At 71.3% G+C, this 115,008-nt stretch carries 99 protein-coding genes and 2 pseudogenes (2 of these 101 running past the window's edge); 51 read left to right on the top strand and 50 right to left on the bottom strand.

Annotated features, from left to right (window positions below):
- Positions 1-145 (top strand): annotated as a pseudogene (locus tag OG252_RS10800) (lysylphosphatidylglycerol synthase transmembrane domain-containing protein) (its annotated part extends 887 nt beyond the left edge of the window); the annotation flags it as partial.
- Between the two features lie 179 nt (positions 146-324).
- Here OG252_RS10800 and OG252_RS10795 read toward each other — a convergent pair.
- Positions 325-1,089, bottom strand: a complete 765-nt coding sequence (locus tag OG252_RS10795) for a creatininase family protein (protein WP_323186277.1) — start codon at positions 1,087-1,089, stop codon at positions 325-327.
- Positions 1,090-1,127: 38 nt separating this feature from the next.
- Between OG252_RS10795 and ribA the strand changes: the two genes are divergently transcribed.
- Genes ribA through OG252_RS10770 form a run of 5 tightly spaced genes read left to right on the top strand, consistent with a single transcriptional unit; the run spans position 1,128 to position 6,169 of the window.
- Positions 1,128-1,787 carry a GTP cyclohydrolase II gene (gene ribA / locus OG252_RS10790; RefSeq protein WP_266450184.1) on the top strand — a complete coding sequence of 220 codons (660 nt, stop codon included), beginning with the start codon at positions 1,128-1,130 and terminating at the stop codon, positions 1,785-1,787.
- 33 nt (positions 1,788-1,820) lie between these two features.
- Positions 1,821-2,822 (top strand): ornithine cyclodeaminase family protein, encoded by a 1,002-nt coding sequence (locus OG252_RS10785; protein ID WP_329335521.1) that lies wholly within the window; start codon positions 1,821-1,823, stop codon positions 2,820-2,822.
- A gap of 2 nt (positions 2,823-2,824) precedes the next feature.
- Complete coding sequence (locus OG252_RS10780; protein WP_329345118.1) at positions 2,825-3,964, top strand: NAD(P)/FAD-dependent oxidoreductase; 1,140 nt, start codon at positions 2,825-2,827, stop codon at positions 3,962-3,964.
- Positions 3,961-5,022 carry a saccharopine dehydrogenase gene (locus tag OG252_RS10775; protein ID WP_329335519.1) on the top strand — a complete coding sequence of 354 codons (1,062 nt, stop codon included), beginning with the start codon at positions 3,961-3,963 and terminating at the stop codon, positions 5,020-5,022. Before OG252_RS10780 ends, OG252_RS10775 begins: the two co-directional genes overlap by 4 nt.
- A complete protein-coding gene (locus OG252_RS10770) occupies positions 5,015-6,169 on the top strand; it encodes a saccharopine dehydrogenase family protein (RefSeq protein ID WP_266450188.1) in 1,155 nt (384 codons plus the stop codon). Before OG252_RS10775 ends, OG252_RS10770 begins: the two co-directional genes overlap by 8 nt.
- A gap of 39 nt (positions 6,170-6,208) precedes the next feature.
- Here the strand turns inward: OG252_RS10770 and OG252_RS10765 are convergent, their stop codons facing one another.
- Entirely contained in the window at positions 6,209-7,435 is a 1,227-nt protein-coding gene (locus OG252_RS10765) for a serine hydrolase domain-containing protein (RefSeq protein WP_266450190.1), read from the bottom strand.
- A 242-nt stretch (positions 7,436-7,677) separates the two neighbouring features.
- Between OG252_RS10765 and OG252_RS10760 the strand changes: the two genes are divergently transcribed.
- Entirely contained in the window at positions 7,678-8,115 is a 438-nt protein-coding gene (locus OG252_RS10760; RefSeq protein ID WP_329335514.1) for a PPOX class F420-dependent oxidoreductase, read from the top strand.
- Between the two features lie 339 nt (positions 8,116-8,454).
- On the opposite strand, the gene OG252_RS10755 is transcribed toward OG252_RS10760, so the two are convergent.
- Together OG252_RS10755 and OG252_RS10750 are read right to left on the bottom strand one after the other, a co-directional pair.
- Positions 8,455-9,798: an MFS transporter gene (locus OG252_RS10755; RefSeq protein ID WP_329335512.1), complete on the bottom strand. Its 1,344-nt coding sequence runs from the start codon at positions 9,796-9,798 to the stop codon at positions 8,455-8,457.
- A 194-nt stretch (positions 9,799-9,992) separates the two neighbouring features.
- On the bottom strand, positions 9,993-10,658 hold the full coding sequence (locus OG252_RS10750) for a TetR/AcrR family transcriptional regulator (protein ID WP_266450194.1): 666 nt from the start codon (positions 10,656-10,658) through the stop codon (positions 9,993-9,995).
- Positions 10,659-10,817: 159 nt separating this feature from the next.
- Between OG252_RS10750 and OG252_RS10745 the strand changes: the two genes are divergently transcribed.
- Positions 10,818-11,696: a shikimate dehydrogenase gene (locus OG252_RS10745; RefSeq protein ID WP_329345117.1), complete on the top strand. Its 879-nt coding sequence runs from the start codon at positions 10,818-10,820 to the stop codon at positions 11,694-11,696.
- A gap of 42 nt (positions 11,697-11,738) precedes the next feature.
- Positions 11,739-13,544, top strand: coding sequence for a bifunctional sugar phosphate isomerase/epimerase/4-hydroxyphenylpyruvate dioxygenase family protein (locus OG252_RS10740; protein WP_329335510.1), 1,806 nt, complete (start codon positions 11,739-11,741; stop codon positions 13,542-13,544).
- Here OG252_RS10740 and OG252_RS10735 read toward each other — a convergent pair.
- From OG252_RS10735 to tkt, 8 genes are all read right to left on the bottom strand, one after another.
- Positions 13,531-14,994 carry a membrane-associated oxidoreductase gene (locus OG252_RS10735; protein WP_329335509.1) on the bottom strand — a complete coding sequence of 488 codons (1,464 nt, stop codon included), beginning with the start codon at positions 14,992-14,994 and terminating at the stop codon, positions 13,531-13,533. The genes OG252_RS10740 and OG252_RS10735 overlap by 14 nt on opposite strands.
- Positions 14,995-15,118: 124 nt before the next feature.
- The gene (locus OG252_RS10730) at positions 15,119-15,706 is read right to left on the bottom strand and encodes a histidine phosphatase family protein (protein ID WP_329335507.1); all 588 of its coding nucleotides are present in this window, start codon (positions 15,704-15,706) and stop codon (positions 15,119-15,121) included.
- A gap of 7 nt (positions 15,707-15,713) precedes the next feature.
- Positions 15,714-16,595 (bottom strand): phosphogluconate dehydrogenase (NAD(+)-dependent, decarboxylating), encoded by an 882-nt coding sequence (gnd, locus tag OG252_RS10725; protein ID WP_266450198.1) that lies wholly within the window; start codon positions 16,593-16,595, stop codon positions 15,714-15,716.
- Between the two features lies 1 nt (position 16,596).
- Positions 16,597-18,285, bottom strand: coding sequence for a glucose-6-phosphate isomerase (pgi, locus tag OG252_RS10720; RefSeq protein WP_266450199.1), 1,689 nt, complete (start codon positions 18,283-18,285; stop codon positions 16,597-16,599).
- Positions 18,278-19,213 carry a glucose-6-phosphate dehydrogenase assembly protein OpcA gene (opcA, locus tag OG252_RS10715; RefSeq protein WP_266450201.1) on the bottom strand — a complete coding sequence of 312 codons (936 nt, stop codon included), beginning with the start codon at positions 19,211-19,213 and terminating at the stop codon, positions 18,278-18,280. The genes pgi and opcA overlap by 8 nt, the downstream gene beginning before the upstream one ends.
- The gene (gene zwf / locus OG252_RS10710) at positions 19,210-20,862 is read right to left on the bottom strand and encodes a glucose-6-phosphate dehydrogenase (RefSeq protein WP_266450203.1); all 1,653 of its coding nucleotides are present in this window, start codon (positions 20,860-20,862) and stop codon (positions 19,210-19,212) included. Before zwf ends, opcA begins: the two co-directional genes overlap by 4 nt.
- Positions 20,859-22,004, bottom strand: a complete 1,146-nt coding sequence (gene tal, locus OG252_RS10705; protein ID WP_329335504.1) for a transaldolase — start codon at positions 22,002-22,004, stop codon at positions 20,859-20,861. The genes zwf and tal overlap by 4 nt, the downstream gene beginning before the upstream one ends.
- A 19-nt stretch (positions 22,005-22,023) precedes the next feature.
- Entirely contained in the window at positions 22,024-24,117 is a 2,094-nt protein-coding gene (tkt, locus tag OG252_RS10700; protein WP_329335502.1) for a transketolase, read from the bottom strand.
- Positions 24,118-24,284: 167 nt separating this feature from the next.
- On the opposite strand from tkt, the gene OG252_RS10695 reads away from it, so the two are divergent.
- The gene (locus OG252_RS10695) at positions 24,285-25,190 is read left to right on the top strand and encodes a helix-turn-helix domain-containing protein (RefSeq protein WP_266450207.1); all 906 of its coding nucleotides are present in this window, start codon (positions 24,285-24,287) and stop codon (positions 25,188-25,190) included.
- A 109-nt stretch (positions 25,191-25,299) separates the two neighbouring features.
- Here the strand turns inward: OG252_RS10695 and OG252_RS10690 are convergent, their stop codons facing one another.
- The 6 genes from OG252_RS10690 to OG252_RS10665 all read right to left on the bottom strand — a co-directional run bounded on the left by OG252_RS10690 (position 25,300) and on the right by OG252_RS10665 (position 32,322).
- Positions 25,300-26,700 carry a glycoside hydrolase family 16 protein gene (locus OG252_RS10690; protein ID WP_329335500.1) on the bottom strand — a complete coding sequence of 467 codons (1,401 nt, stop codon included), beginning with the start codon at positions 26,698-26,700 and terminating at the stop codon, positions 25,300-25,302.
- A gap of 189 nt (positions 26,701-26,889) precedes the next feature.
- Entirely contained in the window at positions 26,890-28,128 is a 1,239-nt protein-coding gene (locus OG252_RS10685; protein WP_329335497.1) for a L,D-transpeptidase, read from the bottom strand.
- 156 nt (positions 28,129-28,284) lie between these two features.
- Entirely contained in the window at positions 28,285-29,043 is a 759-nt protein-coding gene (locus OG252_RS10680; protein ID WP_266450213.1) for an IclR family transcriptional regulator, read from the bottom strand.
- A complete protein-coding gene (locus OG252_RS10675; protein WP_329335495.1) occupies positions 29,040-30,428 on the bottom strand; it encodes an alpha/beta hydrolase family protein in 1,389 nt (462 codons plus the stop codon). Before OG252_RS10675 ends, OG252_RS10680 begins: the two co-directional genes overlap by 4 nt.
- Complete coding sequence (locus tag OG252_RS10670) at positions 30,425-31,783, bottom strand: MFS transporter (RefSeq protein WP_266450216.1); 1,359 nt, start codon at positions 31,781-31,783, stop codon at positions 30,425-30,427. Before OG252_RS10670 ends, OG252_RS10675 begins: the two co-directional genes overlap by 4 nt.
- Before the next feature lie 113 nt (positions 31,784-31,896).
- The gene (locus OG252_RS10665) at positions 31,897-32,322 is read right to left on the bottom strand and encodes a MarR family winged helix-turn-helix transcriptional regulator (protein ID WP_266450218.1); all 426 of its coding nucleotides are present in this window, start codon (positions 32,320-32,322) and stop codon (positions 31,897-31,899) included.
- Positions 32,323-32,599: 277 nt separating this feature from the next.
- Here OG252_RS10665 and OG252_RS10660 point away from each other — a divergent pair, with 277 nt between their 5' ends.
- From OG252_RS10660 to OG252_RS10645, 4 genes are read left to right on the top strand one after another with little or no spacing between them, the layout of a single operon-like run.
- Complete coding sequence (locus OG252_RS10660) at positions 32,600-33,517, top strand: SDR family NAD(P)-dependent oxidoreductase (RefSeq protein ID WP_307678425.1); 918 nt, start codon at positions 32,600-32,602, stop codon at positions 33,515-33,517.
- Between the two features lie 2 nt (positions 33,518-33,519).
- Complete coding sequence (locus OG252_RS10655) at positions 33,520-34,404, top strand: amidohydrolase family protein (RefSeq protein WP_266450220.1); 885 nt, start codon at positions 33,520-33,522, stop codon at positions 34,402-34,404.
- A 10-nt stretch (positions 34,405-34,414) separates the two neighbouring features.
- The gene (menE, locus tag OG252_RS10650) at positions 34,415-35,920 is read left to right on the top strand and encodes an o-succinylbenzoate--CoA ligase (RefSeq protein WP_266450221.1); all 1,506 of its coding nucleotides are present in this window, start codon (positions 34,415-34,417) and stop codon (positions 35,918-35,920) included.
- 43 nt (positions 35,921-35,963) lie between these two features.
- Positions 35,964-36,419 carry a MaoC family dehydratase gene (locus OG252_RS10645; RefSeq protein WP_266450222.1) on the top strand — a complete coding sequence of 152 codons (456 nt, stop codon included), beginning with the start codon at positions 35,964-35,966 and terminating at the stop codon, positions 36,417-36,419.
- Positions 36,420-36,442: 23 nt separating this feature from the next.
- Here OG252_RS10645 and OG252_RS10640 read toward each other — a convergent pair whose 3' ends face one another.
- The 8 genes from OG252_RS10640 to OG252_RS10605 all read right to left on the bottom strand — a co-directional run bounded on the left by OG252_RS10640 (position 36,443) and on the right by OG252_RS10605 (position 48,050).
- Positions 36,443-37,291 (bottom strand): hypothetical protein, encoded by an 849-nt coding sequence (locus OG252_RS10640; protein WP_329335487.1) that lies wholly within the window; start codon positions 37,289-37,291, stop codon positions 36,443-36,445.
- Positions 37,291-38,958: a histidinol-phosphatase gene (locus tag OG252_RS10635; protein ID WP_329335485.1), complete on the bottom strand. Its 1,668-nt coding sequence runs from the start codon at positions 38,956-38,958 to the stop codon at positions 37,291-37,293. Before OG252_RS10635 ends, OG252_RS10640 begins: the two co-directional genes overlap by 1 nt.
- Positions 38,959-38,982: 24 nt before the next feature.
- The gene (locus OG252_RS10630) at positions 38,983-40,839 is read right to left on the bottom strand and encodes a LamG-like jellyroll fold domain-containing protein (RefSeq protein WP_266450227.1); all 1,857 of its coding nucleotides are present in this window, start codon (positions 40,837-40,839) and stop codon (positions 38,983-38,985) included.
- A gap of 51 nt (positions 40,840-40,890) precedes the next feature.
- A complete protein-coding gene (locus OG252_RS10625) occupies positions 40,891-43,821 on the bottom strand; it encodes a glycoside hydrolase family 2 TIM barrel-domain containing protein (protein ID WP_266450228.1) in 2,931 nt (976 codons plus the stop codon).
- A complete protein-coding gene (locus OG252_RS10620) occupies positions 43,821-44,684 on the bottom strand; it encodes a carbohydrate ABC transporter permease (RefSeq protein WP_329335482.1) in 864 nt (287 codons plus the stop codon). Before OG252_RS10620 ends, OG252_RS10625 begins: the two co-directional genes overlap by 1 nt.
- Before the next feature lie 15 nt (positions 44,685-44,699).
- Positions 44,700-45,662, bottom strand: coding sequence for a carbohydrate ABC transporter permease (locus OG252_RS10615; RefSeq protein ID WP_329335480.1), 963 nt, complete (start codon positions 45,660-45,662; stop codon positions 44,700-44,702).
- Positions 45,662-46,948: an ABC transporter substrate-binding protein gene (locus tag OG252_RS10610; RefSeq protein WP_329345116.1), complete on the bottom strand. Its 1,287-nt coding sequence runs from the start codon at positions 46,946-46,948 to the stop codon at positions 45,662-45,664. Before OG252_RS10610 ends, OG252_RS10615 begins: the two co-directional genes overlap by 1 nt.
- Before the next feature lie 82 nt (positions 46,949-47,030).
- The gene (locus OG252_RS10605; protein WP_266450234.1) at positions 47,031-48,050 is read right to left on the bottom strand and encodes a carbohydrate kinase family protein; all 1,020 of its coding nucleotides are present in this window, start codon (positions 48,048-48,050) and stop codon (positions 47,031-47,033) included.
- Between the two features lie 139 nt (positions 48,051-48,189).
- Here OG252_RS10605 and OG252_RS10600 point away from each other — a divergent pair, with 139 nt between their 5' ends.
- The 5 genes from OG252_RS10600 (at position 48,190) to OG252_RS10580 (ending at position 55,798) form a co-directional block, all read left to right on the top strand.
- Entirely contained in the window at positions 48,190-48,966 is a 777-nt protein-coding gene (locus tag OG252_RS10600) for a DeoR/GlpR family DNA-binding transcription regulator (RefSeq protein ID WP_266450236.1), read from the top strand.
- Positions 48,963-50,300, top strand: coding sequence for a 6-phospho-beta-glucosidase (locus tag OG252_RS10595; protein WP_329335477.1), 1,338 nt, complete (start codon positions 48,963-48,965; stop codon positions 50,298-50,300). Before OG252_RS10600 ends, OG252_RS10595 begins: the two co-directional genes overlap by 4 nt.
- Before the next feature lie 57 nt (positions 50,301-50,357).
- Entirely contained in the window at positions 50,358-53,420 is a 3,063-nt protein-coding gene (locus OG252_RS10590) for an alpha-mannosidase (RefSeq protein ID WP_329335475.1), read from the top strand.
- Positions 53,421-53,501: 81 nt separating this feature from the next.
- Positions 53,502-54,752, top strand: coding sequence for an alpha-L-fucosidase (locus OG252_RS10585; RefSeq protein WP_329335473.1), 1,251 nt, complete (start codon positions 53,502-53,504; stop codon positions 54,750-54,752).
- Between the two features lie 167 nt (positions 54,753-54,919).
- Positions 54,920-55,798 carry a sulfotransferase family protein gene (locus OG252_RS10580; protein WP_266450243.1) on the top strand — a complete coding sequence of 293 codons (879 nt, stop codon included), beginning with the start codon at positions 54,920-54,922 and terminating at the stop codon, positions 55,796-55,798.
- Positions 55,799-55,960: 162 nt separating this feature from the next.
- On the opposite strand, the gene OG252_RS10575 is transcribed toward OG252_RS10580, so the two are convergent.
- On the bottom strand, positions 55,961-57,151 hold the full coding sequence (locus OG252_RS10575) for an ATP-grasp domain-containing protein (RefSeq protein WP_329335470.1): 1,191 nt from the start codon (positions 57,149-57,151) through the stop codon (positions 55,961-55,963).
- A 315-nt stretch (positions 57,152-57,466) separates the two neighbouring features.
- Between OG252_RS10575 and OG252_RS10570 the strand changes: the two genes are divergently transcribed.
- On the top strand, positions 57,467-58,327 hold the full coding sequence (locus OG252_RS10570) for a metallophosphoesterase family protein (RefSeq protein WP_266450247.1): 861 nt from the start codon (positions 57,467-57,469) through the stop codon (positions 58,325-58,327).
- Entirely contained in the window at positions 58,324-59,004 is a 681-nt protein-coding gene (locus OG252_RS10565) for a 4'-phosphopantetheinyl transferase family protein (RefSeq protein ID WP_266450249.1), read from the top strand. The genes OG252_RS10570 and OG252_RS10565 overlap by 4 nt, the downstream gene beginning before the upstream one ends.
- Before the next feature lie 31 nt (positions 59,005-59,035).
- Here OG252_RS10565 and OG252_RS10560 read toward each other — a convergent pair whose 3' ends face one another.
- Positions 59,036-59,275, bottom strand: coding sequence for a hypothetical protein (locus tag OG252_RS10560; protein WP_266450251.1), 240 nt, complete (start codon positions 59,273-59,275; stop codon positions 59,036-59,038).
- Between the two features lie 201 nt (positions 59,276-59,476).
- Here OG252_RS10560 and OG252_RS10555 point away from each other — a divergent pair, with 201 nt between their 5' ends.
- Complete coding sequence (locus tag OG252_RS10555; protein WP_329335467.1) at positions 59,477-60,541, top strand: alpha/beta fold hydrolase; 1,065 nt, start codon at positions 59,477-59,479, stop codon at positions 60,539-60,541.
- Between the two features lie 14 nt (positions 60,542-60,555).
- Here OG252_RS10555 and OG252_RS10550 read toward each other — a convergent pair whose 3' ends face one another.
- Together OG252_RS10550 and OG252_RS10545 are read right to left on the bottom strand one after the other, a co-directional pair.
- Entirely contained in the window at positions 60,556-61,086 is a 531-nt protein-coding gene (locus tag OG252_RS10550; protein ID WP_266450254.1) for a toxin-antitoxin system, toxin component, read from the bottom strand.
- Between the two features lie 32 nt (positions 61,087-61,118).
- Complete coding sequence (locus OG252_RS10545) at positions 61,119-61,775, bottom strand: helix-turn-helix domain-containing protein (RefSeq protein ID WP_266450256.1); 657 nt, start codon at positions 61,773-61,775, stop codon at positions 61,119-61,121.
- 224 nt (positions 61,776-61,999) lie between these two features.
- Between OG252_RS10545 and OG252_RS10540 the strand changes: the two genes are divergently transcribed.
- From OG252_RS10540 to OG252_RS10510, 7 genes are all read left to right on the top strand, one after another.
- Positions 62,000-62,671: an MmyB family transcriptional regulator gene (locus OG252_RS10540; protein WP_266450258.1), complete on the top strand. Its 672-nt coding sequence runs from the start codon at positions 62,000-62,002 to the stop codon at positions 62,669-62,671.
- A gap of 140 nt (positions 62,672-62,811) precedes the next feature.
- Positions 62,812-63,963 carry an NAD(P)/FAD-dependent oxidoreductase gene (locus OG252_RS10535; protein ID WP_329335463.1) on the top strand — a complete coding sequence of 384 codons (1,152 nt, stop codon included), beginning with the start codon at positions 62,812-62,814 and terminating at the stop codon, positions 63,961-63,963.
- A complete protein-coding gene (locus OG252_RS10530; RefSeq protein ID WP_329335461.1) occupies positions 63,960-64,262 on the top strand; it encodes a (2Fe-2S)-binding protein in 303 nt (100 codons plus the stop codon). Before OG252_RS10535 ends, OG252_RS10530 begins: the two co-directional genes overlap by 4 nt.
- Entirely contained in the window at positions 64,255-65,679 is a 1,425-nt protein-coding gene (locus tag OG252_RS10525; protein WP_329335459.1) for an FAD-dependent oxidoreductase, read from the top strand. Before OG252_RS10530 ends, OG252_RS10525 begins: the two co-directional genes overlap by 8 nt.
- Positions 65,680-65,710: 31 nt before the next feature.
- On the top strand, positions 65,711-66,607 hold the full coding sequence (locus tag OG252_RS10520; RefSeq protein WP_329335457.1) for a dihydrodipicolinate synthase family protein: 897 nt from the start codon (positions 65,711-65,713) through the stop codon (positions 66,605-66,607).
- Positions 66,608-66,645: 38 nt separating this feature from the next.
- The gene (locus OG252_RS10515; RefSeq protein WP_329335455.1) at positions 66,646-67,647 is read left to right on the top strand and encodes a proline racemase family protein; all 1,002 of its coding nucleotides are present in this window, start codon (positions 66,646-66,648) and stop codon (positions 67,645-67,647) included.
- A gap of 75 nt (positions 67,648-67,722) precedes the next feature.
- Entirely contained in the window at positions 67,723-68,418 is a 696-nt protein-coding gene (locus OG252_RS10510) for a GntR family transcriptional regulator (protein WP_329335453.1), read from the top strand.
- A gap of 41 nt (positions 68,419-68,459) precedes the next feature.
- Here OG252_RS10510 and OG252_RS10505 read toward each other — a convergent pair whose 3' ends face one another.
- Genes OG252_RS10505 through OG252_RS10490 form a run of 4 tightly spaced genes read right to left on the bottom strand, consistent with a single transcriptional unit; the run spans position 68,460 to position 71,807 of the window.
- Positions 68,460-69,272 carry an ABC transporter ATP-binding protein gene (locus tag OG252_RS10505; RefSeq protein WP_266450271.1) on the bottom strand — a complete coding sequence of 271 codons (813 nt, stop codon included), beginning with the start codon at positions 69,270-69,272 and terminating at the stop codon, positions 68,460-68,462.
- A gap of 20 nt (positions 69,273-69,292) precedes the next feature.
- Positions 69,293-70,072: an ABC transporter permease gene (locus OG252_RS10500; protein WP_329335450.1), complete on the bottom strand. Its 780-nt coding sequence runs from the start codon at positions 70,070-70,072 to the stop codon at positions 69,293-69,295.
- Positions 70,069-70,842: an ABC transporter permease gene (locus OG252_RS10495; RefSeq protein ID WP_266450275.1), complete on the bottom strand. Its 774-nt coding sequence runs from the start codon at positions 70,840-70,842 to the stop codon at positions 70,069-70,071. Before OG252_RS10495 ends, OG252_RS10500 begins: the two co-directional genes overlap by 4 nt.
- Positions 70,839-71,807 carry an ABC transporter substrate-binding protein gene (locus OG252_RS10490; protein WP_266450278.1) on the bottom strand — a complete coding sequence of 323 codons (969 nt, stop codon included), beginning with the start codon at positions 71,805-71,807 and terminating at the stop codon, positions 70,839-70,841. Before OG252_RS10490 ends, OG252_RS10495 begins: the two co-directional genes overlap by 4 nt.
- A gap of 160 nt (positions 71,808-71,967) precedes the next feature.
- On the opposite strand from OG252_RS10490, the gene OG252_RS10485 reads away from it, so the two are divergent.
- Entirely contained in the window at positions 71,968-72,786 is an 819-nt protein-coding gene (locus OG252_RS10485) for an IclR family transcriptional regulator domain-containing protein (protein ID WP_329335446.1), read from the top strand.
- Here OG252_RS10485 and OG252_RS10480 read toward each other — a convergent pair.
- Genes OG252_RS10480 through OG252_RS10470 form a run of 3 tightly spaced genes read right to left on the bottom strand, consistent with a single transcriptional unit; the run spans position 72,737 to position 74,918 of the window.
- Positions 72,737-73,672, bottom strand: a complete 936-nt coding sequence (locus tag OG252_RS10480; RefSeq protein ID WP_329335444.1) for a PDR/VanB family oxidoreductase — start codon at positions 73,670-73,672, stop codon at positions 72,737-72,739. The two genes, OG252_RS10485 and OG252_RS10480, sit on opposite strands and share 50 nt — an antisense overlap.
- Positions 73,669-73,854, bottom strand: a complete 186-nt coding sequence (locus OG252_RS10475) for a hypothetical protein (protein WP_266450284.1) — start codon at positions 73,852-73,854, stop codon at positions 73,669-73,671. Before OG252_RS10475 ends, OG252_RS10480 begins: the two co-directional genes overlap by 4 nt.
- Complete coding sequence (locus OG252_RS10470; RefSeq protein ID WP_266450286.1) at positions 73,851-74,918, bottom strand: aromatic ring-hydroxylating dioxygenase subunit alpha; 1,068 nt, start codon at positions 74,916-74,918, stop codon at positions 73,851-73,853. Before OG252_RS10470 ends, OG252_RS10475 begins: the two co-directional genes overlap by 4 nt.
- A 244-nt stretch (positions 74,919-75,162) precedes the next feature.
- On the opposite strand from OG252_RS10470, the gene OG252_RS10465 reads away from it, so the two are divergent.
- A complete protein-coding gene (locus tag OG252_RS10465) occupies positions 75,163-75,411 on the top strand; it encodes a hypothetical protein (RefSeq protein WP_266450288.1) in 249 nt (82 codons plus the stop codon).
- Between the two features lie 323 nt (positions 75,412-75,734).
- A complete protein-coding gene (locus tag OG252_RS10460; RefSeq protein ID WP_266450290.1) occupies positions 75,735-75,881 on the top strand; it encodes a hypothetical protein in 147 nt (48 codons plus the stop codon).
- A gap of 80 nt (positions 75,882-75,961) precedes the next feature.
- On the opposite strand, the gene OG252_RS10455 is transcribed toward OG252_RS10460, so the two are convergent.
- Complete coding sequence (locus OG252_RS10455) at positions 75,962-77,020, bottom strand: LacI family DNA-binding transcriptional regulator (RefSeq protein ID WP_329335442.1); 1,059 nt, start codon at positions 77,018-77,020, stop codon at positions 75,962-75,964.
- Positions 77,021-77,353: 333 nt separating this feature from the next.
- Here OG252_RS10455 and OG252_RS10450 point away from each other — a divergent pair, with 333 nt between their 5' ends.
- From OG252_RS10450 to OG252_RS10385, 14 genes are all read left to right on the top strand, one after another.
- The gene (locus OG252_RS10450) at positions 77,354-78,310 is read left to right on the top strand and encodes a carbohydrate ABC transporter permease (protein WP_329335441.1); all 957 of its coding nucleotides are present in this window, start codon (positions 77,354-77,356) and stop codon (positions 78,308-78,310) included.
- Positions 78,307-79,128, top strand: coding sequence for a carbohydrate ABC transporter permease (locus tag OG252_RS10445; RefSeq protein ID WP_329335440.1), 822 nt, complete (start codon positions 78,307-78,309; stop codon positions 79,126-79,128). Before OG252_RS10450 ends, OG252_RS10445 begins: the two co-directional genes overlap by 4 nt.
- Before the next feature lie 55 nt (positions 79,129-79,183).
- Entirely contained in the window at positions 79,184-80,455 is a 1,272-nt protein-coding gene (locus OG252_RS10440; protein WP_329335438.1) for an ABC transporter substrate-binding protein, read from the top strand.
- A 151-nt stretch (positions 80,456-80,606) separates the two neighbouring features.
- The gene (locus OG252_RS10435) at positions 80,607-83,669 is read left to right on the top strand and encodes a family 78 glycoside hydrolase catalytic domain (RefSeq protein WP_443068488.1); all 3,063 of its coding nucleotides are present in this window, start codon (positions 80,607-80,609) and stop codon (positions 83,667-83,669) included.
- A 260-nt stretch (positions 83,670-83,929) separates the two neighbouring features.
- Complete coding sequence (locus tag OG252_RS10430) at positions 83,930-85,234, top strand: extracellular solute-binding protein (protein ID WP_329335436.1); 1,305 nt, start codon at positions 83,930-83,932, stop codon at positions 85,232-85,234.
- 7 nt (positions 85,235-85,241) lie between these two features.
- Complete coding sequence (locus tag OG252_RS10425; protein ID WP_266450301.1) at positions 85,242-86,159, top strand: carbohydrate ABC transporter permease; 918 nt, start codon at positions 85,242-85,244, stop codon at positions 86,157-86,159.
- Positions 86,156-87,037: a carbohydrate ABC transporter permease gene (locus tag OG252_RS10420; protein ID WP_266450303.1), complete on the top strand. Its 882-nt coding sequence runs from the start codon at positions 86,156-86,158 to the stop codon at positions 87,035-87,037. The genes OG252_RS10425 and OG252_RS10420 overlap by 4 nt, the downstream gene beginning before the upstream one ends.
- 5 nt (positions 87,038-87,042) lie before the next feature.
- Positions 87,043-88,440 carry a carboxylesterase family protein gene (locus OG252_RS10415; RefSeq protein ID WP_329345114.1) on the top strand — a complete coding sequence of 466 codons (1,398 nt, stop codon included), beginning with the start codon at positions 87,043-87,045 and terminating at the stop codon, positions 88,438-88,440.
- Positions 88,441-88,448: 8 nt separating this feature from the next.
- Positions 88,449-89,579 (top strand): ROK family transcriptional regulator, encoded by a 1,131-nt coding sequence (locus OG252_RS10410; RefSeq protein WP_329335434.1) that lies wholly within the window; start codon positions 88,449-88,451, stop codon positions 89,577-89,579.
- Positions 89,580-89,632: 53 nt separating this feature from the next.
- Positions 89,633-91,159 carry a GMC oxidoreductase gene (locus OG252_RS10405; RefSeq protein WP_266450306.1) on the top strand — a complete coding sequence of 509 codons (1,527 nt, stop codon included), beginning with the start codon at positions 89,633-89,635 and terminating at the stop codon, positions 91,157-91,159.
- 45 nt (positions 91,160-91,204) lie between these two features.
- A complete protein-coding gene (locus tag OG252_RS10400; RefSeq protein WP_329335431.1) occupies positions 91,205-91,816 on the top strand; it encodes a nucleoside deaminase in 612 nt (203 codons plus the stop codon).
- Positions 91,813-92,745 (top strand): sugar phosphate isomerase/epimerase family protein, encoded by a 933-nt coding sequence (locus tag OG252_RS10395; RefSeq protein WP_329335429.1) that lies wholly within the window; start codon positions 91,813-91,815, stop codon positions 92,743-92,745. Before OG252_RS10400 ends, OG252_RS10395 begins: the two co-directional genes overlap by 4 nt.
- Before the next feature lie 483 nt (positions 92,746-93,228).
- A complete protein-coding gene (locus OG252_RS10390; protein ID WP_266450312.1) occupies positions 93,229-95,280 on the top strand; it encodes a phosphocholine-specific phospholipase C in 2,052 nt (683 codons plus the stop codon).
- A 64-nt stretch (positions 95,281-95,344) separates the two neighbouring features.
- Positions 95,345-96,166 (top strand): phospholipid scramblase-related protein, encoded by an 822-nt coding sequence (locus OG252_RS10385; protein ID WP_266450314.1) that lies wholly within the window; start codon positions 95,345-95,347, stop codon positions 96,164-96,166.
- Positions 96,167-96,339: 173 nt separating this feature from the next.
- Here the strand turns inward: OG252_RS10385 and OG252_RS10380 are convergent, their stop codons facing one another.
- Positions 96,340-97,290 (bottom strand): hypothetical protein, encoded by a 951-nt coding sequence (locus OG252_RS10380; protein WP_329335426.1) that lies wholly within the window; start codon positions 97,288-97,290, stop codon positions 96,340-96,342.
- Positions 97,287-98,093 carry a phosphatase PAP2 family protein gene (locus OG252_RS10375; RefSeq protein WP_329335424.1) on the bottom strand — a complete coding sequence of 269 codons (807 nt, stop codon included), beginning with the start codon at positions 98,091-98,093 and terminating at the stop codon, positions 97,287-97,289. Before OG252_RS10375 ends, OG252_RS10380 begins: the two co-directional genes overlap by 4 nt.
- Before the next feature lie 208 nt (positions 98,094-98,301).
- Between OG252_RS10375 and OG252_RS10370 the strand changes: the two genes are divergently transcribed.
- Complete coding sequence (locus tag OG252_RS10370; RefSeq protein ID WP_329335423.1) at positions 98,302-98,916, top strand: TetR/AcrR family transcriptional regulator; 615 nt, start codon at positions 98,302-98,304, stop codon at positions 98,914-98,916.
- Positions 98,917-99,066: 150 nt separating this feature from the next.
- On the opposite strand, the gene OG252_RS10365 is transcribed toward OG252_RS10370, so the two are convergent.
- Entirely contained in the window at positions 99,067-100,086 is a 1,020-nt protein-coding gene (locus OG252_RS10365; protein ID WP_329335420.1) for a DUF2510 domain-containing protein, read from the bottom strand.
- An 833-nt stretch (positions 100,087-100,919) separates the two neighbouring features.
- On the opposite strand from OG252_RS10365, the gene OG252_RS10355 reads away from it, so the two are divergent.
- Positions 100,920-103,604 carry an ATP-binding protein gene (locus tag OG252_RS10355; protein ID WP_329335418.1) on the top strand — a complete coding sequence of 895 codons (2,685 nt, stop codon included), beginning with the start codon at positions 100,920-100,922 and terminating at the stop codon, positions 103,602-103,604.
- A 1-nt stretch (position 103,605) separates the two neighbouring features.
- On the opposite strand, the gene OG252_RS10350 is transcribed toward OG252_RS10355, so the two are convergent.
- The 6 genes and pseudogenes from OG252_RS10350 to OG252_RS10325 form a co-directional block, all read right to left on the bottom strand.
- Positions 103,606-104,397: an SDR family NAD(P)-dependent oxidoreductase gene (locus tag OG252_RS10350; RefSeq protein ID WP_266450322.1), complete on the bottom strand. Its 792-nt coding sequence runs from the start codon at positions 104,395-104,397 to the stop codon at positions 103,606-103,608.
- A 64-nt stretch (positions 104,398-104,461) separates the two neighbouring features.
- Positions 104,462-105,589, bottom strand: a complete 1,128-nt coding sequence (pcaDC, locus tag OG252_RS10345) for a bifunctional 3-oxoadipate enol-lactonase/4-carboxymuconolactone decarboxylase PcaDC (RefSeq protein WP_266450324.1) — start codon at positions 105,587-105,589, stop codon at positions 104,462-104,464.
- A complete protein-coding gene (gene pcaB, locus OG252_RS10340) occupies positions 105,586-106,917 on the bottom strand; it encodes a 3-carboxy-cis,cis-muconate cycloisomerase (protein WP_266450325.1) in 1,332 nt (443 codons plus the stop codon). Before pcaB ends, pcaDC begins: the two co-directional genes overlap by 4 nt.
- Positions 106,914-107,519 (bottom strand): protocatechuate 3,4-dioxygenase subunit alpha, encoded by a 606-nt coding sequence (gene pcaG, locus OG252_RS10335; RefSeq protein ID WP_329335414.1) that lies wholly within the window; start codon positions 107,517-107,519, stop codon positions 106,914-106,916. The genes pcaB and pcaG overlap by 4 nt, the downstream gene beginning before the upstream one ends.
- A 6-nt stretch (positions 107,520-107,525) precedes the next feature.
- On the bottom strand, positions 107,526-108,299 hold the full coding sequence (gene pcaH / locus OG252_RS10330; RefSeq protein ID WP_266450327.1) for a protocatechuate 3,4-dioxygenase subunit beta: 774 nt from the start codon (positions 108,297-108,299) through the stop codon (positions 107,526-107,528).
- A gap of 16 nt (positions 108,300-108,315) precedes the next feature.
- Positions 108,316-108,429 (bottom strand): annotated as a pseudogene (locus tag OG252_RS10325) (hypothetical protein); the annotation flags it as partial.
- A 247-nt stretch (positions 108,430-108,676) separates the two neighbouring features.
- Here OG252_RS10325 and OG252_RS10320 point away from each other — a divergent pair.
- The gene (locus tag OG252_RS10320; protein WP_266450329.1) at positions 108,677-109,141 is read left to right on the top strand and encodes a MarR family winged helix-turn-helix transcriptional regulator; all 465 of its coding nucleotides are present in this window, start codon (positions 108,677-108,679) and stop codon (positions 109,139-109,141) included.
- 14 nt (positions 109,142-109,155) lie between these two features.
- On the opposite strand, the gene OG252_RS10315 is transcribed toward OG252_RS10320, so the two are convergent.
- Positions 109,156-110,169 carry a DUF3048 domain-containing protein gene (locus OG252_RS10315; RefSeq protein ID WP_329335411.1) on the bottom strand — a complete coding sequence of 338 codons (1,014 nt, stop codon included), beginning with the start codon at positions 110,167-110,169 and terminating at the stop codon, positions 109,156-109,158.
- Positions 110,170-110,359: 190 nt separating this feature from the next.
- Here OG252_RS10315 and OG252_RS10310 point away from each other — a divergent pair, with 190 nt between their 5' ends.
- Positions 110,360-111,550 carry a zinc-dependent alcohol dehydrogenase gene (locus OG252_RS10310; RefSeq protein ID WP_266450332.1) on the top strand — a complete coding sequence of 397 codons (1,191 nt, stop codon included), beginning with the start codon at positions 110,360-110,362 and terminating at the stop codon, positions 111,548-111,550.
- 43 nt (positions 111,551-111,593) lie between these two features.
- On the opposite strand, the gene OG252_RS10305 is transcribed toward OG252_RS10310, so the two are convergent.
- Positions 111,594-112,658, bottom strand: a complete 1,065-nt coding sequence (locus OG252_RS10305) for an ATP-dependent DNA ligase (RefSeq protein ID WP_266450333.1) — start codon at positions 112,656-112,658, stop codon at positions 111,594-111,596.
- Between the two features lie 74 nt (positions 112,659-112,732).
- On the opposite strand from OG252_RS10305, the gene ligD reads away from it, so the two are divergent.
- Positions 112,733-113,770, top strand: a complete 1,038-nt coding sequence (gene ligD, locus OG252_RS10300; RefSeq protein WP_266450335.1) for a non-homologous end-joining DNA ligase — start codon at positions 112,733-112,735, stop codon at positions 113,768-113,770.
- A 13-nt stretch (positions 113,771-113,783) separates the two neighbouring features.
- Here ligD and OG252_RS10295 read toward each other — a convergent pair whose 3' ends face one another.
- Positions 113,784-115,008, bottom strand: partial view of an OmpL47-type beta-barrel domain-containing protein gene (locus tag OG252_RS10295; protein WP_329335408.1) — the 3' portion only. 1,019 nt of this gene lie beyond the right edge of the window; only the last 1,225 of its 2,244 coding nucleotides appear in the window; its start codon lies off the right edge, out of view — the gene reads right to left on this strand; the stop codon is at positions 113,784-113,786.

Raw genomic sequence — 115,008 nt, 5'->3', positions numbered from 1 at the left:
CGGCTCCGCCGCCTCCGCCGCCGTACTGCTGCCGCTCGCGGTCCTCGCCCTGCTCGCCATGAGCCTCCCGCTGAACGTCGGCGGCTGGGGCCCTCGCGAGGGCGTCACCGCCTGGGCGTTCGGCGCCGCGGGACTGGGCGCGAGCAGCGGCCTGGCGGTCGCGGTGGTGTACGGGGTGCTGAGCTTCGTGGCGAGCCTGCCGGGCGTCATCGTCCTCGTCGTCCGCTGGTACGCCGGCCTGCGCGCCGGGGCGGGAGAGGAGACCGGCGAGACCGGCGCCGGGACCGTCGTGACGGACCCGGAAACCCGTCGTACGCCCCCGCGTTACGCCGTGGGCCCGCTGCCGGTCAGCATCGAGAAATACGGGCCGAAGGATTCCGCCAGACTCGCCAGCAGCGCCTTCCCCTTTTCCGCGGAACCCAGCGAGGGGCGGCCGATGACACCCGAATCGGTATAGCCGGACATACCGAGGGTCAGGAGATGACGACGGTCGTCCGCGACGAAATCGGAGGTCTCATAGCCGGGCCGCACACATTCGGGATGAGCGTGCAGAAGAATGGAGGTCTCTATTTCCCCCGCATGCATGTCGGTGAGCAGCGAGGTGGCCACCTGCGCCCGCTCCCGCGCCGTCTCCCAGTCCTCCGCGGCCGGGAAGAGCGCCATCCGCTCACCGCGCGCGGAGGACTCCTGAACGACGTTGCCCAGTACGTAGTTCCCGCCGTGCCCGTTGACCACCACCAGGGTGTCGACGCCGGACCGGCGCAGCGAAGCCGCTATGTCCCGTACCACCGCGTGAAGGGTGACGGAGGAGATGCTGACGGTTCCCGGCCAGGCCGCGTGCTCGTGCGAGCAGGAGATCGTCACCGGTGGGAGCAGGTGCACCGGGTACGCGGCGGAGATCTCCCGGGCGATGGCGCAGGCGACCAGCGTGTCGGTCGCCAGCGGCAGGTACGCGCCGTGCTGCTCGAAGCTCCCGACCGGAAGGACGGCGACCTGCGTTGAGACGTCCGCCCCCCGTGTCCGTACGTCTTCCGTAGTGTCCGCCGGCACCAGACCGTACGCAGCCGACCGTATTTGCGAACCACTCATCTTTTCACGGCCTTTCGTCTCTGCTTAGGAACCAGATCATGACAGAAAAAATTGGCGTGCTCGGCACGAAGTCGCCACAGCGCACCGGTGTGGAACGCGTGGTGAATGCCCCGCTGCCCACCGTGTACGGGAAATTCCAGGCGGTCGGCTACCTCGATCACGACCGCGGTGACGAACAAGTGGCCCTGGTCTACGGTGAGATCGGCACGGACGACGTTCTGACCCGGCTGCATTCCGAGTGCCTGACCGGTGACGCCTTCGGTTCCCAGCACTGCGAGTGCGGCGACCAGCTCGCCTCCGCGCTGCGCGCGGTCGTCGCCGCGGGCAGCGGCGTCGTCGTCTACCTCAGAGGGCATGAGGGCCGGGGCATCGGCCTGCTCGGCAAGCTGCGGGCGATGGCGCTGCAGGCGGAGGGCCTGGACACCGTCGAGGCGAACCTGGCGCTCGGTCTGCCGGTGGACTCCCGCGACTACGGGGTCGCCGCCGGGATCCTGCACGACCTGGACGTGAAGTCGGTCCGCCTGATGTCGAACAACCCGCGCAAGCGCGAGGCGTTGGTGCGGCACGGCATCGAGGTCGCCGAGACGGTGCCGCTGCTGATACCGCCGTGCGAGAACAACATCACCTATCTGCGGACGAAGCGGGAGCGGCTGGACCACCATCTGCCCCATCTGGACGCGGTGGCGCACCTGTCCTGATTCCCGGGCGGCGCGCGGGGACAGGAAGAGGGAATGACCGACGACGTCCTCTTCCTCTCCGGGCGGCAGGTGGCACGCCTCCTCGACGCCGACACGGCGATCGCCTCGCAGCGCGCGGCCTTCACCGCGCTCGGCACGGGCGGCGCCGACCTCCCCGGGAAGATCATGCATCCCAGCCGCTTCGACGACAGTGTCGTCTTCGCGTACGTGTCCCGGCTGTCGGCGGACACCGGGGCGGTCGCGAAGGTCGGCAGCGTCAACCCGGGCAACGCGGCGGCCGGGCTGCCGACCGTGCACGCCGTCGTCACCGTGCTCGACCCGGTGACGGGCCGCCTCACCGCCGTCATGGACGGCACGGCGGTGACGACCCTGCGCACGGCCGCGGCGAGCGCCGTCGCCGTCGACGCCCTGGCCGGCCCCGACGCCGCCGACCTGACGATCCTCGGCTCGGGCACCCAGGCCCTCGCCCATGCCCGGGCGATCGCCCGGGTGCGGGACCTGAGGTCCGTACGGCTGTGGAGCCCGACCCCGCGGCATCGCGCCCGCGCCGCCGAGACTCTCGCCGCCGAAGTGGGCCTGCCCGTCGAGCCGGCCGACAGCGCCGAGGCGGCCGTGCGCGGGGCGTCCCTGGTCGCGGCCTGCACGCTCAGCACGACCCCCGTGGTGCGCGGCCCGTGGCTGGATGCCGGGTGCACGGTCGTCAGCGTGGGGTCGTTCGAACCCACCCGCCGTGAGGTGGACAGGGAGGTCGTACGACGGTCCGCGGCCGTCGTCGTCGACGACCCGAGGACCGCGGCCGAGCACGCCGGACCGGTCGTGGACGCTGTGCGGGAGGGGCTGCTGACCCCTGAGGACCTCGTCCCGCTGGGCGAGGTGCTCACCGGACGTCGCGCGGCACGGACCTCGCCCGAGGACGTCGTGTACTACAACAGCGTCGGCCTCGGTGTGCAGGACGCGGCGGCCGCCTGGGCCGTCGTCGAGGCGGCGAAGGCCGAGGCGGCGAAGGCCGAGGCGGCGAAGGGGGAACACGGGTGACCATGCGCGCGGGTGTCGTCGTGGTCGGCGGCGGGGTGATGGGTACCAGCATCGCCTGCCACCTGGCCCGGGCGGGCGTACGGGACGTCGTGCTCGTCGAGCGGGACGAACTCGCCTCCGGGTCCACCTCGAAGGCGGCGGGCGGGGTGCGGGCGCAGTTCTCCGACGAGCTCAACATCCAGCTCGGCGCGCGCAGCCTGGAGGCGTTCGCCCGCTTCAAGGAGGACACCGGGTACGACATCGGGCTGCACCGGGTCGGCTATCTGTTCCTGCTGTCGACGCCCGAGGACGTGGCCTCCTTCGAGGCGGGCGTACGACTGCAGAACTCCCTCGGCGTGCCCAGCCGCCTGATCGACCCGGCCGCGGCCCGACGGCTCTCCCCGCTGATCAGCACCGACGGCCTGCTCGCGGCGGCCTTCTCGCCCGACGACGGCCACTGCACGCCCGAGGCGGTCGTCCACGGCTACGCGGCCGCCGCCCGCCGCCACGGCGCGACGATCTGGCGGCACTGCGAACTCACCGGGATCGAACGGCACGGCGACGACATCACGGCCGTCATGACGAGCCGGGGCCGGATCGCCACCGACACGGTGATCTGCGCGGCCGGCGCCTGGTCGCGGGCGGTCGGCGCGATGGCCGGCGTGGACCTGCCGGTCGAGCCGCTGCGCCGCCAGATCGCGGTCACCGAACCGGTCGAGGGACTGCCGCCCGACCTCCCCATGACCATCGACTTCACCACCAGCCTCTACTTCCACACCGAGGGCCCCGGCCTCCTCGTCGGCATGTCCGACCCCGAGGAGCGGCCCGGCTTCGCCACCGACACGCACGACCGCTGGATCCCCCGCCTGGGCGCGGCCATGGAACAGCGCGCCCCCGCCCTCCTCGACCTGCGCCGCACCGGCGGCTGGGCGGGCCTGTACGAGCTCACGCCGGACCACAACGCCCTGATCGGCGAGGCGACTTCGGTATCCCGTTTTCTGTATGCGACCGGCTTCTCCGGCCACGGTTTCCTCCAGGGACCGGCCGTCGGCGAGGTCGTCCGAGACCTGTACCTGGGCCGCGTACCCTTCGTGGACGTCAGCCCGCTGAGCGTCGGCCGGTTCGCGGCCGACGCCCTTCGCCCGGAGGCCAACCGCGTATGACCGAGCTCCACCTGTGGCTGCGCCACGAGGTCCGCACCACCGAGCGGCGCACCCCGATCGTCCCGTCCGACGCGCGCCGGCTCGTCGACAGCGGCGTGACGCTGACCGTCGAGGAGTCCCCGCAGCGGATCTTCCCCGTGGAGGAGTACGAGGCGGTCGGCTGCCGGATCGCGCCCGCGGGCTCGTGGGTGTCGGCGCCCGCCGACGCCGTCGTCCTCGGCCTGAAGGAACTCCCGGACGGACCCCCTGATCTGACCCACCGGCACGTCTTCTTCGGGCACGCCTACAAGCGGCAGCCCGGAGCGGCCGACCTGCTCCGGCGGTTCGTGCGCGGGGGAGGGGCACTGCTCGACCTCGAATACCTCGTGGACGACCACGGCCGCCGCCTCGCCGCCTTCGGCTTCTGGGCGGGCTACCTGGGCGCCGCCCTGGCAGTCCTCCAGCACCGGGGCAGGCTCCAAGCGCCGTTGACACCCACCGGCAAGGACGCGCTGGACGAGACGCTGCGCCCGGCGGCCGGGGACGAGGAGTTCACCGCCCTGGTCGTCGGGGCGCTCGGCCGCAGCGGGCGGGGCGCACGCGTCGCCTTCCGCGAGGCCGGCGTCGATCCCACCTGCTGGGACCTCGAGGAGACCCGCGACCTGGACCGGGGAGCCCTGCTCGCCCACGACGTCATGGTGAACGCCGTCCTCGCCACCACGCCCGTCCCGCCCTTCCTCCGCGAGGAGGACCTCGACGCTCCGGCCCGCCGCCTGCGCACCCTGTGCGACGTCACCTGCGACGTGGGTTCGCCCCTGAACGTCCTGCCGGTCTACGACCGCACCACCGACTGGACGGACCCGGCCCGCCGGCTGCGCAAGGAACCGCCGCTGGACCTGATCGCCATCGACAACCTGCCGTCCCTGCTGCCGAAGGAGTCCAGCACCGACTTCTCGGCCGCCCTGCTGCCCCAGCTCCTCGACCTCGGCGTCGGCGGGCCGTGGGGGCGCTGTCTGGACCGGTTCCACCAGGCCTGCCGTGAACTCGGCATCGTAGAAGGGCAGTCGCGTGATGTCTGAGGTGGTTCCCGCGAGCGGCACGGTCCACTGGATCGGCGCCGGACTGTCCACCGGCAGCGGTCTGGCCGTGCTGTGCGAGGCGGCCGAGCGGGTGCGGCTGTGGCACCGCACCGAGGAACGCGCCGCCGAGGCCCTGGCCGGGCTCGGCCTCGCCTCCCGTGCCGAGCCCCGCGCGTACACGCCGGACGCGCTCGCGGCCGACCTCGCGCCCGGGGACGTGGTGGTGTCGATGCTGCCCGCTCCCGAACACGCCGCACTGCTGGCCCTGTGCGTGAGCGAGCGGGCGCACTTCGCCTGCTCCAGCTATGTGTCCGACGCGGTGCTGGAGCAGGTGCCCGCGGCCGCGAGGGCCGGGGTCGTCGTCCTCACCGAGGCGGGCCTCGACCCGGGTATCGACCACCTCTTCGCGCACAGCCTCGTCGCCCGCGCCAGGGAGGCCGTCGGCGACGGCACGCCGGCCTCCTACAGCCTCACTTCCTACTGCGGCGGCGTCCCCGCCGTCCCGAACGACTTCCGGTACCGCTTCAGCTGGGCCCCCGCAGGAGTCCTGAACGCCCTGCGCTCGCCCGCCCGTTACCTCGAGGACGGCGCCGAGACCACCGCCGACCGGCCCTGGGAGGCGACCCGGCGGCACGTCGTGGACGGCGAGACCTTCGAGGTCTACCCCAACCGGGACAGCCTCCCCTTCGTCGAGCAGTACGGACTGCCCACGGCCTGGAAGCCGCGCACCTTCGTCCGCGGCACCCTGCGTCTGGACGGCTGGCTGCGTGCCTGGGACGGCGTCTTCGCGGAGCTGCGGACCGGCGACGACGCCCGGATCGCCGCCCTGGCCCAGGAGTTGGCCGCGACGTACCCGACCACGGACGCCGACCGCGACCGGGTCGTCCTCGCCGTCTCGCTGGACGTGCACGGCGGGGCCGGCGGGGACTGGTCGGGCGGCTACCTCCTGGACCTGGTGGGTGACGAGCGGGAGAGCGCGATGGCCCGCTGTGTCTCCCGCCCCCTCGCCCTCGGCGTCCGGCACATCCTGGACGGCTCCCTGCCGCCGGGCCTTTGCCGCGCCGCCGAGACCGGGGCCCGCTCCCAGGAGTGGCTGGCCGAACTCGCCCGGGAGGGCGTGCACTTCACCCTCCGGGTCGATCAGTAGGCGGGCACGGCACGTGCGCGACCGATCCGGGCCCGGTTCCTACTCGGCGACCGCCTCGTGCACCAGCCGCTTCAGATCCGGGAAGATCGTGTGCGAGCTCTTCGGCCGCACCTGCGTCATGAACTGCACCGTCAGGTCCCGGCTCGGGTCCACCCAGAACGTCGTGGTCGCGACGCCGCTCCAGCCGTACGTCCCGAGCCCCGAGGGTGCCTGCGTGCGGGCCGGGTCGATGACCACGGAGACGCCGAGGCCGAAGCCGACGCCGTCGTTGCCGGGTTCGTCGTGGGCGGGGCGGCTGCCGAAGGAGCGCAGGTCGGCGCCGCCCGGGAGGTGGTTCGACGTCATCAGCTCCACCGTCTGGGGAGCGAGGAGACGGGTGCCGTCGAGTTCGCCGCGGCGGCGCAGCAGTTCCATGAAGCGGTGGACGTCGTGGGCGGAGGCCACCATGCCGCCGCTGCCCGACAGGAAGCGCGGGCGGCCGTGCAGCGGGAGGCCGGGGATCGGCTCGATGCCGCCGTCGGCTTCGCCGTACAACTCGCAGAGTCTGGGCGCCTGGTCCTCGGTGACGCGGAAACCGGCGTCGGTCATCCCGAGCGGGCCGAAGATCCGCTCGGCGAAGAACGTGTCCAGCGGCTGCCCCGACGCCACCTCGATGATCCGGCCCAGCACGTTGGAGGCGACCGAGTAGTTCCACTGGGTGCCCGGCTCGAACTGCAGCGGCAGGCTCGCGTACACCTCGGTCGTCCGGGCCAGGTCCGAGCCCGGTACCACCGACGACTCCAGACCGGCCTCGCGGTAGAGGGCGTCGACGGGGTGCGCGTGGTAGAAGGCGAAGGTCAGGCCCGAGGTGTGGGTCAGCAGGTGCCGCACTCGTATCGGACCGTCGGCCGGGCGGGTCACGGTGTCGGCGCCGGAGCCGCTGACGTACACCCGAGGCTCCGCGAAGGCCGGAACGAACCGTTCGACCGGGTCGTCCAGCGACAGGCGACCCTCCTCCACCAGGATCAGCGCGGCGACCGCGGTGACCGGTTTGGTCATGGAGTAGATCCGCCACAGGGTGTCGGCCTCGACGGGCAGCCCGGCCGCGAGGTCGCGGTGGCCGTGCGTCGTGAGGTGGGCGACGCGTCCGCCGCGGGAGACTGCCACGAGGTAGCCGGGCATGCGGCCCTCGTCGACGTAGTGGGCGAAGTGCTGGTCGAGGCGGTCCAGCGCCTTGGCGTCCAGCCCGACCTCACCCGGGTCCACCTCTTGTCGCAGCAGTGCCATCGTTCTCCTCCGTCGCGTTCGTCGAGGTGGTCCGGCAAATACCCCGCCGTGACGACCTCAGACATCATCGTCGCGCAGGAACGGCTCTACGGTCCCCCGCATCAGCATGATCGTCGATCGCTGTGAGGGAACGCACCAAGCAGCGTCCCGCAGGCCGTCGCACCGGCCACGGCCACGACGGAAAACCCGGAGCACGGGGAATACGCGGAATACACGGCTCGGTCCGCCGGGTTGATCAGGGCATGACTCAGGACGCGCTGCTGCACCTGCTCTCCGAAAGCCACGGCGGGGTCCTGGTGACCCTCAAGCGCGACGGGCGGCCCCAGCTGTCGAACGTCAGCCACGCCTACTACCCGGACGAGCGGATCATCCGGGTCTCGATCACCGACGACCGCGCCAAGACCCGCAATCTGCGCCGCGATCCGAGGGCGTCGTACCACGTGACCAGCGCCGACCGGTGGGCGTACACGGTCGCCGAGGGCACGGCCGACCTCACGCCCGTGGCGAAGGACCCGTACGACGAGACGGTGGAGGAGCTCATCCGCCTCTACCGTGACGTCCTGGGCGAGCACCCCGACTGGGAGGACTACCGGGCCGCGATGGTCCGCGACCGCCGGCTGGTGCTGCGGCTGAAGGTGGAGCGGGCGTACGGGGTTCCCCGGAGGAGTTCTCAGGGCTGACCCCGGGATGAGTGGCAGGGGCGGTTGTTCTTGAGCGCGCAGGGGGCGGCCGCCGTTCCCCTCACGCCCCCCGCAGCAGGGGTGGGCGACCGGTAATACTCCGCGCGCACCGGCCGCCCCTGAAACCGGCCGGTGCGCGCGGAGGTTCTCCCCCTCGGGGTCAGGGATGTCGCAGCGCGCGCAGAGGTGTCCTTTTCTGCTTGGTTCGGCCGATGTTCTTGCCCAGGACGTCATCTGTCAACGGGGCGCAGGGGAGCACGCCCGGCACACGACCTGCCCCCGGCACACGACATGCCCCCGGAACCCGTCGAGGCTCCGGGGGCACGGGAAACGGCGGGATCAGGCGGTGACCTTCTCCGGCTGCCGCGCCCCCTCGGGGGACCGCTCGCCGAGCTGCTCGGTTGGGACCTTGTGGGTCTCGCGGGCCGTGAGGGCGGCGACGACCGGCGGGACGCACAGGGCGGCGGTGAACAGGGCCACCGCCGACCAGTCGTCGCCGTCCGGGCCCGCGATCTGCGCGGCGAAGGTGACCGCGAAACCGGCCACGGCGAAGCCGATCTGGGTGCCGATGGCCATGCCGGACAGCCGGACGCGGGTGGAGAACATCTCGCCGTAGAAGGAGGGCCAGACCCCGTTCGCGGCGCTGTAGACGACGCCGAAGGTGACGATGCCGAGGATCAGGGTCAGGGCGTAGGAGCCCGTGGAGATCGCCCACAGGTACAGGAACATCATCACCGCGCTGCCGACGGCTCCCACCAGGAAGACCGGGCGGCGGCCGATGCGGTCGGACAGGGTGGCCCACAGCGGGATCGCGGCGAGCGCGACGAGGTTGGCGAGCGCGCCCACCCACAGCATGGAGGAGCGGCTCATACCGACCGTGTCGCTGGTCGCGTACGACAGCGCCCACACCGTGAAGATCGTGCTGACCGAGGCGATCAGGGCGCCCGCGACGACCCGCAGGACGTCCGCCCAGTGCTCGCGGAGCAGGATCGCCAGCGGCATCCTGACGACGCCCTCCTTGGCGGTCTGCTGGGCGAAGGCCGGGGTCTCGTCCAGCTTGCGGCGGATGACGAAGCCGACGACGGCGACCGCGACACTCATCCAGAACGGCACCCGCCAGCCCCAGGACAGCAGCTGGTCGTCGGGCAGCGCGGCGACGGGGATGAAGACCAGCGTGGCGAGCAGCTGGCCGCCCTGGGTGCCGCTGAGGGTGAAACTGGTGAAGAAGCCGCGCCGCTCGGGCGGCGCGTGCTCCAGTGACATGGAGTTGGCGCTGGCCTGCTCACCGGCCGCCGAGATGCCCTGCAGGACACGGCACAGCACGAGCAGGACGGGGGCGAGGGTGCCGACCTGGTCGCGGGTGGGCAGACAGCCGATGAGGAACGTCGAAACGCCCATCAGGATCAGCGTGAAGACCATGATCTTCTTGCGGCCGAGCTTGTCGCCGAAGTGCCCGAGGAAGAGCGCGCCGACCGGGCGGGCCGCGTACGCGACGCCGAACGTGGCCAGCGACAGCAGGGTCGCGGTGGCCGGGTCGGACTCGTCGAAGAAGACCTCGGGGAAGATCAGCGCGGCCGCGCTGCCGTAGATGAAGAAGTCGTAGTACTCCAGGGCGCTGCCGATCCAGGCCGCAGTGGCGGCTTTTTTCGGCTGGCCTGGGGGCGCGGCGACGGGGACGGACACGGCGTGCTCCTTCGGGGGAACCCCACCATAGGCGGAGTGAGCGGAGGGGAGAGGGGCCGGATCTTCGGCTAATTAACCCACTGGATAGTTAGTGGCGGTGGGTGGGATGTTGCGCCGACGTTTCCCGCGTGTCAAGAGGTCGTACGGAAGGATCCACGGAAGGACCTTCCTGTTCAGGCGCTGCCCGTCCGCCCTCAGTCCGTCGCGCGCTCCGCCGTCAGGTAGGCGATCACCATGTCGCCGAGCATCGCGCGGTAGTGCTCGCGCTGGGCGGGATCGATCAGGTCGCGGCCGAACAGGGCGCCGAAGGTGTGCCGGTTGGCGACCCGGAAGAAGCAGAACGCGCTGATCATCGCGTGCAGGTCGACGGCGTCCACGTCGGCCGTGAACAGCCCCGACTTCTGCCCCTGTTCCAGGATCCGGCGGATCACGTCGAGCGCCGGCGAGCTGATCTTGCCGAGCTTCTCGGAGGCGGCGATGTGCACGGCCTCGTGGATGTTCTCGATGCTCACCAGGCGGATGAAGTCGGGGTGCTGCTCGTGGTGGTCGAAGGTGACCTCAGCCAGGCGCCGGATGGCGGCGACCGGGTCCAGGTGTTCGACGTCGAGCCCCTGCTCGGCCTCGCGGATCACGGCGTACGCCCGCTCGAGCACGGCCGTGAACAGCTGCTCCTTGCCGCCGAAGTAGTAGTAGATCATCCGCTTGGTGGTGCGGGTGCGGGCCGCGATCTCGTCCACGCGGGCCCCGGCGAAGCCTGCCCGGGCGAACTCCTGGGTCGCCACATCGAGAATCTCGGCCTGGGTGCGGACGGCGTCACGGATGCGCCCGTTCGGTCGTGCCGGTTCTTCGACGCTGGTCATCGCGTTCCTTCGGGCTTACGGGTCAGTGCCGCAGATTGTAGAAGGACGGGCGCCGCGCAGGACCTCGGTCATCGTCCGAGGGCTTCCCGTGGACCGATGAGGCTGATATAGCTAACGTACTAGTTCGTACATTGTGAGCCGCTCAGGAGGTCCCGCGTGGTGCCCAAGGACTCGTATCTCGTCGGTCTGATCGGTTCCGGTATCGGGCCCTCGCTCAGTCCCGCGCTGCACGAGCGGGAGGCCGACCGTCAGGGTCTGCGCTATGTGTACCGGCTCCTCGACATCGACACCCTCGGGGTCCCGCCCGAGGCGGTGGGCGACCTGGTCCGGGCGGCCCGGCAGCTGGGCTTCGACGGGCTCAACATCACGCACCCCTGCAAGCAGCAGGTCATCCGGCACCTGGACGCCCTAGCCCCGCAGGCCGAGGCGCTGGGCGCGGTCAACACCGTCGTCTTCGAGGAGGACGGCCGGGCCGTCGGCCACAACACCGACGTCACCGGCTTCGCCGCCTCCTTCGCGCGCGGGCTGCCCGACGCACCGCTGGAGCGGGTCGTGCAGCTGGGCGCGGGCGGTGCGGGCGCGGCCGTCGCGCACGCCATGCTCACCCTCGGCGCCGAGCGGGTCACCGTCGTGGACGCGATGCCCGAGCGGGCGGCCGCTCTCGCCGACTCCCTGAACCGCCACTTCGGCGAGGGGCGGGCACTCGCCGCCACTCCCGGCCGGCTGGCGGAGCTGCTCGCCCGGGCCGACGGCCTGGTCCACGCCACCCCCACCGGCATGGCCGCCCACCCCGGCCTGCCCTTCCCCGCCGCACTCCTGCACCCCGGCCTGTGGGTGGCCGAGGTGGTCTACCGCCCCCTGGAGACCGAGCTGCTGGGCACCGCCCGCGCGCTCGGCTGCGCCACGCTCGACGGCGGCGGCATGGCCGTCTTCCAGGCCGCGGACGCGTTCCGCCTGTTCACCGGCCGGGAACCCGACAGCGCGCGGATGCTCGCGGACATCGCGGAGCTGGCCGGCGCCGTACCGGCACCCAAGTAGTACCGGGTAGTACCGGGCGTCCCGACAGACAGAGGTACCGACATGCGTACGTCCATCGCCACCGTCTCCCTCAGCGGATCCCTCACCGAGAAGCTCACGGCCGCCTCCCGGGCCGGCTTCGACGGCGTGGAGATCTTCGAGAACGACCTGCTCGCCAGCCCTCTCACCCCCGAGGAGATCCGCGCCCGCTGCGCCGACCTCGGCCTCACCATCGACCTCTACCAGCCGATGCGGGACATCGAGGCCGTGCCCGAGGACGAGTTCGCCCGCAACCTGCGCCGCGCCCGGCACAAGTTCGAGCTGATGAACAGGCTCGGTGCCGACACGGTCCTCGTCTGCTCCAGCGTCTCCCCGCTCGCCGCGGACGACGACGCCCTCGCCGCCGAGCAGCTGGCCCGGCTGGCCGACCTGGCGCAGGACTTCGGCATCCGGGTCGCCTACGAGGCGCTCGCGTGGGGACGGCACGTCAGCACCTACGACCACGCCTGGCACATCGTGGAGACCGCTGGCCACCCGGCGCTCGGCACCTGCCTGGACAGCTTCCACATCCTCTCCCGGGGGTCGGACCCCAAGGACCTCGAAGGCATAGCGGACATCCCCGGAGAGAAGATCTTCTTCCTCCAGCTGGCCGACGCCCCGCTGCTCGCGATGGACGTCCTGCAGTGGAGCCGCCACTACCGCTGCTTCCCGGGACAGGGCGGCTTCGACGTCGCCGGGCTCGTCCGCAGTGTTCTGCATACGGGATACGACGGTCCGCTCTCCCTGGAGATCTTCAACGACGTCTTCCGCCAGGCCGAGGCCGGTCCCACCGCCGTGGACGCCCGGCGTTCCCTCCTGGTCCTCCAGGAGACGGTCGGTATCGCCGCACCGCCCGCCTCGGTCGCCCCGACCGGCATCGCCTTCGCCGAACTGGTGACACCCGACGCCGAACCGCTCTCGGCGGTGCTCGGCGCGCTGGGCTTCGCCCGCACCGCACGGCACCGCAGCAAGCCCGTCGACCTGTGGCAGCAGGGCGAGGCCCGACTCCTGGTCAACACCGGGACCGCCGTACGCCGTGACGGCACCGGGCTCGCCGCGATCGGGCTGGAGTCACCGGACCCGACGGTCGCCGCCCGCCGCGCCGAGGCCCTTCTGGCCCCCGTGCTGCCCCGCCGCCGCGCCCCGGAAGACGCGCAACTGGACGCCGTGCTCGCCCCCGACGGCACGGAGCTGTTCTTCTGCGCGACGGACCGCCCCGAACTCCCCAACTGGCGAGCCGACTTCGAGGACATCGCCCAGGCGCCGGCACCCGGACACGCGGCCCGCATCGACCACCTCGCGCTCACCCAGCCCTGGCACCACTTCGACGAGGCCGCCCTCTTCCACCGCAGCGTGCTCGGCCTGCACGCGCAGGAGAGCGTCGACGTCGCCGACCCCTACGGGCTGATGCGCAGCCGCGCCGTCACCACCGACGACGGCAGCGTCCGGATCGCCCTGACCGTCGGCGCGGCCCCCACCGACGACACGGTCCACGCCCAGCACATCGCGCTGGCCACCGACGACGTCGTCGCCGCGGCCCGCCGCTTCGCCGAGGCCGGCGGCCGGCTGCTGCCGATCCCCGCCAACTACTACGACGACCTGGCGGCCCGGTACGAGTTCACCGACGGCGAGCTGGAGACGTACCGTGAACTCGGCATCCTCTACGACCGCGACGCGCACGGCGAGTTCCGCCACTGCTACACGCCCACCATCGGCCGCGTCTTCTTCGAACTGGTCCAGCGCGACGGCGGCTACCGCGGCTACGGCGCCCAGAACGCCCCCGTCCGCCTCGCCGCCCAGCACGCGGTGCGGCGGCTCACTGGCGGCTGACGGTCCGGGTCACGCCGGCGAAGACCGTCGTGGCCAGGATCCAGCCGGCGATCACCAGGGCGTACGACAGCGTCTGGTACCCGCCCTCCGGCGCGAAGGCGCCCTCCTGACCGAAGGAGATCACCGGCAGCAGCAGATCGAGCGTGTAGAACAGCGGGTTGAAGTCGGGGGCCTCGGACGGCTTCAGCGGGCGCGGGTGGTGCAGCGCGTACGCGACCGAGCCGATCACGAGCAGCGACAGCAGCCACCCGAAGGCGCGCAGCGGGCGGAAGCCGTAGCCGACGGCGGCGTCCTGGACATGGCCCCACAGGCGGCCGTACCAGGGGAGCGTGGTGCGGTGCCGGCGCTGCTTGGCGAGCTGGACGAGCCGGGCGGCGTGGTCGTCGCCGATGCGCAGGTAGGCGGCGGTCAGCTGCTCGTAGGCGTGCGGGACGTAGCCCTCGTCGTCGCGCTCCACCATCTCCAGGCGGCGCGCGGCGGGCTCGTGCGGGGAGAGGGAGGTGTAGACGAGCCCGTTGAGCAGGACCCGGGCGGGCACCGCTTCCGGCTCCACGAACAGTTCGTCGATCTGGGCGCGGAGCAGATTGAGGGTGCCTTCCGCGGGCGGACTCTTACGCAGCCACAGCTCTCCGATGGTGGAGCTGCTCGCCCGCAGCACGCCGTCTCCCGGGTTCGACAGCCGGGCGTACGACAGGTCGAGGCGGCCCGCGATCCGGGCGCCCCGCAGGCCGATCCAGCCTTGGGTGCGCACGTGCCGCAGATGGATGTCGCCCTCCACCACGAGGGTCTGTGCGTCGAGGACGACCTCGCCGGGGTGGCTGAGGTGCGCGTCGTTGAGATTGACCGACCCGGCGACCGTGGCGCCGTTGAGACGCACCTCCCCGTGCGCCCGCAGCCCGGGAGCCCACAGGTCGTCGCCGATGGTCACCTGGTTGAGCTGGAGGGCCGGCTCGTCGGTGCCCGACGCGGTGAACTCCGCGCGGTCCATGAACAGGGCTCCGGCGAGCTGCGCCCCGCCGAGCCGCACCGGCCCGAGGAAGCGGCAGTCCGTCATCCGCAGGACGCCCTCGACCTGCATGGTGGCGGCGGTCAGTCCCGGCAGTACGGACCAGCTGAGGTTCAGCTGGCGCAGCCGGGACGCGTACAGCAGCGGGGTGTCCTCGAAGAAGCAGTGGCTCAGCCGTACCGCGTGGTCGCTCGTCCCGTACCGCAGGTCGAGTACGCCGGTGATGCGGGCGCCCGACAGTTTGAGGGCGGGTATCTCCCCGTCCTCCTGCGGGCCGTTGAGCAGCAGCGTCCGCAACACGGCGCCCCGGACGGTCCGTTCGGGGCCCCAGTCCGCACCCTGGGCCACATCCTCGTCGTCCGAGCCACGGAAGTTCACGGACTCGCCCCGGGGAAAGGCACGCCACACCCGCAGTTCGGCCGGCGTCAAGTTGTCGATCTCCATCAGCCGGGACTCTGACGTGCCGCTCCCCGGGTGTCAACCCGCCCCCGTGGTGGGCGGGTTCCGGACGCGGCCAACGCTCGTCGCCCGCGTCCGGAACCTACTGCGGTCCGGGTCCTGCCTCGGCCTACGGCTTGGTGTTCCACTCCGCGATCACCGGTCGACCGTGTTCCGTGGACAGTCGACTGTATGTCGCCGTCGCGAGCTGGAACAGCCGCCCGTCCGCGGGATCCAGTCCCAGCCGGCGTGCCGTCAGCACGCGCAGGAAGTGGCCGTGGGCCACGAGGATGACGTCACCGTCGGGGAGGGCGGCGTCCACGCGGGCGAGCACCCGGTCGGCGCGCAGTCCCACCTCGGCGGGCGACTCGCCGGGATGCCCGTCGGGGCCGGGCGGCACGCCGTCGGTCCACAGGTACCAGTCGGGCCGGGTGCGGTGGATGTCCACGGTGGTGACGCCCTCGTAGCCGCCGTAGTCCCACTCGTGCAGGTCGGGGTCGGACACGACCCCGGTGAGGCCCGCCAGTTCGGCGGTGCGTATCGCGCGGCCGAACGGGCTGGACAGGGCGAGAGCGAAGGTCCGCGACGAGAGGAGCGGAGCGAGCAACTTGGCCTGTTCCTCGCCGTGCTGGGTGAGGGGCAGGTCGGTCCAGCTGGTGTGCTGTCCCGACACGCTCCACTCCGTCTCACCGTGGCGGACCAGAAGAAGATCCCCCACGGCCGGACTACTCCTTCGCCGACTCGACGGCGTGGCCGCCGAACTGGTTGCGCAGGGCCGCGACCATCTTCATCTGCGGGGAGTCGTCCTGGCGGGACGCGAACCGGGCGAACAACGACGCCGTGATCGCCGGCAGCGGCACCGCGTTGTCGATGGCCGCCTCGACGGTCCAGCGGCCCTCGCCGGAGTCCTCCGCGTACCCGCGCAGCTTGTGCAGGTGCTCGTCCTCGTCGAGGGCGTTGACGGCCAGGTCGAGCAGCCAGGAGCGGATGACGGTGCCCTCCTGCCAGGAGCGGAAGACCTCGCGCACGTCGGTGACCGAGTCCACCGCCTCCAGGAGCTCCCAGCCCTCGGCGTACGCCTGCATCATGGCGTACTCGATACCGTTGTGGACCATCTTGGAGAAGTGCCCGGCGCCGACCTTGCCCGCGTGGACGAACCCGGACGGCCCTTCCGGCTTGAGGGCGTCGAAGATCGGCCGCAGCCTCTCGACGTGCTCCTTGTCGCCGCCGACCATCAGGGCGTAGCCGTTCTTCAGGCCCCACACCCCGCCGGAGACGCCCGCGTCGACGAAGCCGATGCCCTTGGCGCCGAGTTCGGCGGCGTGCTGCTCGTCGTCGGTCCAGCGGGAGTTGCCGCCGTCCACGACCGTGTCGCCGGGGGAGAGGAGGTCGCCGAGTTCGTCGACGACGGACTGGGTGGGGGCGCCGGCCGGGACCATGACCCACACCGTGCGCGGGGCTTCGAGCTTGTCGACCAGTTCGGCCAGGCCGCTCACGTCGGAGAGTTCGGGGTTGCGGTCGTAGCCGATGACGGTGTGGCCGGCGCGGCGGATCCGCTCGCGCATGTTGCCGCCCATCTTGCCGAGGCCGATGAGACCGAGCTGCATGTCAGTGCACTTCCTTCAGTTCACGATAGGTGGCCACGAGGGCGGCGGTGGAGGGGTCGAGACCGGGCACGTCGGCGCCTTCGGTGAGGGCGGGCTCGACGCGCTTGGCGAGGACCTTGCCGAGCTCGACGCCCCACTGGTCGAAGGAGTCGATGTTCCAGATCGCGCCCTGGACGAACACCTTGTGCTCGTAGAGGGCGATCAGCTGGCCGAGGACGGACGGCGTGAGTTCCTTCGCCAGGATCGTCGTCGTGGGGTGGTTGCCCTGGAACGTGCGGTGCGCGACCTGGTGTTCGGCCACGCCCTCCGCGCGGACCTCGTCCGCGGTCTTGCCGAAGGCGAGCGCCTGGCCCTGCGCGAACAGGTTGGCCATCAACAGGTCGTGCTGCGCCTTGAGTTCGTCGCTCAGCTCGCCCACCGGGCGGGCGAAGCCGATCAGGTCGGCCGGGATGACCTTGGTGCCCTGGTGGATCAACTGGTAGTAGGCGTGCTGCCCGTTGGTGCCGGGCGTGCCCCACACCACGGGGCCGGTTTGCCACTCCACCGCCTTGCCGTCACGGTCCACCGACTTGCCGTTGGACTCCATGTCGAGCTGCTGCAGGTACGCGGTGAACTTCGACAGATAGTGGCTGTACGGCAGGACGGCGTGCGACTGGGCGTCGAAGAAGTTGCCGTACCAGACGCCCAACAGGCCCAGGATCAGCGGGGCGTTGTCCTCGGCGGGCTCGTTGCGGAAGTGTTCGTCGACGATCCGGAAACCGTCGAGCATCTCCAGGAAGTGGTCCGGGCCGATGGCGATCATCAGCGACAGGCCGATCGCCGAGTCGAACGAGTAGCGGCCGCCGACCCAGTCCCAGAACTGGAACATGTTGTCCGGGTCGATGCCGAACTCGGTGACCTTCTCCGCGTTCGTCGACAGGGCGACGAAGTGCTTCGCGACGGCCTTGTCCTCGCCGAGGCCGCCGGGGCCGTGCAGCAGCCAGGAGCGGGCCGAGGTGGCGTTGGTGATGGTCTCGATGGTGGTGAACGTCTTGGACGCGACGATGAACAGGGTCTCCGCCGGATCCAGGTCGCGGACGGCCTCGTGGAGGTCGGCGCCGTCCACGTTCGACACGAAGCGGAACGTCAGGTCCCGTGCGGTGTACGCGCGCAGGGCCTCGTACGCCATCGCCGGGCCCAGGTCCGAGCCGCCGATGCCGATGTTGACGACGTTCCTGATCCGCCTGCCGGTGTGGCCGGTCCACTCGCCGGAGCGCACCCGGTTGGCGAAGGAGGTCATCTGGTCGAGGACCGCGTGAACCTTGGGGACGACGTTCTCGCCGTCGACCTCGATCACCGCGTTCGCGGGCGCCCGCAGCGCGGTGTGCAGGACGGCGCGGTCCTCGGTGATGTTGATCCGCTCGCCGTCGGCCATGGCGTCGCGCAGCCCGAACACGTCGGTGGCGGCGGCGAGTTCCTGGAGCAGGGCCAGGGTCTCGTCGGTGATCAGGTGCTTGGAGTAGTCGATGCGCAGGTCGCCGACGCGCACGACGTACCGCTCCGCGCGCCCGGGGTCCGTCGCGAACAGCTCACGCAGATGCGGGTGCCACTGGGCGCGGTGGTCCTCCAGGGCCGCCCACTGGGGTCGCCGGGTGAGGCTGGGGGAGTCGGAAGGGGAATCGGCAGGGGAGCCGGTGGGGGAGTCAGACATGTGCGGGGATCTCCTCGGTGGCCTCGCCCCGCAGGGCGACGGCGTACATCTCGTCCGCGTCGAGGCGCCTGAGCTCCTCGGCGATGAGTTCGGAGGTGGTGCGGACCTTCAGCGCGAGGGTGCGCGAGGGCTGCCCCGGCAGGGACAGCGTGGCCAGCGGGCCCTCGGGGCGGTCGATGACGATCTCGCCGTTCTCGGTGCCCAGGCGCACGGCCGTGACGACCGGTCCGGCGGTGACGATCCGGTCGACCGTGACGCCGAGGCGGGCCTCCAGCCAGCGGGCCAGCAGCTCGGCCGCGGGGTTCTCCTCCTCGGCCTCCACGGCCGCCGAGATCACCTTCACGCGGGCCTGGTCCAGGGCCGCGGCCAGCATCGAACGCCACGGGGTGAGCCGGGTCCAGGCGAGGTCGGTGTCGCCGGGCGCGTAGGTGCGGATCCGGGAGTCCAGCACCTGGAGCGGGTTCTCCACCGCGTACAGGTCGGTGATCCGGCGCTGGGCGAGCGCGCCCAGCGGGTCCTTCGCCGGGTTCTCCGGCGCGTCCACCGGCCACCACACCACGACCGGCGCGTCCGGCAGCAGCAGCGGCAGCACGACGGAGTCGGCGTGGTCGGACACCTCGCCGTACGTCCTGAGGATGACCGTCTCGCCGGTGCCCGCGTCGGCGCCCACCCGCACCTCGGCGTCGAGGTGGGAGTTGGTGCGGTCGCGCGGGGTGCGGGCGTGCCGCTTGATGACGACCAGGGTGCGCGAGGGGTGCTCGTGCGAGGCCTCCTCGGCCGCCTTGATCGCGTCGTAGGCGTTCTCCTCGTCCGTGACGATCACCATCGTCAGGACCATGCCCACAGCAGGGGTGCCGATGGCGCGGCGACCCTGCACCAACGCCTTGTTGATCTTGCTTGCCGTGGTGTCGGTCAGGTCGATCTTCATGGCCTGCGCCAGCTCCGTCCGTCTCGTGCGAGCATCTCGTCGGCTTCCTCGGGTCCCCAGCTGCCCGACGCGTACTGCGCCGGCCTGCCGTGGTTCGCCCAGTGCTCCTCGATCGGGTCGAGGATCTTCCAGGACTCTTCCACTTCCTGGTGACGGGGGAACAGGTTGGCGTCTCCCAGGAGGACATCCAGGATGAGCCGCTCGTACGCCTCCGGGCTGGACTCCGTGAACGACTCGCCGTACGCGAAGTCCATCGTGACGTCCCGGATCTCCATCGAGGTGCCCGGCACCTTCGACCCGAACCGGACCGTCATGCCCTCGTCGGGCTGGACGCGGATGACGATCGCGTTCTGGCCCAGCTCCTCGGTGGCCGTGGAGTCGAAGGGGGAGTGCGGGGCCCGCTGGAAGACCACCGCGATCTCGGTGACCCGGCGGCCCAGCCGCTTGCCGGTGCGCAGGTAGAAGGGGACGCCCGCCCACCTGCGGTTGTCGACGTTCAGCTTGATCGCGGCGTAGGTGTCCGTCGTGGAGGACGCGTCGATGCCGTCCTCGTCGAGGTAGCCGCGCACCCGCTCGCCGCCCTGCCAGGCCTCGGCGTACTGCCCGCGCACCGTGTGGGCGCCGATGTCCTCCGGCAGCTTCACGGCCTTGAGCACCTTCAGCTTCTCCATGAGCAGCGACTCGGCGTCGAAGGCGGCCGGCTCCTCCATGGCGGTCAGCGCCATCAGCTGCAGGAGGTGGTTCTGGATGACGTCACGGGCGGCGCCGATGCCGTCGTAGTAGCCGGCCCGGCCCCCGATGCCGATGTCCTCGGCCATCGTGATCTGTACGTGGTCGACGTACGACCGGTTCCAGATCGGCTCGTACATCTGGTTGGCGAAGCGGAGCGCCAGGATGTTCTGGACGGTCTCCTTGCCGAGGTAGTGGTCGATGCGGAAGACCTGGTCCGGCTCGAACACGTCGTGCACGAGCGCGTTCAGCTCGCGCGCGCTCTTCAGGTCCCGCCCGAACGGCTTCTCGATGACCGCGCGCCGCCAGGAGCCCTCGGGGGCGTTCGCCAGGCCGTGCTTCTTCAGCTGCCGCACGACCTTCGGGAAGAACTTCGGCGGCACGGAGAGATAGAAGGCGTAGTTGCCGCTGGTCCCGCGCGAGGCGTCCAACTCGTCGACGGCGGAGCGCAGTTGCTTGAACGCCGTGTCGTCGTCGAAGTCGCCGGGAATGAACCGCATGCCCTCGGTGAGCTGCTGCCAGACCTCCTCGCGGAACGGCGTCCGGGCGTGCTCGCGCACCGAGTCGTGCACGACCTGCGCGAAGTCCTGGTCCTCCCAGTCGCGCCGGGCGAAGCCGACCAGCGAGAAGCCCGGCGGGAGCATGCCGCGGTTGGCCAGGTCGTAGACGGCCGGCATCAGCTTCTTGCGGGACAGGTCGCCGGTGACACCGAAGATGACGAGACCGGACGGGCCCGCGATCCGGGGCAGGCGCCGGTCCTGCGGATGGCGCAGCGGGTTGGACCAGTCGGCCGCGGGGAGGACCGGGACGACCGGGACGGTCGCCTCCGGCTCGGTCTGCTCCGGCTCGGTCGCCTCCGGCCCGGTCTCCTCGGGCTCCGCTGTTTCCGGAGCCGTCGTTTCGGGAAGCTCCTCGCTCATTCCCCGTCAACCCCCTTGCTGTTCAGAGACTTCGTCACGGCGTCCAGCAGGTCCTGCCAGGCCACCGCGAACTTGGCGACGCCCTCGTCCTCGAGCTGCTGCACGACCTCGTCGTAGGAGATCCCGAGCTTCTCCACGGCGGCCAGGTCGGCGCGGGCCTGCGCGTAGCCGCCGGTGACGGTGTCGCCGGTGATCCGGCCGCGGTCGGCGGTGGCGTTCAGCGTGGCCTCGGGCATCGTGTTGACCGTGCCCGGCGCGACCAGATCGTCGACGTACAGCGTGTCCTTGTATGCGGGATCCTTCACACCGGTCGACGCCCACAGCGGACGCTGCTTGTTGGCCTTGGCGCCGGCCAGAGCAGTCCAGCGCTCACCGGCGAAGACGCTCTCGTACGCCTCGTAGGCGAGGCGGGCGTTCGCCAGCGCGGCCTTCCCCTTCAGGGCGAGGGCCTCGTCCGTGCCGAGGACCGTCAGCCGCTTGTCGATCTCGGAGTCGACCCGGGAGACGAAGAAGGAGGCGACGGAGTGGATCCGGGACAGGTCCAGGCCCTTCGCCTGTGCCTTCTCCAGGCCGGCCAGGTAGGCGTCCATGACCTCGCGGTAGCGCTCCAGGGAGAAGATCAGCGTGACGTTGACGCTGATGCCGGCGCCGATGACCTCGGTGATGGCCGGCAGGCCCGCCTTCGTCGCCGGGATCTTGATCATGACGTTCGGGCGGTCCACCAGCCAGGAGAGCTGCCTGGCCTCGGCGATGGTCGCCGTCGTGTCGTGGGCGAGCCGCGGGTCGACCTCGATGGAGACCCGTCCGTCGCGACCGCCGGTGGATGTGTATACAGAATGCAGGATATCGGCGGCTGCACGCACGTCGGCGGTCGTCATCATGCGGACGGCCTCGTCCACCGTGACGCCCCGCACGGCGAGGTCGCCCAGCTGCTCCTCGTAGCCCTCTCCCGAGCCGATGGCGGCCTGGAAGATGGACGGATTCGTGGTGACGCCCACCACGTGCTTCGTCTCGAGGAGTTCGGCGAGGTTGCCGGATTCGATCCGCCTGCGCGACAGGTCGTCCAGCCAGATGGAGACGCCCTCGTCGGACAGGCGCTTGAGTGCTCCTGCGGGCGCGGTTCCTTCGGTCACTTTGATCATCTTCTTTCTGGCGATCGGATCAACCGCGGGCGGCGGCGAGGCCCGTCGTTGAATTGAGTACAGCCCTGGCGGCGGCGGCGACGTTCTCGGCGGTGAAGCCGTACTCGGCGAACAGGATCTTGGCGTCGGCGGAGGCGCCGAAGTGTTCGAGGGAGACGATGCGTCCTGCGTCACCCACGAACCGGTACCACGTCAGACCGATCCCGGCCTCGACCGCAACGCGGGCCTTCACCGACGGCGGAAGCACGCTCTCGCGGTACTCCCGCGGCTGCTCCTCGAACCACTCCACGGACGGCATCGACACCACCCGGGTGCCGACCCCCTCGGCCTCCAACTGCTCCCGCGCGGCCACGGCGAGCTGCACCTCGGAGCCGGTGGCGATCAGGACGACGTCCGGGGTCCCGGTGGAGGACTCCTTCAGTACGTAACCGCCCCGAGCCGCGTCCGGGTTCGGCGCGTACGTCGGCACGCCCTGGCGGGTGAGGGCGAGGCCGTGAGGGGCCGGGTTGGTGGCGTGCCGCTTGAGGATCTCGGCCCAGGCGATCGCGGTCTCGTTGGCGTCGGCGGGCCGGACGATGTTCAGGCCCGGGATGGCGCGCAGGGACGCGAGGTGCTCCACCGGCTGGTGGGTGGGGCCGTCCTCGCCGAGACCGATGGAGTCGTGCGTCCAGACGTACGTCACGGGCAGCTGCATCAGCGCGGAGAGGCGGACGGCGTTGCGCATGTAGTCGGAGAACACCAGGAAGGTGCCGCCGTAGACACGGGTGTTGCCGTGCAGGGCGATGCCGTTCATCTCCGCGGCCATGGAGTGCTCGCGGATGCCGAAGTGGATCGTGCGGCCGTACGGGTCGGCCTCCGGCAGCGGATTGCCCTTCGGCAGGAAGGAACTCGTCTTGTCGATGGTGGTGTTGTTCGAGCCGGCCAGGTCGGCGGAGCCGCCCCACAGCTCGGGGAGCACCGCGCCGAGCGACTGCAGCACCTTGCCGGAGGCGGCGCGGGTCGCGAGGGACTTGCCCTCCTCGAAGACCGGCAGGGCGTCCTCCCAGCCCTCGGGCAGCTGACCCGCCACGACCCGGTCGAAGAGCCTGGCACGCTCGGGGTTGGCGCCGCGCCACTTGTCGATCCGCTTGTCCCAGGCCGCGTGCGCCTCGGCGCCCCGGTCCAGGGCCCGGCGGGCGTGGGCCAGCACCTCGTCCGCCACCTCGAAGGAGCGCGAGGGGTCGAAGCCCAGGACCCGCTTGGTGGCGGCGACCTCGTCCTCGCCGAGCGCGGAGCCGTGCGCGGCCTCGGTGTTCTGCGCGTTCGGTGCGGGCCAGGCGATGATCGTGCGCATCGAGATGATCGAGGGCCGACCGGTCTCGGCCTTGGCGGACGTGAGGGCCGCGTACAGGGCGTGCACGTCGATGTCGCCGTCGGCGCCGGGCTCGATCCGCTGCACGTGCCAGCCGTACGCCTCGTACCGCTTCAGCACGTCCTCGGAGAACGCGGTCGCCGTGTCGCCCTCGATGGAGATGTGGTTGTCGTCGTAGACGAAGACCAGGTTGCCGAGCTTCTGGTGGCCGGCCAGGGAGGAGGCCTCGGCGGAGATGCCCTCCTCCAGGTCGCCGTCGGAGACGATCGCCCAGATGGTGTGGTCGAAGGGCGACTCGCCCTCGGGCGCCTCCGGGTCGAACAGGCCGCGCTCGTAGCGGGCGGCCATCGCCATGCCCACCGCGTTGGCGACACCCTGCCCGAGCGGACCGGTGGTGGTCTCGACGCCGGCCGTGTGACCGTACTCGGGGTGGCCGGGCGTCTTCGAACCGTGGGTCCTGAACGCCTTCAGGTCGTCCAGCTCCAGCTCGTACCCGGAGAGGAAGAGCTGCGTGTAGAGGGTGAGCGAGGTGTGCCCGGGGGACAGAACGAAGCGGTCACGGCCCGTCCACTCCGGGTCGGCCGGATCGTGACGCATCACCTTCTGAAAGATCGTGTACGCCGCCGGGGCCAGGCTCATCGCGGTGCCCGGGTGCCCGTTCCCGACCCGCTGCACGGCATCGGCCGCAAGAACGCGGGCGGTGTCGACGGCACGCCGGTCGAGTTCGGTCCATTCCAAGCTGTCCGGTGTCTGCGTGCTCATCTTCAAGAAGTCCTCGATCGGAGCGAAGTAGCTGGTCTGACGCGTTCAAACTTAAAAGTCTGACTTTTACGGGGGAAGGTCGCCGTGTGTCAGCCTGTGGTGAAAGTGGGACACGCCCAGGCGGCACAGGGCGGACGAGTCTGCGACCGAGGCGGCACGAGAAGGACATGGCGGACAGAACCATCCAAGGCGGAGACAGTGACGGCGGAATGGACGGGATCAGAACGTTCCCCTTCCCGGTCGAACTGAGCGTCGGCGGTGTCGGCATGCAGGTCGGCCCGATGGGCACCGGCCGCACCTGGCACGCGGACGCGCCGCTGGAACGCGTGCACCGCATCGATTTCCACGTGGTGATGCTCTTCAGCGGCGGCCCCGTACGCCACATGATCGACTTCGCCGAGTACGAGGCGACGGCCGGCGACCTGCTGTGGATCCGCCCCGGGCAGGTCCACCGCTTCTCGTCGACCTGCGAGTACCGCGGAACCGTCCTGACCATGCAGCCCGGCTTCCTGCCCCGCGCGGTCGTCGAGGCCACCGGGCTGTACCGCTACGACCTGCCGCCCCTGCTGCACCCCGACGAACCCCGGCTCGCCGCGCTCCGGGCCGCCCTCGCCCAGCTCCAGCGCGAGTACGAGGACTCCAGCACCCTCCCGCTGAGCCTGCACACCTCGGTACTGCGCCACTCGCTCACGGCGTTCCTGCTCCGCCTCGCCCACCTGGCGGCGAGCTCGGCGGAGGCGGCCAGACGCCAGTCGGACACCACCTTCACCCTCTTCCGGGACGCCGTCGAGAAGGGCTTCGCCACCAACCACAGCGTCAGCGCCTACGCCGACACCCTCGGCTACTCCCGCCGCACCCTGGTCCGAGCGGTCCGCGCCGCCACGGGCGAGACCCCCAAGGGCTTCATCGACAAGCGCGTGGTCCTGGAGGCCAAGCGGCTGCTGGCCCACACGGACCTGCCGATCGGCCGGGTCGGGGCGGCGGTCGGTTTCCCGGACGCGGCGAACTTCTCCAAGTTCTTCCACCAGCACACGGAGATGACCCCGGCGGCGTTCCGGGCGGAGCTGCGCTGACCCGTCGGACGCTTCCGGCTTCCGCCACTTCCCGCACTTCCGGCACTCCCGGCACGACAACGGGGCTCCACGCGCGCGTGGAGCCCCGTCCGGGGAAGCGGGCCGCGGGTCAGCGGCCGAAGGTGAACCAGTTCACGTTCACGAAGTCCGCCGGCTGGCCGCTCGTGAAGGTGAGGTAGACGTCGTGCGTGCCGGTGACCGAGCTCATGTTGGCCGGGACCGTCCGCCAGGACTGCCAGCCGCCCGTGTTGGCCAGCGAGAAGCTGCCGACGGGTGCGCTGGTACGGCTGTCCAGGCGGACCTCGACCAGACCGCTGACGCCGCTCCCCGCACCGCTGGCCACCCGGGCGACGAACTGGGTGGCCGCCGTGGAGCCGAAGGTGACGCCCCGGTAGAGCGCCCAGTCACCACCTGCGAGGGAGGCGAGGTTCTGGCCGCCGCCGGTGTCGGAGGTGGTCTCCGTGCCGGCGCCGGACTGGCTGTCGAAGGACTCGGCCTGGATGGTGCCGTAGGCGTCACGGTTGCCGGTCGGCGGGGGAGTGGTGGAACCGCCGCCGGCGGCCGACAGCACCTGGACGTAGTCCACGACCATGGGGACGCCGGACCGGGTGTCGCCGTCCAGGCCACCGCCGAACGCGTCGGGGAAGGCCCCGCCCATCGCCACGTTCAGGATGATGAAGAAGCCGTGGTTGGTGGCGTTGGACCAGGTCGTCGCGTCGACCTGGTTGGCGTTGACCGTATGGAAGTTGACGCCGTCGACGTAGAAGCGGATGGCTTCCGGGCTCGCCGAGCGGTCCCACTCCATCGTGTAGGTGTGGAAGCCGGACTGGCAGGTGGTGCCCGGACACGCGGTGGAGCCGCCGAGGCCGGTGGTCTCGTTGCACGGGCCGCCCGGGTTGGTGCCGCAGTGCATCGTCGCCCACACGGTGTTGCGGCCCTGGACGTTCTCCATGATGTCCAGCTCGCCGACGCTCGGCCAGTTCTGGTAGTTGCCCCGGTAGGGCGCGCCCAGCATCCAGAACGCGGGCCAATAGCCCTCCGCGGCGGTGCCGGTGACGTTCGGCATCTGGATGCGGGCCTCGACGCGCAGCTTGCCGCCCGACGGGGGCTGGAAGTCGGTGCGGTTGGTCTCGATGCGGCCCGAGGTCCAGTTGCCGGCCGCGTTGCGCAGCGGGGTGATGCGCAGGTTGCCGTTGCCGTCGAGCGAGACGTTGCTGGTGCTGTTCGTCATCGTCTCGACCTCGCCGGTGCCCCAGTTGGCGGGCCCGCCGGGATACGAAGTACCGGTCGCGTACTGCCAGTTGGAGGTGTTGACGCCGGTGCCCGCGGCACCGGTGAAGTCGTCGAGGAAGACCTGCGACCAGCCTGCGGGGGGCGTGGGCGCGTCGGCGTTCGCGGACGGGGAGGCGACCGTGGCCGCGGCCGCCGCGAGGGCCAGTGTGCTGACGACGGCGACGACCGCCCGCCGGAACGGGCGCCGTCTGCGGGGTATGCCGGAGGAATCACTCATGGGGGTGCCTCTCGGGTACGGAAGGGAGTGCGCGTGTGCTGTGAAGACACTTCGAGACCGCCCTGAGACTGCTCTGAGAGCGCTCTCAAAGTGCGCCCAATGTGCTCCCGGCCACTGCGGCCGTCAAGAGGTGTAACAGTGAAAGTCCTTCTGCCCCAGGTGAGTTAACCCGATGAAGACATGAATGTGCTACAGTGCGCTGCCGGCCTTCCAGTCCTGCCACGACAGGTTCCAGCCGTTGAGCCCGTTGGCCGGATCGACGGTGTCCTCGCCGGAGTTCTTCACGATGACGACGTCACCGAGCATCGAGCTCTCGTAGAACCTGTAGCCGTCCACGGAGCTGTCGTTCGCGCCCTTCGCGTCGTGCAGACCGACGCAGCCGTGGCTGGTGTTCTCGCTGCCGAACACCGAGGTGGACGCCCAGTAGTTGCCGTGGACGAAGGTGCCGGACGTGGTCAGCCGCTGGGCGTGCGGGACGTCCGCGATGTCGTACTCGTCGCCGAGGCCGACGGTCGACGACTCCATGCGGGTCTGCCTGAACCGCTCGCTGATCACCATGATCCCGGACCAGGTGGTGTGGTCGGCGTCGCCTCCGGTCACCGGGTAGGTGGCCGTGATCGCGCCGTCCCGACGGACCGTCATCTGCTTGGTGGCGAGGTCGACCGTGCTGATCTGCTCGCGGCCGATGTGGAAGGTGACGTCCTTCGACTGTATACCGTAGACACCATCCGTTCCCTCGACGTCCTTCAACCGCAGACCGAGCGTGATCGTGGTGCCGGCCGCCCAGTACGTCTCGGGTCTGAAGTCGAGCCGGGTGTCGCCGAACCAGTGGCCGACCACCTCGACGGCCGGCTCCGCGGTCACCGTGATCGCCTTCTCCACGGCCGCCTTGTCCGTCACCGCGTGCGTGAAGTTGATCGACACGGGCATGCCGACGCCGGACGTGGAGTTCGCCTCGGGCGTGAAGTAGCCGACGAAGGTCTCGCCGGGTGACTTCGTGGTGAAGGTGGCGGTCTCCGCGGCGCCGCCCTCCGCCTCGACCGTGACCTGGTACTTCGTCCCCGAGTACGGGTTCTCGGCGGAGGTCCACCTCGTCCGGGACTCGTCGAGGGTGCCGGGCAGCGTGGCGCCGTCGTTGCCGGTGACCTGCACGGAGGAGAGCGTGCCGTCGGTCACGGTCACCTCGACGGGGCTGGTGAAGTCGGCCTTCCTGGTGCCGTCGGCGGGGGTGACGGCGATGACCGCCTTCTTCGTGGCGGCCCGCGCGGAGGCCGCCGCCGTCGCTCCCTGAGAGGCGTCTGCCGAGCCGCCGCCGCACCCGGTCAGGACGGCCGCGGCGGGTACCGCTCCGAGCACCCCGAGCAGCCCCCGCCGGGACCACCCCCGCGACTGCTGCTCGGACCGGTTCGACCTGTGCGGGACGCCCACGGCACACCTTCCTGAGATATCCACCTTTGCGGGTGCATCGTGCGCCTCGTACCTTGGACGACCCTGTGAAAGCGCGGACGGCTGTCTGAGATTCCGCTGAAGATCGCATACGGGCGTCGGAGGCCGACCAGCCGGGCCGCGGGGCCGGTGACCCGCCTACGGCCGGCTCCCCTCCGGCTGCCACCCCAGCGCCCGCGATATCCCCCGCGCCGCCAGCCGCACCGCCGGGATCAGGGCCGGTACCTGAGCACCCTCCTGGGGGACGACGACCGACACGGCCGCGACCAGTGTCCCGTCCGGCCCGCGTACCGGCGCGGCCACCGAGAGGGCGTCCTCGGTGACCTGGCGGTCGCTCACCGCGACGCCCGAGCGGCGTACTTCGGCCAGGACGCGGCGCAGCCGGTTCGAGTCGGTGATCGTGTGCGGGGTGTAGGAGGCGAGCGGGCGGGCGCAGTACTCCTCCTGGAGGTCCGGATCGCCGTACGCCAGCAGGGCGAGGCCGACGCCGGTGACGTGCAGGGGCCAGCGGGCTCCGACGCGGATGTGGACGCCGACCGCGGAGCGCCCCGAGATCCACTCGATGTAGACGACCTCGGACCCGTCGCGCACCGCCAACTGCACGTTCTCGTGCGTGGCTTCGTACAGGTCCTCCAGGTACGGCAGCGCGACCTGCCGCAGTGCGAGGGCGCGGGGGGCGAGCGCCGCGACCTCCCACAGGCGCAGGCCGACGTGGTACGTGCCGGACTCGTCGCGCTCCAGGGCGCCCCACGCGGTCAGCGCGCCGACGAGCCGGTGCGCGGTGGTCAGGGTCAGCCCGGCCCGCCGGCTGATGTCCGTCAGGCTCAGCGCCGGGTGTTCGTGGTCGAACGCGGCGAGGACGGACAGCAGTCGGTCGGGCGCGGAGCGGGTGGTCATGGCCGGGCGTCTCCGGGATGGGCGAGGTCGTAGGGGCGGGGGTAGGCGGTCGGCCGGTACGCGAGGTAACGGCCCGGGGTGGTCGGATCCGCCTGCTGGGCGCGGGAGTTGAGGGTGGCGGGCGAGGTGTCCCAGCGGCCGGTGTCCAGTCGGTGCTCCAGGGTGTGCAGGGCGCCGACCATCTCGCCGGTGGTGAAGGTGCAGTGGCCGGGGCCGTCGACGTAGGCCTGGCTGAGCAGCGGTCCCGCGCCGGCGGCGGTGGCGGCCCGCCGGTAGGCGCTCTCGGACTGTACGGGGATCAGCGCGTCGCCGGTGGTGTGGATGTTCAGCTGGGGATCGGTGAGCCGGCCCGTGAAGGTGCTGGTCTGTCGCATCCAGCGTACGGCGGCGGGGTCGGCCAAGACACGCGGCGAGCGGGCGAGGGCCGTGAGGTCCTTCCGCAGTGACACGCCCGCCTCCTTGTAGAGCTCCGTCACCTCCTTGTACAGCGGGGAGCGCCCGAGCATGGCGGTGTAGTCGACACCGGTGTTCCAGGACGGGTTGCCGCCGGCGCGGCTCTCCGCCTCCTGCCGCCAGGAGAAGGCGGGCCTGGTCAGGAGACCGGTGACGGCCGCGTACTGGTTGGCCTGCTGCCCGTCCCAGTCGGCCGGGCCCGGCTCGGTCTGTGCGGGGTCGTTGTAGGCGGGGATGTTGTGCAGGGCGGCGGCCAGTGCGATCCGGGCGCGGCCCGCCGGCGTCTGCTGGGCCGAGGCCACCTTCGCGGTGAGGGCCTTCGACGCGTCGACCGCGGACGCCTGGTCGGCGAACCCGGCGAGCGGGATGTCGGCGTCCGGCGCGAGCAGGGTCTTCAGCGCGAACACCGGATCCAGGGTGCTGTTCCAGTTGGCGACGCCGCCCTGGACGAGCCCGCACATCGACAGCGATCCGTCGAAGCGGTCGGCGTGCCGCTCGGCCAGGGCCGTCGTCACGAGGCCGCCGTAGGACCTGCCCCAGGCGAGTGTCCGCCGGGCCGGGCCGAACTTCTTCGTGAACAGGTCCAGCGTGGCGAGTTGGTCGGGCACCGCGTCGGTGACGGCCCAGCCGTTCGTCGCGTACGAGGAGCCGATGAGGGCGTAGCCCTCCGCGAGGAGGTGGGCGGTCGTGGCCCCGCCGGAGTCCGAATCGGGCGAGTTCTGGCCCGGGTTGGGCGAGCCGGCGGGGCGGTAGCCGTGGCTGAAGAGGAGGACCGTGCCGTTCCAGTCGGCGGGTACGTCCATCAAGTAGGCCGCGCCCGAGGGGAGTCGGCCTTCGATGTGCGTGTCCGTCGGGGCCTGTGCCTGCGCGGGCAGGGCGGTCGTCGCGCACAGGGCGACGGTCAGTAAGGCGACGGGGGTGCGGGTTCTCATCGGGGAGCACCTTCCGGTGTGGGGGTGGTGGTGCGGGACGGGGACGGGTCGAGGGTGTCGGTATGGGTCTCGCGCATCCGCCAGACGGTGAGCGCGGTGATCGCCGCGCCCCCGCACAGCAGCAGGGAGACGGGGGTGCTGCCGCCGCCGTTCGAGGCGAGCAGGCTGCTCGCGATCAGCGGCGAGAACCCGGCGCCGACCAGGGTGGCCGCCTGGTAGCCGAGGGAGGCGCCGGTGTAGCGGACGCGGGTGCCGAACATCTCGGTGAGCAGGGCGCCGAGCGGGCCGTACATCGTGGACTGGGCGATGCCGTGGCCGAGGACGAGGGCGAGGATCAGCAGCCCGGGGGAGCCGGAGTCGACCAGGGCCAGCACCGGGAAGGCGAGGGCGGCCGAGGCGACGGCGCCGGCCAGGACCACCGGGCGGCGGCCGACCCGGTCGGACAGCGCGGACGCGGCGGGCAGCACCAGCAGGGCGACACAGGAGGCGACGGTCACGGCGGTGAGCACCTGCGGGCGGCTGTACCCGTGGTCGACCGCATACGAAATCATGAATCCGGTCAGCAGTGACTGGGCGGTGAACGCGCCGATGCCGACACACGCGGCCAGCAGCACCGGCTTCGGTCGCCGCAGCACCTCCACGACCGGGGGTTTCGCCGACGGCTCGCGCTTCACCTCGGCGAACAGCGGGCTCTCGGCGACCTTGAGGCGGACGAACATGCCGACGGCCAGCAGCAGGATGCTCAGCAGGAACGGCACCCGCCAGCCCCAGGAGCGGAAGTCGTCGTCGGGGAGGGTGGAGACCAGGGTGACCACGCCGGCCGAGAGCACGGAGCCGAGCGGGGCGCCGAGCTGGGTGAAGCTGGACCACAGGCCGCGCCGGGAGCCCTGGACGCGTTCGGCGTGCTCGACGACCATCAGGGTCGCGCCGCCCCACTCGCCGCCGATCGCGAGACCCTGCACGACGCGCAGGGTGACGAGGAGGACGGGGGCCCAGACGCCGATCATGTCGTAGGTCGGCAGCACGCCGATCAGGAAACTGCCGCAGCCCATCAGGGCCATGGTCAGCAGCATCATCGACTTGCGGCCGAGACGGTCGCCGAAGTGGCCGAAAACGATGCCGCCGAGCGGGCGGGCCACATAGCCCGCGGCGAAGGTGCCGAAGGCCGCGATGGTGCCGACCGCGGGGTCGGCGCCGGGGAAGAACAGGTCGCCGAAGACCAGTGCGGCGACCGTGCCGTAGACGAGGAAGTCGTAGAACTCCACTGCCGTGCCGAGCAGGCCGGACAGGGCGACGCGGCGCAACTGCCGCTGATCCGGGGATGGTTGACGGGCGGACGTGCGCGGTGGCTGCACGATGAGCTCCCTGGTGCCGATGCCGTGGGGGTGTCACCGGTGGGGGACTTCACCGGTGCGACCCCGGCGAAGTTAGGCATCAATCATGCGGCCGTCAATAAGTTGCACAATATTCAGCTCAGGCCGTCCTCCGCGATCCGCAGCAGCAGTGTGTGCAGCGCGTCCCGTTCGGCCGGGTCGAGCGGGCCGAGGAGTTCGTTGGTCACGCGCAGGCCGGCCTCGTCGGTGTCGCGCAGGAAGCCGCGGCCCCCCTCGGTGAGCACGACGATGCGGCTGCGGCGGTCGTCCGGGGAGGGTCGCCGCTCGGCGAAGCCCAGCTTCTCCAGGTCGTCGACCAGGCCGACGATCGCGCTCGGGTCGTAGCCGAGGGTCGTGCTCAGTTCGCGCTGGAGCGCGCCCCCGGACGTGGCGAGGAAGCGGAGCAGCGCGTAGTGGCGCAGGCGCAGGCCGGACTCCTGGAGGAAGCCGTTGAACAGTTGCCCGGAGCGCAGGCCCAGTCGGTACAGGAGGTAGCCGGTGTCCGCGTGCAGCCCGCGCATCCACGGCTCGTCGGCGTCGATCGGGGCGGGGCCTGCGGCGTGGTCGGGGGCGTGTGGCTGGCGGGCGATGGCGGGCTCCCTGGGAGAGGCCCCGGGCGGGGCGGTTCGACGTGCTGAGCGGTGGATGCGTGGTGTCCGGATCGGTGCTGGGTCCAGTCTGACGCACCGGACGGGCGGCAACAACTATTGACGTCACCAATTATTGCTCTTAGCTTCGATCTCGACGCCGCACAGCCGCGGCCGCATCACCCGTGTCATGTTGTGAAGGGACCCGCCCGTGCCCAGCATCGATCTCACCGGCAAGGCCGCCGTCGTCACCGGCAGCGGCCGGGGCCTCGGCCTCGCCTACGCCCACGCCCTGGCCGCCCACGGCGCGTCCGTGGTGATCAACGACGTCGACGAGGCCGTGGCCGAGCAGGCCGTGAAGTCCATCACCGCGGCGGGCGGCACCGCCGTCGCCGAGGTCGTCCCGGTCGGCACGACCGAGGCCGCCGACCGGCTCGTCGGCCGTGCCGTCGAGGAGTTCGGGCGCCTCGACATCCTGGTCACCAACGCGGGCATCCTGCGCGACAAGGTCCTGTGGAAGATGACCGACGAGGACTTCGACGCGGTCGTCACCACCCACCTCAAGGGCACCTTCACCTGCGCCCGTGCCGCCGCCGTGCGCATGCGCGAGCAGGGCGAGGGCGGCACCCTGATCCTGGTCGGCTCCCCGGCCGGACAGCGCGGCAACTTCGGGCAGACGAACTACGCCGCCGCCAAGGCCGGCATCGCCGCGATGGCCCGCACCTGGTCCATGGAGCTGGGCCGGGCCGGCATCACCGTGAACGCGATCGTGCCGGTCGCCGCCACCGCGATGACCGAGACCATCCCCGCCTTCGCGCCCTACATCGAGGCGATGAAGAACGGCGAGCCGCTGCCGGCCTTCCTCCGCAAGGGCGAGGGTTTCGGCACCCCCGAGGACTGCGCGGCCCTCGTCCCCTTCCTCGCCTCCGAGGCCGCCCGCTCGATCACCGGCCAGGCCATCGGCATCGGCGGCGACAAGGTGGCACTCTGGTCCCATCCGCAGGAGATCAGCGCGGCCTACGCCGACGGCGGCTGGACCCCCGAGACCCTGGCCGACGCCTTCCCCACGTCGGTCGGCGCCGAGCTCCAGACGGTCGGCATCCCGGCCCCCAAGTTCCCGGAGGCCTGACCATGACGACCCTCAATGTCGAGGATCTCGTCGCGATCGACGTCCACACCCACGCGGAGGTGTCCTCCAAGGGCCACTCCTCCCTGGACGACGACCTGCACGACGCCTCCTCCGCCTACTTCAAGGTCGAGGGCAAGCGGAAGCCGACCCTGGAGGAGACCGCCGCCTACTACCGGGAGCGGAAGATGGCCGCCGTGATCTTCACGGTGGACGCCGAGTCCGCGACCGGCACGGCCCCCGTGCCCAACGAGGAGGTCGCCGAGGCCGCCGCGGCCAACGCGGACGTCCTCATCCCCTTCGCGTCCATCGACCCGTTCCGGGGTAAGGCGGGCGTGAAGCAGGCCCGGCGCCTGGTCGAGGAGTACGGGGTGAAGGGCTTCAAGTTCCACCCCAGCATCCAGGGCTTCTTCCCCAACGACCGCTCGGTGGCGTACGACCTCTACGAGGTGATCGAGGAGACCGGCACCATCGCCCTCTTCCACACCGGCCAGACCGGCATCGGCGCCGGCGTGCCCGGCGGGGGCGGGATCCGGCTCAAGTACTCGAACCCGCTGCACGTGGACGACGTGGCCGCCGACTTCCCGCATCTGAAGATCATTCTGGCGCACCCGTCCTTCCCCTGGCAGGACGAGGCCCTCGCGGTCGCGACCCACAAGCCGGGCGTGCACATCGACCTGTCCGGCTGGTCGCCGAAGTACTTCCCGCCGCAGCTGGTGCAGTACGCCAACACCCTGCTCAAGGACAAGGTGCTCTTCGGCTCCGACTTCCCCGTCCTCACCCCCGACCGCTGGATGGCGGACTTCGCGAAGCTGCCGATCAAGGACGAGGTCAGGCCGAAGATCCTCAAGGAGAACGCCGCCCGCCTGCTCGGGCTGACAAAACCGTAAGGGGCGTGACATGCGCAACGAGGGACTGGGGTCGTGGCCCGCACGCCGGGCCCGCAAGACCCCGCACCGCACGGCCCTGGTCCACGGTGAGCAGTCGACGGACTACCGCACATTGCATACACGCACCACTCGCCTGGCCCACGCCCTGCGCACCCGAGGTATCCGCCGCGGCGACCGCATCGCCTACCTCGGCACCAACCACCCCTCCTATCTGGAGACGCTGTTCGCGGCGGGCGTCCTCGGCGCGGTGTTCGTGCCGCTGAACACCCGCCTCGCCGGCCCGGAGATCGCCTACCAGCTGGCCGACTCCGGTGCCAAGGCGCTCGTGTACGGCCCGTCGTTCCAGGGACTGGTCGCCGGACTGCCGGGCAGCACCGACGTGCGGACGTACGTCGAGGTCGGCGCCGAATACGAGGAGGCGCTGAGCTCGGCCAAGGACGAACCCATCGACGAGCCGGTCGGCGCCGACGACACCTGCATCATCATGTACACCTCGGGCACCACCGGCCGCCCCAAGGGCGCGATGCTCACCCACGGCAACCTCACCTGGAACGCGATCAACGTCCTCATCGACCACGATCTGCTCGCCGACGAACGCGCCCTGGTCTCCGCCCCGTTGTTCCACACGGCGGGCCTGAACATGCTCACCCTGCCGGTCCTCCTCAAGGGCGGCACCTGCGTCCTGGTCGAGGCCTTCGACCCGGAGGCCACCTTCGACCTGGTCGAACGGCACCGGATCACCTTCATGTTCGGCGTGCCGACGATGTTCGACCAGATCGCCCGGCACCCCCGCTGGCAGGACGCCGACCTGTCCTCCCTGCGGATCCTCACCTGCGGCGGCTCCCCGGTGCCGTCGCCGCTGATCGCCGCGTACCAGGAGCGGGGCCTGACCTTCCTCCAGGGCTACGGCATGACGGAGGCGTCCCCCGGGACGCTGTTCCTGGACGCCGAACACGCGGTGAGCAAGGCGGGTTCGGCCGGGGTGCCGCACTTCTTCAGCGACGTACGGGTGGTACGGCCGGACCTGGCTCCCGTCGACATCGACGAGACCGGCGAGGTCGTGGTCCGCGGGCCGCACGTCATGCCCGGCTACTGGGGGCTGCCCGAGGAGACGGCCGCCTCCTTCGCGGACGGCTGGTTCCGCAGCGGGGACGCGGCACGGGTCGACGAGGACGGTTACGTGTACATCGTCGACCGTATAAAGGACATGATCATCTCCGGTGGGGAGAACATCTACCCCGCCGAGATCGAGGACCTGCTCCTCGCCCACCCGGACATCGTCGAGTGCGCGGTCATCGGCGTGCCCGACGACAAGTGGGGCGAGGTGCCGCGCGCGGTCGTCGTCCCCCGCGAGGGCGCCTCGCCGGATCCCGACGAGGTACTGGCCTCGCTCGCCGGCCGGCTCGCCAAGTACAAGATCCCGAAGTCGGTCGTCGTCGCGGACGAACTCCCGCGCACCGCCTCCGGGAAGCTCCTCAAGTCCCGGGTGCGCAAGCGCTTCGGCACCCACTCCTGACCTTCACCTCTCAGCTTTCGACCTCCCAGCTAAGGAAAGCCACATGGGCATCACCGTCAACGGCCTCGACGAACTGAAGAAGCTCGCCGGCAGCGACCTCGGCACCAGCGAGTGGATCGAGGTCACGCAGGAGCGCATCAACACCTTCGCCGACGCGACCGGCGACCACCAGTGGATCCACGTGGACCCGGAGAAGGCCGCGGCGGGCCCCTTCGGCGCCCCCATCGCGCACGGCTATCTCACCCTCTCCCTCTTCATCCCGCTGTTCACCGAGCTGCTGGACGTCCAGGGCGTCACCACGAAGGTCAACTACGGCCTGAACAAGGTGCGTTTCCCCTCCCCGGTGAAGGTCGGCTCGCGCATCCGGCTGGTGGCGAAGCTGGTGGAGGTCGAGGACGTGCCGGGCGGTGTGCAGGTCGCCGTCGACGGGGCGATCGAGATCGAGGGCGGGACGAAGCCGGCGGCGGTGCTGCAGAGTCTGTCGCGGTTCTACGCCTGAGGGTTCACCGTGTCTCCGGTCGCTCAGTCCGTGACCTGCCGGTACGAGTGGACAGCCGTCGCCACCGCGCACACCCCCGGCGGGATCATCTCCGCCCGCAGGGTGCCGCTGTTCACGTCGTAGTCGACGCCCTCCGTCTCGAACGTGCCCGTGCACACGCTGCGTTGCGGTAGCGCGAACAGGCTTTTCACCGAGCCGGTGACCGGCTGCCCGTCCAGCTTCCGCGGGAGGTCGACCTGGAGGAGCGGCCGGATCTCGGGGAACAGCGTGCCGGTGGCGTCGTTCGAGGCGCACAGCAGGCGGGTGTCCGTCGCGAAGTCGCAGCCCTGGATGTCGCGCACCGGCTTGTCGAGCGTGATCTGCCAGGCCTCCTTCAGGTCGCCGCCCGTCTGGGGAGTGGCCGGGTTGAGCAGGGGGGCGGGGAAGACCTGGAGTCTGGTCTGCTCGCCCCACTCGCCCGACACCAGCCACTGCCCGTCGGGCGACACGGTGGCGAAGGAGCTGTTCAGCTTCTCACCCGGGTTGAGCCGGTGGACGTACTCGTAGCGCTTCCCGGACGGGGTGGTCACCGCGAACATCTTGGACGTGGCCGTGTCGGGCCCCTGGTAGGCGTCGAAGACGTACCCGCGCGCGATGTCCGGGTCGCCGACGTGGTTCCAGCCCTTGATGCGCAGGTCCAGGGGGATGGTGGCCGGCCCTCGGTACAGCAGTGAGCCGTCCGCGCGGCTGGCGAGTCCCTGGCCGCCGCCGAGTGTGTCGGTGTACGCCGTGCCGGTCTGCTCCCAGTGCGGGTCTCCGGCGGCGGACGCGGTGCTCACGCCGAGCGTGAGGGTACCTAATAAGGCGGCGAGGGTGAGCAGTTGACGCTTCATCAGGCACCTGCCACGTCGACGAAGATGGGGTTGGAATAGAACCACGTATCGGCCCACGGGTCACCGTTTCCGGGCTCGTGGGGGATCGGGCCGTGCGGGTCGACGGAGGCGCCCAGGTAGCCGGTGCCGTTGCGGTTGCCGTCGCTGCCGCGCAGCCGGACGTAGAAGGACTCGTCGCCCGCGGTGACCGGGATGCGCAGGGTGTACGTCCCCTTGCGGCCCAGGACGTCCGTCGTCCGGACGACCTTCGTGTCGGGCGCCCGCCAGGTGTCCCGGTCGGTCGCCGGGCCGCGCACCGCGCCCCGGATCACGTCCACGTGCGCCAACTCGGGCAGGATTCCCTGGGCGTTGGGCCGCGAGGCCGTCGTCACGGTGACATCGAGGCTGAGCCTGTCGCCCTTGCGGACGCGCAGCCGGCCGCCCAGGGTGACGCCCCGGCCGGCGTCGTGGGTCCGCTTCAGCCGTACGTCGAGACCGTCCAGCAGATGCCCGTGGTCGAGCCAGACCCGGCCCGCGCGCAGGCCGGACATCACCGCGCGGTAGCCGTAGCGGGTCACGCCCACGTGGGTGCGGCTGAACTGGCCGGGCCAGAAGTCGCCGCCCGGCTGCTCGGTGTCGGTGTTCACCGGGTCGGGGATGTGCCCGGTGTTGTCGAAGTTCTGCCCCGGCGCCCAGTCGCCGTTCTTCCAGGTGTCGAAGACCACCCGGTGCACATCGGAGTTGGTCGTGATCGTGAAGAGCTTGCCCTCGGCGAGCATCGCGTCCCACATGCCGCCGACCGTCGCCGTCATCCAGTCGAAGCCGCCGTACAGGACGTAGGCGTTCTCCGGATAGCCGGGCCAGGAGTTCGCGGACGGCTTGTTGGTGTACTCGCCGCGCTGCTGGCCCGATCCGACCCAGCCCGGGATGCCGCCGCCCTGCGCACCGGGCGCGCCCTCCATGCCGATCATGATCTCGGGGGCCGCGTCCCGCCAGTTGCGCATCTCGTGCGGCGAGTCGATGCCCAGGCGGGACGGGTGGTTGGCGAAGACCAGCACGTCGTCGACGTATCCGGTGCGGCGCTGTTCGGCGAGCCACTGGATGGCCTTGACGGCGTGCGCCTCGTTGCGGGGGGTGTCGGGATCCGTGGGACCGCCCGCCGTGTAGCCGAGCAGTTTGCCGTCGTAGGCGAGCTCGAACCGGGTGAGCAGGTCGACCTCGTGAGGACCCGGCGCCGCGAAGATCGTGCAGTGCTCGGCGCCCGGGATGTACCACTCCAGGCCCTGGAAGATCAGCTGGCGCGGGTTCCGGGCGCGGGCCGTGAGGATCTCCTCGTGCTCCAGCTTCGCCCCGTACCGGGCGTGCCCGAAGTTGGAGTGCTCGTTGAACACCATCCAGTCGAGGCCGTACTTGGCGGCCCCCTGAGTGATCTGGTGGAACGTGTACTTCGCGTCGTGGCTGTACACGGAGTGGACGTGGTGGTCGCCGACCAGGTAGGCGAGATGCGGATCGTCGCCGCCGTAACGCTGCCCGGAGGCCGCCGCGGGCACGGCCGCCGGGCCGAGGGCGAACGCGGCGCCGAACAGGCCCGCGCGGCGAAGGAGTTGGCGTCGGGAAACGCCCTGCGGATCGAGGTCTGCGGGGGAGACGGACGGGTCGGCCCAGACGGGCAGCTGCTGCTCGTTCATCGTGTCTGTCCTCTGAAGGGTGGGTCAGTGGTTCATGAACGACGTGACGGGCAGCGCCCGTTCGACGATCCGGACGTCGCCGAGCCGGCCGTAGAGGATCTGGTCGATCCGGCCGCCGTACTCGTAGCCGCCGAGCAGCCACGGCAGCCCGACCGAGGTGAGCCCCACGGAGCGCGCGGTGGGGTTGCGGGCGACGGGGCAGCCCTGGACGTACATCGTGGTGTGGGAGCCGTCGTTGACGACGGCGACGTGCCACCACACCTCACGCGCCGTCTCGTCGCCCCAGTTCGTGGCGATGCCCTCCTGGTTGAGCGGCCGCACCGCCCACTGCGGGCCGGGACCGTCGGACAGGGAGAGCGTGGCCAGCGGCTCGTCCGGGTCGTCCTCGGTCTTTCCCGCGGCGCCGCCCGTGCCGGTGCGGCTGACCAGCCCGCCCCAGGCGTTGTGGGAGGGGTCCCAGTCGGCGGGGACGCGGTAGAAGGCCTCGATGGTGTAACCGGCCTTGAAGGTCGCCGAGTTGAGGGGCGCGCCGTCGACCGTGCGCAGGTAGGCGCCCTTCAGCGGGGACTTGAAGCCGTGGAACTCCAGGCTGCCGTGGCCGGGCTGGTCCGGGTGGTGGTCCGAGGACCAGGTCAGCGTGGCACCGCCCACCGACAACGGGGTGAGGTCGTTGCCACGCCCGGACAGGTCACGGACGGTGCCGGTGGCGGCCGCTCCGTCGTCGTGCCCGTCGAAGCGCCAGTAGGCCACCGTGCCGGGGACCAGCATCCTCGACGCGGGACGTGCCGGGCGCGGGGGCACCGGGGCGAAGCCGGAGAAGCGGTCCGCGAAGTCGATGTCGACGGAGAACCGGTCGGCGTCGCCGCTGAGTTCGATCTCCTGCCGCTCCAGCTCGTTGAGCCCCTCCGCCGCCCGGCCCAGGATCCACGGGGAGACCGTCTCGACGTCGATGACGTCCCGGTCCAGGTCGAAGTGGTAGAGGCGGATCATCGCCGCGCCGCCGAAGTAGCGGTTCTGGTAGTTCGTCAGGTGCAGGTGGACGTCGTTCCCCGCCGCGTTCTTGCGGGTCGCGCGACCGGCGGGCCAGTAGTGCCCGTTGAGGGTGAGGAAGATCTGGTCGTGGTCCGCGATCAGCCTGTCCCACAGCTGCTGCCCGTACGCCGACAGGCTGTCGTCCTCGACGACCAGCTCGTGCGTGGTGAGGATCACCGGAGTCTTCGGGTGCTGGGCCATGACCTGCTTGGCCCAGGCGTACCCCTTCGCCGACAGCCGCCAGTCCAGTGCGAGCACCATCCACTCCCGGCCGGCCGCCTTGAAGAGGTGGAAGGTGTTGTAGCCGTCCGGGGAGGCGCCGCCGAACGTCGGCCCGCCCTGGAACCGCTGCGGCCCGAAGGCGTTCAGGTACGGCGTCGGGCCCCGCTGGTCGTCGGTCGACGACCGCACGTCGTGGTTGCCGGCCAGGACGCTGTAGCCGACGCCGCGCCGGTCCAGGAGCCGGAACGCCTCGCTGATCGCGGTGACTTCGGACTGGGCGCCGTTCTCCGTGAGGTCGCCGAGGTGGGACAGGAAGACGATGTTCTCGTCCTTGCCGTGCTCCAGCAGATAGCGCAGGGACGCCTCGAACGGTGCCTTGTCGATGCTCGGCCCGTCGAAGAGGTACTGCGTGTCGGGCATGACGGCGAGCGTGAAGCGACGGCTGTCCGGGTCCGGCCGCCAACTCGCCGCGGAAGCCGCGGAAGCCGGGGCCGCCTCGGCGGCAGTCGGCAGCGCGAGAGAGGCCGTCGCGGCGGCACCCAGCAGCGCCGTCGCCCGCAGGAAACCGCGTCTTCCGGCACCGGCCTGCGCGGCCTCACCCTGGTCGTGCTCATGCGAAACGCACACGTGTGCTCCGTAACACTGCGTAAAAGGTGACAGAGAAGGCGTGGGGGGAGATCAGAGGGCGCGCAGGGTCCAGCTCCAGCGGTGGACACCCGGTGCGATGAGGTACGACGGTGAGGTGTCGGGTCCGCACGAGGCGGTGCCCAGCCCGCGGTGGGCCGCGTCGAGATGGACCACGCACCCCGCCCTCGGGACGAGTTCGTCATGATGGGTCACGGCGGTCAGGTCGTCGGCGCGGTAACGGGTCACGGACACCTGCCGCGGCTCGTCCAGCGCGACCGTGAGACCGGTGGCGTCCGGCGCGGACAGCGTGAACCGCCGTACGCCGTGCCGCCCGCCGCTCTCCTGCGGACGCAGATACGGGGTGAACAACTCGTCCACCGGTACGCAGTGATGGCCGACGGGCGCCCCGAAACCGCGGTCCGGATACGACTCCCAGGGGCCCTGCCCGTACCACTCCATCAGGTCCAGACCCGCCACCGTCTCGAACACCGACCCGACCCGCGCCACATCGGCGAGCCCGTCCGGCAGTTCGGCCCGCTCCTCGACGCGGATGCCGCCCTCGACCGGCGTGAACACCTGCACATGGCGGACGACACCCGGCTCCGTCGCGTACTCGGCGTGCACGGTGACCTGCCCCGCCACCCGGCGTACGTCGACGACCTTGCGCACCGGCGTTTCCAGCCCCCAGGTCCGCCAGCGCAGCGCCGTCCCGCCCAGCTCGTCGTTGTCGGTGGGCGCCCGCCACAGCGAGAGAACGGGTGCGGAGGCGAGCAGGGGGTGTACCAGCAGCCCCTCCCCGTCGACCTCGACGGAACGGTTCTGCATCACCGGGGCAGAGCTCTCGAAGGGCGCCGCCGCGCGCAGCCGCACCTGCGGCAGACACACCACCGTCCCGCGCGGGGCCCACGGCTCGTCGTCGGCGGTCGTCACCCGCAGCGTCAGCCAGGCCTCGCCGCCGTCCTCGGGCAGCTCGAACGGCAGCGGCACCGCCGCCGTCTCACCGGGGCGCAGATCGGGCAGCTCGGCGGGCGCGGTCAGCGTGCCGCCGTCGGCCAGGGCCAGCTCCCACCGGGCGGACAGCCAGTCCGTGCCGCGGAAGTGCTGGTGGTTGCCGACGACGACGCCCTCGTGCCGGAAGCACTCCAGCCGCACCGGCGCCGCGATCTCCCGGTGCTCGTACATCACGGGCTTGGGGGTGCGGTCCGGGAAGACCACGCCGTCCGCGATGAACGCGCCGTCGTGGATCCGCTCCCCGAAGTCGCCGCCGTACGCCCAGCGGTGGCCGGGCGCGGCGACACCGTTGTCATAGAGTCCGGCGCCCCCGCGGCCCACCGGTCTTCCGTCGTTCACACGCTGAAGGATGCCGTGGTCCCAGAACTCCCAGATGAAGCCGCCCTGAAGACCCGGGGTGGACTCGATGGCGGCCCAGTGGTCCGCCAGCGTGCCGTTGCTGTTGCCCATCGCGTGGGAGTACTCGCACTGGATGAGCGGCTTGGTCTGCTCGCCGGACAGCGCGTGCGCGACACAGTCCTCCAGCGCCGCGTACATCGGACAGGCGATGTCGGAGGCGAGGTCCGGGTCGGCCCAGCCGAGCTTGGCGGCGCCCTCGTACTGGATCGGCCGGGTCGGATCGTGCCGGCGTACCCAGCCCGCCGCCGCGTCGTGATTGGCGCCGTAGTCGGACTCGTTGCCCAGCGACCAGATGATCACCGAGGGATGGTTCTTGTCCCGCAGCACCATCCGGGACACCCGGTCCACGAAGGCGTTCAGATAGCGCGGGTCGTCGGCGATCTCGTGGGCGTGGTCGTGGGACTCGATGTCCGCCTCGTCGACGACATAGAAACCGAGCTCGTCGGCGAGGTCGTACAGCGCCGGATCGCCCGGGTAGTGGGAGGTGCGGATCGCGTTGAAGCCGAAACGCTTCAGCACGACCAGGTCGGCGCGCATGTCGTCGTACGACACCGTCCGCCCGGTCAGCGGATGGAAGTCGTGCCGGTTGACGCCCCGGACGAACACCCGCTCGCCGTTGACCAGCAGGTCCCGCCCGACGATCTCGACGTCCCGGAAGCCGACGCGGTGGTGCGAGGCGTCGGCGACCGTGCCGTCGGCGCGGTGCAGCCGCACGGTCAGGTCGTAGAGCTCGGGCGTCTCGGCGTTCCAGGTACGCACGTCGGCGACCGTGGTCTGCAGCCGGGCCTCACCGAGGAAGTCGGAGACGCGGTCGTCGTCGGTGTTGGCCCGGTCGAACTCGGTGTCCTGCGTGAGCAGGTGACCGTCGAGCTCGCCGCTGACGTACCAGCCCTCGGGCAGCGCACCGCCGCCGCCCGCCTCCCGCACCCGGCAGTCGACCCGCAGCTCCCCGTACCGGCCCGCCCGCACGCTCACGTCGGCGAGGTGCAGCGGATCCGTCGCGTACAGCAGCACCGACCGGGTGACGCCCCCGTGCCACCACTGGTCCTGGTCCTCGATGTGCGAGGCGTCCGACCACTTCACGACCGTCAGTCGTACGACGGCCCGCTCGCCGGCCCGCACCAGCCCCGTCAGGTCGAAGTCGGCGGCCAGATGGGAGTCCTTGGAGATGCCGACCGGCCGCCCGTCCACGTGCACGAGGAGGACGCTCTCGGCGGCCCCGACCTGGAGCACGATCCGCCGCCCCGCCCACTCGGCGGGCACGTCCACCGTGCGCTCGTACACACCCGTCGGATTGTCGGCGGGCGACAGTGGGGGGAATTCTGTATACGGCATACGGACGTTCGTGTACTGCGGAAGGTCGTCGGTGTCCTGCATGGTCCAGACACCCGGAACGTATGCCGACGACCACACCTCCGCGACCGGCGCGTCCGGGGCCGGCAGCAGCTGGAAGCGCCAGTCGCCGTCCAGCTTCAGCGCCCCGGGGCGGCGGTCCGTGGCGTTCATCGGCAGCCGCCCCCAGGACGTCACCTCGGGTGTCTCCCAGGGGCGCAGCGCCAGCAAGGGGTCCATCAGCGGATGGCTCCCTTGCCGAGGTCGCCGATGATCTGCTTGGCGCCGATCGCGAAGACGATCAGCAGCGGGACGAGGGCGAGCAGCGCGCCGGTCATCACCATGCCGTAGTCGGTGGTGCCGTGGACGCCGTTGAGCTGGGACAGCGCGACCTGGAGGGTGACGTTGTCCGGATTCGTCAGGGCGATCAGGGGCCAGGCGTAGTCGTTCCACTGGGCCATGAAGGTGAAGATGCCGAGGAAGGCGAGACCCGGGCGGACGACCGGGAGGGCGACGTGCCAGTACTGGCGCAGGAAGTTCGCCCCGTCGATCTTCGAGGCGTCCAGCAGTTCGTCGTGGATCGCGCTCTGCATGTACTGGCGCATCCAGAAGATGCCGAACGCGTTGGCCGCGGCCGGCACGATCAGCGCTGTCATCGACCCGATCCAGCCGATCTTCGCCATGATCACGAACTGCGGGATGATCGCCATCTGTGTCGGCACCATGAAGATCGCCATCAGCACGACGAACAGCAGCCTGCGGCCCGGGAAGTCGAACTTGGCGAAGACGAACGCGGCCAGCGAGTCGAAGAACAGGACCAGGAAGGTCACCGCACACGCCACGAGCAGCGAGTTGAACATCGAGCCGACGAAGTCGATGTTGTCGAAGAGACTGCGCGCGTTCTCGAGGAAGTGAGAGCCGGGCAGCAGCTTCGGCGGGTAGGAGAAGATCTCGGTCGACGTGTGCGTCGACATGATGATGGCCCAGTAGAACGGGAAGGCCGACAGCAGCAGCCCGATGACGAGGACCGCGTGCAGCGCGATGCCCCGGCGCCGGACGCCCTGTATGCCCTTGGGGCGCCTTGTGCCCTGGATGGATGCCATGGTGTTCCGGCCTCCCTAGTCTTCGTCGCGGCGCTGCACCAGCCGCCAGTTGATGATCGAGAAGATGACGACGACGAGGAAGATGCCCCACGCCACGGCGGCGCCGTAGCCGAAGTCGTTGTTGTCGAAGGTCTGCTGGAAGAAGTAGAGGACCATCGTCCGGCCCGCGTGGTCCGGACCGCCGGAGAACGTCGAGTCGTTCGAGGTGTTCTGCAGCAGGACCTGCGCCTCGGTGAAGCTCTGCAGGCCGGTGACCGTGGAGACCACGAGCACGAACAGCAGGGTCGGCCGCAGCAGGGGCAGCGTGATCCGGAAGAACGTCTGCAGGGGCCCGGCGCCGTCCATGCGCGCCGCCTCGTACAGCTCGCTCGGGATGGTCTGCAGACCCGCGAGGAAGATGATCGCGTTGTAGCCGACCCATTGCCAGGTCATCAGCGTCGCGATGGCGACCTTGATGCCCCACGGCGTGTTCAGCCAGGCCACCTGGTCCAGACCCGCGGCCTGCAACAGGGCGTTCACCAGGCCGAAGTTGGTGGAGAACACCGAGCCGAAGACGATCGCGATCGCCACCACCGAGGTGACGTTCGGCAGGAAGTAGGCGAACCGGTAGACGTTCTTGAAGCGGACCGCCGCGTTGAGCATCACGGCCGTGACCATCGCCAGGAAGATCATGGGGAAGGTGGCCAGCGCCCAGATGATGATCGTGTTGCCGATCGAGCTCCAGAAGTCGCTGTCGCTCACCAGGTACTGGTACTGCGACAGGCCCGCCCACTCCATCGAGCCGAGGCCGTCCCAGCGGTGGAAGGACAGGTAGAGCGAGAAGCCGACGGGGATCAGACCGAAGGCGATGAACAGCAGATAGAACGGGGAGATCGCGGCATACAGGTGCCAGTACTTGCGCCACCCGTTCCTCGGCCGCACGGCGGGCGGGTCCGCCAGGACCACGGGGGGCTTGTCCAGGGCGGGGACGGTGGCCATCAGTAGCTCACCCCCAGGTGCTTCGCGATCCGCCGGCACTTGCTCATGGCGTCACTCCAGGCCTTCTCCGGGTCCTTGCCGAGGACGCCGACGTTCTTGATCTCGTCCTTGATGGGTTGCCCGAGTGCCACGTCGAAGGGGCTGTTGTAGGCGACCACGATCTTCTGCGCTGCGGGCCCGAAGACGTCCGTCGTGACCTGGCCGCCGAAGAACGGGTCGGGTTCGCGCAGTTGCTGCAGGCCGTACGAGGCCGGGGTGGAGGGGAAGAGTCCCGCGTCGACGTACCCCGAGGCCTGGTTGGCCGCGTTGAGCATCCACGCGATGATCTCGAAGGCCCGCTCGGGCTCCCGGCACTCCTTGGTGATCGACAGGAAGGAGCCGCCGTTGTTGGAGGGCCGCACCGGCATGTCGGCGATCCGCCACTTGCCCTTCGTCTTCGGGTTGCCGTTCTTGATGTCGTACGTCGCCCAGGAGGCGCCGAGCTGGCTGGGCAGTTTGCCGGAGTCCACCGCCGAGATCTGGTCCGGGGTGCCGGTGACCAGGTTGGAGACGATCCGGCGCCGCTTGGCCTCCACGGCCAGCGCCCAGGCCGCCCGCACATGCTCCTGGTCGCCGATGAAGTTGCGGTCCTTGTCGACGTACCGCTTGCTGCCCTGCTGCACCACGTTCTCGAAGACGCTGTTGACGTCGGTGAGCAGGGAGGTCCCCGGTATCCGCTGCCGGAGCTGCTCGCCCGCCGCGAAGTACTTCTCCCAGGTGTCGAGCTCCCGGGACACGTCGGCGGGCTCGTACGGCAGTCCCGCCTTGCGGAAGACCTCGTACTGGTAGAAGTGCGCGACCGGCCCGCAGTCGATGGGGAAGCCCACCATGGAGCCGTCGTCGGCGATGCCCTGGTCCCACTTCCAGGACAGGTACTGGCTCTTGTACTTCTCCGCGCCCAGGGTCCGCAGGTCCACGAACTGGTCCGCGTTGGGCAGGTAGGACGCCATGTCCTCGCCCTTGAGGCCGGCGATGTCGGGGATGTGGGCGCGGCCGGCCATCGTGGTGATCAGCTTGGAACGGTAGTAGCCGCCGATCTTGACGGCCTTGAGGTCGACCGTGCTGTCGTAACGGGCCTTGGCCTTGTTGATGACCGAGTCGCCCAGGCCGCCGTCCCAGTACCACAGGACCATGTTCCGGCCGGTCGAGCCGGTCGGAACGGCACAGCCGGACGCCAGGCCGCCCAGCGCGGTGGCGGCCGTGCCGGCCAGGCCCGCGCGCAGGAGGCCTCTTCGTGAGAGCCGCACAGCTCCCACCGCCTTTCGGATCTGTTCGTGACTTCGCATACGAGGGGGGATGTCGGGGGTCTTACCAGCCCGGTGGGGGGGGTCAGTGCTGCCGTGCGGGAGGCGTCACCGGGGCGTACTGGACGGGCGGACCGGGATCGGCGGGCAGCCGCTCGGCCAGGAAGCCGTACGTCCGCTTCAGCTCGGGATCGGTCAGGGAGCGCCACCAGCGGTCGATGCCGTACCAGCCGGGCGCCGCCAGCGCGCCGCCGTGGTGCTGTACGGACAGGCCGGCGGCCAGTACGGCGAACCGCAGCCGTTCCTCCAGTGGCCAGCCGCCGAGCGAGGCCGCCACGAAGCTCGCGCCGAAGACGTCCCCGGCGCCTGTCGCGTCCAGGACGTCGAGGTCGAGGGCGGGGACGTCGGCGTACTCGCCGGTGCTCTGGTCCACGGCGACCGCGCCGTCGCCGCCGCGGGTCACCACCGCCACCGGCACCAGCTCGGAGAGCGTGCCGAGGGCCGCGACCGCGCTGTCGGTGCGGGTGTAGGCCATCGCCTCGGTCTCGTTGGGCAGGAAGGCGTGGCACAGGGAGAGCTGGTCCAGGAGGGCGGTGGACCACTCCTGGGTGGGGTCCCAGCCGACGTCGGCGTAGATCTGGGTGCCGTTCGCGGCGGCCTTGGCGAGCCAGGCGCGCGGCTCGGCCTCGAGGTGCACGAGGGCCGTGCGCGCCTCGGGCGGGTCGCCCATCAGTGCGTCCTGCGAGTACGGCGGTTCCTGGCCGTGCGTGACGAGGGCCCGGTCCTGGCCGTGCGCGAGCGCGACGGTGACCGGGGTGTGCCAGCCCTGGGCGACGCGGGACAGCGAGAGGTCGACGCCTTCCTGGCCGGCGAGGATCTCCCGGCAGTACGCGCCGTAGAAGTCGTCGCCGAAGACCGTCGCCAGACAGGTCCGCAGGCCGAAGCGGGCGGCGGCGGCGGCCAGGTTGGCGATGCCGCCGGGGCCGCAGCCCATGCCGGCCGTCCAGATCTCCTCGCCCGGCGTGGGCGGCCTGTCCAGACCGGTGAGGACGAGGTCGTAGAAGAGCAGCCCGGTCAGCAGCACGTCGGGCCGGTCGTCGTCCACGCGCACATCCTCTCGTCGGGAGAGCTCGTCAAAACTCTTCATTTCGTGACCGGAATCGTGCGCTGCTCGGCGACATTGGTCAAGACCTCAGCAGAAGTGAGCATGGAAATGATTGAAGATGACGAGTAGTGTTCACGTCGTGCTGGCAGAACGACGACATCAACTCATCCTGCGGGTCCTTCGCTCCGGCGGGCCCGCGGCCGTGACCGATCTCTCCGAGCAGCTGGGTGTGAGCCCCGCCACGGTCAGACGTGACCTCGTCAAACTCGAGGAGGACGGCCTGCTGACGCGGGTGCACGGCGGCGCCGTGGCCGACGAGGGCGACCAGCCCTTCGCCGAGGTCGCCGAGGTGCGCGTGGCCCAGAAGGACGCCATAGCCGCGCACGCCGCCGCCATGGTCGCCGACGGTCAGTCGGTGCTGCTCGACATCGGCACCACCGCCTACCGCCTGGCCCGCCAGCTGCACGGCCGCCGCCTCACCGTGATCACCAGCAACCTCGTGGTCTACGAGGAGCTCGCCGACGACGAGGGCATCGAGCTGGTGCTGCTCGGCGGCATGGTCCGCCGCGAGTACCGCTCCCTGGTCGGCTTCCTCACCGAGGACAACCTGCGCCAGCTGCACGCCGACTGGCTCTTCCTCGGCACCAGTGGAGTGCGCCCCGGTGGGCAGGTGATGGACACGACGGTCGTCGAGGTCCCGGTGAAACGGGCCATGATCAAGGCCAGTGACAAGGTCGTCCTGCTCGCCGACTCGGCGAAGTTCCCGGGTACCGGCATGGCGAAGGTCTGCGGTCCCGAGGACCTGGACGCGGTGGTGACGAACGCGCCGGTGAACGCGGCGACGCGGTCCTCCCTGGAGGAGGCCGGCGTCGACGTGGTCCTGGCAGGAGAACCAGGAAAGGCGGGCGCAGCGTGAAGCTGACGATTCTGGGCGGCGGCGGATTCCGCGTACCGCTCGTGTACGGGGCGCTGCTGACGGACCACGCCGAGGGCCGGGTCACGGAAGTCGTTCTGCACGATCTGGACGACAGCCGACTGTATGCAGTCGCCCGTGTACTGGATGAGCAGGCCGCCGGCGTACCCGACGCGCCCAAGGTGACCGCCACCACCGACCTCGACGAGGCCCTGCGCGGCGCCGACTTCATCTTCTCCGCGATCCGCGTCGGCGGTCTGGAGGGCCGGGCCCACGACGAGCGGGTGGCGCTGGCCGAGGGTGTCCTCGGCCAGGAGACCGTCGGCGCGGGCGGCATCGCCTACGGTCTGCGGACGGTCCCCGTCGCCGTCGACATCGCGCGCCGTGTGGCCCGCCTTGCCCCCGACGCCTGGCTCATCAACTTCACCAACCCGGCCGGACTGGTCACCGAGGCCATGTCCCGCCACCTCGGCGACCGCGTCATCGGCATCTGCGACTCGCCGGTCGGCCTCGGCCGTCGTATCGCCCGCGTGCTCGGCGCGAACCCGCGCGAGGCCTGGATCGACTACGTCGGCCTCAACCACCTCGGCTGGGTCCGCGGCCTGCGCGTCGCCGGCCGCGACGAGCTCCCGCGTCTGCTCGCCGACCCCGATCTGCTCGGTTCCTTCGAGGAGGGCAAGCTCTTCGGCGTCGACTGGCTGCAGTCCCTGGGCGCGATCCCCAACGAGTACCTGCACTACTACTACTTCAACAGGGAAGCCGTCCGCGCCTACCAGCAGGCCGAGAAGACCCGCGGCGCCTTCCTCGCCGACCAGCAGGCCCGCTTCTACGAAGAGATGAAGCGCCCCGACGCGGCCGCCCTGACCGCCTGGGACCGCACCCGCGCCGAGCGCGAGGCCACCTACATGTCCGAGAACCGGGAGACGGCCGGCGCCGGCGAGCGCGACGCCGACGACCTGTCCGGCGGCTATGAGAAGGTGGCCCTCGCCCTGATGCGGGCCATCGCCCGCGACGAGCGCACCACCCTGATCCTCAACGTCCGCAACCAGGGCACCCTCTCGGTGCTCGACTCGGACGCCGTCATCGAGGTGCCCTGCCTGGTCGACGCCAACGGCGCGCACCCGGTCGCCGTCGCCCCGCTGCCCGACCACGCCACCGGCCTGGTCTGCGCGGTCAAGGCCGTCGAGCGGGAGGTGCTGGCCGCCGCCGAGTCCCACTCCCGTGCGACGGCCGTGAAGGCCTTCGCGCTGCACCCGCTGGTCGACTCGGTCAACGTGGCCCGGCGCCTGGTCGAGGGGTACACCGACGTCCACCCCGGTCTCGCGTACCTTGACTGAACGCGCTCGGTAAGCGCTTTCCACCCTTTCTGGCTTCCCTGGTTCCTGGAGATCTTCATGCACGACGAACGCCGCCGGATCGAGGAGCGCGTCGAGCGCGTCCACACCCAGCGCATCAAGCCCGCGATCTACGCGGCCACCGTCCCCTTCGAGGTCGAGGCCTGGCAGGCGCCGGGGGAGCCGGTCCCGTTCGCGGAGGCCGCGGCCGCGCCCTACGAGCCCTTCGCGATGGACACCCCGTGGGGTCCGCCGTGGGGCACCACCTGGTTCCGGATGCGCGGGCAGGTCCCCGCCGAGTGGGCCGGAAAGCGCGTCGAGGCGGTCATCGACCTCGGTTTCGTGGGCGACTGGCCCGGCAACCAGGCCGAGGCGCTGGTCCACCTCACGGACGGGACGCCCCTGAAGGCGGTCAACCCGCTCAACCAGTACGTGGCGATCGCCAACCCCGCGACGGGCGGCGAGGTGATCGACTACCTGGTCGAGGCGGCCTCCAACCCCGACATCCTCGCGAACAACTTCTCGGCCCCGACCCCGATGGGCGACATCCTGACGGCGGGCGACAAGCCGCTGTACACCTTCCAGCGGGCCGACCTCGCCGTCCTCGACGAGGAGGTCTGGCACCTCGACCTGGACCTCCAGGTGCTGACCGAGCTCATGGTCCACCTCGCCGAGCACGAGCCGCGCCGCCACGAGATCATGCACGCCCTGGACCGGGCCATGGACACCCTCGACCTGGACGACGTCTCCGGCAGCGCGGCCGCCGTCCGCGAGGTGCTCGCCCCCGTCCTGGCCCGGCCCGCCCACGCCAGCGCCCACACCGTCTCCGGCGTCGGCCACGCCCACATCGACTCCGCCTGGCTGTGGCCGATCCGCGAGACCAAGCGCAAGACGTCCCGCACGTTCTCCAACGTGACGTCCCTGGCCGACGAGTACGAGGACTTCATCTTCGCCTGCTCACAGGCCCAGCAGTACGAGTGGGTGCGCGACAACTATCCGAAGGTCTGGTCCCGCATCCAGGACTCGGTGAAGAAGGGCCAGTGGGCCCCGGTCGGCGGCATGTGGGTCGAGGCCGACGGCAACCTGCCCGGCGGCGAGGCGATGGCCCGTCAGCTCATCCACGGCAAGCGGTTCTTCATCGAGCACTTCGGCGTCGAGACCAAGGGCGTCTGGCTGCCGGACTCCTTCGGCTACACCGCGGCCTACCCGCAGCTCGCCAAGCTCGCCGGCAACGAGTGGTTCCTCACCCAGAAGATCTCCTGGAACCAGACCAACAAGTTCCCCCACCACACCTTCTGGTGGGAGGGCATCGACGGCACCCGTATCTTCACCCACTTCCCGCCGGTCGACACCTACAACGCCCGCTTCAGCGGCGAGGAGATGGACCGCGCGGTCCGCAACTACCGTGAGAAGGGCGGCGGTACGCGCTCGCTGGCACCCTTCGGCTGGGGCGACGGCGGTGGCGGCCCCACCCGCGAGATCATGGAACGGGCGCGCCGGCTCGCCGACCTGGAGGGCTCGCCCAAGGTCGTCATCGAGCACCCCGACGCGTTCTTCGCCAAGGCCCGCGAGGAGTACGAGGAGGCGCCGGTCTGGAACGGCGAGCTCTACCTGGAGCTGCACCGCGCCACCTACACCTCCCAGGCCCGCACCAAGCAGGGCAACCGCCGCAGCGAGCACAAGCTGCGCGAGGCCGAGCTGTGGGCGACGACAGCCGCGCTGCACGCGCCGGGCTACGCCTACCCGTACGAGAAGCTCGACCGGCTGTGGAAGACGGTCCTGCTGCACCAGTTCCACGACATCCTGCCGGGCTCCTCGATCGCCTGGGTGCACCGCGAGGCGGAGGCCGAATACGCCCGGGTGGCCGAGGAGCTGGAGGCGCTGACGGCCGAGGCGGTCGCGGCGCTGGGCACCGGCGGCACCCGCGTGTTCAACACCAGCCCCTGCGACCGGGCGGAGGTCGTCCGTACGGCCGACGGCACACCGGCGTACGTGGAGGTCCCCGCGGGCGGCAGCGCGCCCCTGACCGACGCCGAACCCGCGCAGCCGGTGAAGGCAAAGGGTCTGGTCCTCGACAACGGTCTGGTCCGTGTACAGGTCGCGGAAGACGGCACACTGTCTTCTGTCTACGATCTGCGGTCGAACCGCGAAGTGCTGGCCGACAAGGGCAATCTGCTCCGCCTGCACACCGACCTCCCGAACTACTGGGACGCCTGGGACATCGACAAGCACTACAAGAACCGCTTCACGGATCTCCTGTCCCCCGACTCCGTCGAGGTCGTCTCGGCCGACCCCCTGCTCGGCGCGATCCGCGTCACGCGGTCCTTCGGCAAGGGCTCGACGCTCACCCAGACCATCACCCTGCGCGCCGACAGCCCCCGCGTCGACTTCGAGACCGAGATCGACTGGCACGAGGCCGAGAAGATCCTCAAGGCCGGCTTCCCGGTGGACGTCCGGGCGGCGCACTCCTCCGCGGAGATCCAGTTCGGCCACGTCCAGCGCCCCACCCACACCAACACCAGCTGGGAGGCGGCCCGCTTCGAGGTCTCCGGCCACCGCTGGGTGCACATCGGCGAACCCGGCTACGGCGTCGCGGTCATCAACGACTCCACCTACGGCCACGACGTCTCCCGCACGGTCCGCGAGGACGGTGGTACGACCACCTCGGTCCACCTCAGCCTGGTGCGCGCCCCGCGCATCCCGGACCCCGAGGCCGACCAGGGCAAGCACAGGTTCACGTACTCCCTGCTCCCCGGCGCCACGATCGGCGACGCGGTCGCCGAGGGCTACGCCCTCAACCTGCCGCTGCGCGTGGCGGACGCGGCGGGCGCACCCGAGCCGGTGGTGTCCGTGGACGGCGACGGCGTGACCGTCGAGGCGGTCAAGCTCGCCGACGACGAGTCCGGCGACGTGGTCGTGCGGTTGTACGAGTCGAGCGGCGGCCGCGCCCGGGGCGTGCTGCGCACCGGATTCCCGCTCGCCGGCGCGCAGGTCACCGACCTGCTGGAGCGGCCGCTGCCCGACGAGGCAGCGGAGATCGACGACGACGGCGGGATCGCGGTCTCGCTGCGCCCCTTCCAGGTCCTGACGCTCCGTCTGCGGCGCGGCGCCACCGGCCGGTAGCGACCGGCCCCCCAGGGGCGGGCACGCTCGCCGCGCCCGCCCCTTTCCCGAAGCGACCTTGCCCTGACGAGGAGTTCAGCCGTGCCCATGCAGCCGTGGTTCACCGACGCCAAGTTGGGGATCTTCGTCCACTGGGGGATCTATGCCGTCGACGGCGTCCAGGAGTCCTGGTCGTTCTACGACGACATCGTGCCGCACGACCAGTACATGTCCCAGTTCGCCCGCTTCACCGGCGCGAACTACGACCCGCGCGCCTGGGCCGACCTCTTCGCCCGGGCAGGCGCCGGGTACGCCGTCCTCACCAGCCGGCACCACGACGGCGTCGCCCTGTGGGACAGCGCGTACGGCGACCTGAACCTCGGCCGCGACTACATCGGCCCCTACGCCGACGCCCTGCGCGAGAAGGGCCTCAAGGTCGGCCTGTACTACTCCCACTCGGACTGGAACCACCCCGACTACGCCTCCACCCGCAAGCCGGGCCGCCCGCCCGAGCAGGAGGACAACCGCTACTCCGAGGTCGCGGCCGAGTTCGAGGACCTCGACGCCTGGGAGCGGTTCATCGCCTACCGCGACGGCCAGATCCGCGAACTGGCCTCCCGCTACCGGCCCGACCTCATGTGGTTCGACGGCGAGTGGGACCGCAGCGAGGAGCAGTGGCGCATCAGGGAACTCGCCGCGCTCATCCGCTCGTACTCGCCCGACGTGGTCTTCAACGCCCGCATGCTCAGCGAGGGCGACTACGCCACCCCCGAACAGGGCGCCCCCATCGAGCCCCCGGACGGCCCCTGGGAGTTGTGCCTGACGATCAACGACTCGTGGGGTTACCAGCACCACGACCACAACCACAAGTCGCTCACCCAGCTGATCCGCTACTTCACCGAGACCATCGGCGGGGGCGGCAACCTCCTCCTCGACGTCGGCCCGATGGAGGACGGCACCATCCCCGAGCCGCAGGTCGAGCGCCTCGAAGGTCTGGGGGAGTGGATCCGCAAGCACTCCGAGGCCGTGTACGGGACGGTGCGCGGGCTGCCGGCCGGCCACCACTACGGGCCCAGCACCCTCTCCGCCGACCGCCGCACCCTCTACCTCACGCTGTACGACATCCCGCGCGCCGAGATCGGTGTGCGCGGCCTGGTCACGCCGGTCCGCAGGGTCACCGTCCTCGGTACCGGCACCGAACTCGCCCACCGGGTCGTCGGCGGACTCCACGAGGCCGTCGGCGTGCTGTGGATCGACCCGCCCGCCGCGGCCGACCTCGACCCGCACGCCACGGTCCTCGCGGTCGAGCTGGACGGGGAGGTGGAGCTGTACCGCGGGTCGGGACGCTTCTGAGATCGCCCTCCCGGGGCAGTTCCCATGAAGAATTAAGAAAACGGTAAATCACCTGGTCACGGGCGGAATCGGCGGTTCCGTGACCACGGTGCTTCGCCTGCGCGACACCTGGAGTTCGCCTGCTCCCTCTGGGATGCGGTCGCACAGCGCAAGAGAAAGGTGTCACGGTGCGAGACCCGCGTATGTCCGCGATCGGCAAGGGGCTGAGGCGTCGGGGGAGGCTGATGAGGGAGGCGGTGAGCCCGCCGCGCCGGAACCTGAACGCCGTACCCGCGCCCCGCTCCCGGCCCGCCGACGAGCAGTACACCGCTCCGCGCGCCCCGCGCCTGGTGGAGTCGCCGGTGTTCGTGCTGTCCTCGGAGCGCTCCGGCTCGACCCTGCTCAGGGTGCTGCTGAACAGCCACAGCCGCGTCCGCGCCCCGCACGAGATGCATCTGCGCACGCTGCACGTCGAGTTGACCCGCGACTTCACCGCGGAGGCCATGAAGGCGCTCGGACTGAACCGGGAGGAGCTGGAGCACGTCCTGTGGGACCGGGTGCTGCACCTCGAACTCGTCCGCAGCGGCAAGGACGTCATCGTCGACAAGACGCCCGCCAACACCCTCATCTGGCCCCGGCTGCACCGATGTTGGCCCGACGCCCGCTACATCGTCCTGCTGCGCCACCCGGGCGCGGTCATCACGTCCCTGACCAAGCGCCGCGCGGATCCCGACCACGAGGCCATCCGCGCCGAAGTCCTCGACTACGGCGAGCGGCTGGAGGAGGCCAGGCAGAGCCTGGACGCCCACGTGGTCAGGTACGAGGACCTCACCGCCGACCCGGAGCGGACCACCCGCGGCCTGTGCGACTACCTCGGTGTCCCGTGGGAGAGCGCGATGCTCGACTACGGCAGCAAGGACCACGGCGCTTTCCGCCCGCAGTTGGGCGACTGGTCCAGCACCATCAAGTCGGGCCGCATCCGGCCCGCGCGCGCCTCCCACCCGGGGGTCGAACTGCCGCCCCGGCTGGGCGAGTTGGCCAGGGAATGGGGCTACCCGGCCGAGTGAACCGAACCCGAACCCGAACCCGAACCCGCGCCCGCGCCCGCGCCCGCAGCCTCGGCCATCCGGACGACGGGCTTCGCACCGGTCCTCACCCGTGCCGCCGAAGCCGCGGTCGGCGCGGTCGGCGCGGGTGAGGTGGGCGAGGTGAGTGCGGAACGCCGGCGGCTAGGCCGGTGCGATGGCCGAAGCGGAAGCCGAGGCCGAGGCTGTGGCGGAAGCCGTGGCGTCGGTCTCCGCGGTGACCGGCTCCGCCTGCTGCGGGACCGGTGCGGGGACCGCCGGGAGCGGGTCATGCACCTCCGCGCGCTGCTGGGGGATGGACACCGGCCGCAGCTGGCGCGGGCCCGAGACCACCGTGTAGTCCTGGCCCAGGAACGGCGGCACGATCTCGCCCGGGTCCTCGCCCAGCGCCAACTGCACAGCCGCCCAAGGGGCGTTCACCCCGCACAGCGCCAGCTGGTGCAGCCCGCCCGCCGGGCGCGTGTTGACGTCCATCAGGACCGGCGTCCCGCCGAACATCCGGAACTGGATGTTGGACAGGTAGTGCAGCCCGAAGCCCTCCGCGATCCGCCGCGCCGGCTCCAGCCACTGCTCGGCGAGCGTGAACCCGCGCCGGCGGCCGTTCTTGGTGCGGCCGATGGCCAGCCGGAGTCGGTTGTCGGGGCCGGTGAGGCAGTCCACCGACACCTCCGGCTGCTCCAGCCGCGGCATGACCAGCCAGTCGACCGGCTCCTCGCCCTCCGTGTCGGCCTGCTTGAGGGCCTCCAGGACCAGGTCCAGCGGGACGTACGGGCTCGGGAAGCCGTTGAGGTGCATGAGCGAGAAGGGGGCGCGCGTGATCACGCGGAAGCCCACCCCGCCCGCACCGGACGCCGGCTTGAAGCACGCCTTGTGGCCGTCCGCCTCCAACTCCTCGACGGCGGCGACGAGTTGGTCCGCGTCGCGGACCCGCCACCACGGCGGAACCGGCACGCCGATCGCCTGGACCGCCTCGTAGGCGATCACCTTGTCGTGGAAGACGGCCACCGCCTCCGGGGGCGGTGCCAGCAGGGCCGTACCGGCCGCCTCGAAATCGGCGCGGTGCGCCACGATCGCCGACTGGTGCAGCCGCGGCACGAAGACGTCGATGCCGCGCCGCGTGCACTGGTCGAGCGCGTACTCGACGTACGCGGCCGGGGACAGGCCCTCCGGCTCCAGGTCGGCGGTGTCGGCCGCGGCCAGTACGGGGGAGTCCGCGTCGCCGTGCGTTGCATGGATCTCGACGGCGCGGTCGCTGGGATTTCGCCGCAGCTGATCCATGAAGAACACGTTCTCCGCGTACGTGCGGTTGAGCCAGACGCGTACGCGAGAGACCATGCAGGCCGCCTTTCACGGTTCGCGGGCAGGGCGGAGCTCGCCCGTGCCCGGGCAGGGTGGTTGGAGGAACACCGAACCGCCCCGTGCGAGGGGCGTTCATGGGCGGGTGGTGTTGGGGCGATCATACGGCTTTGAAGGGGTGCCGCGTGCAACGTGCGTGTTACGGATTCTCCGATCATGCTGACACCGTGGTGAGGGGCATGATCGGGGCGTGCCGCGGGGTGCGCCGAAGATCGGTCGGCTCGATCCGGTCTTGTCCTCGGGAGGGCCGCTGTGTTGTCGTGGTCCTCATTCAGGTGCTCTGAGGGGGCGCAAGTGACGTCGACGGTCTCCGGTGCCGGGCAGCTGCTGGCCATCAGCGATCTGCACATCGGGTACGAGGAGAACCGCGCACTCGTCGAGAGGATGCGCCCCGAGACGGACGAGGACTGGCTCCTGGTGGCCGGCGACGTCTCGGAGACCGTGTCCGACATCCGCTGGGCCCTGGAAACCCTCGCCGGCCGCTTCCGCAAGGTCCTGTGGGCCCCCGGCAACCACGAACTGTGGACCCATCCGAAGGACCCGGTCACCCTGCGCGGAGTCGCCCGCTACGAGCACCTGGTCGCCCTGTGCCGGGAACTCGGCGTGACGACACCCGAGGACCCCTACCCCGTGTGGGACGGCCCCGGCGGCCCGGTCGTCGTCGCCCCCCTGTTCCTGCTGTACGACTACTCCTTCCTGCCGGCCGGCTGCGCGACCAAGGAACAGGGACTGGAGTACGCGCACGGCACGGGCATCGTGTGCAACGACGAGTACCTGCTGCACCCCGACCCGTACCCGTCCCGCGAGGCCTGGTGCCGGGCCCGCCTCGCCGAGACCGAACGCCGGCTCGCCGCCCTGCCCGACGACCTGCCGACGATCCTCGTCAACCACTACCCCCTGGACCGGCACCCCACGGACGTCCTGTGGTACCCCGAGTTCGCCATGTGGTGCGGCACCACCGGCACCGCCGACTGGCACCGCAGATTCCGTGTCGAGACCATGGTCTACGGCCATCTCCACATCCCGCGGACCACCTGGCACGAGGGCGTCCGCTTCGAAGAGGTGTCCGTGGGATACCCCCGCGAGTGGCGAAAGCGCCAGGAGCCGCCGGGGCGGCTGCGCCGGATCGTGCCCGGGGAGGTCGGGGCCCGGTGATCGAGGAACTGGTGCCGGCCACGGTGGTGGCCGTGGAGGCGTACGGCCACGAGGAGGCCGGGAACACGCGGCTGTACCCCGAGGAAGAGGCCGTCCTGACGCAGGCGGTGCCCAAACGGCGCCGCGAGTTCACCGCCGTACGCGGCTGCGCCCGCCGGGCCATGGAGAAGCTCGGCGTGCCGCCGCAGCCCGTCCTGCCCGGGGAACGCGGCGCCCCGCGCTGGCCCGCCGGACTCACCGGCAGCATGACCCACTGCGACGGCTACTGCGCCGCCGCCCTGGTCCGCGCCACCGACCTCGCCTCACTCGGCATCGACGCCGAACCCGACGGCCCGCTCCCGGACGGCGTCCTGCCCTCGGTGTCGCTGCCCGCGGAACGCGACCGGCTGCTTGGGCTCGCCCGGGACCACCCCGGCACGCACTGGGACCGGCTGCTGTTCAGCGCCAAGGAATCCGTCTACAAGGCGTGGTTCCCCCTCACCGGGCAGTGGCTGGACTTCAGCGAGGCCGACATCGAGATCCTCGTCGCCCCCGGAGCACGGCTGGGCGGCACCTTCCGCGCGGAACTCCTCGTACCCGGGCCATGGGTGGGCGGCCGGCGGCTCGGGCACTTCGACGGCCGCTGGACCGCCGGGCGAGGGCTGGTGGCGACGGCGGTCGCCGTGCCGCACGCCTGACGGCCTTCGCGCGGCACGGCTGACCCCTTCACTACGCGTCCGGCGGGCACCAGGTGTGCAGCAGCCGGAAGAACGCCTCCTCGTTGCCCGCCAGTCCCGCGCGGGCCAGGGCCTGCTCCGCCTCGGCGAGCACGGCGGGCGGGACCACGGGTGGTCGGCCGGCCTCCGGCGAGCCGGACGACACGTCGAAAGCCGCGCGCACGGTGTGCAGCAGCCGCAGATAGGCCTGTACGGCGGTGCGCTCGCGGTCGGTCAGTACGGCGGTGGGCATCGGTCGGCTCCCCCGGGTCGGCGTCGTCGGTCGTGCGCCTCCACATCGGCGGCGCCCCTCCAGCTTGCCGTCCGCCACTGACAATCGGGCCGCGGTGCGCGTCGGTTCGCCCGCTTAGCGGAGGCGAAACCTCACCGAAATCCCCCGGGGGAATGCGCCCCTACGCTGGAGGGAAGGGCTCTCGGCCGCCAGGCCGCGGCCATGGGAACGGGAGGCGAGCGCGTGGTCGACGCCCCGCGACATCGCCCCGCGCGCACCGTACGGCTGCGCTCGGTGAGCGACACAGAACTCGAGTTGCAGTACCGCGTCGTGCACGGCTACCGCCGTGCCTTCCGCATGGCCGGCCAAGGGCCGGTACTGGTGCTCATCCACGGCATAGGGGACTCCTCCGCGACCTGGGCCGAACTGATCCCGGACCTCGCCCGCACCCACACCGTGATCGCCCCCGACCTCCTCGGCCACGGCGACTCCGACAAGCCGCGCGCCGACTACTCGGTGGCCGCGTACGCCAACGGAGTGCGCGACCTGCTCACCACCCTCGGCATCGAGTCCGCGACCCTCCTCGGACACTCGCTCGGCGGGGGCGTGGCGATGCAGTTCGCCTACCAGTTCCCCGAGCGCACCGAACGGCTCGTCCTGGTCAGCGCGGGAGGCGTCGGCCGCGAGGTGAACCCCGTCCTGCGGCTGGTGTCCCTGCCCGGCGCCCACCTCATGCTCTCCGGCCTGCGCCTGCCCGGCATGCGCCTCCAAGTGGGCCTCGCGGTGCGCCTGATGAAGCTCCTCGACACCGACCTCGGCCAGGACGCGCCCGAGTTGCTCACCCTCGTCGACGCGCTGCCCGACGAGACCTCCCGCAACGCCTTCATCCGCACCCTGCGCGCGGTCGTCGACTGGCGCGGACAGGTCGTGACCATGCTCGACCGCTGCTACCTGACCGAGGGCATGCCGACGATGCTGCTGTGGGGCGACCGGGACAGCGTGGTGCCCGTACGGCACGCCTACGGGGCGCACGAGGCGATGCCGGGCAGCCGCCTGGAGATCTTCGAGCAGGCCGGCCACTTCCCGTTCCACACCGACCCGGCCCGCTTCGTCGCCCTCGTAGAGGAGTTCACCGCCGGCACCGAACCGGCCCACTGGAGCCGCGAACACTGGCGCGACCTGCTCTGCTCGGGCCGCCCCGGCAGCTCGGCGGGTCGCCCGGACTCGGCCCGCAACCGCGCGGTGGAGCGCGATCTGCGCGAGGCGAGCGAACGCAGCGCCACGTGAGCGGTCCCGGGGCGTCAGCCCTGCGGTCCCAGATACCCCAGCGACGCCTCGATGCGGCCCGCCAGGTGATCGCGCTGCACCGGGCCCCGCAGCGACGAACCGGCGAGCCAGGTGCGGCACTTGCTGGCGAGGAGGAGGCCGAAGCGTTCGGCTTCCTTCTCGTCGGTCCGGTCGAAGCGGCTGCGGGCGGCGACCTTCAGTACCGTCGCCTGCAGGTCCGCGTCGTCGCACAGTAAGCGGGCGGCGACCGCCGCACCCTCGACGTGGTGGCTGCAGTGCCCGGCCTTCATGTGCCACAGCTCGTGGCCGAGGATCACCAACTGGTGGTCGGGCGCGGTGCGTTCCTCGATCACCACGAGGTCCTGGTCGGCCATGTCGAGCCACAGCCCGCTGGCGGTGCCGGGCGGGAAGGCGGACGTACGGAAGTGGACCGGGCGGCCGCGCCGTCTGCTCATCGCGCCGCACAGGGCGCCGTACAGGTCCGCGGGCCGCGCGGGTGCCGGAAGGGTCAGTTCCGCGACCAGCTCGCCGCTCAGGCGGCGCATTTCCTTACCGATGCCCACAGTTCTCCCCGGGATCACGACTCGGGCCGCTTGACGCTTTCCAAGAGCATGTCCAGCCACTCCGCCACCTTGTCGCGGTGCTGGTCGGTGGGCAGCTGTGCGGCCCGCCAGGCGATCCCGCGGACGCCGTGGTCCTGCAACAGCCGCTCCAGCGGATCGTCGGCGACCGCCGCCGCCTCGCGTTCACGGTCGGCGAGTTTCTGCAGGAGCTCCTGCTCGGTCCGCTGCAGGGTGCCCGCCAGCGCCTCGGGGTCCTCGGCCGTGAGAAAGCCGGCGTGCACCCGGAAGAAGCGCTGGATGGCGTCGCAGTGCTCCATGGTGGGACGCCGGTCGCCGTTGATGAGCGCCCCCGCCTGCTGCCGGGACATGCCGGCGCCGTCGGCGATCTCCTGCTGGGTGTACTTGCGGCCGTTCGGCTTGAGCCGGGTGCGGCGCAGCAGGTCCAGGCGCTGCAGGAAACGGGCCTGGACATCGGGCTCGCCCGCGGGCCGGCCGCTCAGCAGGGCCTTGACCACGGGTTCGGTCACGCCGGAGGCGACCGACAGCCGGCCGGTGTCGAAGACCTCCGCGTGCGGCACCCCGAGCCGGTCCGCGAGCGCGGTGACACGGGCGACGACGGCCGGCAGCACCGTCGACGCCACGTCGCCCGGACCCTCGAAGCCTTCCGACACCGACAGATCTCCTACGTTTCTCACTGGCTTCTCACAAGCGGTTGCCGTGAACTTCCCGGAGAGTAGCGGGTTGTTCGAACTTACATCCAGGTCTCGCCACAACTGTGGCCAATTTCAGCCGTCAACAAGCATGGAATGCCACGATAGTTGACACGACTTGCGTCGGGGCACCAGGATCAACAAGGCCGCGAGTGGGCCGCATAGGCAAGAGGGGTGACCTCCCGATGGCATATCAGGCAGGTGGGCAGCGGTCGGTACCGCGGCCCGTCCCCGAGAGTCTTGAGGCCCAGGCGTATCTCCAGGACTACGCCACCCTCCTGGAATCCGTCCCCTTCCCGTCCGTCGTTCTCGACCACCGCTGGGACGTCGTCCTGGCCAACACGGCTTTCGCGTCACTTTTCCGTGGCGTGAGCCCGCACCCGACGGCGATGCCGGGTGAGAACTTCCTGCGGTTCGTGCTCTTCCACCCGGACGCGAGCACCGTCCTCGGCGAGCACGAGTCGCGCTGGTGCCTGCCGATGCTGGCGCACTTCGCCGCCGCCGTGGAGCGGCACGGCCACGACCACGGCCTCCAGTCGATCCGCCGGGACATCGCCCAGGACCCCATCATGGAGGCCGCCTACCGGCAGGGCCTGCCGCACTGGATCCGGGCGGTCGGCGAGCAGGCCGTCGAGCACGACGGCGCGGTCCGCCCGCTGACGCACCCCGACCCGCGCTGGGGCGCCACCGAGTGCCGGGTCGTCGACGAGACGCCCAGGACCTTGGCCGACATGGGCTACACCCGGCTGACGCTGGTCCTGCGCCCCGCCCGCCGCCCGGCGGCGCCGGCGCGCCGGACGGTGCGTCCGCGCCGTACGGCGGGCCACCTCAGCGTGGTGCCCGCCCCCGAGGTCTGACAGGCACCGTCGGCGTTCAGGTCGCCGACGGCGCCTCGTCAACAGCGGTCTTCCGCCCCGTCCTGCTGCGATGTCCTCCGTCGGGTCCTGTGTGGTGCGGCGCCGTTCCCAGAAAGAGAAGCATGTGACATAGTACTGGCGTGAGCGAGCGACTGACCTGCGATGTCGTGGTCGTCGGAGCCGGAATGGTCGGCGCCGCCTGTGCCCTGTACGCGGCCCGGGCCGGGCTGGACGTGACCGTCGTCGACCGCGGCCCGGTGGCCGGCGGTACGACCGGCGGGGGTGAGGGCAACCTGCTGGTGTCCGACAAGGAGCCGGGACCGGAGCTGGACCTCGCGCTGTTGTCCGGGCGTCTGTGGGGCGAACTGGCCGAGGAATTCGGGACGTTCGTCGAGTACGAGGCAAAGGGTGGTGTCGTCGTGGCCACTTCGCCCGGTTCGCTCGCGGCACTGGAGCGTTTCGCCGAGGAACAGCGCGGCGCCGGAGTGGTCGCCGAACCGGTCGGGGCCGACGCGCTGTACGAGCTCGAGCCCCACCTCGCCCCGGGGCTGCCGGGCGCCGTCCACTATCCCCAGGACGCTCAGGTGATGCCCGCCCTGGCAGCCGCCCACCTGCTCCGCGCGTCGGGCGCCCGCCTGCTCACCGGCCGGACCGTGACCGGCGTAGCGCGCACCGCGGCCGGAGCCGTGCGCGGTGTCCGGACCGACCAGGGGGACATCCACGCGCCCGCCGTCATCAACGCGGCGGGCACCTGGGGCTCGGATCTGGCCGCCCTCGCCGGAGCGTTTCTCCCCGTCCTGCCGCGCCGCGGCTTCGTCCTCGTCACCGAACCGCTCCCGCGCATGGTCCGCCACAAGGTGTACGCCGCCGACTACGTGGCCGACGTGGCCAGCGACTCGGCCGCGCTGCAGACCTCGCCGGTCGTCGAGGGCACGGCGGCCGGGCCGGTCCTGATCGGCGCGAGCCGGGAACGGGTCGGCTTCGACCGGACGTTCTCGCTGCCCGTCGTACGCGCCCTGGCGGCGGGCGCGACCCGGCTGTTCCCCTTCCTCTCGGACGTCCGCGCCCTGCGCGCCTACCTCGGCTTCCGGCCCTACCTGCCCGACCACCTGCCCGCCATCGGCCCCGACCCCCGTGTCCCCGGCCTGTACCACGCCTGCGGCCACGAGGGCGCGGGCATCGGCCTCGCCACCGGCACCGGGCACCTGATCGCGCAGGCGCTCACCGCGAAGACCCCCGACCTGGACCTGACGCCGTTCCGGCCCGACCGCTTCACCGAGGAGGCCGCGTGAGCTCCCCCCTGGACCTGGCCGACGCCCGGCCCGGCCCCGCCTTCACGGTCACCCTGGACGGCCGCGAGATCGAGGCGCTCCCCGGCCAGACGGTCGCCGCCGCGCTCTGGGCGGCCGGCGTCACCTCCTGGCGCACCACCCGCGGCGCGGGCCGCCCGCGGGGGATCTTCTGCGGGATCGGCGTCTGCTTCGACTGCCTGGTCACCGTCAACGACCGCCCGAACCAGCGGGCCTGCCTGGTGCCCCTGCACCCGGGCGACGCCATCCGTACGCAGGAGGGGACGGGCCACGATGACTGACCGGGAACGGGAAGCGGCCGTACCGCATCTCGCGGTGATCGGCGCGGGGCCGGCCGGTCTCGCCGCCACCGTCGCCGCGGCGGCGCACGGCGTACGCGTCACGCTCCTCGACTCGGCCGCGCGGGCGGGCGGCCAGTTCTACCGGCAGCCGGCGAGCGAACTGCGCGCCGGCCGTCCGCAGGCCCTGCACCACCAGTGGCGGGCCTGGGAGCGGCTGCGGGACGGCCTGCGCAGCCACGTGGAGGCAGGCGCCGTACGGCACTTGGCGGATCATCATGTCTGGTTCGTCGAGCGGCACGACGACGGATGGACGGTGCACGCCCTGCTCGGCCCCGAACAGGAGGAGCCCGTCGAGGTCCGCGCCGACGCAGTCCTCCTCGCCACCGGCGGCTACGAGAAGGTGCTGCCCTTCCCCGGCTGGACCCTCCCCGGTGTCGTCACCGCCGGCGGCGCCCAGGCCATGCTCAAGGGCACCCTCGCGGTGTCCGGCCGCACCGCCGTCGTCGCCGGAACCGGACCGCTGCTGCTGCCCGTCGCGACCGGCCTCGCCGCGGCCGGGGTGGAGGTGGCCGCGCTCGTCGAGTCCGCCGGCCCCAAGGCGTTCGTACGGCGGAGCCGCGCGCTGGCCGCCCAGCCGGGCAAGGTCGCCGAAGGTGCCCGGTACGCGGCCCGGTTGCTGCGTCACCGCGTGCGGCTCCTTACGGGGCACACCCTCGTCGAGGCGCACGGCAGCGAGCGGCTGGAGACGGTCACCGTCGCCGCGCTCGACGCCCTCGGGCGGGTGCGGCCCGGCACCGCGCGGCGCATCCCCTGCGACACCCTCGCCGTCGGCCACGGCATGCTGCCGCACACCGATCTCGCCGACACACTGGGCTGCCGCCTCGACGGGACGGACGTCCATGTCGACGACGAACAGCGCACGAGCGTCCCCGGCGTCTGGGCGGCGGGCGAGACCACCGGCATCGGCGGCGCCGCCCTCTCCCTCGCCGAGGGGCACATCGCCGGACGCTCCGCCGCGGCCCGTCTGCGCGGCACCGAACCCGACCCGCGCGCGTGGGCGGCGGCCGCAGCGGCCCGTGCCCGGCTGCGGGCCTTCTTCGCCGCGCTGGACAGCGTGTACGCGCCGCCCGCGCACTGGACCGAGCAGGTCACCGACGACACCGTCGTCTGCCGCTGCGAGGAGGTCACCGGCGGCGCGATCCGCGCGGCCGTGACGGAACTCGGCGCCGGGGACCTGCGCACGGTGAAGCTGCTGACGCGCGCCGGGATGGGCTGGTGCCAGGGCCGGGTGTGCGGGCCCGCGGTCGCGGGACTCGCCGGCTGCGAGCCCACGCCGTCCCGGCGGCCGTTCGCGGTCCCCGTGCCGCTGGGGGTGCTGGCCCACGCCGGGGAGTCCGAGGAGGCCCGAGCCCAGTAAAATGTCACACCCTATGAGGATGGGATCCCGCATGACCACCACCGAGCCCCGCCCCTGGCGCGGCGTTCTCGTCGCCACCGCCCTCCCGCTGAACGACGACCTCTCCGTCGATCACGCCAGGTTCGCCGAACACTGCACCTGGCTGGTCGACAACGGCTGCGACGGCGTCGTACCGAACGGCTCGCTCGGCGAGTACCAGGTGCTCACCCCCGAGGAGCGCGCCAAGGTCGTCGAGACGGCCGTCGCCGCCATCGGCGGGGAGCGCGTGATGCCGGGCGTCGCCGCCTACGGCTCGGCCGAGGCCCGCCGCTGGGCCGAGCAGGCCAAGGACGCGGGCTGCGCCTCCGTGATGCTGCTGCCGCCCAACGCCTACCGCGCCGACGAACGCTCCGTCCTCGCCCACTACGCCGAGGTCGCCGGGGCGGGCGTCCCGATCGTGGCGTACAACAACCCCATCGACACCAAGGTCGACCTGGTGCCCGAACTGCTCGCCAGGCTGCACGGCGAGGGGTACATCCACGCCGTCAAGGAGTTCTCCGGCGACGTCCGCCGCGCCTACCAGCTCGCCGAACTGGCCCCGGAACTGGACCTGTTGATCGGTGCCGACGACGTGCTGCTGGAGCTCGCGATCGCGGGCGCCAAGGGCTGGGTGGCGGGTTACCCGAACGCGCTGCCCGCCGCGAGCGTCGCGCTGTACCGCGCGGCCGTCAGCGGCGATATGGGCACGGCCCGGAAGCTGTACGAGCAGCTGCACCCGCTGCTGCGCTGGGACTCCAAGGTCGAGTTCGTGCAGGCCATCAAGCTGTCCATGGACATCGTCGGCCGCCACGGCGGCCCGGTGCGCCCGCCGCGCGTGCCGCTGCTGCCCGAGCAGGAGGCCGCCGTCCGCGCCGCCACCGAGAAGGCGGTCGCGGCCGGACTCGCGTAGACAGGCCCCGTCGGCATCCCACGTCCACCAGGAGCGTCATGCGCAGCAAACTCGTCCTGCACGCCGTCGACTCGCACACCGAGGGCATGCCCACCCGCGTGATCACCGGCGGCATCGGCACGATCCCCGGCGCGACCATGAACGAGCGGCGCCTGTACTTCCGTGAGCACCGCGACGACATCAAGCAGCTCCTGATGAACGAGCCGCGCGGACACTCGGCGATGAGCGGCGCCATCCTCCAGCCGCCCAGCCGCCCCGACTGCGACTGGGGTGTCGTCTACATCGAGGTCTCCGGCTATCTGCCCATGTGCGGGCACGGCACGATCGGGGTCGCGACCGTGCTCGTCGAGACCGGGATGGTCGAGGTCGTCGAGCCGGTCACCACGATCCGGCTCGACACCCCGGCCGGGGTGGTCGTCGCCGAGGTGGCCGTTCAGGACGGCGCCGCGACGGCGGTCACCCTGAACAGCGTCCCGTCCTTCTCCGTCGCCCTCGACCGCAAGATCGCCCTCGCCGACGGGCGCACCGTGACATACGACATGGCATACGGCGGCAACTTCTACGCGATCCTGGCGCTGGAGCAGTTCGGGCTGCCCTTCGACCGCGCCCGCAAGGACGACATCCTCCAGGCCGGCCTGTCCCTCATGGAGGCGATCAACGCCGAGGAGGAACCCGTCCACCCCGAGGACCCGTCCATCCGGGGCTGTCACCACGTCCACCTGGTCGCGCCCGGCGCCACCGCCCGCCACTCACGGCACGCGATGGCGATCCACCCCGGCTGGTTCGACCGCTCGCCCTGCGGGACCGGCACCAGCGCACGCATGGCCCAGCTCCACGCACGGGGCGAACTTCCCCTGAACACCGAGTTCGTGAACGAGTCCTTCATCGGCACGCACTTCACCGGCCGGCTCCTCGGCACCACCGAGGTCGCCGGGATCCCGGCCGTCCTGCCCAGTTTCACCGGCCGCGCCTGGATCACGGGCACCGCCCAGTACCTGCTCGACCCGACCGACCCGTTCCCGGCCGGATTCGTCCTCTAGACGCTTCGGCAGACGCTCCGGACGTCGAGGACAATGACGGCTGTCGCGTGACATTGCACAGCTAGGAGACACCCCATGGCCGCCCAGCGCACCAGCGCCCCGTCCGCCGCCGCTCCCGCCCTGCCCACGCTGGGGGGCAAGAAGAGCAGCTACCGCGAGCGAGTGGCGGACGCGCTGCGGGCCGCGCTGATCGCCGGTGAGCTGCGCCCCGGCGACGTGTACTCGGCGCCCACGCTCGCCGCCCGCTTCGGCGTCTCCGCGACGCCGGTCCGCGAGGCGATGCTGGACCTGGCCAAGGAGGGCCTCGTCGACACCGTCCCCAACAAGGGTTTCCGGGTCACCGCCGTCTCCGAGAAGCAGCTCGACGAGTACACCCACATCCGCGCCCTCGTCGAGATCCCCACGGTGGTGGAGCTGGCGCAGGCCGCCGACCCGGTCTCGCTGGAGGCGCTGCGGCCGGCCGCCCGGGAGATCGTCCAGGCCGCGGTGGCCGGTGACCTGATCGCGTACGTCGAGGCCGACACCCGCTTCCACCTCGGCCTGCTCGCCCTCGCGGGCAACGCGCACCTCGTCGAGGTCGTCGGCGACCTGCGCAAGCGCTCCCGCCTCTACGGCCTGACCGCGCTGCTGGAAGGGGGCCGCCTGCTGGCCTCCGCCGAGGAGCACCTCGAACTCCTCGACGCGCTGCTGGCCCGCGACGGGGACGCGGTACGCGAGGTCATGACCCGGCACATCGGCCACGTCCGCGGCCTGTGGGCGGCCCGCGGCTGAGACGAACGCGGGACGCGACCGTGCTCGCCCCGCCGCCCAGATCAGCGAGACGGAGGCGTATCCGTCTTGACGGCACCCACCCCGCGCTTGGCCGCCTGGATCTGCTCGTACACATGGGTCCGCAACTCGGCGAAGCGCGGGGCCACGCGCGTGTGCAACTGGTCCCGTTCCTCCGGCAGATCGACCTTGAGCTGTTCCCGCACCACGGTGGGGGAGGAGGACAGGACGATCACCCGCTGGCCCAGGTAGACGGCCTCGTCGATGTCGTGGGTGACGAACAGGATCGTGATCCCGCGCTCCCGCCACAGCCCCCGTACGAGGTCCTCCAGGTCGGCGCGGGTCTGCGCGTCGACCGCCGCGAACGGCTCGTCCATCAGCAGGACCTGGGGCTCGTACGCCAGCGCGCGGGCGATGGCGACGCGCTGCTGCATGCCGCCGGACAGCTGCCAGGGGTAGGCGTCGGCGGCGTCCGTGAGCCCGACCGACTCCAGTGCGTCCGCGACCAGCTCCCGGCGCCGTGACTTGCTCAAGTCCTTCTGCTTCAAGGGGAGTTCGACGTTCTGGGCGACCCGCATCCAGGGGAACAGGCTGCGTCCGTACTCCTGGAAGACGAACGCCATCCCGGGCGGCGGGCCGTTCACCTTCCGGCCCTCAAGGAGCACTTCGCCGTCGGTGGGCGTCAGCAGTCCGCCCATGCACTTCAGCAGGGTCGTCTTGCCGCAGCCCGACGGGCCGACGAGGCAGACGAGTTCGCCGGCATCGACGCTGAAGGTGAGGTCGCGCACCGCCTCGACGCGGCGGCCGGAACCTTCGTAGACCTTTTTCAGGCCGGATACGGCGAGAAGCGGGTGCATGGACCGCCCTTTCACGGGACTCACGGGGACCGCCGGGCCGAGGCGCGCAGGCCGTGGTACCAGGCCAGAGCCCGCCGCTCGACCAGCTGGAAGACGACGGAGAGCAGGAACCCGAGCAGACCGAGGACGAGGATCCCGGTCCACATGTCGGGGATCGCGAAACTGCGCTGGAACTGGACGATGGTGAAACCGAGGCCGTTGCTGGCCGCGAACATCTCGCTGATGACCATCAGGATGATGCCGATGGACAGGGCCTGGCGCAGGCCCGCGAAGATCTGCGGGCTCGCGGAGGGCAGCACCAGGCGGGTGAGACGCGCGGGCCCCTTGATCCCGTACGAGCGTGCCGTTTCGGCCATCACGGAGTCGACCGCGCGGACGCCCTCGACCGTGTTGAGCAGGATCGGCCAGACACAGCCGCTCGCGATGACGGTGACCTTCATCGTGTCGTCGATGCCCGCGAAGAGCATGATGACCGGCACGAGCACCGGCGGTGGCACGGCCCGCAGGAACTCCAGGACCGGTTCGCACACCGCGCGCACGCGCCGGTAGGAGCCGATGACCGTGCCGGCCGCCACGCCCACCACGGCCGCGAGGGCGTAACCGCCCGTCAGCCGCAGCACGCTGGGCAGGACGTCGTCCTCGAGACGCTGGGCGGTCCACACGTCGGGGAAGGTCTGCATGATCGTGCGCAGGGGCGGCCAGAACACGTCCGTGCTGTCGTCGGACGCGAGCCACCAGGCCGCGACGAGCAGCGCGGGCAGGGCGAGCACGAAGAACAGCCGCAGCAGGACGCGCCTCATACCGCCACCTCCCCGCGCACCGACTGGTGCCAGGCCAGGGCCCGTCGCTCCACGGTACGCGCGCCCACGTTGATGAGCAGCCCCAGCAGACCGGTGACCACGATCAGCGCGTACATCTCGGGCACCGCCTGAGAGTTCTGCGCGACGGCGATCCGGGCGCCCAACCCCGGTGCTCCGATGACGAGTTCGGCGGTGATGGCGAGGATCAGGGCGACCGCGGCGGCCAGCCGCAGGCCCGTCATGACGTACGGCAGCGCGGTCGGCCACAGGACGTGCCGCACGCGCGCCCAGGTGCCGAGGCCGTACGAGCGGGCCGTCTCCTCGGCGACCGGGTCGACGTCCTGGACGCCGTACAGGGTCTGGATGAGGATCTGCCAGAAGGAGGCGTACACGACCAGCAGGAGCACCGAGCGCAGTTCGGAGCCGTACAGCAGTACCGCAAGTGGGATCAGCGCGACCGAGGGGATGGGGCGCAGGAACTCGATCGTCGAGGCCGTCGCCTCGCGCAGATACGGGACCACGGAGATCACCACCCCGGCGACGACGCCCGCGCAGGCCGCGATCGCCAGGCCCAGCGCCCAGCCGGTGAGGGTGTCGCCGAGCGCCGACCAGAAGGCGCTGTCGGCGAGTTCGTCCGCGAGGGCGTCGGCGATGCGGCTGGTCGGCGGGAAGTACTCCTCCTTGACGAGGCCGAGCCGCGGCACCGCCTCGCCGAGGGCGAGGAAGGCCGCGAGCCCGGCGGCGCCGAGGGCCGCGTTCTCCCCCTTCACGGCAGGAGCGCGTCCACGTCGGGGGTCTTCTTGAACAGACCGTCCTGCTCGCCCAGCTTCGCCAGCGCCTCGATGGAGGCCCGGTTCGGCTCGGCCGGCCATTTCGGGAGAGTCACCTGCGTCAGCACCGATGCCGGGATCTTCGTGTACGTCGTGATGATCTCGCGGGCCTCGTCCGGGTGGGCCTCGGCGTACGCGAGGGACTCGGCGGTGGCGTCCTTGAACTTCTTCACCACGTCGGGGTTCTGCTGCAGGTACTGCGCCGACGTGAAGTACAGCGCGACGGTGGTGTCCTTCGCCACGTCCACGATCGGTGTGGCGATCACGGTGCCGCCCTGGCTCTTGACGGTGGCCTGCGCGGGCTCCACCACACTCGCCGCGTCGATCCGGCCGCCGTCGAGGGCCGCGGGCATCTGGTCGAAGGCCAGCTCGACGAAGTTCACCTTGTCGGGGTCGCCGCCCGCCTTGCGCACCGACTCGCGCACCGCGGTCTCGTTGATGTTCTTCAGAGAGTTGATGGCGACCTTCTTGCCCTCGAGCTCCTTGGGCGACTTGATCGGGCTGCCCTTCTTCACCATGAGGGCGCTGAAGTCCTTGCCCTCCACGCCGGTCGACGCGATGCCGTTGGCCACCGCCTTGACGGGCACGCCCGTCGACTGGGCGACCAGCAGCGAGGTCACGTTGGAGAACCCGAACTGGAACTGTCCGCTGGTGACTCCGGGCACGATCGCCGCACCGCCCTGGGCGATGGAGATCGACAGTTTCAGGCCGTGCTTGCTGTAGAAGCCCTTTTTCTGGCCCAGATAGATCGGTGCGACGTCGACGATGGGGATGAGCCCCAGCTTGACGGTGGTGGTCCCGCCGGATGACGCGCCCGCGTCCGACGAACCGTCGTCGGACGAGCCGCAGGCCGTCCCGGCGAGCAGGAAGGTGCCGGCGGTGAGACCGGCGAACAGACGACGCATGGCTCCTCCTGTGCAGACATCGGTGCAGCGGTGTTCCGACAGGTTGTGCGCAGACCGCACACTAGTGCGCAAGCGTGCTCAGCGGGAAGGTAGAACTCGCAACGGCTCAGGGTCAATTGGGGGATGGCCGACGACATGGTTGACAGTGCTGGAGGCCTCGATGCCCGAGCCGGTCCGCGCAGCGCACTTCGTGAGGTCCTTCGAACGCGGGCTCGCCGTCATCCGCGCCTTCGACGCCGAGCATCCGGTGTGCACGCTCAGCGAGGTCGCCCGTACCTGCGACCTGACCCGCGCGGCGGCCCGCCGGCTGCTGCTGACCCTCGTCGACCTCGGATACGTCCACCAGGACGGCCGCGCCTTCCGGCTCACCCCGCGCGTGCTGGAACTCGGCTACTCCTACCTGTCGAGCGCCTCGCTGCCCGAGATCGCCGAACCGCATCTGGAGCGACTGGTCGAGTGCACCAGGGAGTCGTCGTCGCTGTGCGTGCTGGACGGCGACGACGTCGTGTACGTGGCCCGGGTGCCCGCGCGCCGCATCATGGCCGCGGCGATCACCGTCGGCACCCGCTTCCCCGCCCATGTCACCTCGGTGGGCCGGGTGATCCTCGCCCATCTGCCGGAGGAGGACCTCACGGCGCGGCTCGCCCGCACCGACCTGCGTCCGCTGACCGCCCGCACCATCGTGTCGGCCCAGGCGCTGCGGACGGAGCTCGCCCGGGTGCGCCGGCAGGGATACGCCCTCGTCGACCAGGAGTTGGAGGAGGGGCTGCGGTCGATCGCCGCCCCGGTGCGGGACCGGGGCGGCGCGGTGGTGGCGGCGGTGAACATCCCGGTGCACGCCAGCCGCAAGTCCCTGGCGTCGGTACGCCGGGACCTGCTGCCGCACCTGCTGGCGGCGGTCGCCGGGATCGAGGCCGACCTCGCCCTGTCTACAGGTCGAGGACGAGCCGCTTCCCGCGGCACCGGGACACACAGATGAGCATGGTCTCCCCGGCCTCCCGTTCCTCGTCCGTGAGGACCGAGTCCCGGTGGTCCGGGGTGCCTTCGAGGACGTCGGTCTCGCAGGTCCCGCAGGTGCCCTCGGTGCAGGAGAACAGCACCTCGACGCCCGCGGAGCGCACGGCGTCCAGCACGGAGACGTCCTTCGGGACGGTGAGCGTGCGGCCGCTCTGCGCCAGCTCGACCTCGAACTCGGTGTTCTCGCCGGTCACTTGCTCCTTGGCCTGGAACCGCTCGACATGCAGCACACCGGCCGGGGACCGCGCCTCCACCGCGTCGAGGAGCGGCCCGGGCCCGCAGCAGTAGACGAGCGTGCCCTCGGGGACGTCGTCGAGTACCGAGCCCAGGTCCAGCAGGCCCGTCTCGTCCTGGGGCGCGATCGTGACGCGGTCCCCGTAGCGGCCCAACTCCTCGGTGAACGCCATGGATTCACGGTTGCGCCCGCCGTACAGCAGCGTCCACTCGGCGCCCGCCGCCTCGGCCGCCGCCAGCATCGGCAGGATCGGCGTGATGCCGATGCCGCCGGCGACGAACCGGTAGCGGGGCGCGGTTCGCAGAGCGAAGTGGTTCCGGGGCCCGCGCACCCGCACCTTGTCGCCCTGCCCCAACTGCCCGTGCACATGGGCGGATCCACCGCGCCCGTCCGGCTCGCGCAGCACGGCGATCCGCCAGGCGTCCCGGTCGCCCGGGTCGCCGCACAGCGAGTACTGCCGCTCCAGGTCCGGTCCGAGCACGACGTCGATGTGGGCGCCGGGCTCCCAGTCCGGAAGCCGTTCGCCCAGCGGGTGGCGCAGGGTCAGGGCGAGTACGCCGTCGGCCGCGAACTCCCGCCGGTCGACAACGAGTTCGGCTTCGTACAGGCTCATGAGCTGGTTCCTCGCGGCTCGTGTCCTTGCGGCTCGTGTCCTTGGGGGTGGGCGAGCATCCACTCCCACATCTCGATGGGATCCTGCGAGGTGTGCTCGCGGCCGCAGTGACAGGTGCCGTGCAGGAGGTCCGTGCCCGGCAGCCAGTCGATGCGGTAGACCTCGCCCGTGGGGCTGGTCACTGGACCTTCTCCATCGGCTTGGCGCCCTCCTCGACCAGGCGGGCGAGGATACGGCGGGCGGCGAGGCCGCCGGTGTCGATGTTGATGCTCAGCTCCTGGTAGCCGGTGCGCTCGCTGCCGAGCGTCTCCTGGAGCAGGTTGAGCGCGTCGACGTCCTGCATGACGACGGTGTGGTTGTTGCCCCGCAGGAACTCCGTGACCTCGGGGTCCTCGGTCGCCCAGTCGCGCGAGACCATCCAGAAGTCGTACACCTTGCCGTCGGCGGACGGCGTGATGGCGTACGTGATCTCGGTGTGGAAGCCGTTCGGGTCGCTGCCGTCCGCCTCGGGCACCACACCGACCGGCGCGATCCGGCTGTGCAGCAGGTAGAGACAGGGCGCGTGGTACTCGATGTCCTGCCAGCGCGTGATCCGGCCCTGGATGCCGGTGGACTTGGCGTAGAACGGCGGGCACTCGGCGTCGTCCATGTGCCGGCTCACCCGGACGATCCCGGCGCCCTCGTCGACCTCGGTGGTGATCGGCGTCTCGGCGACCTCGGGGGTGCCGATGTAGCCGCCGTGCAGATACGTCTCGTGGGACAGGTCGAGGAGGTTGTCGACGAGGAGCCCGTAGTCGGCGTCGATCGGTTCCATGCCGCGCACGGTGACCCAGCCGGGGGAGTCCAGGTGGCGGGCGCGCGGGATGGTCTGCGGGTCGGCGAGCGCCGGGTCGCCGATCCACACCCAGATCAGCGAGTCCTGCTCGACGACCGGGTAGGAGGCGACGCGGGCGGTGCGCGGGATGCGCTTCTGGCCCGGCACGTACACGCAGGCGCCGGTCTGGTCGTAGGTGAAGCCGTGGTAGCCGCAGACGATGCGATCGCCGTCGAGGCCGCTCTTCGAGAGCGGGTAGCGCCGGTGCACGCAGCGGTCGTGCAGCGCGACGGGAGTGCCCTCCTCCTCGGTGCGGTAGAAGACGAGCGGCTCACCGAGGATCGTACGGCCGAGCAACTCCTCGCGCCCCACCTCGTGGCTGTAGGCGGCGACGTACCACTGGTTCCTGGCGAAGGCGGTCGTGTGCGGCATGGCGTTCCCGTCCCTGTCGGCGGGGCGTCGTCGCCCCGCGTGCCGTGGTTGGACCCAGAGTCGTGACGGTAGCCGCGGCTTGGCAAGGCGGCTTCTGCCAGGCGGAAGATCTTCCACGAAGAGCCAGGTCACAGCGTTGGCCGGTCTGCGGTGGAAACCGTCGTGAACACACTGCTGACGTGCACGGACCGCCTGATCGAGCGCTACGACCGCTCCGTGGAGGAGTCCCTGCCCCGCACGCGGCTTGCGAGACACCTTCCGCACCGGGTTCGACGCCGGTACGGCCCTCGGCCACTTCGCCCTGGGGGACGCCGAGGGGCTCGTCGGCGATCTGGCCGGTGCCGCCGCGGGGCCGGCCGGTGAGTTCGCCTGCTACTTCGCGGCCGGCTTCTTCGCTCTGCCCACGGCGGGCGTGGGCGGAGCGTTGGTGGCCGCGGGATGCACTGCTGCCGGCTTCGCCGCCGGGCAGCTTGCGAGCAGTGCGGTGGGATAACCGAACGAGAAGTGCTGTGGGGCGGGCGGCACGAGGCTCGCCCCAGAGCGTCTGCGGAAGGACGGAAGAGGGAAGTGCCGCTCTTCCATCGTGAGTTGTACGGTTCCCGCGCCGCCATGCGACGCAACGCCGCCGGCGCCGTCGCCGTGGGAGCCTGGCCGTCGTCCTCGGGCTGATCATCGTGGCCGGAGGAAACCGCGGTGGGTGGGTCGTCGTGGCCATCGGCGCCCTGGCGATGTGCGTGGTGATCCTGCTTCCCCGGCTCGCGGGACGAGGCCGGAACCGGCCCTGACCACACACTCCGGAGGAGAACGATGTACCCCATGGACAGCGGGGGCCAGGACACCGGTCACTGGCTTCTCGCCCGCGGTGGAAGCCTTCCGGGCGGCACGACGACAGCCATCGTGTTCGTCTTCGTGGCGATCGGCTGTCTCACCGCCGCCTACCTCATCAAACGCAAACAACGGTAGCCCGTCGTCACCGAGCGGAGCCTCTGCCGTCCACGGAGGGGTCGCGCGAAATCGGCCTCTGAGAGCGGAGACTCGGGCAGTCAGGCGGAACCGTCGCAGGCCGCCGCCGGTGGCCGGCCGGTGGTCCGGCGTGGTACCAGGGCGGGAGAGAGGCGGACCTGGACCGAGGGCCGGCTCCGGTCGGCGATCCGGTCCTGGACGAGACGGGCGGCGTTGCTGCCGATCTCGTGGCCCGCCTGGTCGACGCTGCTGAGGGAGATCGGGCCGAGCGCGGCGAACGCGGTGTTGTCGTAGCCGGCCACCGAGATGTCGCCGGGCACGGACAGCCCGGCTTCGGCCACTGCCTCCAGCACGCCCATCGCGACGACGTCCGCTCCGGCGAACACGGCCGTGGGGCGCAGGGGGCGGTCCAGCAGCTGCTTGGCGCCGAGATACCCGCCCTCCTGGGTGTAGCTGGTGGAGACGACGTCGATCGACTCCGCTAGACCGTGGGCGCGCATGGCCTGCCGGTATCCGTCGGCGCGCCGGGCGTTGGGCATCTCCGCGAGGCGCGTCGGGTCGGTTTCGAGGTGGTCGATGTGCGCGATCCGCCGATGCCCGAGGCCGACGAGGTGGCCGACGACCAGGCAGGCGCCCTCGACGTCGTCGTTGACCACCGTGTCGTACACCGGAGAGGACCCGTGCCGGCCCACGACGACCGTCGGTACGGCGCCGGCCACACTCTCGAGGTGGTCGCGCCGGGACACGGGCGCGATCAGGATCAGGGCGTCCATGCCGCGGTCGATCATCGCTTCGGTGACCCGGGCCTCGGCTTTCTCGCCGTTGCAGCCGGGCCCGAGGAGCACTTGGTACTCCGTGTCCTCCAGCGCGTGGGTGATGCCGTCGAGGACCTCGGGGAAGAACGGGTTGCGGATGTCGGGCAGCATCACGCCGATGGTGTACGTCTGCCCGCGCATCCCCCTGGCACCGGCGTGCGGCCGGTAGCCGAGCTCGTCGATCGCGCGGCGCACCTTCGACCGCATCTCGGGGCTGGCTCCGTACGCGTTGCGCAGCACCTTGGACACGGCGGTCGTGGACACCTGGGCGTGCCGCGCGACATCGACGATGGTGACGCGGCGGCGTGGTGCGGACGGTTCCATCCGGGTCCTCTCCCGTTGGGGAACGTTGCCGCCGAGTGTACGGACGCCGCCCGCGGCTCGGCAGGCGCCAGGTCAGGCCGCGCGAGGACACCGTCGTAACAATCGTGCAGCCTGTGCGGCATCTTGACGTCACGCGGGAGCGTCCCTAGGGTCTGGCCACACCCTTTGGGAAACGTTACCCATCAGGGCCGGGGATTCCCGGCCCGATCGGACCGATCAGCCCGGTTCGTGGAAGCCGGCAGGCACCTCTCACTGCTCCGACTCACCGGACGAACTCACTGCAAGCCAGGCCCGGCAGTCACGTTGAAACGTTTCAGGAAAGGAGGCGCGTCGGTGATCCTCGCCCAGCACGAGCACCTTCCGGACCATGACGACCACGACCGGGCTCCGGACGCGAACCCCGTCGTGCGCGTCCGGCGCGCACGCTCCACGCCGCCCTGGTGGTTCGCGCTGCCCGCACTGCTGCTGTTCGCCTTCGTCGTCCTGGTGCCGAGCGCTCGCGGTGTCCACTACGCCTTCACCGACTGGGACGGTCTGGATCCCGACTTCTCGTTCGTGGGCCTGGACAACTTCTCCACCATGCTCCGCGACGCCGACGCGATGCAGGCCATCGGGCACACGCTGCTGATCGCGGTGTCGATCACGGTCATCCAGAACGCGCTGGGCCTGTTGCTGGCCCTCGGGGTCAACTCGGCCCTCAAGTCCCGGAACGTGCTCAGGGTCTTCCTGTTCGCCCCGGCCGTGATCACCCCGATCGTCACCGCCTACCTCTGGCGCAACCTGCTCGGCCCCGACGGCGCGGTCAACGGCCTGCTGGGCGCTGTCGGACTGGACGGCCTGCGGCAGGACTGGCTGGGCAGTCCCCGGCTCGCCCTGTGGGCGGTCGTCGGCGTCGTCGTCTGGCAGTTCGCGGGCTATTCGATGGTCATCTTCCTGGCGGGACTCCAGTCGGTGCCGAAGGAGATCCACGAGGCGGCGGCCATCGACGGGGCGGGTCCCGTGCGGCGCTTCTGGTCGGTCACGCGGCCGCTGCTGGCCCCGGCCCTCACCATCAACCTGATGCTGTCGATCATCGGCGGGATCAAACTCTTCGACCAGGTCTACGCGTTGACGGGCGGCGGACCGGGACACGCCACCGACACCATCTCGACGCTCATCTACAAGGACGCCTTCACGCTCGGCGAGTTCGGCTACAGCATCGCGCTCGCGGTCGTCCTCACGATCATCGTGGCGGTCGTCTCCACCGGGCAGTACCTCGTGCTGGCCCGCAACGAGAGGGCCGCCTCGTGAACCGGTACCGCGGGCGCACGTTCGCGCTGGAACTGTCGATGGTCGCCGTCGCCCTGGTCGTGGGTTTCCCGGTGTACGTCCTGGTCAACCTGGCGGTGCGGCCGGCGTCGGACACCTCGTCCCCGATCAGCCCGACCACCTCGCCCACGCTGGACAACTTCTCGCAGGCCTGGCAACAGGGCGCCCTGGGCGGGGCGTTGGCCAACAGCGCGCTGGTGACGGCCGTCAGCGTCGTCATCGTGCTGGCCGTGTCGTCGCTCGCGGCGTTTCCGCTGGCCCGCATCACCGCTCGCTGGTCGAGGGGCACGTACCTGACCTTCCTCCTGGGCCTCGTGCTGCCCTTCCAGCTCGCCTCGCTGCCCCTGTACCAGACCATGCGCGACCTGGGCCTGCTCGGCACTCCCTGGGCGCTGATCCTCTTCTACGCGGGCCTGCAGGTGCCGTTCACCGTCTTCCTCTACGTCGGCTTCCTGCGCGCGCTGCCCCGCGACTTCGAGGACGCGGCCCTGATCGACGGCTGCACCCCGCTGCAGGGCTTCCGTCACGTGGTCCTGCCGATGCTCAAACCGGTCACCGTGACGGCCCTGGTGCTCAACGCCGTCGCCGTCTGGAACGACTTCTTCACCCCGCTGCTGTACCTCAGCGGCAGCGCCCAGCAGACCATGCCGGTCGCGATCGCCGGCTTCGTCGGTCAGTACGTCACCGACTGGAACCTCATCTTCGCCGCCCTGGTGATCAGCATCCTGCCCGTCCTGCTCGTCTACTTCGTGCTGCAGCGCAGCATCATCAACGGCTTCGCGGGAGGGCTGCGCGGATGACCCGCGCCGCTCACCCGTCCCTCATGCCCGGTCGCACTTCCCCGAGGGGGACCTCATGAAGACACGCACACTCCCGGTCCTGGTCGCCGCGGTGACGTCGGTGGCGGTGCTGGCCGCCTGCAGCGGCGGCACGAAGGCGGACTCCGGCGGCTCCGGCGGGGGCTCCACGACCCTGACGCTCGCCTCCGTCGACCAGGGCTCGGTCGAGGACGTCGTCAAGGCGTTCGAGAAGGCCAACCCGGGCGTCAAGGTCCGCTACACCACCAGCGGCGCCGACCAGTACCAGCAGCAGATCCGCACCCAGCTGTCCTCGGGCACCGCACCCGACGTGATGTCGGTCTGGCCCGGCAACGGGAATCCCGGCGCCACCCATGTCCTGGCCGAGCCCGGTTACCTGCGCGACCTCTCGGACCAGCCGTGGGCCGGCAGGATGCCGGACGCCATCAAGAGCGTCGCCCAGTACGAGGGGAAGACGTACAACGCGATCTTCGGGCAGAACGGCATCGGCGCGGTCTACAACCAGCAGGCCATGGCGAAGGCCGGGCTCACCCCGCCGGACACCTGGACGAAGCTGCTGGCCTTCTGCCGGGCCGCCGAGGCCAAGGGAACCCCCGCCTTCGCGCTGGGCAACCAGGACAACTGGGTGACCCAGCTCGTCCTGTACGCGCTGGTCGCCACGACCGTCCACGGCGACGACCGCGACTTCGACCGGAAGATGCAGGCGGGGCAGGCCACCTTCGCCGAGTCGCCGTGGACGGACGCCCTGGACAAGTACCTGACGATGGAGAAGACCGGCTGCTTCCAGAAGAACCCCCTGGGCACCAACTACGAGGCCAGCCAGGCACTTGCCGCCTCCGGCAAGACCCTCGGCATCGTCCAGGGCAACTGGGTGATCGCCCTCCTGAAGCAGAAGAACCCGAAGGGCACGTTCACGCTCAAGGCGCTCCCGGCCACCGACGACCCGGCCGCGACTCTCATACCTGCCGCCGCGGGCGCCGGCTACGGCGTCAACGCCAAGGCGAAGAGCGAGGAACTCGCCCTGAAGTTCGTGGACTTCGTGATGTCGCCCGAGGGCATGAACCTGTTCGTCACGAAGCAGGGCGGTCTGCCCTCGCTGCCCGACACGGGCTACGCCGTGGACCCGTCGCTGGCCGAACTGTCCACGTTCATCGGGGCCGACCGCACGGTGCCGTTCATGGACCAGCTGTGGCCCAACGCCAAGGTCCAGCAGACCATGCTCAGCGGCCTCCAGGAGATCTTCAGCGGGCAGTCCACGCCCGGGGAGCTGCTCGCCGACATGGACGCCGACTACAAGGCCGGCTCCTGACCATCCGCCACCCCCGAACACCCGAAGGGACGACGGTGTGAGCAATGCACAACACGACGCGGAGGGAGCCGACCGTGAGGTTCAGAACAGCGACCGGGCCGGCGGAAACGGCGGGGGAGTCCGCCGTCGGACCGTCCTCGCGGCGACGGCGGTGCCGGTAGTGGCCGGTGCCCTGGGCGGGAGCACCGCCGCACACGCGGCACCCGCCCGCGGTACCTCGGACGCCGAGGTGTCCGGGCCGACCGTGGAACACCGCACGAACCCGCTCGGTGTGGACGCCGCCCGGCCCCGCTTCGGCTGGCGCATGCGGTCGGCAGCCCGCGGGCGGAGCCAGGGGACGTACCGGATCCTCGTCGCGAGCTCTCCGGACAGGCTGACCACCGCCCGCGCGGACCTCTGGAACAGCGGCCGCGTGCTCTCCTCCGACTCCGTGGCCGTCCGCTACAAGGGCAAGCCGCTGAGCGCCTCGACCCGCTACCACTGGACCGTCACCGTCTGGGACGCCGAAGGCCGTACGGTCGGTACCGCGCCCCCGTCCTTCTTCGAGACCGGCCTCATGAGCACCGACGGCGTGGCCGGCTGGGACGGCGCGCAGTGGATCGGGATGAAGGGCAAGACCCCGAACTCCGCCGGTGCGCCGATGCTGCGCAAGGAAGCAGCCCTGAAGAACCGGTCCCAGGTCCGCGAGGCCCGGCTGTACGTCTCGGCCCTCGGCGTGTACGAGGCCTACGTGAACGGCCGCCGCGTGAGCGTCCCCCAGGACGGCGGCACCACGCTCGAACTGCTGCCGCCGGGCTGGACGAACTACGACGCCCGCGTCAACTATCTGACCTATGACGTCACCGGCCTCGTGACGCGGGAGCCGGACGTCACCCTCGCGGTGGTCCTGGGCAACGGCTGGTACAACGGCCGCATATCCGACGGCAGTACGTACTACTCCAAGGACGGCAACGCCCTGGCCGTCAAGGCCAAACTCCTGGTCCGCTACGCCGACGGGTCCTCGCAGACGGTCGTCACCGATCCGGACGGCGGCTGGAAGGCCACCGACACCGGCCCCTGCCGCGCCGACGACATCTACGACGGCCAGACCTACGACGCCCGGATGGAGCTGCCGGGCTGGACGGCCCACGGGTTCGACGACTCCGCCTGGTCGGACGTGGAACGCGTCGCCTTCGAGGACAAGTACCCGGACGTGCGGCTCCTCGCCTACCCGGGCGAGACCGCACGCCTGATGTCGAAGTGGGACCGGCGGCCGGAGTCGATCACCGTCGCCACCGGGGTGACCGGACAGGAGGGCAGCCCCAATGGCAAGGGGCGCATCGTCGTGGACCCGGCCCGGACGGTGACCGATCCCGCGAAGGCGGCCTTGGCCCCCGTCACGATCGGCAGCGGCGAGACCGCCGTCTTCGACCTCGGCCAGAACATGGTCGGAGTGGCCCGGTACACCGTGCGGGGTCCGGCCGGGGCCCGGGTCGAGTTCCGGTTCGGCGAGATGCTCAACGATGACAGCGCCGGCGCGGACGGCCCCGAGGGCTCCGTGTACCGGGCCAACCTCCGCAGCGCCAAGGCCACCAGTACCTACGTCCTCAAGGGCGACCGGAACGGCGAGACCCGTCAGGACTCCCTGACCTTCTACGGCTTCCGCTACGTCTCCGTCACCGCGACACGGACCGTCACGATCACCGGCCTGACCGGCAAGGTCGCCACGTCCGCGATCCGCGAGACCGGCACCGTCACCACCGACGACCCCGACATCAACAAGCTGGCTCAGAACATCCGTTGGGGTCAGCGCGGCAACTACCTCTGGGTGCCCACCGACTGCCCGCAGCGCGACGAGCGCCTCGGCTGGACCGGCGACACCCAGGTCTTCGCCACGACCGGCCTCTACAACGCGGACGCCGGTGTCTTCCTCAGTCACTTCCAGGACACCGTCGTCGACTCCCAGACCATCTACGGCATGGACAAGGCCCAGTTCACCGGAGTCGCGCCCGGCGGGCGCTACAACTGGCCCGGGGGCGGCAGCGGTTGGGCGGACGCCGGGGTCATCGTGCCGTGGACCGTGTGGCAGATGACCGGTGACGCGACCGTCGTCGAGGACAACTGGCCGGCGATGACCCGCTACCTGGACTGGATCCGGGAGCAGACCGGCGACACCTTCGCCGGACAGGGCTCCCTCACCGGCGACTGGCTGGCCCCGCAGAAGACCAGCGCCCAGCTGATGAGTGACGTCTACTACGGCTACGTCGCCCGCCTGATGGCGCAGATGGCCCGCGCGACCGGCCGGACGGCGGAGGGAACGGCGTACGAGCGGCTCTTCGGACGCATCAAGCAGGCGTTCATCGCCACGTACCTGAGCACCGAGGGCGGCCGGGTCACGGTCAGGTCCAGTCTGGGCGAGGCCTCCCCGATCGAACCGGGCGCCGACCCGAACCAGAAGACGGAGGACAACAGCCAGGCGGCACTGCTGTGGGTCCTCAAACTCGGGTTCTACGAGACGGAGGCCCAACGGCGCGAGCTCGTCGGTCACTTGGCGGACAACATCGGCAACGACGCCGCCTACAAGGCCGCGCACCCGGACAGCAGCCGCGTCAGGTACGCCGAGAACACCCTGTCCGTCGGCTTCCTCGGCGTCAACGTCCTCGCCCCCGTCCTCACCGAGGAGGGCCGTGCGGACCTCGCGTACAAGCTGCTCCACCAGGACGCGCTGCCGTCCTGGCTGTACTCGGTGAAGAACGGCGCCACCACCGTCTGGGAACGCTGGAACTCCTACTCCGCAGACGACGGCTTCGGTCCGGTCAGCATGAACTCCTTCAACCACTACGCGTACGGCGCGATCATGGAGTGGATGTACGCCTACATGGCCGGGATCGCCCGCGACCCGGACAGTCCGGGCTTCAAGCGCTTCCTGCTGCAACCCCACCTCGATCCCACCGGCGGCGTCACGCGGGTGTCCGGCTCCTACGAGTCGCCGTACGGCGAGATCAGAAGCGAGTGGGCCGTCGACGACGACGGCCGGACGCTGGTGTACGACGCGGTCGTGCCCGCGAACAGCGAGGCGACCCTGCGCCTTCCGGCCGTCTCCGCCGACGCGGTGCGGGAAGGGCGTACTCCGTTGGCGCGCGCGGACGGGGTGCGTTTCCTCGGCCACGCGGACGGGGTGTCGTCCTACTGGATCCCGTCCGGCACGTACCACCTGACCGTTCGGCTCCACTGACCGACTGACCGACTGACCGACTGACGCCGAGCGACGAACACACCGGCTGCGGTACCTGTGGAGGTACCGCAGCGCAGTCGGCCGACGCGCCCCGCCAGTCGGGCATCTCACCCCGAATCCCCCCATACCGATTTCGCTACAAGTTCCGAAATTATTCGTGACGGCCCCGTGTATATGGCCGAAATGCATCGCTCATAGCTTCGCTCCTGGGTCCGTCGGACCGAAAACGCTACTTCCCCCTGAAATCCCAGGAGCCCAAGGTGCCCAACCTCTCCAGACGCGGTGCCCTGAAGCTGACCGCCGGCATGGCCGTCCTCGGCACGCTCGGCCTGACGGGCTGCGGGCGTGAGGACGACACCGCCGCCGCCGCGAAAGCCTCCGCCAAGCCGATCGACGACTCCCCGGCCACCGGCACCGTCACCGTCTGGGCCGCCCAGGGCGACGCCGACGTGCTCGAGAAGGTCATCGAGCCCTTCAAGGCGGCGAACCCGGACGTCACCGTGAAGGTCACGCTGATCCCGAACGCCGAGTACTACACCAAGCTCCAGTCGGCCGTCGCGGCGGGCAAGGGGCCCGATGTCGCCCAGTTCTTCCCCGAGTCGCAGGCGCAGTTCCTCGACCCGTCGATCCTGCGGGCCGTGCCGGACGGCCTCGTCGACCCGGACGGCTTCTTCAAGAGCCTGTGGGACGCGGGCGTGGTCGACGACGTGGCCTACACCGTGCCCTGGTACGCCTACACGTACGCCCTCGTCTACCGCGCCGACCTGGCCGAAAAGGCAGGTGTCGAGGCGCCTGCCACATGGGACGAGATGCTGCCGTTCTTCAAGGCGCTCCAGGGCGCCGGTGCCAAGCGCGGCCTGGGTGCCGACAACGGGTGGGACATCTTCAACGGCCAGGACGTCGCGATGTATGCCTGGCAGGCCGGCGGCTCGCTGCTCTCCTCCGACGGGACCTGGACACTCGACACACCCGCGATGGTCGACGCGCTGAAGTACAACGCGTCGTTCTTCACCTCGGGCATCGCCGACACCGCCACGCCCACGTTCCTCGACGCGCAGCCGTACTTCGTCAGCGGCAAGACCGCCACGATGATCACCGGCCCGTGGGTGATCGGGCAACTCGACACCGCCGCGAAGAAGAAGGGCTGGACGGCGTCCCATGTGGCCACCGCCCCCCTGCCGGCCGGGTCCTCGGGCAACGTCTCCTTCTCCGCCGGCGGCAGCTGGGGCGTCCTCGCGGGCAGCGGCGACGCGGACGCGTCGTGGAAGCTGGTCCGGTACATGGCGCAGCCGAGCACCCAGGTCGCCCAGTACCAGGCGTACAGCTCGCTCCCGGCGGTCATCTCGGCCTGGGAGGACCCCGCGATCAAGGGCCAGCCGCTGCTCGACGCCTTCCTCACGCAGCTGAAGAACACCCGGACCTTCCCGCAGGTCACCACCTGGCAGCAGGTCGCGACCCGGATCGGCAAGGAGACGGAAGCCGTGGTCAAGGGCACGTCGAGCGCCGAGAAGGCCGCCGCGAACATCCAGTCGTACGCCGAAAGCCTCGGCACGGGCGCGAAGTGAGCCGCCCATGACCACCACCACGCCCGTTGCGGGCACTCGGCAGCGCGCCCGGCGGCGCACCCGTCATACGGCCGTCGCCTGGCTGTTCCTCACACCGTTCGCCCTCGTGTTCCTGCTCTACACGGCCGTCCCCACCGTCGCCGCGCTCGGCTTCAGCTTCACCGACCTGCGGGGCACGGACCTCAGGCACCCGCTCGCGGTCGACTTCACCGGCCTGGACAACTTCGTCCGGCTGTTCCAGGACGAGAGCTTCCTGCGCGACATCCTGAACACCGCCCTGTTCGTGGCCGTCGGCGTGCCGCTGACCATGCTGATCGGCTTCGGACTGGCCGTCGCGCTGAACTCCGGCATCCGCCGGCTGCGCGGCACCTTCCGTACGCTCTTCTTCGCGCCGGTCGTCACCAACGTGGTGGCGGTCGCCCTGATCTGGCAGTACGCCTTCTACGCCGACGGCACCGTCAACAAGGCGCTCAGCGCCGTCGGCCTCGCCGGACCGAACTGGCTGGACGACCCGGACCTCGCCATGCCCGTGGTCATCCTGCTCGGCGTGTGGCGCAACTTCGGCACCGCCATGGTGCTGTTCCTCGCCGGGCTGCAGGCCATTCCGGACGACGTGTACGAGGCGGCCTCCCTCGACGGGGCAGGAAAGCGGCGGCAGTTGTGGCACATCACCCTGCCGCTGCTGCTGCCGACCACCCTGATGGTGTCCGTGCTGCTGACCGTGTTCTACCTCCAGGTCTTCGACGAGCCGTACCTGCTCACGGACGGCGGCCCGCTGGGCTCCACCGAGTCCGTGGCGCTGTACACCTACCACCAGTTCGGGGCCGGCGAGTTCGGGATGTCCTCGGCCGCGTCCTTCGTGATGCTCGTCCTGGTGGCCGTGGTGAGTCTTGTCCAGTTCCGACTGCTGAGGCCCCGCGCATGACCGCTCTCGCCGCGTTGCGGAACACCGCGACCACCACCGACCGCCTCGCCGCGCCCCGCCGGTCCGTCGCCCGGCCGCTGCTGTACGCCGCGCTGGTGCTGTGCGCGCTGCTCACGACGCTCCCGTTCTTCTGGGTGGTCAGCGGCTCGCTGCGCAGCCTCGACGAGATCCGCTCCGACCCCGGTGCCTGGCTCCCGCAGCAGGTCACCTTCGACAACTTCCTGCGGCTGTTCAGAACGGAGGGTTTCGGCCAGTTCATGGTCAACAGCGTCGTGGTCGCGGTCATCGTGGTGGCGGGCAACATCGTCGCGGCGTCGGCCGCCGGGTACGCCCTCGCCAAGCTCGACTTCGCGGGCAGACGGATCGCGTTCGGCGCGGTCATGGCGGCGATGATGGTGCCGTTCACCGCGGTGTTCGTCACCCAGTTCGTGATCACCGTCGACCTCGGCCTGGCGGACACCCTCACCGGTATCGCCCTGCCCGGTGTGGCGATGCCGCTGTCCGTCTTCATCATGCGGCAGTACGCGGCGTCGATCCCCGACGAACTCCTCGAAGCGGCCCGGATCGACGGCGCGGGCGAGTTCCGGATCTTCTTCCGGATCTTTCTTCCGCTGGCGGGCCCCGCCGTCGCGACGATCACGATCATGTCGTTCCTCGCCTCGTGGAACAACTTCATCTGGCCGCTCATCGTCGCCCAGAGCATGTCCACCTACACGCTGCCGGTGGGCCTCGCCGCCACCAGCCAGGCGGCCGCCCACGTCACGGACTACGGCCTGCTGCTCGCCGGTGCGATCGTCGTGATGCTGCCGGTGCTGCTGCTCTTCCTGTTCCTGCAGCGCTACTTCGTGCAGGGGATCTCCGGAACGGGAATGCGGTGACCGAGATGAACTCCCTCGACGCACCCGGAGAACCGGACGCCGTGCACGCCCCCGCCGGCACGATCGTCGGCCGGCGCGACGGCCGTACCCGGCGCTTCCTCGGCATCCCCTTCGCCCAACAGCCCACGGGCGCACGGCGGTTCGCCGCACCGGTCCGACGCGGCCGGTTCCGGCAGCCGTACGACGCGTCCCGGCACGGCCCCACCTCCCAGCGCGTTCCCCTCTTCGCCACGACCACCGTGCCCGAGCCGTCGGTGCCGGGCGACGACGTGCTGAACCTCGGCGTCGTCGCCCCGGCCGCGGACGAGGACCGCGGGCCCTTCCCGGTCCTGGTGTGGATCCACGGCGGCGCGTTCCTCGCGGGGAGCCCGGCCAGTCCGTGGTACGACGGCCGCGGCTTCGCCCGCGACGGCGTCGTCTGCGTCACCGTCGGCTACCGTCTCGGCGTCGACGGCTTCGCCGTACTGGACGGAGTCCCCACCAACCTAGGGCTGCGGGACCTGCTGCTCGCCCTCGACTGGGTACAGGAGAACATCGCCGCCTTCGGCGGAGACCCGGACCGGGTCACCGTCGCCGGCCAGTCGGCCGGTGGAGCGGCGGTCCTCGCGCTGCTCTCCTCGCCCGCCCGCGACGGCCGCTTCCACCGCGCGGTCAGCCTGTCCGGCGGCTTCTTCGAGGCGGGCGCCGTACCTGACTTCCTCGACGAACTCGGGGACAGGCTCGGCGTTCCCGCAACCCGCGCCGGGTTCGGGGACCGCACCGTGGAGGAGCTCCAGCGGGCTGTGCTCGACCTGCGGGACGAGAGGGGCGGCGACGGCACGCTCGTACTCGCCCCGTTCGTCGGCGACGACATCCTGCCGGTGCCGGTCGCCGACGGACTCGCCGCGCACGGGCACGACGTACCCCTGCTGCTCGGGGCGACGGGGGACGAGTTCGACAGCGGCGCCGGTTCCACCGACGAAGGCCGCCTCGCCGGAACCCGCCGCACGGACACACTGTTCCGCGCCGCCTGTCCGCGCGCCGCGGCCGCCCGTCGCGACGCCGCCGCCGGCACCTGGCTGTACTCCTTCGAGTGGCCCTCGCCCGTGCTCGGCGGCGCCGCGCACTGCGTCGACATCCCGTACTTCTTCGACGTACTCGACGCACCGGGAGTCGCCCAGGCGCTCGGCCCGAACCCGCCCCGCGAACTGGCCACGTCGATGCACGCCGACCTGACCGCGTTCGTCCACGGCCGGGAACCGGCCTGGGCGAGAGCGACCGGGGCCGTCGGCGACCCGGCGCGCGAATACGGCCGGCCCGGTGGTGCGCTCGTCGCCGACACCACGGGCGTGTTCGACCCCGTCGTACGGTCGGGGCCGGGGCCGGGGTCGGGGCCGGGGTCCGAGGCGGCGGGGGCGTGCTGATGTCCGGGATGAACCAGAGCGCCGTCCGACGCGTCAACACCTCGGTCATCCTGCGTGCCCTGGCGGTGTCCGCCGGGCCGACGACGCTGACCGCGCTCGCCGAGCAGGCCGGCCTGTCCCGCCGCACCATCGAACTCATCCTGGACTCGCTCGTCGAGGCCGGCTGGGTGGCGGAACTGGACCGGGTGCCGGTCAGCGGTTCCGCCGGGCGCCCCGCCCGACGCTACGAACTGCGCGCCGAACACGCCCTGTTGGCGGCCGTGTGCATCACCACCTCCGGCGCGACCGCGGTCGTCGCCGACGTACGCGGCCGCATCCTCGGCCGGGCGCACGGGCCGCTGCGCGCCTACCAGGACCCGCAGGTCACCCTCGACGACGCGGCGGACCTGGTCCTTGAGGCACTCGACGACGCGGGCGGATCCGTGGACCGGCTGCGCGCGGGCGCGGTCGCGAGCGGCGGCGCGATCGACGACGAGGGAGTCGTACGGCGCCTGGTGCACACGACGCACTGGGAAGGCGTGCACCTGCCCGAGGAACTCGGCCGGCGCATCCCGATGCCCTGGTTCGCGGACAACGACACCAACCTCGGTGCGCTCGCGGAGCGTTGGCGGGGCGTGGCCGACGACCACGACAACGTCGTCTGGGCGATCCTCGGCAACCGCACCGGTCTCGGCATCCTCATCCGGGGCGCCGTGCACCGCGGTCTCGACGGCGCGGCGGGCGAGATCGTCGAGGCGCGGTCGATACCGACGGCCTCGGTCGAGAACCACCCGGTGGCCTGGCTGAGCTCACCGGAACCCGCCCAACGGGCCGTCGCCCTCGCCCGCTGCGAGGCCGCCCGGGCGGGCGAGCCGGCCGCGCTCGCGGAGGTCGACGAGTTCGTGGAGAACATCGCGTCGATCCTCACCATCCTGTCGTGGACGGTCGCGCCCTCGCTCATCGTGCTCGGCGGCGGTCTGGAGGACGCGGCCGACGTGCTGCTGCCCCGGGTGCGGGAGGCGATGCTCGACGCCCGCGCCCCCGAGACAGAGCTGCGGGCCACGCGCCTGGGCCGCGACGCGGCCCTCGTCGGCGCCGTCAAGCTGGCCCTCGACCGCATGGACACCCAGCTGTTCGGCCCGCTCGTCCCGCGCGCGTGACACCAACGCCCCCCACCTTCCCGCACCCGTGGCACAACACATGGAGTCTCACCTTGACCGACACCCCCCGCACCGACGTCCTCATCGTGGGCAGCGGCATCATGGGATCCGTCGTGGCCCGGCAGCTGCGCGAGGGCGACCCGGCGCTGCACATCACGATGGTGGACGGCGGCAGCGCGATCGGCGAGGCCCCCGGACTGCACCTGCACGACCTCGACGACCCGGACCTGTGGGCGCGCTACAACGAACAGGTCGCCACCGGCATCCAGGGCATGTACACCGGCGCCGAGGTGGTGCGCGAGGTCGCGGGCGACCTCACCGACCTGACGCCCGGCATGTTCCACGCCCTGGCCTTCGGCGAGGACGCCGAGGCGATGCCCGCGACGGCGCTCGCGTGGAACGCGGGCGGCATGGGCGTCCACTGGACCGCCGCCACGCCCTGGCCCGCCGGTCACGAGGTCTTCGACTTCGGCGATCCGGCCCGCTGGGCGGCGGATCTCGACACCGCGCACCGGATCCTCGCCGTCACCCCCGCCGCGATCGGCCCGACCGAGGTCGGCCGCACGGTGCTCGACGTCCTGCGCCGACGCTTCGACGGCGTGGGGCCGCACGACCGGGGGCCGCAGCCGATGCCCATGGCCGTCACCCCGACGCCGTCGGGCCCCATGCCCCGCACGGCTCCGGGCACGATCTTCCCTGCGCTCGCGACCGGCGGCGACCCGGCCTTCACCCTGGTGACCGGCACGCTCGCGACCTCGCTCCTGGTCTCGGACCACCGTGTCGCCGGCGCCCGGCTGCGCCGCGTCGCCGACGGCGCCGAGTCCGAACTCCTAGCCGACACCGTGGTGGTGTGCGCCGACGCGCTGCGCACCCCGCAACTGCTGTTCGCCTCGGGCATACGGCCCCACGCGCTGGGCCGTCACCTCAACGAGCACGCCTTCGTCACCGCCCGGGTCCTGCTCGACCTCGACCGCTTCGGCATCGACGTCGACGCCCTGCCCCTGCCACGCCCCGGCGAGTTCAGCACGGACTCGCTGTGGCTGCCGCAGAACGGGGCGGCCCAGCCGTTCCACGGTCAGATCATGGACCGCACCTACGTGGACGAGGGCGGCCGGCCCCTCGCCCACTCCGTGGGCCTCTCCCTGTACGTCCCCGTCGAGTCGCGCCCCGAGAACCGGCTCGTGTTCTCCGAGACCGGGACCGATCTCGCCGGGATGCCCCGGATCACCGTCGACTTCGACTACTCCGACGCGGACCGCGCCCTGATCGGCCGGGCACTGGACGACGTACGGTCGCTGGCCGAGGAGTTCGGCCCCTTCGACTCCGCGACCGAGAGCGCCCTGCTCCCGCCCGGCTCGTCGCTGCACCAGACCGGCACCGTCCGCTGCGGCAGCGCCGACGACGGCACCAGCGTGTGCGACCCGGACGGCAGGGTGTGGGGCTACGACAACCTGTACCTCGCGGGCAACGGCGTGATCCCCACCGCGATGGCCGCCAACGTCACCCTGACCGGCACGGTGACCGCCGTCCGGGCGGCCCGTGCCGTAGCCGTACGAAACACCGCGCTCGCCGCCCACTGACTCACTGACTCACTGACCCACTGACCCACTGACAGGAACCTCATCATGATCGACGTCGCCAAGCGGTACCAGGTGGCCCTGCCGTCCTGGATCGACGACGAACTGGCCGGCGTGCCCGCCGCCGTTCCCGACCGCGACGACCGCATGCGCCTCGTGCACCGCCTCGCCGACCGCAACTGGCGCGAGGGCAACGGCGGCCCGTTCGCGGCCCTCGTCGCCGAGCGGGCCGGCGGCCGGATCGTCTCGGTCGGCGTGAACGTCGTCCTCGCCTCCGGCATCTCCAGCGCCCACGCCGAGGTCGTCGCGCTCGGCCTCGCCCAGACGGCGACCGGCGGCTGGGACCTCGGCGGCGACGGGCTGCCCGCGCACGAACTGGTCGTCAACTGGCGTCCCTGCATCCAGTGTTACGGCGCCACCCTGTGGTCCGGCGTGCGCGGACTCGTGGTCGCCGGCGAGGGCCCGGAACTGGAGGAGATCACCACCTTCGACGAGGGCCCGCTCGGCGCCGACTGGGCCGAACAGTTCGAGGCACGCGGCATCGAGGTCGTGCAGGACGTGCTCCGGGACGAGGCGCTCACCGTGTTCCGGGCCTACCGCGAGGCCGTCGACTCCGCCGACGGCATCGTCGTCTACAACGCCCGCGGCGGTGCCGAATGACGCCCCGTTTCGCCACCGACATCATCACCTTCTACCACCCGGACTTCTGGGGGCTCGAGTCGGCTGACGCCGTGCGGGACTGGGCCGCGGCGAACCCGGAGCGTTTCTGGGAGCGGGTCATGCACGCCCTGGTCGACGCCGGAGTCACCGGCATCGAGCTGACCTTCGCCCCCGGCGACCTCGACTCCGCCCTGCGGGCCTTCGGCAGCGCGGCCGCGTTCCGCGACGAGCTCGCGAGCCGGGGCCTGTCCGTGGTGAGCGCCTTCATCGCCGGCAGCGACGCCCCCGACTGGCGGCACGGCGACAACCTGCCCGCCATCGTCGCCGACGCCGAGCGCCGCGCGGCCTTCCTCGCCGACGTCGGGGCGGACCTCCTCGTCACCGGCCTGCCCATGCGGACGACGTACGGGACCCGCCCGCCCTTCTTCGTCGACGCCGCCTACATGACCCGCATGGCCGACATCGCGCACGCGGTCGGCGAGGCGGTGGCCCGGCACGGCGTGCGGCTCGCCTTCCACACGGAGTCCAACAGCACCCTCTGGTACGAGCGCGACATCGACCTGTTCATGGCCCTCACCGACCCGCGCTACGTGTGGCTGTGCCCCGACTCCTGCCACATCGCCCTCGGCGGAGGAGACCCCGTCGCCGTCGCCCGCCGCCACACCCCGCGCATCGCGCTGGCGCACTGGAAGGACGCGGTCAGGCCGATCGACGTGGAACTCACCATCGACGACACGGTCTTCGCCCAGCAGCAGCCCTACATGACCGCACTGGGCACGGGCATCGTGGACTGGCAGGGCTGGGCCGACGCGATGTCCCGTACGCCCGGTGCCGGAACGGTACTCGTCGAACTGGACGAGGCGGCCGACCCCGTGGCCGCGCTGCGGGCGGGCAAGGCCGTGGCGCAACGCTGGGCCTCAGCGCCGTAGCTCCGTGTGGGCCGTCTCCGGCAGCCGCAGATACACCAGCGACGACCCGAGGCAGAGGACGGCGACGTACCAGGGGAAGCGCCCGGTGCACCCCAACTTTATGGTGCGCTCCGTACCGCCCCGAGCACGAACGGGATGCGCCGGCCCCACCCGTTCATCTGCCCGTCGCGACCGTCAGCGCGGCGCGCCGCCCCTGCCGGTCCGCGATCGCGCCCATCAGCGGCCCGCCGACCGGCCGCCCACGGAGGCGGCGAGGAGCCGGCGTACGGGCCGTTTCGGCGGGGCGGACAGCGAGGTGTGGGTGTCCGCCGTGATCGCGAACCTGCCCTCACCCCGGCCCCGAGCACCCCACGTACCGACGACTTTCACATGAGCGCCATCACACCCTTCCCTGACGTTTGGTGCTCCTGGAACACTCCTTTCGCGCGCATTCCGTCACCATCCGGCCGGTCGAACACCTTCCAGGCGAGAGGTCCCTCAGCCATGTCCGAAGTCAACCGGCGCAGATTCCTCCAACTCGCGGGTGCCACCACGGCCTTCTCCGCGCTCTCGGCCAGCATCGAGCGTGCCGCCGCCCTGCCCGCGAACCACCGAACGGGGTCGATCGAGGACGTCGAGCACATCGTCGTCCTGATGCAGGAGAACCGTTCCTTCGATCACTACTTCGGCAGGCTGAGGGGCGTCCGCGGCTTCGGCGACCCGCGTCCGGTCGCGCTCGACAACGGCAAGTCGGTATGGCACCAGTCGGACGGCACCAAGGAGGTGCTGCCCTTCCACCCGGACGCCGACGACCTCGGCATGCAGTTCCTGGAAGGCCTGCCGCACGGCTGGACCGACGGGCAGGCCGCCTACAACGGGGGCAAGTACGACAAGTGGGTGCCCGCGAAGGGCACCACGACCATGGCGTACCTGGACCGTGAGGACATCCCCTTCCACTACGCGCTCGCCGACACCTTCACGGTCTGCGACGCCTACCACTGCTCGTTCATTGGCTCGACCGACCCGAACCGCTACTACATGTGGTCGGGCTACACGGGCAACGACGGCCAGGGCGGCGGCCCGGTCCTCGGCAACGACGAGCTCGGCTACGGCTGGACGACCTACCCGGAGCGGCTGGAGAAGGCCGGGATCTCCTGGAAGATCTACCAGGACACCGGCGACGGCCTCGACGCGAAGGGCAGCTGGGGCTGGATCGAGGACGCCTACCGCGGCAACTACGGCGACAACTCGCTGCTCTACTTCAACACCTACCGGGGCGCCGAGCCCGGCGACCCGCTGTACGACAAGGCCCGCACCGGCACCGACGTCAAGAACGGCGACGGCTACTTCGACCGGCTGAAGGCGGACGTCAAGGCCGACCGGCTGCCGCAGATCTCCTGGATCGCCGCCCCCGAGGCCTTCTCCGAGCACTCCAACTGGCCCTCGAACTACGGCGCCTGGTACATCTCGCAGGTTCTCGACGCGCTCACCTCCAACCCGGCGGTGTGGGCGAAGACGGCTTTGTTCATCACGTACGACGAGAACGACGGCTTCTTCGACCACGTGGTGCCGCCGCTGCCGCCGGCGTCCGCCGCGCAGGGCAAGTCCACGGTCGACGTCTCCCTCGACGTCTACCCCGGTGACAGCAAGCGCCCGGCCGGCCCCTACGGCCTCGGCCCGCGCGTGCCGATGCTGGTCGTCTCGCCGTGGAGCAAGGGCGGTTACGTCTGCTCCGAGACCCTCGACCACACCTCGATCCTCCAGTTCATGGAGCGCCGCTTCGGCGTCCGCGAGCCGAACATCTCGCCCTGGCGGCGCGCGGTCTGCGGCGACCTGACGTCCGCCTTCGACTTCTCCCGCAAGGACACCAGGCCGGCCGCGCTGCCGGACACCGACGGCTACGAGCCGCCGGACCGCGAACGGCACCCCGACTACAGCCCGACGCCCCCGGCGGACCCGGACATGCCCGTGCAGGAGCGCGGCCTGCGCCCGGCCCGCCCGCTGAAGTACGCCCCGCTCGTGTCCGGTTCGGTGGACGTGAGGGCCGGCACGTACACGCTCGCCTTCGCCTCGGGGCCGAAGGCGGGTGCCGCCTTCCACGTCACCTCCGGCAACCGCACCGACGGCCCGTGGACGTACACCACCGAAGCCGGCAAGAGCATCGCCGACACCTGGAACTCGGCGTACTCGAACGGCTCCTACGACCTGGCCGTGCACGGCCCGAACGGCTTCCTGCGCGTCTTCAAGGGCCCGAACAAGAGCGCGGGACCCGAGGTCACCGCCCGCCACACCGGCGACGACGTCGAGCTGACCTTCACCAACAAGGGTTCCGGCACGGCCCGGTTGAAGGTCACCAGCGGATACGGCGACCGGGCCAGGACCTTCACCGTGCGCGCCGGAGCCACCGTGCGGCACACCTTCGACCTCACGGCGAGCAGGCGCTGGTACGACCTGACCGTCACGTCCGAGGCGGACCCGGCGTTTCTGCGAAGGTGCGCGGGACATGTGGAGAACGGGCGTCCGGGGGTGAGCGACCCGGCCGTCATGACTGGGTAAAGCCTTCCCGAGGGTAAAGATCCGGTCTGGTCAGGGACCGGGATGCTCGGGATAGTGTGCCTCGGTGACCACGCAATCGAACACACCTGCAGGCTGGTACCCGGATCCGCACGGAGCGGCCCAGACGCTCCGTTACTGGGACGGCGCGCAGTGGACCGAGCACACGAACCCGAACCAGCAGGCCCAGGCGGCGCCGCAGATGCCGCAGCAGCCGGCCGGCCCGGACCAGCGCGTCCAGCATCAGGTGCAGCAGCAGGCCGGGGTCGCGGCGGGCGGCCCCGGCGGCGGCAGCCTGTTCAGCGAGCCCGTCCTGGTGGTGAACCAGAAGGCCAAGCTGATCGAGCTGACCAACGAGTACACGGTCATGGACCAGAACGGCAACCAGCTCGGCTCGGTCGTCCAGGTCGGGCAGAGCGCGCTGAAGAAGATCCTGCGCTTCGTCGCCAGCATCGACCAGTTCATGACGCACAAGCTGGAGATCCGCGACGCCTACGGACAGCCCGTGCTGCTGCTGACGCGGCCGCGGAAGTTCATGAAGTCGCGGGTGATCGTGGCGCGGCCGGACGGTCAGCCGGTCGGCGAGATCGTCCAGCAGAACATGATCGGCAAGATCAACTTCGCGATGAACGTGAACGGCCAACAGGTCGGCGCGATCAAGGCGGAGAACTGGCGCGCGTGGAACTTCGCGATCGTCGACCACACCGACAAGGAGGTCGCCCGGATCACCAAGACCTGGGAGGGCCTCGCCAAGACGATGTTCACCACCGCGGACAACTACGTCCTGCAGATCCACTACCAGCTGCCCGAGCCGCTGCTGAGCCTGGTCGTGGCAACGGCGCTGACCGTCGACACGGCGCTCAAGCAGGACTCGCGGGGACTCGGCTGAGTCTGCCGGCGAAAGCGCTCACCGGGGTTCCTCCGAGGATGCCTCGGCCTTCAGGCCGGGTATCAAACCGGGCTGGTTTCAACCCGGCTGGTGTTGATCGTGGAAGTCCTGTTGGGTCGCTGACCCGCAGGCAGCGTGAGCCAGGAATCCCCCTGCTTCAGCTGGGGGAGGATTCAAAGGGGTGTGAGGTGTCCCGGCGCGGACGGCCGGGGCACCAGTGCCGGTTCGGCCGTCGCTGATTCCGGCTTCAGTGCCAGGACCGCGGCGACGGGGTGTTCCTCGTCGTCGTTCGCGTGCGGGTCCGCGGCGCGCGGAACCCGGGACAGCAGCACCACGCCCCACGCCGCGAGCCCCGCCCCCGCCAGCGCGAGCAGGACGCCCGCCGCGCCGCCCTGCAGCCGCTCGCCGAGCAGGGCGAGGCCGATCGCGGCGGCGGCCACCGGGTTCGCCAGGGTCACCACCGCGAGCGGGGCGCCGAGGCCGCCCCGGTAGGCCGTCTGGGACAGCAGCAGTCCGCCGGTCGCGAAGGCGGCGACGAGCAGCGCCACCCCGACGACCTGCACGCTGAGCAGTGATTGTGTGCGGTCCGTCACGGCCACCGTCACGGTCTGGGTGAGCGCCGAGGCGACACCCGAGGCGAAGCCGGACGCGGACGCGTGCCGCAGGCCCGGACGGGTGCCCGGGCGTGCCAGCACGCCGATCAGGGCCGCCGTCACGCCGGCGACCGCCACCGCCTCGGGCGCGCTCAGCACGCGCTCGGGCGCCGGTCCGGACGCCGTGACGAGGATTGCGGACAGGCCGAGGAGCGTCAGCGCGGTGCCCCGCCACTCCACCGGGCTGACCCGCCGCCCCGCGACCCGCGCCCCCATGGGCACCGCCGCGACCAGGGTGAGCGCGCCGAGTGGCTGGACCACGGTCAGCGGCCCGTACTTCAGGGCGACGACGTGCAGCAGCGCGGCCGACGCGTTGAGCACGACCGACCCCCACCAGGCCCCAGAGCGCAGCAGCCGCAGCATGCCCGAGCCCGGGTCGCGCGCGGCCAGCCGCTCCTGGGCGACGGCCGCGGCCGCGTAGGCGACGGAGGAGAAGAGGGACAGGACGACGGCGAGCAGGGTGGCGTTCATCGGCCGGCTCCCACGAGAACCTGCTCCTCGGCGGGGGCGGGTACCAGGGCGGTGTCCTGAGCGCGTCCGGCGGTGGTCGCCGTCCGGTGCGGCAGGTGGATCACCGCGAGCGCGAGGCCGAGCAGGGCGCCCGCGGCGAACGCGTCCAGCCAGTAGTGGTTGGCCGTCCCGACGATCACCAGCAGCGTCAGCAGGGGATGCAGCAGCCACAGCCAGCGCCAGCGCGAGCGGGTGGCGACGATGAGGCCGATCGCCAGCATCAGCGCCCAGCCGAAGTGCAGCGACGGCATCGCCGCGAACTGGTTCGACAGGGTGTCGGTCTGCGGCGGGCCGTACACCGAGGGGCCGTAGACCCGGGCGGTGTCCACCAGGCCGGTGGCGGCCAGCATGCGCGGCGGGGCGAGCGGGAACACCAGGTGCAGAACCAGCGCGGCGGTGGTGAGCGCGGCCAGCACACGCCGGGCCCACACGTAGTGCGCCGGGCGACGCAGGTAGAGCCAGGTCAGGAAGGCCAGGGTCGCCGGGAAGTGGACGGTCGCGTAGTAGGTGTTCGCCAGGTGCGCGAGCGTGTCGCCGTGCAGCAGCAGGGACTGCACCGAGCCTTCGCCGGGCAGCCGGAGGGTCCGTTCCAGGTCCCACACGCGGTGCGCGTTGTGGAAGGCCTCGCCGGTGTGGCCCGTCGCCAGCTGCCGGCCGAACTTGTAGACGAGGAAGAGCCCTACGACGAGCAGGAGCTCACGGACGAGCGGCGGCCGCGCTGTCGCGCTGGTCGCCGCTTGGGAAGGCTCGGTGCGGGCATTCATCCCCCGGCCCTTTCGCTGACGTGGTGCGTGTGCTGATGCCGGACGAGCTTGTGACTCGTAGAACGGCCGGAACTCATCGATACGAGTGAGTACCGAAACGCCAGTGTACCGATACGTTGCCGTACCGGTACACTGGCGTTTCGATTGACATACGACACACTGGAAGAGCGGGACTTGCGCCCGCGGGACCGAGTGAGGAGAAGGGCAGATGACGTCGCAGGCCGCGGACGGACCGGAGACGGTCGCCGCCTCGCGCCGCTCCAAGATCACGCCGGAGCGTGAGCGGGAGTTCTTCGACGCCGTGCTCGAACAGATCCGCGAATGCGGCTACGACTCCGTCACCATGGACGGCGTCGCCTCCAGCACGCGCTGCAGCAAGTCCACGCTGTACCGGCAGTGGAAGACCAAGCCCCAGTTCGTCGCGGCGGCCCTGAGGGGCAGCCGTCGGGTGCGCTTCGCCGGCATCGACACCGGCTCGCTCGCCGAGGACCTGCGCGGGGCCGCACGGGCGGCGGGCGCCTGGTCGATGAACGACACCAAGCTGGTCCAGGCGCTCGGCCATGCCGTCACGCAGGACGAGGAACTCGCGCTGGCGCTGCGTGAGGCGCTCGTCGAACCGGAGATCGCCGCGCTCCAGGAGATCCTGCGGCGCGGCGTGGAACGCGGCGAGGTCGCCGCCGATCACCCGGCGCTGGAGTACATCCCGGCCCAGATGTTCGGTGTGCTGCGCGCGCGGCCCGTCCTGGAGGGCAAGTACGCCGACCCGGACTACCTGGTCCGGTTCGTGGACGCCGCGGTACTGCCCACGCTGGGCCTGACCTAGGACCCAGGCCGCCGTCCGCGGATGACCGGACGGCGACCTGCTCGCGCCGCACCGTGGGGACGGGGGCGGCGCGCACCCCCCGGCCGGGTGGGGTTCCTCTTGAGCGGAGAGGCGCCCCACCCGGCCGCCAGGTTTTCCGGGACCAGGACGTCACACGTCCTGGCCGCTGCCGCCGTCCGTCGACACCTTGATGCCCTTGGTGATCTCGTCGAGCACGGCCTGCGTCTCCTCGACGTCGACACCGAAGCGGACGACGACCATCTGCTGGGGATTCGCGGGGGCGGGGAAGGCCAGCGACTGGACATAGCCGTCGGAGCCCTTGCTGGTGACCGCCTTCCAGCGGACCAGGTAACCCTTCTGCCCGGCGACGGTCACGGCCTTGGAGGCCAGCACCTCGTGCGAGGTGATCTCGCCGTAGGTCGTGCCGCCGTAGGACTCCTCGGCGTTGGCCGAGATGTCCGCCTTGGCGATCTCCTCGGCCGTGGTGCCCTTGGTGCCGAGCGCGATGGCGGGCGTCGAGTAGGCGCCGCCCTTCGTGCAGGACTTGGAGGTGTCGCCGGGGCAGTCGTAGGAGTCGTTCGACGTGACGATCGCGCCCGCCGCCATCTGCTGGCCGTACCAGTCGTCCGGTATGGGCAGGCTGATCCCGTCGATCGGGTCGGTCACCGAACCGCTCTCGATCTTCGGCGCCTCGGACTGGCCGGGAGACGGTGACTGGCCTCCGGAGCCCCCGTCGCCCCCGGAGCCGCCGTCGCCGCCACCCGGGCCGCCCTGGCCGCCCGTGGAGCCGTCCTGGCCACCGGGGCCGCCGCTCTGCCCGCCCGACCCCTGCGAGTTGGCGGTGTTGCCGCTGCCGCCCTCGTCGCCGGAGAGCGCGTACACGCCCACGCCTATACAGGCGAGGACCACCACGGCCGCCGCGACGGCTATGCCCGTGCGCAGTCCGCGCCGCGAGCCGCCCGGCGGCTGGACGGGGTACCCGGGATACCCCGGATGCACCGGGTACGGCCCGGCGCCCGCCGGTGCCTCGGGGGGACCCCACGCGGCGGCCGATCCCGCGGGGCGGGTCTGGTCCGTCCATGCCTTGCCGTCCCACCAGCGCTCGGTGGCGGGACCGTCACTTGTCTGTCCGGGGTCGGGATACCACCCGGGGGGAGTCGCCTGCGTCATGTCCCCACCGTATGAGGCCTCGGTGAAAGAGGCATGAGAGGGGAGTGCCGTGAATTCCCCTCATTCCAGGACGAGTCGTACGAGGCACTCCCTCGCGGGGCGGCACAAGCCGCAATCCGTCCTGGCCCGGAGCGGCCGAACCGAGCGGGCTCGCGCGCCGGGCGCCGGTGCTCGCCGGTTCGGTGCCGGGCCCGCCGTGCACCGTCAAAAACCCCAGGACGGCAAGGCGTACGCCCGGGCAGCGAGCCGGATCCGGCGAGCGCGTCGTGCGGACACCCGAGGCAGGACCGACCCCTTCCGGTTGTCCTGGGCGCGGGCCGCGCGTGATACGGCTCGGCGAGCAGCCGCTCCAGCAGCCGCTCCAGCAGCCGCTCCAGCAGTTCGCGGCCCCCCCCCGCACGGCCGGCGCCCCGTCGACGTGGTACGCGAGCCGGCCGCCGCTGAACCCCGGGTCGCCCCGTCGATCAGCGCGCACCCGGGCAGGGTTCCAGGGAAGTCGGCGACCAAGGGCAGCCCGGTCGCCTCGAGGATGCAGGCGGGCTGCCCGAGCTGCAGGCTCTGCCCGTGCGAACCAACTCCGCCCGCGCCTCGCACAGTTCACGGTCGGCCCGGACATGTCGGGTCCCTCCCGATCTCCCGATGCCGGTGATCCGCCGGGCTTTCTGACTGATGGTCAAGTTTCGTGACGGCCGGTCGCGGGCAGGGCGCGTCGCCCTCGCGCACTCGACGTCACCCGTCACGGCAACTGGTGCCCCGACCCGCCTCCGCTTCGGCATCGGGACGGCTACGCTCAAGGTCTGTACGTCGTTCGGGCGACTTGGGGAGGTAGCGCGATGACGGAGGTACGGCCCCTGGCGGCCGCCCCGGCCTCGCTGTGGGAGCGCGACGAGGAAGTCGCCGCCGTCGTACGGGCCATCGACACCCTGGGCGTGGACAGCGCCTCCTCGGGCAGCCTGCTGATGATCCGCGGCGAGGCCGGCTTCGGCAAGACCGCCCTGCTCGCCGAGACCCGCCGCCTCGCCGAGGAACGCGGCTGCACGGTGTGGTCGGCGCGCGGCGGCGAAACCCTCAGGTCCGTCCCCTTCAACGTCGTACGGCAACTGCTGCAGCCCGCCCTGATGTCGCTGATGCCGGAGGAGGCCCGAGAGTACCTCGGCGACTGGTACGACATAGCGGGTCCCGCCCTCGGCCTCGCCGACCCCGGTGAGCGGCAGGCCGACCCGCAGGGCGTCACCGACGGCCTGGTCACCGTGGTGCGCCGGCTGTCCCGGCGCGACTGGCCGCTCGTCCTGCTCATCGACGACGCCCACTGGGCCGACCAGGAGACCCTGCGCTGGCTCGCCGCGTTCGCCGAGCGCCTGGACGACCTGTCCGTCCTGGTCGTGGTGGCCCGCCGCCCCGGCGAGATGACCGGCGAGAGCGCCCGGCTCCTCGACGCGGTCGCCGCCACCGCGGCCCGCCCCGCCACCACCCTGAGCGCCCTCACCCCTGACGCCACCGCCGGACTCACCCGCGCCACCCTGGGCAAGCACGCCGACGCCGCGTTCTGCCGCGAGGTCTGGGCCGTCACCGCGGGCAACCCCTACGAGGCCGTCGAACTCCTCGCCAAGGTCCAGGAGAGCGAACTGGAGCCGACCGAGAGCGCGGCCGGCGAACTGCGGGCCCTGAACCGCTCGGCCCGCGGCGGCGGCCTCGTCGCCCGCCTGGAGGAACTCGGCATCGACGCCACCCGGTTCGCCTGGGCGGCCGCCATCCTCGGCACCGGCATCTCCGTCGACCTCGTGGCCAAGCTCGCCACCCTCGGCCGCGAGGACGCCGTGCGCTGCGCCGAACTGCTGTGCAGCGCCCGCATCCTCACCGCACCCGACCCCGCCGCGGGCCAGACGGGCGAGGGCGACCTGGAGTTCGTCCACCCGCTGATCGCCACCGCCGTCTACAACTCCATCCCGCCCGCCCTGTGCACCGCGATGCACGGCATCGCCGCCCAGGTCGTCACCGACTCCGGGCTCGGCGCCGCGGCCGCCGCCCGCCACCTCCTCCAGGTCCACCCGGACGACGACGAGGAACTCGTCGAGCAACTGCGCGAGGCCGCCCGCGACCACCTCGCGGTCGGCGCCCCCGACGCCGCCCGCCGCTGCCTGGAACGCGCCCTGCTGGAACCCCCGCAGCCCGAGGTGCACGCGCACGTGCTCTTCGAACTCGGCTGTGCCACCCTCCTGACCGCGCCCGCGCGGACCATCGACCACCTCCAGACCGCGCTCGCCATGCCGGGCCTCGAAGGCGACGCACGCGTCGACGCCGTCTTCCGCCTCTCCCAGGCACTGCTGCACAACGACCAGCTGGAGGAGGCCGTCCGCACCGTCGAGGCGGAGGCCGCCCGGCACCGGGCCGGTCCCGCCCGGATGCGGCTGCAGGCCGTGCAGTACATGTGGGAGGGCATCTACGCGGGCGAGGCGACCTCACCGGGCCGCTCCGAGCGCCTCGCCGAACTCGCCCGCACCTGCACCGGCCGGGACAACTCCGAACGCGCCCTGCTCATGCTGCGCGGCTTCGACGCCATGACCCACGGCGAGAGCGCCGAGGAGGTCGTCGACCTGTGCGACCGCGCCCTGGTCAACGGCCGGCTCGCCCCCGGACTCGGCTGGACCGACACCGAGTGGGGCGTCGAACTGCTCCTGATGCTCGCCAACGCGTACGCCTACACCGACCGCCTCGACCGCGCCGACGCCCTCTACTCCGAGGCCCTGCGGGCCTACGAGTCGGCCGGCTGGAGCGGCGGTCACCTCGCCCTGGCCCACGCCTACGTCGGGGTCGGCCACCGCAGGCGCGGCCGGCTCCGGGAGGCCGAGACGTCCCTGCGCGAGGCCCTGCGCCTGGCCGAGCGGGTCGGCCGCGGACTGCCCCTGTACTGGACCGCGACCTGCAACCTCGTCGACACCCTGCTGGCCCGCGGCCACGTCGAGGAGGCCTGGGCCATCGCCGAACAGCACGGCTTCGCCCCGCCCTACCCCTCCACCATCGTGCTGCCCGATCCCCGCTCGGTGCGCGGCCGCCTCCTGCTCGCCGTCGGCCGCACCAAGGACGGCATCAACGAACTGGAGGCCGCGGAGAAGGCGGCGGCCGTGCGCGGTCACCACAACCCGGTGCTCGTCCCCTGGGCCTTCGACCTCGCCCGCGCCCTCGCCACCGAGGACCCGGGCCGTGCCGCCCGGCTCGCCACCGACGTCCGCCGGCACGCCGAACGCCTCGGCACCGACACGGCCATAGGGGAGGCCCTGCGCTGCGCCGCCGCCCTGGAGACCGGCCAGCGCGCGGTCCGGCTCGCCGCGCAGGCGGTCGCCTACCTGGAGGCCTCGCCCTGCCAGTACGAACACGCGGCGGCCCGCGTCGAGTACGGCATCCTCGCCCGCTCGGTCGCCGAACTCAACCGGGGCCTGGCGCTGGCGCGGTCCTGTGGCGCGGACGGGCTGGTGGCGCAGGCGAGGGCGGTCCTGGAGACCGGGCGCGGGCTGCGGTAGCTCAGCCGTCCAGCAGCTGGTCGGTGACCGCCGACAGACGTGTGCGTACGTCCCGGTCGTACGCCGCCTCGTGCGCCCGCGCCGGCCGCGTGCCGTCGAAGTAACGGCCGCTGCCCAGCTCCCGGGTGGCCGGCGCGAGGACGGCCGAGGCGCCGTCGGCGACCGAGCTCCAGGGGCTGACGCCGGCCGCGCGGACCATCGCCGTGTCCATGTAGGTCGCCGGGTGCAGCACGTTCACCGCGACTCCGGTGCCGTCCAGCTCCTCGGCCAGGGCGAAGGTGTACGCGGCCAGCGCGAACTTGCTGCGGCAGTACGCCGAGACGCCGCTGTAGCCGCGGGTGAGCCCGGGATCGTCGGCGTCGAGCGGCTCCTGTCCGGCCGAGCCGACGTTGACGATCCGCGCGGGCGGGTTCGAGCGCAGCACCGGCAGCAGGGCGCGGGTCAGCGCGACCGGCGCCAAGTAGTTGACCGCCAGCCGCAGTTCGTGCCCGTCGGCGCTCACCTCGCGCCCCGAGCCGGGCGAACCGCTGCCCACACCCGCGTTGTTGACCAGGACGTCGAGCTCGGGGTGCGCCCCGGCGACCTTCGCGCCCAGCTCGCGCACCTGCGCCAGCGAGGCCAGATCGGCGACGAACCCCTCGGCCGTGCCCTCGCCGCGCAGCTCCTGGACGAGCCGCTCCGTGCGGGTGGCGTCGCGGCCGTGGGCGAGGACATGGTGGCCGGAGCGGACCAGTTCGAAGGCGACGTACCGGCCGAGACCGGAGGTGGCACCGGTGATCAGGATGGTGGACATGCCCCCACCGTAGGCACGTGGCGCCGCCCTCGGCGTGGTGCTCTTGACGCTACTACCGCCAGGGTCACCCTGCGGTGCCGTCCTCCTCCGCGAGCACCCGCTGGGCGGTCGCGAACGCCGAGTTCGCCGCCGGGACCCCGCAGTACACGGCCGTCTGCAGCAGCACGGCGCCGATCTCCTCGGGCGTGAGCCCGTTGCGCCGGGCCGCCCGCACATGCATGGCCAGCTCGTCGTAGTGGCCGTGCGCGACCAGTGCCGTCAGCGTGATCATGCTGCGCTCGCGGCGGCTGAGCGTCGGGTCGGTCCAGATCTCGCCCCACGCGTAGCGCGAGATGAAGTCCTGGAAGCGGGCGGTGAAGGGTGTCTGCCGGGCCTGCGCCCGGTCCACGTGCGCGTCGCCGAGGACCTCGCGCCGCACCTCCATGCCCCGCTTGGCGCCGCCGCCGAAGTGCGCCCGCAGGGCGGTCAGGACGGCCTCGGGGCATTGCGCGGGGGCCAGGTGCGAGGCGCCCGGGATCTCCACCAGAGCGGCGCCCGGCACCGCGTCCGCGATCTCCCGCAGATGCGCCGGCGGGGTCGCGGGGTCTTCCCGGCCGGCGATCAGCAGGGTGGGCGCGGAGATCTCCGCCAGCCGCTCCCGCAGATCGAACGCGGCCAGCGCGTCACAGCAGGCGGCGTACGCCTCGGGGTCGGCGTCGCGATGGTCCTGGACCAGCTCCGGCACGGTGAACCCGGACGTGAACCAGCGCGCGTCGGCGCTCTCCGCCAGCCGGTCCAAGCCTTCGACGCGGACGCGCGCGGCCCGCTCCTCCCACGGCTTGGAGCCGTTGAAGTGGGCCGAGGAACAGATCACCGCGAGCGACGACACCCGCTCCGGATGGTGCACGGCGAGATGCAGCCCGACCGCGCCGCCCAGGGACACCCCGGCGTAGGCGAACCGCTCGATGCCGAGGGAGTCGGCGAGCGCGAGCACCAGGTCGGCCAGATCGGCGACGGTCGCCCCGGCCCCGATCAGGCCGGCCGCCGAACCGCCGTGCCCCGGCAGGTCCCAGCGGATCACCCGGTGGGTGGCGGACAGCTCGGGAGCGACCCGGTCCCACAGGGCGTACGAGGTGCCCAGCGAGGGGCCGAGCAGCAGCGGGGGAGCCGAGGTGGGCCCTTCGGCACGGTGGTTGAGGAGTGTGTCGGTCAACGTCGCTCCAGAGCACGGTCGGTGAGGACTCCGGCGGAGCCGGTGTAGCGGGCGGGGTCGGTGAGCTCGTCGAGGTCGACGTCCTTCAACTCGGGCTGCTCGGCCAGGAGTTCGCGCAGGCTCCGCCCCTCGGCGTACGTACGCCCGGCGAGGTCCGTGAGCAGTTCCTTGGCGCGGGCACGGCCCAGGACGGGCGCCAGCTCGGCGGACAGCCGCTCGGAGACCACCAACCCGTGGGTGAGGTCGAGGTGTTCACGCATGGCGTCCGCGTGGACCCGCAGCCCATCGGTCAGTTCGGCCGCGTCGCGGGCGGCGCCGCCGACCAGCCGGAGCAGGTCCCGCAGCGGCTCCCACTCGGCGTGCCAGGCCCCGGCCGGCCGCTCGTCCTCGGCGACCAGCGAGCCGTACAGCGTGGCCGCGAGCTGAGGCGCCCGCCGGGCGGCGGCCGCGACCAGCGTGGAACGCACCGGGTTCGCCTTGTGCGGCATGGCCGACGAACCGCCCCCGCTGCCCTCCGCGAGCTCGGCGATCTCGGTCCGCGACAGCGTCAGCACGTCCGCGGCGACCTTGCCGAGTGCCCCCGCCGTGAACGCCAGGCACCCGGCGAGATCGGCGACCGGTGTCCGCAGGGTGTGCCAGGGCAGCGGCGGTGCGTCGAGGCCGGTCTCCCGGGCGAAGGAGGCGAGCAGCGCGGTGGGGTCGGCCGCGCCGTACGCCGTGAAGGCCGCCAAGGTCCCGGCGGCACCGCCGAGTTGGGCGGGCAGCGAGTTCCGTACGGGCGTCACCCGGTCCCGGGCGTCCAGCACCAGCGACCGCCATCCGGCCGCCTTCAGACCGAACGTCGTCGGTACGGCGTGCTGGGTCAGGGTCCGGCCGGGCATCGCGGTGTCACGGTGCTCGGCCGCCAGCCGGGCCAGCGCACGCTCGGTGCGCGCGAGGTCGGCGAGGACCGGGTCCAGGGCGCGCCCGGCGACCAGCATCATCGCCGTGTCCATGATGTCCTGGCTGGTCGCACCCCGGTGGACGTACGGGCCGTACTCGGCGCCGACCGCCTCGGTCAGGTCGGCCACCAGGGGAATCACCGGATTCCCGCCGCCACGGGCCCGCTCCGCCAGGGAGCGCACGTCGAAGCGGTCCGCGCGAGCCGCCTCGGTCACCGCCGTCGCGGCCTCCTGCGGGGCGAGCCCCAGCGCGGCCTGGGCGCGGGTCAGCGCGGCCTCCGCGTCGAGCAGGGCCTGCAGAAAGGCGCGGTCGCCCGTCGCGGCCGCGACGGGGGAGCCGGACCACCCGGGGGCGAGCAGTCCGGCGTCCGGTTCGGCTGATGTCACTGGAACTCCAGGAAGACCGTCTCGCCTTCGCCCTGAAGGCGGATGTCGAAACGGTACGTTCCGTTGCCCCCGTCGGTCGCGATCAGCGTGTCGCGTCGCTCCGGGTCCAGCCGCGCGAGCAGCGGGTCCGCGGCGAGCGCGGCCTCGTCGCCGGGCAGGTAGATCCGGGTGAACAGGTGCACCAGCAGCCCGCGCGCGAACACGCACACGCTCAGGTACGGGGCGCTCTGCCCGCGCGCGCCGGGCCGGAGCGTGCGCGCGGACCAGTGGCCGCTCGCGTCCGTCTCGATGCGGCCCCAGCCGGTGAACTCCACACCGTTGCGGCCGAGGAAGCCGCCGCTGGCCGAATCGCGCCGCATCGAGCCGTCGACGGTCGGCAGGTTGCCGTCCGGGTCGGGACCCCACAGCTCCACGAACGCGTCGGGCAGCGGACTGCCCTCGCCGTCGTACACGTGCCCGTGCACGGCGATCGTGTCCGGGTGGCCGACCGGGGCGATGTCGCCGCCGCCGGGGAACGGCAGGGCGTGGCCGTAGAACGGGCCGACCGTGTGCGACGGGGTGGGCAGCACGGTTTCCGGACGACTTGGGTCGATCTTCGTCATGGCAGGTCAGCGCCCTTCTTCGATCCAGGTGGCGGTCGGCCCGTCGAGCACGATGTCCCAGTGGTAGCCCATGGAGAACTCCGGCACCGACAGGCTGTGGTCGTACGTCGCCACCAGCCGCTGCCGGGCCGCGTCGTCCGTCACCGACTGGATGATCGGGTCGTAGGGGAACAGCGGGTCGCTCGGGAAGTACATCTGCGTCACGAGGCGCTGCGTGAACGCCGAGCCGAACAGCGAGAAGTGGATGTGCGCCGGCCGCCAGGCGTTGACGTGCTGACGCCAGGGGTACGGGCCCGGCTGGACGGTCGTGAAGTGGTAGAAGCCGCTGTCGTCGGTCAGGGTGCGGCCGACGCCGGTGAAGTTGGGGTCCAGCGGGGCGTCGTGCTGCTCGCGCTGGTGCGCGTAGCGGCCGGCCGAGTTCGCCTGCCAGATCTCCACCAGCTGGCCGCGGATCGGGCGCCCGTTCCGGTCGAGGAGCCGCCCGGAGACGGTGATGCGCTCGCCGATCGGCTCGCCGTTGTGCTGCCGGGTCAGGTCGTTGTCGATCTCGGTGATGTCCCGCTCCCCGAAGGCGGGGGCGGACAGCTCCACCAGTTCCGGATCCCGGCTCACGTCGATCGCGACCGGCGGCTGCTTGGGGTGCCGCAGGACGGAGGAGCGGTAGGGGGCGTAGTCGCGGCGCGGCTGGTGCTCGACGGGGGCACCGTCGGCGAGGCGCTTCTCGTAGGCGGCGCGCTCGGCCGCGATCTCCAGGTCGATGTCCGCTTGGGTGAGAGTCATGGGTTCCTTACGCTTCCTAGCGCTCGAGGACGAGGGCGCGGCCCTGGCCCACGCCGATACAGAGGGTGGCGACGCCGACACCGCCGCCCGGGCGGGCGAGCCGGCGGGCGACCGTGCCGACGAGCCGGGCGGGCGGTAGGGCCGTGGCGACCACCTTGTCCATCCGTGAAGCCCCATCCCGTCCGAGCGCCCGTCCCGAGGAATTAGTCAGGGCACTGATTATTTCAGCGAGGTGTCCCTCACGCTGCCACCGGAGCTGCGGGGCGTCAAGACCCAGGAGAAATGCGAGGTCAGCTCGTCATATGTGCGCCGCAGACAGGTGCCGTACCGCACCGGTATTGTTCAGTGCACCAACGAATCAGATCTGGGGAGCGCACATGGCCGCGGTGGACCTCACCACCCACCCCGGGCACCTCGCCCGGCGGCTCCAGCAGGCGCACTACCTGCTGTGGAACACGATGGTCTCCGAGGAGATCACCTCGCCGCAGTTCGCGGTCCTCAACGCGCTCGTCGCCGAGCCCGGCCTCGATCAGCGCACGGTGGGGGAGCGGGTGGGGCTGGACCGGTCGACCATCGCCGAGGTGATCAGCCGACTCGGGCGCCGCGGGCTCCTGGACAAGGTGCGTGACCCGCAGGACGGTCGCCGCTTCCTGCTGCGCCTCACCGACGAGGGCCTGCGCACCCACCGCAAGCTGACCGTGCGCACGGCCCGGATGAACCAGGTCTTCCTGGCCCCGCTGTCCGCCGAGGAGCAGTCCGTGTTCTTCGACCTCATCCGGCGGGTCTCGGACGCGGCCGAGGGGCTCCGCAACCCGACGGAACCCCTCGTCATCCAGCCCTGAGCCCGTTCAGCCGCTCATGACGCCTTCGCGAACACCACCCACACCTGCCCCTTGGCGAAGTTCACCGGCGTACCGTCGCTCGTCGTGAACTCGGTGCCCTCGGTAGCCTTCGGGCGCGACCAGTTCACGTCGTAGGCCCGCCCGCCGCGCAGCACCTCCGCCGTCCCCTCGCCGACCGTCTCGGTGTACGGCGTGTTGTTGCCGAGGAAGTCCTGGAAGCCGGACTTGCGCACGTTCACGTACTGCACGACGACCGTCGCCGGTGCCACCCGCTTCCCGTCCGTCGTCACGGTCGGCGTCCCGTCCATCGAGACCAGCCAGCGGTCCCGGTCCGCGGACCAGGTGAAGGTGAAGCGCGCCGCCGGGAAGCGCACGGTCCGCGAGGTCTCCTTCTGCCCGCCGGAGGGTGCGGCGCCGTACCGGAACCCGGTGGTCAGCGCGTCCGCGCCCGGCGCGGCGGACAGCAGCCGGTCCGGGCGCAGGTAGAGGTTGTGCGGGGAGGGCTTGTCGGTGCCGCGGTAGTAGGCGCCGGACACCTTGCCGGGGGTCTGCACGACCAGCGGCGCCTCGTTGATCAGCGGCATCAGCTTGCCCTGGGCCCCGGAGAAGGCGAGCGTGGGCCGGTCGAACTGCCGCAGCAGCTCCAGGTCCGACTCGCGGGCGCTGCGCACCGGGCCAACCGCCTTCGGCAGCTTGGTCGCGTAGACCGCCATCAGCCGGCTCATCCCGCCCTCGACCTGCTCGGCGTACACGATGTCGGCGGAGTTCAGGCCCGTATGGGGCCGGGCCGCGCGTGCGTTGTCGATCTTCACGGCGAGCACGGAACCGGCGGCGGCGCTCTCGCTCGGGCTCTCGCCCGGGCTCTCGACCTCGCCCTCGCTCCGGCTCTCTGCGGGCGTCCGCAACTGTCCGCGCCCGTCGTCGCTGCCACGCCCGCCCGTGCAGCCCGCCGCCAGCGAGGCGGCCGCCGTGGCGGCGAGCAGCGCCACCGCCGTAGCAGCACGCCGCGTGCGCGCCCTGTGTCCCATGCCCACCGTGGCCACCTGTCTCTTGTTATTGATTGTGCGCTTATAAGTTCATTGATGGCCATACCCGATCGAATCTGATTCGCGGCGTTGAATAGGCCGATCGGCCCAGGTGCGGTGGTTCACCGAGTGGCGTCCGGGTACCCGGACGCCACCGCAGACCGGACACGCCGACGCGAACTGGGAGCGTGCGATGAAGGCAGTGACCTGGCAGGGCAAGCGGGACGTGCGGGTGGAGGACGTGCCCGATCCGACGATCCAGGAGCCGACGGACGCCGTCATCCGCGTCACCTCCACCGGGCTGTGCGGCTCCGACCTGCATCTGTACGAGGTGCTCACCGCGTTCATGACGCCGGGCGACATCCTCGGTCACGAGCCGATGGGCATCGTCCAGGAGGTGGGCGCCGGGGTGCCAGACCTCGCGGCCGGCGACCGGGTCGTGGTGCCGTTCCAGATCGCCTGCGGCAGCTGCTGGTTGTGCATGACCGGGCTGCCGACGCAGTGCGAGACCACCCAGGTCACCAGCGAGGGCATGGGCGCCGCCCTCTTCGGCTACACCCGCCTGTACGGCGCGGTGCCGGGCGCCCAGGCCGAGTACCTGCGCGTCCCGCAGGCGCAGTTCGGGCCCATCAAGGTCCCCGAGGGCCCGCCCGACGACCGGTTCGTCTACCTCTCCGACGTCCTGCCCACCGCCTGGCAGGCGGTCGCCTACGCGGACGTGCCCCAGGGCGGCAGCGTCGCCGTCCTCGGCCTCGGGCCCATCGGTGACATGGCCTGTCGCATCGCCCAGCTGCGCGGCGCCGGGCGGGTGTTCGGAGTGGACCTGGTCGGCGAGCGGCTGCGCCGGGCGCGGTCGCGGGGCGTGGAGACGTACGACCTCAGGAGCTTCGACAACGAGAAGGAGCTGGTCCAGGCGATCCGCGACGAGACGGACGGCCGCGGCCCCGACGCCGTGATCGACGCCGTCGGCACCGAGGCCCACGGCAGTGCCGCCGCCAAGCTCGCCCAGCAGGCCTCGTCGCTGCTGCCGCGGAAGATCGGCGGACCGTTCGCGGAGCGCTTCAGCGTCGATCGGCTCGCCGCCTTCCACACCGCCATCGAGCTGGTGCGCCGGGGCGGCACGATCTCGCTGTCCGGCGTGTACGGCGGCATGGCCGACCCGCTGCCCATGCTCACCATGTTCGACAAGCAGATCCAGCTGCGGATGGGCCAGGCCAACGTGCGCCGCTGGAGCGACGAGATCATCCCCTACCTCACCGACGAGGACCCCCTCGGCGTCGACGACTTCGCCACCCACCGGCTGCCGCTCAGCGAGGCACCGCACGCGTACGAGATGTTCCAGCGGAAGCGGGAGGGCGCGGTGAAGGTGCTGATGACGCCGTGAGCCAGGCCCAGTGAGCAGAGCCCAGTGAGCAGGGCCTGGTGACTCAGGTGCCGAGGATCTCCTCCAGGTCGTAGCGGACCGGCTCCTCCAGTTGCGCGTACGTGCAGCTCTCCGGCGTCCGGTCCGGGCGCCAGCGGCGGAAGCGGGCCGTGTGCCGGAAGCGCGCGCCGTTCTCCATGTGGTCGTACGCCACCTCGGCCACCCGCTCCGGCCGCAGCGGCACCCAGGACAGGTCCTTCTTGCCGGACCAGCGGCTGGGCGCCCCCGGCAGCCGGGCCGTCTCGTGCGCCGCCTCCTCGGCCCAGGCCGCCCACGGGTGTCCCGTGACGTCGTCCATGCGCAGCGGCTCCAGCTCCTCGACCAGCTCGGCGCGCCGCTTCATGGGGAAGGCGGCCGACACGCCCACGTGCTGGAGGGCGCCCCGGTCGTCGTACAGGCCCAGCAGGAGCGAGCCGACCACCGGGCCGCTCTTGTGGAGGCGGTAGCCCGCGACGACCACGTCCGCCGTCCGCTCGTGCTTGACCTTGAACATGGCGCGCTCGTCCTGGAGGTAGCGCACGGTGAGCGGCTTGGCGATGACACCGTCCAGGCCCGCCCCCTCGTACTGCTCGAACCACTGCCGCGCCACGTCGATGTCGGTCGTCGCCGGCGCCACGTGCACGGGGGCCGTCGCATCTGCCAGGGCGGTGGTCAGCAGCACCCGGCGCTCGGCGAGCGGCACGTCGAGCAGCGACTCGTCCGCCAGCGCCAGCAGGTCGAAGGCGACGAACGACGACGGCGTCCGCTCCGCCAGCATCCGCACCCGGGAGTCCGCCGGGTGGATGCGCTCGGTCAGCGCGTCGAAGTCCAGCCGTCCCTCCCGCGCGATGACGATCTCCCCGTCCACCACGCACCGCTGCGGCAACCGCTCCCTGAGCGCCGCCACCAGCTCCGGGAAGTACCTGGTCAGCGGCTTTCCGGTACGGCTGCCCAGCTCGACCTCGGCCCCGTCGCGGAACACGATCGCCCGGAACCCGTCCCACTTCGCCTCGTACTGCATGTCCGGCGGAATCGTCGCCACCGACTTGGCGAGCATGGGCTTCACGGGCGGCATCACCGGCAGATCCATGCTCCGATTCTGCCCTCGCATGCCGGGATACGCCCGGTGTGCGAGGTATGCGCGGTACGCCTACCGTGGCTCGCATGGGCGAAGCGGTGGAACTGGAGGCGGGCGGCCGGACCGTACGGCTGTCCAGCCCGGACAAGATCTTCTTCCCGGAGCGCGGCTTCACCAAGCTGGACCTCGCCCGCTACTACCAGGCCGTCGGCCCCGGCATCCTGCGCGCCCTGCGCAACCGCCCCACCACCCTGGAGCGCTATCCGGAGGGCGTGGGGGGCGAGTCCTTCTTCCAGAAGCGGGCGCCCAAGAACATGCCCGACTGGATCCCGACCGCCCACATCACCTTCCCCAGCGGCCGCAGCGCCGACGAGATGTGCCCCACCGAGGAGGCCGCCGTGCTGTGGGCGGCCCAGTTCGGCACCCTCACCTTCCACCCCTGGCCGGTGCGCCGCGACGACGTCGACCGCCCCGACGAACTCCGCATCGACCTCGACCCGCAGCCCGGCACCGACTACGACGACGCGGTCCGCGCCGCCCACGAACTGCGCGCGGTACTGGACGAGTTCGGCGGCCTGCGCGGCTGGCCGAAGACATCCGGCGGCCGGGGCCTGCACGTCTTCGTGCCGATCGAGCCGCGCTGGACCTTCACCCAGGTGAGGCGGGCCGCCATCGCGGTCGGGCGGGAGATGGAACGCCGGATGCCGGACCACGTGACGATCAAGTGGTGGAAGGAGGAACGGGGCCGCCGCATCTTCCTGGACTACAACCAGACCGCCCGGGACCGCACGATCGCCTCCGCCTACTCCGTACGGCCGCGCCCGCACGCCCCCGTCTCGGCGCCCCTGCGCTGGGAGGAGGTGGGTGAGGCGCATCCCCAGGACTTCGACATCGCGTCCATGCCGGCCCGCTTCGCCGAACTCGGCGACGTGCACGCCGACATGGACGAGCACGCCTTCTCCCTCGAGCCGCTCCTGGAGCTGGCGCGCCGCGACGAGCACGATCACGGGCTCGGCGACCTGCCGTACCCGCCCGAGTATCCGAAGATGCCGGGAGAGCCCAAGCGGGTCCAGCCGAGCAAGGCGAAGAAGGCGGCGCCCCCGCCGGAGGCGCCGCCTTCCTGACCTGCAGTCCTGACTACAGCTCCTTGATCCTGATGTCCCGGTACGAGACCACGTCCGTCGTGCCGTGTACCTGGAGCCCGACGTAGCCGGAGGCGAACCGTCGCCCGTCCGTGCCCGGGTCGTCCGAGCGGGGCGGGGTGAAGTCCTGGCCGCCGATGTTGTCGAACTCGTTGATCAGCACGCCGTTGCGGTACACCGAGTAGTGCTGGTCGACCACCCGGATCTCGTAGTCGTTCCAGGTGCCCTTCTGGGTGACGCCGGCCCCGGCGAGCCCGACCCGGTCGAAGCCGTACACCGAGCCCGTCTTGTACATGTCCCCGTCCGGCCGGTCGAGCACCTGCACCTCGTGCCCGTACTTGATGGCGACCCACTCCGGCCGCGGCTCCTCAGGATGGTCGTGCACTCCCGGGAACCGCACGAACACACCGGAGTTGGCGTTGCCGGTGCCCGGAGCGTCGTCACGCCACTGGAGCCTGAGCGAGAAGTCGCCGTACTTGCGCTGCGGGTACCACAGCATCCCGAGCCCGGCCTTCGTGGTGCCCGAGGTGATCGACCCGTCGGCGTTCGGCGCGAACGAACCACCGCCCACCTGCTGCCACTTGGCGAACGACTCCGCGCTGCCGTCGAGGATCGTGCGGTAGCCCTCGGTCTGGCCGGGCTTGCCGATCCCGGACTGGCGGGCCGCTTTCTGGATCGCGTTGTACTCGCGCTGGTCGACGACTCCTTCCTTCAGCAGCCCGTCGAGGACCGCCTTGACGTGCTTGAGGAACAGCGCGTGGGACGTCCACTCCTTCTCGTCCTCGATCAACTCGTTGATCCGGCACCGGTTGTTCGTGACCCGGTTCGGCACGCCCGAGTCGACCGTGCCGACGATGACCGTCAACCGCTCGTCGTACTCCGAACAGTTGGGCGCGGGCACCCCGCCGCCGGCCACCACCGTGAAGCTGACGGTGCGTGCGGCGGAGGTGTTGCCCGCCTTGTCGATCGCCCGGTACGCGAGAGTGTGTGCGCCGGCACGGTCGACCACCACGGGAATGCTGTATGCGATGTACGGTCCACCGTCGAGTGAATACTCGATCCGGTCGACACCCGACCCGCCGTGTTCGTCGGTCGCGCTCACGGTCACCTTGGCGTTCCCGACGTACGCCCCGTCGGAGTTCCGCGTGCCGTCCACGGTCACGCCGGTCACCGGCGGGGTCGTGTCCTGCGGTGGCGTCGCGACGACCGTGAACTGCACG

This window comes from Streptomyces sp. NBC_01352, from assembly GCF_036237295.1.
Taxonomy (GTDB): domain Bacteria; phylum Actinomycetota; class Actinomycetes; order Streptomycetales; family Streptomycetaceae; genus Streptomyces; species Streptomyces plumbiresistens.
This window is presented reverse-complemented; position numbering and strand designations above follow the sequence as displayed.

What these genes read in the sequence shown, in the direction of transcription:
- OG252_RS10795 (WP_323186277.1), bottom strand. Translation starts at nt 1,089, where the DNA reads ATGAGTGGTTCGCAAATACGGTCGGCTGCGTACGGTCTGGTGCCGGCG.
- ribA (WP_266450184.1), top strand. Translation starts at nt 1,128, where the DNA reads ATGACAGAAAAAATTGGCGTGCTCGGCACGAAGTCGCCACAGCGCACC.
- OG252_RS10785 (WP_329335521.1), top strand. Translation starts at nt 1,821, where the DNA reads ATGACCGACGACGTCCTCTTCCTCTCCGGGCGGCAGGTGGCACGCCTC.
- OG252_RS10780 (WP_329345118.1), top strand. Translation starts at nt 2,825, where the DNA reads ATGCGCGCGGGTGTCGTCGTGGTCGGCGGCGGGGTGATGGGTACCAGC.
- OG252_RS10775 (WP_329335519.1), top strand. Translation starts at nt 3,961, where the DNA reads ATGACCGAGCTCCACCTGTGGCTGCGCCACGAGGTCCGCACCACCGAG.
- OG252_RS10770 (WP_266450188.1), top strand. Translation starts at nt 5,015, where the DNA reads ATGTCTGAGGTGGTTCCCGCGAGCGGCACGGTCCACTGGATCGGCGCC.
- OG252_RS10765 (WP_266450190.1), bottom strand. Translation starts at nt 7,435, where the DNA reads ATGGCACTGCTGCGACAAGAGGTGGACCCGGGTGAGGTCGGGCTGGAC.
- OG252_RS10760 (WP_329335514.1), top strand. Translation starts at nt 7,678, where the DNA reads ATGACTCAGGACGCGCTGCTGCACCTGCTCTCCGAAAGCCACGGCGGG.
- OG252_RS10750 (WP_266450194.1), bottom strand. Translation starts at nt 10,658, where the DNA reads ATGACCAGCGTCGAAGAACCGGCACGACCGAACGGGCGCATCCGTGAC.
- OG252_RS10740 (WP_329335510.1), top strand. Translation starts at nt 11,739, where the DNA reads ATGCGTACGTCCATCGCCACCGTCTCCCTCAGCGGATCCCTCACCGAG.
- OG252_RS10735 (WP_329335509.1), bottom strand. Translation starts at nt 14,994, where the DNA reads ATGGAGATCGACAACTTGACGCCGGCCGAACTGCGGGTGTGGCGTGCC.
- gnd (WP_266450198.1), bottom strand. Translation starts at nt 16,595, where the DNA reads ATGCAGCTCGGTCTCATCGGCCTCGGCAAGATGGGCGGCAACATGCGC.
- pgi (WP_266450199.1), bottom strand. Translation starts at nt 18,285, where the DNA reads ATGTCTGACTCCCCCACCGGCTCCCCTGCCGATTCCCCTTCCGACTCC.
- opcA (WP_266450201.1), bottom strand. Translation starts at nt 19,213, where the DNA reads ATGAAGATCGACCTGACCGACACCACGGCAAGCAAGATCAACAAGGCG.
- zwf (WP_266450203.1), bottom strand. Translation starts at nt 20,862, where the DNA reads ATGAGCGAGGAGCTTCCCGAAACGACGGCTCCGGAAACAGCGGAGCCC.
- tal (WP_329335504.1), bottom strand. Translation starts at nt 22,004, where the DNA reads ATGATCAAAGTGACCGAAGGAACCGCGCCCGCAGGAGCACTCAAGCGC.
- tkt (WP_329335502.1), bottom strand. Translation starts at nt 24,117, where the DNA reads ATGAGCACGCAGACACCGGACAGCTTGGAATGGACCGAACTCGACCGG.
- OG252_RS10695 (WP_266450207.1), top strand. Translation starts at nt 24,285, where the DNA reads ATGGCGGACAGAACCATCCAAGGCGGAGACAGTGACGGCGGAATGGAC.
- OG252_RS10690 (WP_329335500.1), bottom strand. Translation starts at nt 26,700, where the DNA reads ATGAGTGATTCCTCCGGCATACCCCGCAGACGGCGCCCGTTCCGGCGG.
- OG252_RS10680 (WP_266450213.1), bottom strand. Translation starts at nt 29,043, where the DNA reads ATGACCACCCGCTCCGCGCCCGACCGACTGCTGTCCGTCCTCGCCGCG.
- OG252_RS10675 (WP_329335495.1), bottom strand. Translation starts at nt 30,428, where the DNA reads ATGAGAACCCGCACCCCCGTCGCCTTACTGACCGTCGCCCTGTGCGCG.
- OG252_RS10665 (WP_266450218.1), bottom strand. Translation starts at nt 32,322, where the DNA reads ATGCGCGGGCTGCACGCGGACACCGGCTACCTCCTGTACCGACTGGGC.
- OG252_RS10655 (WP_266450220.1), top strand. Translation starts at nt 33,520, where the DNA reads ATGACGACCCTCAATGTCGAGGATCTCGTCGCGATCGACGTCCACACC.
- menE (WP_266450221.1), top strand. Translation starts at nt 34,415, where the DNA reads ATGCGCAACGAGGGACTGGGGTCGTGGCCCGCACGCCGGGCCCGCAAG.
- OG252_RS10645 (WP_266450222.1), top strand. Translation starts at nt 35,964, where the DNA reads ATGGGCATCACCGTCAACGGCCTCGACGAACTGAAGAAGCTCGCCGGC.
- OG252_RS10640 (WP_329335487.1), bottom strand. Translation starts at nt 37,291, where the DNA reads ATGAAGCGTCAACTGCTCACCCTCGCCGCCTTATTAGGTACCCTCACG.
- OG252_RS10635 (WP_329335485.1), bottom strand. Translation starts at nt 38,958, where the DNA reads ATGAACGAGCAGCAGCTGCCCGTCTGGGCCGACCCGTCCGTCTCCCCC.
- OG252_RS10625 (WP_266450228.1), bottom strand. Translation starts at nt 43,821, where the DNA reads ATGGACCCCTTGCTGGCGCTGCGCCCCTGGGAGACACCCGAGGTGACG.
- OG252_RS10620 (WP_329335482.1), bottom strand. Translation starts at nt 44,684, where the DNA reads ATGGCATCCATCCAGGGCACAAGGCGCCCCAAGGGCATACAGGGCGTC.
- OG252_RS10615 (WP_329335480.1), bottom strand. Translation starts at nt 45,662, where the DNA reads ATGGCCACCGTCCCCGCCCTGGACAAGCCCCCCGTGGTCCTGGCGGAC.
- OG252_RS10590 (WP_329335475.1), top strand. Translation starts at nt 50,358, where the DNA reads ATGCACGACGAACGCCGCCGGATCGAGGAGCGCGTCGAGCGCGTCCAC.
- OG252_RS10575 (WP_329335470.1), bottom strand. Translation starts at nt 57,151, where the DNA reads ATGGTCTCTCGCGTACGCGTCTGGCTCAACCGCACGTACGCGGAGAAC.
- OG252_RS10560 (WP_266450251.1), bottom strand. Translation starts at nt 59,275, where the DNA reads ATGCCCACCGCCGTACTGACCGACCGCGAGCGCACCGCCGTACAGGCC.
- OG252_RS10555 (WP_329335467.1), top strand. Translation starts at nt 59,477, where the DNA reads ATGGGAACGGGAGGCGAGCGCGTGGTCGACGCCCCGCGACATCGCCCC.
- OG252_RS10550 (WP_266450254.1), bottom strand. Translation starts at nt 61,086, where the DNA reads ATGCGCCGCCTGAGCGGCGAGCTGGTCGCGGAACTGACCCTTCCGGCA.
- OG252_RS10540 (WP_266450258.1), top strand. Translation starts at nt 62,000, where the DNA reads ATGGCATATCAGGCAGGTGGGCAGCGGTCGGTACCGCGGCCCGTCCCC.
- OG252_RS10525 (WP_329335459.1), top strand. Translation starts at nt 64,255, where the DNA reads ATGACTGACCGGGAACGGGAAGCGGCCGTACCGCATCTCGCGGTGATC.
- OG252_RS10520 (WP_329335457.1), top strand. Translation starts at nt 65,711, where the DNA reads ATGACCACCACCGAGCCCCGCCCCTGGCGCGGCGTTCTCGTCGCCACC.
- OG252_RS10515 (WP_329335455.1), top strand. Translation starts at nt 66,646, where the DNA reads ATGCGCAGCAAACTCGTCCTGCACGCCGTCGACTCGCACACCGAGGGC.
- OG252_RS10510 (WP_329335453.1), top strand. Translation starts at nt 67,723, where the DNA reads ATGGCCGCCCAGCGCACCAGCGCCCCGTCCGCCGCCGCTCCCGCCCTG.
- OG252_RS10505 (WP_266450271.1), bottom strand. Translation starts at nt 69,272, where the DNA reads ATGCACCCGCTTCTCGCCGTATCCGGCCTGAAAAAGGTCTACGAAGGT.
- OG252_RS10500 (WP_329335450.1), bottom strand. Translation starts at nt 70,072, where the DNA reads ATGAGGCGCGTCCTGCTGCGGCTGTTCTTCGTGCTCGCCCTGCCCGCG.
- OG252_RS10490 (WP_266450278.1), bottom strand. Translation starts at nt 71,807, where the DNA reads ATGCGTCGTCTGTTCGCCGGTCTCACCGCCGGCACCTTCCTGCTCGCC.
- OG252_RS10485 (WP_329335446.1), top strand. Translation starts at nt 71,968, where the DNA reads ATGCCCGAGCCGGTCCGCGCAGCGCACTTCGTGAGGTCCTTCGAACGC.
- OG252_RS10480 (WP_329335444.1), bottom strand. Translation starts at nt 73,672, where the DNA reads ATGAGCCTGTACGAAGCCGAACTCGTTGTCGACCGGCGGGAGTTCGCG.
- OG252_RS10470 (WP_266450286.1), bottom strand. Translation starts at nt 74,918, where the DNA reads ATGCCGCACACGACCGCCTTCGCCAGGAACCAGTGGTACGTCGCCGCC.
- OG252_RS10460 (WP_266450290.1), top strand. Translation starts at nt 75,735, where the DNA reads ATGGACAGCGGGGGCCAGGACACCGGTCACTGGCTTCTCGCCCGCGGT.
- OG252_RS10455 (WP_329335442.1), bottom strand. Translation starts at nt 77,020, where the DNA reads ATGGAACCGTCCGCACCACGCCGCCGCGTCACCATCGTCGATGTCGCG.
- OG252_RS10440 (WP_329335438.1), top strand. Translation starts at nt 79,184, where the DNA reads ATGAAGACACGCACACTCCCGGTCCTGGTCGCCGCGGTGACGTCGGTG.
- OG252_RS10425 (WP_266450301.1), top strand. Translation starts at nt 85,242, where the DNA reads ATGACCACCACCACGCCCGTTGCGGGCACTCGGCAGCGCGCCCGGCGG.
- OG252_RS10420 (WP_266450303.1), top strand. Translation starts at nt 86,156, where the DNA reads ATGACCGCTCTCGCCGCGTTGCGGAACACCGCGACCACCACCGACCGC.
- OG252_RS10415 (WP_329345114.1), top strand. Translation starts at nt 87,043, where the DNA reads ATGAACTCCCTCGACGCACCCGGAGAACCGGACGCCGTGCACGCCCCC.
- OG252_RS10410 (WP_329335434.1), top strand. Translation starts at nt 88,449, where the DNA reads ATGAACCAGAGCGCCGTCCGACGCGTCAACACCTCGGTCATCCTGCGT.
- OG252_RS10400 (WP_329335431.1), top strand. Translation starts at nt 91,205, where the DNA reads ATGATCGACGTCGCCAAGCGGTACCAGGTGGCCCTGCCGTCCTGGATC.
- OG252_RS10395 (WP_329335429.1), top strand. Translation starts at nt 91,813, where the DNA reads ATGACGCCCCGTTTCGCCACCGACATCATCACCTTCTACCACCCGGAC.
- OG252_RS10390 (WP_266450312.1), top strand. Translation starts at nt 93,229, where the DNA reads ATGTCCGAAGTCAACCGGCGCAGATTCCTCCAACTCGCGGGTGCCACC.
- OG252_RS10380 (WP_329335426.1), bottom strand. Translation starts at nt 97,290, where the DNA reads ATGAACGCCACCCTGCTCGCCGTCGTCCTGTCCCTCTTCTCCTCCGTC.
- OG252_RS10375 (WP_329335424.1), bottom strand. Translation starts at nt 98,093, where the DNA reads ATGAATGCCCGCACCGAGCCTTCCCAAGCGGCGACCAGCGCGACAGCG.
- OG252_RS10370 (WP_329335423.1), top strand. Translation starts at nt 98,302, where the DNA reads ATGACGTCGCAGGCCGCGGACGGACCGGAGACGGTCGCCGCCTCGCGC.
- OG252_RS10365 (WP_329335420.1), bottom strand. Translation starts at nt 100,086, where the DNA reads ATGACGCAGGCGACTCCCCCCGGGTGGTATCCCGACCCCGGACAGACA.
- OG252_RS10355 (WP_329335418.1), top strand. Translation starts at nt 100,920, where the DNA reads ATGACGGAGGTACGGCCCCTGGCGGCCGCCCCGGCCTCGCTGTGGGAG.
- OG252_RS10350 (WP_266450322.1), bottom strand. Translation starts at nt 104,397, where the DNA reads ATGTCCACCATCCTGATCACCGGTGCCACCTCCGGTCTCGGCCGGTAC.
- pcaG (WP_329335414.1), bottom strand. Translation starts at nt 107,519, where the DNA reads ATGACGAAGATCGACCCAAGTCGTCCGGAAACCGTGCTGCCCACCCCG.
- pcaH (WP_266450327.1), bottom strand. Translation starts at nt 108,299, where the DNA reads ATGACTCTCACCCAAGCGGACATCGACCTGGAGATCGCGGCCGAGCGC.
- OG252_RS10320 (WP_266450329.1), top strand. Translation starts at nt 108,677, where the DNA reads ATGGCCGCGGTGGACCTCACCACCCACCCCGGGCACCTCGCCCGGCGG.
- OG252_RS10315 (WP_329335411.1), bottom strand. Translation starts at nt 110,169, where the DNA reads ATGGGACACAGGGCGCGCACGCGGCGTGCTGCTACGGCGGTGGCGCTG.
- OG252_RS10310 (WP_266450332.1), top strand. Translation starts at nt 110,360, where the DNA reads ATGAAGGCAGTGACCTGGCAGGGCAAGCGGGACGTGCGGGTGGAGGAC.
- OG252_RS10305 (WP_266450333.1), bottom strand. Translation starts at nt 112,658, where the DNA reads ATGGATCTGCCGGTGATGCCGCCCGTGAAGCCCATGCTCGCCAAGTCG.
- ligD (WP_266450335.1), top strand. Translation starts at nt 112,733, where the DNA reads ATGGGCGAAGCGGTGGAACTGGAGGCGGGCGGCCGGACCGTACGGCTG.